The 110,965-nt window shown below is 64.8% G+C and carries 111 protein-coding genes and 1 tRNA gene (1 of these 112 cut by a window edge); 61 read left to right on the top strand and 51 right to left on the bottom strand.

The genetic code is table 11. The annotated features are described in order from the left end of the window. Window positions 1-123, top strand: a 123-nt coding sequence (locus GQ651_RS15565) for an EF-Tu C-terminal domain-related protein (protein ID WP_455025969.1), incomplete at its 5' end; no start/stop codon positions are given. A gap of 129 nt (window positions 124-252) precedes the next feature. On the opposite strand, the gene GQ651_RS15570 is transcribed toward GQ651_RS15565, so the two are convergent. After that, a complete protein-coding gene (locus GQ651_RS15570; RefSeq protein WP_160765201.1) occupies window positions 253-798 on the bottom strand; it encodes a peptide-methionine (R)-S-oxide reductase in 546 nt (181 codons plus the stop codon). 198 nt (window positions 799-996) lie between these two features. On the opposite strand from GQ651_RS15570, the gene GQ651_RS15575 reads away from it, so the two are divergent. From GQ651_RS15575 to GQ651_RS15605, 7 genes are all read left to right on the top strand, one after another. Beyond that, window positions 997-1,665 (top strand): CatB-related O-acetyltransferase, encoded by a 669-nt coding sequence (locus GQ651_RS15575; protein WP_160765202.1) that lies wholly within the window; start codon window positions 997-999, stop codon window positions 1,663-1,665. Between the two features lie 59 nt (window positions 1,666-1,724). After that, a tRNA-Trp gene (locus GQ651_RS15580) sits at window positions 1,725-1,800 on the top strand. A 77-nt stretch (window positions 1,801-1,877) separates the two neighbouring features. Beyond that, window positions 1,878-2,072 carry a preprotein translocase subunit SecE gene (secE, locus tag GQ651_RS15585; protein WP_160765203.1) on the top strand — a complete coding sequence of 65 codons (195 nt, stop codon included), beginning with the start codon at window positions 1,878-1,880 and terminating at the stop codon, window positions 2,070-2,072. A gap of 137 nt (window positions 2,073-2,209) precedes the next feature. Further along, window positions 2,210-2,743, top strand: a complete 534-nt coding sequence (nusG, locus tag GQ651_RS15590; protein ID WP_160765204.1) for a transcription termination/antitermination protein NusG — start codon at window positions 2,210-2,212, stop codon at window positions 2,741-2,743. A 164-nt stretch (window positions 2,744-2,907) separates the two neighbouring features. Further along, window positions 2,908-3,336 (top strand): 50S ribosomal protein L11, encoded by a 429-nt coding sequence (gene rplK / locus GQ651_RS15595; protein WP_160765205.1) that lies wholly within the window; start codon window positions 2,908-2,910, stop codon window positions 3,334-3,336. Window positions 3,337-3,339: 3 nt separating this feature from the next. Then, on the top strand, window positions 3,340-4,038 hold the full coding sequence (gene rplA, locus GQ651_RS15600) for a 50S ribosomal protein L1 (protein ID WP_160765206.1): 699 nt from the start codon (window positions 3,340-3,342) through the stop codon (window positions 4,036-4,038). A 202-nt stretch (window positions 4,039-4,240) separates the two neighbouring features. Then, complete coding sequence (locus GQ651_RS15605) at window positions 4,241-5,131, top strand: matrixin family metalloprotease (protein ID WP_160765207.1); 891 nt, start codon at window positions 4,241-4,243, stop codon at window positions 5,129-5,131. 2 nt (window positions 5,132-5,133) lie between these two features. On the opposite strand, the gene GQ651_RS15610 is transcribed toward GQ651_RS15605, so the two are convergent. Both GQ651_RS15610 and greA read right to left on the bottom strand, forming a co-directional pair. Continuing rightward, window positions 5,134-6,165: a hypothetical protein gene (locus GQ651_RS15610; protein ID WP_160765208.1), complete on the bottom strand. Its 1,032-nt coding sequence runs from the start codon at window positions 6,163-6,165 to the stop codon at window positions 5,134-5,136. A gap of 19 nt (window positions 6,166-6,184) precedes the next feature. Further along, a complete protein-coding gene (gene greA, locus GQ651_RS15615; RefSeq protein ID WP_160765209.1) occupies window positions 6,185-6,655 on the bottom strand; it encodes a transcription elongation factor GreA in 471 nt (156 codons plus the stop codon). 129 nt (window positions 6,656-6,784) lie between these two features. Here greA and GQ651_RS15620 point away from each other — a divergent pair, with 129 nt between their 5' ends. The 4 genes from GQ651_RS15620 (at window position 6,785) to GQ651_RS15635 (ending at window position 12,127) form a co-directional block, all read left to right on the top strand. Next, window positions 6,785-7,825: a phosphatase PAP2 family protein gene (locus GQ651_RS15620; RefSeq protein ID WP_160765210.1), complete on the top strand. Its 1,041-nt coding sequence runs from the start codon at window positions 6,785-6,787 to the stop codon at window positions 7,823-7,825. 38 nt (window positions 7,826-7,863) lie between these two features. Next, window positions 7,864-9,510 (top strand): electron transfer flavoprotein-ubiquinone oxidoreductase, encoded by a 1,647-nt coding sequence (locus tag GQ651_RS15625; RefSeq protein WP_160765211.1) that lies wholly within the window; start codon window positions 7,864-7,866, stop codon window positions 9,508-9,510. Between the two features lie 99 nt (window positions 9,511-9,609). Continuing rightward, complete coding sequence (locus GQ651_RS15630; RefSeq protein WP_160765212.1) at window positions 9,610-11,310, top strand: tetratricopeptide repeat protein; 1,701 nt, start codon at window positions 9,610-9,612, stop codon at window positions 11,308-11,310. Then, a complete protein-coding gene (locus GQ651_RS15635; protein ID WP_160765213.1) occupies window positions 11,303-12,127 on the top strand; it encodes a 4-(cytidine 5'-diphospho)-2-C-methyl-D-erythritol kinase in 825 nt (274 codons plus the stop codon). The genes GQ651_RS15630 and GQ651_RS15635 overlap by 8 nt, the downstream gene beginning before the upstream one ends. Here the strand turns inward: GQ651_RS15635 and GQ651_RS15640 are convergent. Beyond that, on the bottom strand, window positions 12,120-13,124 hold the full coding sequence (locus GQ651_RS15640) for a polyprenyl synthetase family protein (protein ID WP_160765214.1): 1,005 nt from the start codon (window positions 13,122-13,124) through the stop codon (window positions 12,120-12,122). The two genes, GQ651_RS15635 and GQ651_RS15640, sit on opposite strands and share 8 nt — an antisense overlap. Window positions 13,125-13,180: 56 nt before the next feature. Here GQ651_RS15640 and GQ651_RS15645 point away from each other — a divergent pair, with 56 nt between their 5' ends. The 3 genes from GQ651_RS15645 (at window position 13,181) to GQ651_RS15655 (ending at window position 14,439) form a co-directional block, all read left to right on the top strand. After that, window positions 13,181-13,396, top strand: a complete 216-nt coding sequence (locus GQ651_RS15645; protein WP_160765215.1) for a putative signal transducing protein — start codon at window positions 13,181-13,183, stop codon at window positions 13,394-13,396. Continuing rightward, entirely contained in the window at window positions 13,393-14,145 is a 753-nt protein-coding gene (locus GQ651_RS15650) for a tRNA1(Val) (adenine(37)-N6)-methyltransferase (RefSeq protein ID WP_160765216.1), read from the top strand. The genes GQ651_RS15645 and GQ651_RS15650 overlap by 4 nt, the downstream gene beginning before the upstream one ends. 117 nt (window positions 14,146-14,262) lie before the next feature. Continuing rightward, on the top strand, window positions 14,263-14,439 hold the full coding sequence (locus tag GQ651_RS15655) for a YdcH family protein (RefSeq protein ID WP_160765217.1): 177 nt from the start codon (window positions 14,263-14,265) through the stop codon (window positions 14,437-14,439). On the opposite strand, the gene GQ651_RS15660 is transcribed toward GQ651_RS15655, so the two are convergent. From GQ651_RS15660 to GQ651_RS15690, 7 genes are all read right to left on the bottom strand, one after another. After that, window positions 14,425-15,387 (bottom strand): transcriptional regulator GcvA, encoded by a 963-nt coding sequence (locus tag GQ651_RS15660; protein WP_160765218.1) that lies wholly within the window; start codon window positions 15,385-15,387, stop codon window positions 14,425-14,427. The genes GQ651_RS15655 and GQ651_RS15660 overlap by 15 nt on opposite strands. A 298-nt stretch (window positions 15,388-15,685) precedes the next feature. Further along, window positions 15,686-16,411: an acetoacetyl-CoA reductase gene (phbB, locus tag GQ651_RS15665; RefSeq protein WP_160765219.1), complete on the bottom strand. Its 726-nt coding sequence runs from the start codon at window positions 16,409-16,411 to the stop codon at window positions 15,686-15,688. After that, window positions 16,412-17,257: a patatin-like phospholipase family protein gene (locus GQ651_RS15670; RefSeq protein ID WP_160765220.1), complete on the bottom strand. Its 846-nt coding sequence runs from the start codon at window positions 17,255-17,257 to the stop codon at window positions 16,412-16,414. A 124-nt stretch (window positions 17,258-17,381) separates the two neighbouring features. After that, window positions 17,382-18,557 carry an acetyl-CoA C-acetyltransferase gene (locus tag GQ651_RS15675; protein WP_160765221.1) on the bottom strand — a complete coding sequence of 392 codons (1,176 nt, stop codon included), beginning with the start codon at window positions 18,555-18,557 and terminating at the stop codon, window positions 17,382-17,384. Between the two features lie 124 nt (window positions 18,558-18,681). Beyond that, window positions 18,682-19,551, bottom strand: a complete 870-nt coding sequence (locus GQ651_RS15680) for a dimethyl sulfoxide reductase anchor subunit family protein (RefSeq protein ID WP_160765222.1) — start codon at window positions 19,549-19,551, stop codon at window positions 18,682-18,684. Then, window positions 19,551-20,300, bottom strand: a complete 750-nt coding sequence (locus tag GQ651_RS15685) for a 4Fe-4S dicluster domain-containing protein (protein WP_160765223.1) — start codon at window positions 20,298-20,300, stop codon at window positions 19,551-19,553. The genes GQ651_RS15680 and GQ651_RS15685 overlap by 1 nt, the downstream gene beginning before the upstream one ends. Before the next feature lie 85 nt (window positions 20,301-20,385). Next, window positions 20,386-23,196, bottom strand: a complete 2,811-nt coding sequence (locus GQ651_RS15690) for a molybdopterin oxidoreductase family protein (protein WP_160765224.1) — start codon at window positions 23,194-23,196, stop codon at window positions 20,386-20,388. 130 nt (window positions 23,197-23,326) lie between these two features. Between GQ651_RS15690 and GQ651_RS15695 the strand changes: the two genes are divergently transcribed. Further along, window positions 23,327-23,578, top strand: coding sequence for an Lrp/AsnC ligand binding domain-containing protein (locus GQ651_RS15695; protein WP_160765225.1), 252 nt, complete (start codon window positions 23,327-23,329; stop codon window positions 23,576-23,578). A gap of 24 nt (window positions 23,579-23,602) precedes the next feature. Here GQ651_RS15695 and GQ651_RS15700 read toward each other — a convergent pair whose 3' ends face one another. The 3 genes from GQ651_RS15700 to ubiA are packed head-to-tail and all read right to left on the bottom strand — an operon-like array spanning window position 23,603 to window position 26,790. Continuing rightward, entirely contained in the window at window positions 23,603-23,932 is a 330-nt protein-coding gene (locus GQ651_RS15700) for a hypothetical protein (protein WP_160765226.1), read from the bottom strand. Next, a complete protein-coding gene (locus GQ651_RS15705) occupies window positions 23,929-25,800 on the bottom strand; it encodes an OmpA family protein (protein ID WP_160765227.1) in 1,872 nt (623 codons plus the stop codon). The genes GQ651_RS15700 and GQ651_RS15705 overlap by 4 nt, the downstream gene beginning before the upstream one ends. 36 nt (window positions 25,801-25,836) lie before the next feature. Beyond that, window positions 25,837-26,790, bottom strand: coding sequence for a 4-hydroxybenzoate octaprenyltransferase (ubiA, locus tag GQ651_RS15710; protein ID WP_160765228.1), 954 nt, complete (start codon window positions 26,788-26,790; stop codon window positions 25,837-25,839). 127 nt (window positions 26,791-26,917) lie between these two features. Between ubiA and GQ651_RS15715 the strand changes: the two genes are divergently transcribed. Genes GQ651_RS15715 through GQ651_RS15730 form a run of 4 tightly spaced genes read left to right on the top strand, consistent with a single transcriptional unit; the run spans window position 26,918 to window position 30,252 of the window. Continuing rightward, on the top strand, window positions 26,918-27,637 hold the full coding sequence (locus tag GQ651_RS15715) for a 16S rRNA (uracil(1498)-N(3))-methyltransferase (RefSeq protein WP_160765229.1): 720 nt from the start codon (window positions 26,918-26,920) through the stop codon (window positions 27,635-27,637). Next, on the top strand, window positions 27,634-28,326 hold the full coding sequence (locus GQ651_RS15720) for a hypothetical protein (RefSeq protein ID WP_160765230.1): 693 nt from the start codon (window positions 27,634-27,636) through the stop codon (window positions 28,324-28,326). The genes GQ651_RS15715 and GQ651_RS15720 overlap by 4 nt, the downstream gene beginning before the upstream one ends. After that, entirely contained in the window at window positions 28,323-28,826 is a 504-nt protein-coding gene (locus tag GQ651_RS15725) for a hypothetical protein (RefSeq protein ID WP_160765231.1), read from the top strand. The genes GQ651_RS15720 and GQ651_RS15725 overlap by 4 nt, the downstream gene beginning before the upstream one ends. Before the next feature lie 55 nt (window positions 28,827-28,881). Further along, complete coding sequence (locus tag GQ651_RS15730; protein WP_160765232.1) at window positions 28,882-30,252, top strand: glutamate--cysteine ligase; 1,371 nt, start codon at window positions 28,882-28,884, stop codon at window positions 30,250-30,252. Between the two features lie 93 nt (window positions 30,253-30,345). On the opposite strand, the gene GQ651_RS15735 is transcribed toward GQ651_RS15730, so the two are convergent. The 8 genes from GQ651_RS15735 to GQ651_RS15770 all read right to left on the bottom strand — a co-directional run bounded on the left by GQ651_RS15735 (window position 30,346) and on the right by GQ651_RS15770 (window position 35,593). After that, a complete protein-coding gene (locus GQ651_RS15735; protein WP_160765233.1) occupies window positions 30,346-30,612 on the bottom strand; it encodes a hypothetical protein in 267 nt (88 codons plus the stop codon). Next, the gene (locus tag GQ651_RS15740) at window positions 30,609-31,061 is read right to left on the bottom strand and encodes a DUF805 domain-containing protein (RefSeq protein ID WP_160765234.1); all 453 of its coding nucleotides are present in this window, start codon (window positions 31,059-31,061) and stop codon (window positions 30,609-30,611) included. The genes GQ651_RS15735 and GQ651_RS15740 overlap by 4 nt, the downstream gene beginning before the upstream one ends. After that, window positions 31,058-31,678 carry a glycerol-3-phosphate 1-O-acyltransferase PlsY gene (gene plsY, locus GQ651_RS15745; protein ID WP_160765235.1) on the bottom strand — a complete coding sequence of 207 codons (621 nt, stop codon included), beginning with the start codon at window positions 31,676-31,678 and terminating at the stop codon, window positions 31,058-31,060. The genes GQ651_RS15740 and plsY overlap by 4 nt, the downstream gene beginning before the upstream one ends. 106 nt (window positions 31,679-31,784) lie before the next feature. Next, the gene (locus GQ651_RS15750; protein ID WP_160765236.1) at window positions 31,785-32,189 is read right to left on the bottom strand and encodes a VOC family protein; all 405 of its coding nucleotides are present in this window, start codon (window positions 32,187-32,189) and stop codon (window positions 31,785-31,787) included. Beyond that, window positions 32,186-33,460, bottom strand: a complete 1,275-nt coding sequence (gene pyrC / locus GQ651_RS15755) for a dihydroorotase (RefSeq protein WP_160765237.1) — start codon at window positions 33,458-33,460, stop codon at window positions 32,186-32,188. Before pyrC ends, GQ651_RS15750 begins: the two co-directional genes overlap by 4 nt. 96 nt (window positions 33,461-33,556) lie before the next feature. After that, window positions 33,557-34,093 carry a hypothetical protein gene (locus GQ651_RS15760; RefSeq protein ID WP_160765238.1) on the bottom strand — a complete coding sequence of 179 codons (537 nt, stop codon included), beginning with the start codon at window positions 34,091-34,093 and terminating at the stop codon, window positions 33,557-33,559. After that, window positions 34,090-34,659 (bottom strand): hypothetical protein, encoded by a 570-nt coding sequence (locus GQ651_RS15765; protein ID WP_160765239.1) that lies wholly within the window; start codon window positions 34,657-34,659, stop codon window positions 34,090-34,092. The genes GQ651_RS15760 and GQ651_RS15765 overlap by 4 nt, the downstream gene beginning before the upstream one ends. Before the next feature lies 1 nt (window position 34,660). After that, window positions 34,661-35,593, bottom strand: a complete 933-nt coding sequence (locus GQ651_RS15770; RefSeq protein ID WP_160765240.1) for an aspartate carbamoyltransferase catalytic subunit — start codon at window positions 35,591-35,593, stop codon at window positions 34,661-34,663. 102 nt (window positions 35,594-35,695) lie between these two features. On the opposite strand from GQ651_RS15770, the gene GQ651_RS15775 reads away from it, so the two are divergent. The 4 genes from GQ651_RS15775 to GQ651_RS15790 all read left to right on the top strand — a co-directional run bounded on the left by GQ651_RS15775 (window position 35,696) and on the right by GQ651_RS15790 (window position 41,984). Beyond that, the gene (locus GQ651_RS15775) at window positions 35,696-36,481 is read left to right on the top strand and encodes a uracil-DNA glycosylase (protein ID WP_160765241.1); all 786 of its coding nucleotides are present in this window, start codon (window positions 35,696-35,698) and stop codon (window positions 36,479-36,481) included. Next, window positions 36,478-37,020, top strand: a complete 543-nt coding sequence (gene moaB, locus GQ651_RS15780; RefSeq protein WP_160765242.1) for a molybdenum cofactor biosynthesis protein B — start codon at window positions 36,478-36,480, stop codon at window positions 37,018-37,020. The genes GQ651_RS15775 and moaB overlap by 4 nt, the downstream gene beginning before the upstream one ends. Before the next feature lie 95 nt (window positions 37,021-37,115). After that, on the top strand, window positions 37,116-38,573 hold the full coding sequence (locus GQ651_RS15785) for an efflux RND transporter periplasmic adaptor subunit (RefSeq protein ID WP_160765243.1): 1,458 nt from the start codon (window positions 37,116-37,118) through the stop codon (window positions 38,571-38,573). A gap of 36 nt (window positions 38,574-38,609) precedes the next feature. Next, a complete protein-coding gene (locus GQ651_RS15790) occupies window positions 38,610-41,984 on the top strand; it encodes an efflux RND transporter permease subunit (RefSeq protein WP_160765244.1) in 3,375 nt (1,124 codons plus the stop codon). Window positions 41,985-41,988: 4 nt separating this feature from the next. Here the strand turns inward: GQ651_RS15790 and GQ651_RS15795 are convergent, their stop codons facing one another. Then, on the bottom strand, window positions 41,989-42,789 hold the full coding sequence (locus tag GQ651_RS15795; RefSeq protein WP_160765245.1) for a protein-disulfide reductase DsbD domain-containing protein: 801 nt from the start codon (window positions 42,787-42,789) through the stop codon (window positions 41,989-41,991). Window positions 42,790-42,884: 95 nt separating this feature from the next. Between GQ651_RS15795 and GQ651_RS15800 the strand changes: the two genes are divergently transcribed. Further along, window positions 42,885-43,472 carry a YqgE/AlgH family protein gene (locus GQ651_RS15800; protein ID WP_227258304.1) on the top strand — a complete coding sequence of 196 codons (588 nt, stop codon included), beginning with the start codon at window positions 42,885-42,887 and terminating at the stop codon, window positions 43,470-43,472. A gap of 29 nt (window positions 43,473-43,501) precedes the next feature. On the opposite strand, the gene GQ651_RS15805 is transcribed toward GQ651_RS15800, so the two are convergent. Both GQ651_RS15805 and GQ651_RS15810 read right to left on the bottom strand, forming a co-directional pair. After that, window positions 43,502-44,905 carry a D-alanyl-D-alanine carboxypeptidase family protein gene (locus GQ651_RS15805; RefSeq protein ID WP_160765486.1) on the bottom strand — a complete coding sequence of 468 codons (1,404 nt, stop codon included), beginning with the start codon at window positions 44,903-44,905 and terminating at the stop codon, window positions 43,502-43,504. A 223-nt stretch (window positions 44,906-45,128) separates the two neighbouring features. Continuing rightward, window positions 45,129-45,830 carry an HAD family hydrolase gene (locus GQ651_RS15810; RefSeq protein WP_160765246.1) on the bottom strand — a complete coding sequence of 234 codons (702 nt, stop codon included), beginning with the start codon at window positions 45,828-45,830 and terminating at the stop codon, window positions 45,129-45,131. A 115-nt stretch (window positions 45,831-45,945) separates the two neighbouring features. Between GQ651_RS15810 and clpS the strand changes: the two genes are divergently transcribed. The 3 genes from clpS to GQ651_RS15825 are packed head-to-tail and all read left to right on the top strand — an operon-like array spanning window position 45,946 to window position 48,099. Next, complete coding sequence (gene clpS, locus GQ651_RS15815) at window positions 45,946-46,266, top strand: ATP-dependent Clp protease adapter ClpS (protein ID WP_160765487.1); 321 nt, start codon at window positions 45,946-45,948, stop codon at window positions 46,264-46,266. Between the two features lie 24 nt (window positions 46,267-46,290). Continuing rightward, complete coding sequence (locus tag GQ651_RS15820) at window positions 46,291-47,280, top strand: class I SAM-dependent methyltransferase (protein ID WP_160765247.1); 990 nt, start codon at window positions 46,291-46,293, stop codon at window positions 47,278-47,280. Window positions 47,281-47,286: 6 nt separating this feature from the next. Next, the gene (locus tag GQ651_RS15825; RefSeq protein ID WP_160765248.1) at window positions 47,287-48,099 is read left to right on the top strand and encodes an SDR family NAD(P)-dependent oxidoreductase; all 813 of its coding nucleotides are present in this window, start codon (window positions 47,287-47,289) and stop codon (window positions 48,097-48,099) included. A gap of 4 nt (window positions 48,100-48,103) precedes the next feature. On the opposite strand, the gene speE is transcribed toward GQ651_RS15825, so the two are convergent. After that, a complete protein-coding gene (speE, locus tag GQ651_RS15830; RefSeq protein ID WP_160765249.1) occupies window positions 48,104-48,949 on the bottom strand; it encodes a polyamine aminopropyltransferase in 846 nt (281 codons plus the stop codon). After that, on the bottom strand, window positions 48,946-49,464 hold the full coding sequence (speD, locus tag GQ651_RS15835) for an adenosylmethionine decarboxylase (protein WP_160765250.1): 519 nt from the start codon (window positions 49,462-49,464) through the stop codon (window positions 48,946-48,948). Before speD ends, speE begins: the two co-directional genes overlap by 4 nt. A gap of 296 nt (window positions 49,465-49,760) precedes the next feature. Here speD and hemF point away from each other — a divergent pair, with 296 nt between their 5' ends. Then, entirely contained in the window at window positions 49,761-50,654 is an 894-nt protein-coding gene (gene hemF / locus GQ651_RS15840; protein ID WP_160765251.1) for an oxygen-dependent coproporphyrinogen oxidase, read from the top strand. Between the two features lie 12 nt (window positions 50,655-50,666). Here hemF and GQ651_RS15845 read toward each other — a convergent pair whose 3' ends face one another. From GQ651_RS15845 to GQ651_RS15855, 3 genes are all read right to left on the bottom strand, one after another. Then, window positions 50,667-51,737: a hypothetical protein gene (locus GQ651_RS15845; protein ID WP_160765252.1), complete on the bottom strand. Its 1,071-nt coding sequence runs from the start codon at window positions 51,735-51,737 to the stop codon at window positions 50,667-50,669. A gap of 77 nt (window positions 51,738-51,814) precedes the next feature. Then, complete coding sequence (locus GQ651_RS15850) at window positions 51,815-52,561, bottom strand: SDR family NAD(P)-dependent oxidoreductase (RefSeq protein ID WP_319637468.1); 747 nt, start codon at window positions 52,559-52,561, stop codon at window positions 51,815-51,817. Further along, a complete protein-coding gene (locus GQ651_RS15855) occupies window positions 52,558-53,889 on the bottom strand; it encodes a HupE/UreJ family protein (protein ID WP_227258305.1) in 1,332 nt (443 codons plus the stop codon). Before GQ651_RS15855 ends, GQ651_RS15850 begins: the two co-directional genes overlap by 4 nt. A gap of 109 nt (window positions 53,890-53,998) precedes the next feature. On the opposite strand from GQ651_RS15855, the gene GQ651_RS15860 reads away from it, so the two are divergent. Further along, complete coding sequence (locus tag GQ651_RS15860; protein WP_160765255.1) at window positions 53,999-54,793, top strand: DUF4198 domain-containing protein; 795 nt, start codon at window positions 53,999-54,001, stop codon at window positions 54,791-54,793. 4 nt (window positions 54,794-54,797) lie between these two features. On the opposite strand, the gene GQ651_RS18990 is transcribed toward GQ651_RS15860, so the two are convergent. The 3 genes from GQ651_RS18990 to GQ651_RS15870 all read right to left on the bottom strand — a co-directional run bounded on the left by GQ651_RS18990 (window position 54,798) and on the right by GQ651_RS15870 (window position 56,231). Beyond that, entirely contained in the window at window positions 54,798-54,920 is a 123-nt protein-coding gene (locus GQ651_RS18990) for a hypothetical protein (protein WP_264464714.1), read from the bottom strand. Window positions 54,921-55,058: 138 nt separating this feature from the next. Further along, window positions 55,059-55,826, bottom strand: a complete 768-nt coding sequence (gene truA, locus GQ651_RS15865) for a tRNA pseudouridine(38-40) synthase TruA (RefSeq protein ID WP_160765256.1) — start codon at window positions 55,824-55,826, stop codon at window positions 55,059-55,061. Between the two features lie 39 nt (window positions 55,827-55,865). Then, complete coding sequence (locus GQ651_RS15870; RefSeq protein ID WP_160765257.1) at window positions 55,866-56,231, bottom strand: cupin domain-containing protein; 366 nt, start codon at window positions 56,229-56,231, stop codon at window positions 55,866-55,868. Window positions 56,232-56,359: 128 nt separating this feature from the next. On the opposite strand from GQ651_RS15870, the gene GQ651_RS15875 reads away from it, so the two are divergent. The 9 genes from GQ651_RS15875 to GQ651_RS15915 all read left to right on the top strand — a co-directional run bounded on the left by GQ651_RS15875 (window position 56,360) and on the right by GQ651_RS15915 (window position 70,054). Next, window positions 56,360-57,775: a YcjX family GTP-binding protein gene (locus tag GQ651_RS15875; protein WP_160765258.1), complete on the top strand. Its 1,416-nt coding sequence runs from the start codon at window positions 56,360-56,362 to the stop codon at window positions 57,773-57,775. Beyond that, window positions 57,772-58,218: a GNAT family N-acetyltransferase gene (locus tag GQ651_RS15880; RefSeq protein ID WP_160765259.1), complete on the top strand. Its 447-nt coding sequence runs from the start codon at window positions 57,772-57,774 to the stop codon at window positions 58,216-58,218. Before GQ651_RS15875 ends, GQ651_RS15880 begins: the two co-directional genes overlap by 4 nt. Then, a complete protein-coding gene (locus GQ651_RS15885) occupies window positions 58,211-59,227 on the top strand; it encodes a YcjF family protein (protein WP_160765260.1) in 1,017 nt (338 codons plus the stop codon). The genes GQ651_RS15880 and GQ651_RS15885 overlap by 8 nt, the downstream gene beginning before the upstream one ends. A 17-nt stretch (window positions 59,228-59,244) precedes the next feature. Further along, window positions 59,245-60,867 carry an FAD-dependent oxidoreductase gene (locus GQ651_RS15890; protein WP_160765261.1) on the top strand — a complete coding sequence of 541 codons (1,623 nt, stop codon included), beginning with the start codon at window positions 59,245-59,247 and terminating at the stop codon, window positions 60,865-60,867. A gap of 60 nt (window positions 60,868-60,927) precedes the next feature. Continuing rightward, entirely contained in the window at window positions 60,928-61,638 is a 711-nt protein-coding gene (locus GQ651_RS15895) for a VIT1/CCC1 transporter family protein (protein WP_160765262.1), read from the top strand. Window positions 61,639-61,951: 313 nt separating this feature from the next. Beyond that, entirely contained in the window at window positions 61,952-62,842 is an 891-nt protein-coding gene (locus tag GQ651_RS15900; RefSeq protein ID WP_160765263.1) for a helix-turn-helix domain-containing protein, read from the top strand. Window positions 62,843-63,034: 192 nt separating this feature from the next. Beyond that, a complete protein-coding gene (gene ileS / locus GQ651_RS15905) occupies window positions 63,035-65,941 on the top strand; it encodes an isoleucine--tRNA ligase (RefSeq protein ID WP_160765264.1) in 2,907 nt (968 codons plus the stop codon). A gap of 209 nt (window positions 65,942-66,150) precedes the next feature. Then, window positions 66,151-67,428 (top strand): diaminopimelate decarboxylase, encoded by a 1,278-nt coding sequence (gene lysA, locus GQ651_RS15910; RefSeq protein ID WP_160765265.1) that lies wholly within the window; start codon window positions 66,151-66,153, stop codon window positions 67,426-67,428. A 28-nt stretch (window positions 67,429-67,456) separates the two neighbouring features. Continuing rightward, window positions 67,457-70,054, top strand: coding sequence for a TIGR02302 family protein (locus tag GQ651_RS15915; protein WP_160765266.1), 2,598 nt, complete (start codon window positions 67,457-67,459; stop codon window positions 70,052-70,054). A 3-nt stretch (window positions 70,055-70,057) separates the two neighbouring features. Here GQ651_RS15915 and GQ651_RS15920 read toward each other — a convergent pair whose 3' ends face one another. Together GQ651_RS15920 and GQ651_RS15925 are read right to left on the bottom strand one after the other, a co-directional pair. Beyond that, window positions 70,058-70,807 carry an SDR family NAD(P)-dependent oxidoreductase gene (locus tag GQ651_RS15920; RefSeq protein ID WP_160765267.1) on the bottom strand — a complete coding sequence of 250 codons (750 nt, stop codon included), beginning with the start codon at window positions 70,805-70,807 and terminating at the stop codon, window positions 70,058-70,060. Window positions 70,808-70,810: 3 nt separating this feature from the next. After that, window positions 70,811-71,710 (bottom strand): zinc-ribbon domain-containing protein, encoded by a 900-nt coding sequence (locus GQ651_RS15925; protein ID WP_160765268.1) that lies wholly within the window; start codon window positions 71,708-71,710, stop codon window positions 70,811-70,813. A 153-nt stretch (window positions 71,711-71,863) separates the two neighbouring features. Between GQ651_RS15925 and GQ651_RS15930 the strand changes: the two genes are divergently transcribed. From GQ651_RS15930 to GQ651_RS15940, 3 genes are read left to right on the top strand one after another with little or no spacing between them, the layout of a single operon-like run. Beyond that, the gene (locus tag GQ651_RS15930; protein WP_160765269.1) at window positions 71,864-72,541 is read left to right on the top strand and encodes a cell division ATP-binding protein FtsE; all 678 of its coding nucleotides are present in this window, start codon (window positions 71,864-71,866) and stop codon (window positions 72,539-72,541) included. 8 nt (window positions 72,542-72,549) lie between these two features. After that, window positions 72,550-73,425 carry a cell division protein FtsX gene (locus GQ651_RS15935; RefSeq protein ID WP_160765270.1) on the top strand — a complete coding sequence of 292 codons (876 nt, stop codon included), beginning with the start codon at window positions 72,550-72,552 and terminating at the stop codon, window positions 73,423-73,425. A gap of 8 nt (window positions 73,426-73,433) precedes the next feature. Further along, on the top strand, window positions 73,434-74,156 hold the full coding sequence (locus tag GQ651_RS15940) for a lysophospholipid acyltransferase family protein (RefSeq protein WP_227258306.1): 723 nt from the start codon (window positions 73,434-73,436) through the stop codon (window positions 74,154-74,156). 5 nt (window positions 74,157-74,161) lie between these two features. On the opposite strand, the gene GQ651_RS15945 is transcribed toward GQ651_RS15940, so the two are convergent. Beyond that, window positions 74,162-74,902 carry a hypothetical protein gene (locus tag GQ651_RS15945; RefSeq protein ID WP_160765272.1) on the bottom strand — a complete coding sequence of 247 codons (741 nt, stop codon included), beginning with the start codon at window positions 74,900-74,902 and terminating at the stop codon, window positions 74,162-74,164. 133 nt (window positions 74,903-75,035) lie between these two features. On the opposite strand from GQ651_RS15945, the gene GQ651_RS15950 reads away from it, so the two are divergent. The 5 genes from GQ651_RS15950 to yaaA all read left to right on the top strand — a co-directional run bounded on the left by GQ651_RS15950 (window position 75,036) and on the right by yaaA (window position 82,099). Next, window positions 75,036-76,919 carry an alpha-amylase family protein gene (locus GQ651_RS15950; protein WP_160765273.1) on the top strand — a complete coding sequence of 628 codons (1,884 nt, stop codon included), beginning with the start codon at window positions 75,036-75,038 and terminating at the stop codon, window positions 76,917-76,919. Between the two features lie 41 nt (window positions 76,920-76,960). After that, entirely contained in the window at window positions 76,961-77,809 is an 849-nt protein-coding gene (locus GQ651_RS15955) for a class I SAM-dependent methyltransferase (protein ID WP_160765274.1), read from the top strand. Between the two features lie 70 nt (window positions 77,810-77,879). Beyond that, a complete protein-coding gene (locus GQ651_RS15960; RefSeq protein WP_160765275.1) occupies window positions 77,880-78,842 on the top strand; it encodes an acetyl-CoA carboxylase carboxyltransferase subunit alpha in 963 nt (320 codons plus the stop codon). Window positions 78,843-79,192: 350 nt separating this feature from the next. Further along, complete coding sequence (gene recQ, locus GQ651_RS15965) at window positions 79,193-81,247, top strand: DNA helicase RecQ (RefSeq protein WP_160765276.1); 2,055 nt, start codon at window positions 79,193-79,195, stop codon at window positions 81,245-81,247. A gap of 72 nt (window positions 81,248-81,319) precedes the next feature. Then, window positions 81,320-82,099: a peroxide stress protein YaaA gene (gene yaaA / locus GQ651_RS15970; RefSeq protein WP_160765277.1), complete on the top strand. Its 780-nt coding sequence runs from the start codon at window positions 81,320-81,322 to the stop codon at window positions 82,097-82,099. A 3-nt stretch (window positions 82,100-82,102) separates the two neighbouring features. On the opposite strand, the gene GQ651_RS15975 is transcribed toward yaaA, so the two are convergent. From GQ651_RS15975 to GQ651_RS15985, 3 genes are all read right to left on the bottom strand, one after another. Next, window positions 82,103-84,418 carry an ATP-binding protein gene (locus GQ651_RS15975; RefSeq protein ID WP_160765278.1) on the bottom strand — a complete coding sequence of 772 codons (2,316 nt, stop codon included), beginning with the start codon at window positions 84,416-84,418 and terminating at the stop codon, window positions 82,103-82,105. Between the two features lie 81 nt (window positions 84,419-84,499). Further along, a complete protein-coding gene (locus tag GQ651_RS15980) occupies window positions 84,500-85,675 on the bottom strand; it encodes an acetyl-CoA C-acyltransferase family protein (RefSeq protein WP_160765279.1) in 1,176 nt (391 codons plus the stop codon). 133 nt (window positions 85,676-85,808) lie between these two features. Beyond that, window positions 85,809-86,774 (bottom strand): LysR family transcriptional regulator, encoded by a 966-nt coding sequence (locus tag GQ651_RS15985; protein WP_160765280.1) that lies wholly within the window; start codon window positions 86,772-86,774, stop codon window positions 85,809-85,811. 138 nt (window positions 86,775-86,912) lie between these two features. Here GQ651_RS15985 and GQ651_RS15990 point away from each other — a divergent pair, with 138 nt between their 5' ends. Then, window positions 86,913-87,350, top strand: a complete 438-nt coding sequence (locus tag GQ651_RS15990; RefSeq protein ID WP_160765281.1) for a cupin domain-containing protein — start codon at window positions 86,913-86,915, stop codon at window positions 87,348-87,350. A gap of 31 nt (window positions 87,351-87,381) precedes the next feature. Further along, window positions 87,382-87,762, top strand: coding sequence for a hypothetical protein (locus GQ651_RS15995; protein WP_160765282.1), 381 nt, complete (start codon window positions 87,382-87,384; stop codon window positions 87,760-87,762). Window positions 87,763-87,927: 165 nt separating this feature from the next. Here GQ651_RS15995 and GQ651_RS16000 read toward each other — a convergent pair whose 3' ends face one another. Further along, window positions 87,928-88,485 (bottom strand): DUF2585 domain-containing protein, encoded by a 558-nt coding sequence (locus GQ651_RS16000; RefSeq protein ID WP_160765283.1) that lies wholly within the window; start codon window positions 88,483-88,485, stop codon window positions 87,928-87,930. 110 nt (window positions 88,486-88,595) lie between these two features. Between GQ651_RS16000 and GQ651_RS16005 the strand changes: the two genes are divergently transcribed. Both GQ651_RS16005 and GQ651_RS16010 read left to right on the top strand, forming a co-directional pair. Beyond that, window positions 88,596-89,123 (top strand): DinB family protein, encoded by a 528-nt coding sequence (locus GQ651_RS16005; protein ID WP_160765284.1) that lies wholly within the window; start codon window positions 88,596-88,598, stop codon window positions 89,121-89,123. Further along, window positions 89,120-89,323, top strand: coding sequence for a hypothetical protein (locus GQ651_RS16010; protein ID WP_160765285.1), 204 nt, complete (start codon window positions 89,120-89,122; stop codon window positions 89,321-89,323). Before GQ651_RS16005 ends, GQ651_RS16010 begins: the two co-directional genes overlap by 4 nt. Window positions 89,324-89,449: 126 nt before the next feature. Here GQ651_RS16010 and GQ651_RS16015 read toward each other — a convergent pair whose 3' ends face one another. The 3 genes from GQ651_RS16015 to GQ651_RS16025 all read right to left on the bottom strand — a co-directional run bounded on the left by GQ651_RS16015 (window position 89,450) and on the right by GQ651_RS16025 (window position 93,037). Beyond that, window positions 89,450-90,193: a metallophosphoesterase family protein gene (locus GQ651_RS16015; RefSeq protein WP_160765286.1), complete on the bottom strand. Its 744-nt coding sequence runs from the start codon at window positions 90,191-90,193 to the stop codon at window positions 89,450-89,452. Window positions 90,194-90,205: 12 nt separating this feature from the next. Continuing rightward, window positions 90,206-91,807, bottom strand: a complete 1,602-nt coding sequence (gene serA / locus GQ651_RS16020) for a phosphoglycerate dehydrogenase (RefSeq protein WP_160765287.1) — start codon at window positions 91,805-91,807, stop codon at window positions 90,206-90,208. Window positions 91,808-91,882: 75 nt separating this feature from the next. After that, a complete protein-coding gene (locus tag GQ651_RS16025) occupies window positions 91,883-93,037 on the bottom strand; it encodes a phosphoserine transaminase (RefSeq protein WP_160765288.1) in 1,155 nt (384 codons plus the stop codon). A gap of 270 nt (window positions 93,038-93,307) precedes the next feature. On the opposite strand from GQ651_RS16025, the gene GQ651_RS16030 reads away from it, so the two are divergent. The 4 genes from GQ651_RS16030 to GQ651_RS16045 all read left to right on the top strand — a co-directional run bounded on the left by GQ651_RS16030 (window position 93,308) and on the right by GQ651_RS16045 (window position 97,694). Next, a complete protein-coding gene (locus GQ651_RS16030; protein WP_160765289.1) occupies window positions 93,308-94,636 on the top strand; it encodes a UDP-glucose dehydrogenase family protein in 1,329 nt (442 codons plus the stop codon). Window positions 94,637-94,747: 111 nt separating this feature from the next. After that, complete coding sequence (locus tag GQ651_RS16035) at window positions 94,748-95,902, top strand: hypothetical protein (RefSeq protein ID WP_160765290.1); 1,155 nt, start codon at window positions 94,748-94,750, stop codon at window positions 95,900-95,902. A gap of 21 nt (window positions 95,903-95,923) precedes the next feature. After that, entirely contained in the window at window positions 95,924-96,253 is a 330-nt protein-coding gene (locus GQ651_RS16040; RefSeq protein WP_160765291.1) for a hypothetical protein, read from the top strand. After that, on the top strand, window positions 96,237-97,694 hold the full coding sequence (locus tag GQ651_RS16045; protein WP_160765292.1) for a bifunctional UDP-2,4-diacetamido-2,4,6-trideoxy-beta-L-altropyranose hydrolase/GNAT family N-acetyltransferase: 1,458 nt from the start codon (window positions 96,237-96,239) through the stop codon (window positions 97,692-97,694). Before GQ651_RS16040 ends, GQ651_RS16045 begins: the two co-directional genes overlap by 17 nt. A 2-nt stretch (window positions 97,695-97,696) precedes the next feature. On the opposite strand, the gene GQ651_RS16050 is transcribed toward GQ651_RS16045, so the two are convergent. Genes GQ651_RS16050 through GQ651_RS16065 form a run of 4 tightly spaced genes read right to left on the bottom strand, consistent with a single transcriptional unit; the run spans window position 97,697 to window position 101,812 of the window. Continuing rightward, complete coding sequence (locus tag GQ651_RS16050; RefSeq protein WP_160765293.1) at window positions 97,697-98,383, bottom strand: cytidylyltransferase domain-containing protein; 687 nt, start codon at window positions 98,381-98,383, stop codon at window positions 97,697-97,699. After that, window positions 98,376-99,548 (bottom strand): UDP-4-amino-4,6-dideoxy-N-acetyl-beta-L-altrosamine transaminase, encoded by a 1,173-nt coding sequence (gene pseC / locus GQ651_RS16055; RefSeq protein WP_160765294.1) that lies wholly within the window; start codon window positions 99,546-99,548, stop codon window positions 98,376-98,378. Before pseC ends, GQ651_RS16050 begins: the two co-directional genes overlap by 8 nt. Then, entirely contained in the window at window positions 99,541-100,551 is a 1,011-nt protein-coding gene (pseB, locus tag GQ651_RS16060; RefSeq protein WP_160765295.1) for a UDP-N-acetylglucosamine 4,6-dehydratase (inverting), read from the bottom strand. Before pseB ends, pseC begins: the two co-directional genes overlap by 8 nt. Further along, window positions 100,544-101,812: a lipopolysaccharide biosynthesis protein gene (locus GQ651_RS16065; protein WP_160765296.1), complete on the bottom strand. Its 1,269-nt coding sequence runs from the start codon at window positions 101,810-101,812 to the stop codon at window positions 100,544-100,546. Before GQ651_RS16065 ends, pseB begins: the two co-directional genes overlap by 8 nt. A 139-nt stretch (window positions 101,813-101,951) precedes the next feature. Here GQ651_RS16065 and GQ651_RS16070 point away from each other — a divergent pair, with 139 nt between their 5' ends. Beyond that, window positions 101,952-103,430, top strand: coding sequence for a hypothetical protein (locus tag GQ651_RS16070; RefSeq protein ID WP_160765297.1), 1,479 nt, complete (start codon window positions 101,952-101,954; stop codon window positions 103,428-103,430). Here the strand turns inward: GQ651_RS16070 and pseI are convergent. Continuing rightward, window positions 103,346-104,401: a pseudaminic acid synthase gene (pseI, locus tag GQ651_RS16075; protein WP_160765298.1), complete on the bottom strand. Its 1,056-nt coding sequence runs from the start codon at window positions 104,399-104,401 to the stop codon at window positions 103,346-103,348. The genes GQ651_RS16070 and pseI overlap by 85 nt on opposite strands. Window positions 104,402-104,585: 184 nt before the next feature. On the opposite strand from pseI, the gene serB reads away from it, so the two are divergent. Beyond that, window positions 104,586-105,458, top strand: coding sequence for a phosphoserine phosphatase SerB (serB, locus tag GQ651_RS16080; protein ID WP_160765299.1), 873 nt, complete (start codon window positions 104,586-104,588; stop codon window positions 105,456-105,458). On the opposite strand, the gene GQ651_RS16085 is transcribed toward serB, so the two are convergent. Next, window positions 105,448-106,440, bottom strand: a complete 993-nt coding sequence (locus GQ651_RS16085) for an asparaginase (protein ID WP_160765300.1) — start codon at window positions 106,438-106,440, stop codon at window positions 105,448-105,450. The genes serB and GQ651_RS16085 overlap by 11 nt on opposite strands. A 153-nt stretch (window positions 106,441-106,593) precedes the next feature. Between GQ651_RS16085 and GQ651_RS16090 the strand changes: the two genes are divergently transcribed. Beyond that, window positions 106,594-107,127, top strand: coding sequence for an invasion associated locus B family protein (locus GQ651_RS16090; RefSeq protein ID WP_160765301.1), 534 nt, complete (start codon window positions 106,594-106,596; stop codon window positions 107,125-107,127). 253 nt (window positions 107,128-107,380) lie between these two features. Further along, on the top strand, window positions 107,381-108,565 hold the full coding sequence (gene rlmN / locus GQ651_RS16095) for a 23S rRNA (adenine(2503)-C(2))-methyltransferase RlmN (RefSeq protein ID WP_160765302.1): 1,185 nt from the start codon (window positions 107,381-107,383) through the stop codon (window positions 108,563-108,565). Here the strand turns inward: rlmN and GQ651_RS16100 are convergent, their stop codons facing one another. Together GQ651_RS16100 and GQ651_RS16105 are read right to left on the bottom strand one after the other, a co-directional pair. After that, the gene (locus tag GQ651_RS16100; protein WP_160765303.1) at window positions 108,566-108,805 is read right to left on the bottom strand and encodes a GlsB/YeaQ/YmgE family stress response membrane protein; all 240 of its coding nucleotides are present in this window, start codon (window positions 108,803-108,805) and stop codon (window positions 108,566-108,568) included. Between the two features lie 69 nt (window positions 108,806-108,874). Then, the gene (locus GQ651_RS16105) at window positions 108,875-109,720 is read right to left on the bottom strand and encodes an LOG family protein (RefSeq protein ID WP_160765488.1); all 846 of its coding nucleotides are present in this window, start codon (window positions 109,718-109,720) and stop codon (window positions 108,875-108,877) included. Window positions 109,721-109,854: 134 nt separating this feature from the next. Here GQ651_RS16105 and dapD point away from each other — a divergent pair, with 134 nt between their 5' ends. Continuing rightward, window positions 109,855-110,682 carry a 2,3,4,5-tetrahydropyridine-2,6-dicarboxylate N-succinyltransferase gene (dapD, locus tag GQ651_RS16110; RefSeq protein ID WP_160765304.1) on the top strand — a complete coding sequence of 276 codons (828 nt, stop codon included), beginning with the start codon at window positions 109,855-109,857 and terminating at the stop codon, window positions 110,680-110,682. A 181-nt stretch (window positions 110,683-110,863) separates the two neighbouring features. Continuing rightward, window positions 110,864-110,965: the beginning of a hypothetical protein gene (locus GQ651_RS16115; RefSeq protein WP_160765305.1), read on the top strand. The gene runs 522 nt beyond the window's last position; only the first 102 of its 624 coding nucleotides appear in the window; it begins with the start codon at window positions 110,864-110,866; its stop codon lies off the right edge, out of view.

The following is a 110,965-nucleotide window of genomic DNA, read 5'->3' on the forward strand; positions in this document are numbered from 1 at the left end:
GACAACGTGTCGTTCACGGTCGAGCTGATCGCGCCGATCGCGATGGAAGAAAAGCTCCGCTTCGCCATCCGCGAAGGCGGCCGCACCGTCGGCGCAGGCGTCGTCTCGAAAATCATCGAGTAACGGGGCGGCTCGCGAAGCGAACGCACCGGGTGGGTGACAGTCGTTTCCGCAGGAAATGACGAGAGGCCAAGCCACCAGACACAGGGAAAGGCCACCCCATCGGGTGGCCTTTTCGCATTCAGGGACAGGTCAGGCGCTGGCTTCTTCGAAACGAAGTGCGGCGCCGTTGATGCAGTGGATCGGCCGGTCCGGCACTTCGGGCAGCGACACGATGTGACCCAGATGCGAGCCGCAGCGCCGGCAATGCACCTCCATGGCCGCCCGGATTTCGGCAAAGGGATCGCCCATTCGTCCGCCCATCAGGTCCAGATCGGTCAGAACGGTGTCGGGATAGGAATGCCTGAAGAACGCCCAGCCCTTGTCGAGCTTCAGTTTGTGTAGGCTTCTGTAGATCGTCAGATCGCAGCCTTTGCAGCAGTAGGTGCCCGGACGATTTTCTTTCCAGAGAGGGCTGCTTTGAGGCGCCTCCGTGCCGCCCATGCGAAGTATGTGGAATTCGTCCTTTGTCAGCATAGCGCGCCATTCGGCTTCGGACCTTGTGACCTCATAAGTGAACCCGGCCCCCGGATCGGCGGCCTTTGCCGCGCCCGCTCCAAGACCCACAGCCGCGGCTGCAGTGCCTGTCATGAAGCCGCGTCGGCCAATTCCCTGACGTTCCGTTCCCGTGTCAGTCATGTCGCTTCTCCCGCTTGAGCCTTCTCCGAACATGGCAAGGCGCGCGGTCACATGCCAATGAACTCCGCGCGACTACGGCGTGTGTCCGTCGGCTTTATTTCCCAGTGAAAACTTGCTAAACGCAGATATCCGCGATGGAGGGAGCCATGGACCAGCAACTCTGAACCCTGAATTTCCAACTCAGACGAGAGCTGTTCCATGCCTGCACACTTCCCCCTGCCGGAGACCCGGCATCCCCTTATTCTGCCCGACGGGACGCCCCACGAGGGCACCGTTTTTCTGAAAGCCGTCATCGATCATCCGAACTGGGAGGTGGGGGATTATTCCTATGCCTCCAGCTTCGATCCGCCCGAGGACTGGGCCGCGCGCCTTGCGCCGTGGCTTCATCCCGGCACGCCCGAAAGCCTGAGGATCGGACGGTTCTGCCAGATCGCGGATGGCGTGCGCTTCGTCACCGCCTCGGCCAATCACCGCTATGACGGGATTTCGACCTATCCTTTCGCCATCTTCGACGGCTTCGGGGATCGTCCGTCCCTGCCGTCGTGGACGCCCGAGAACTTTCCCGACACCGTGATCGGCAATGACGTCTGGATCGGCGCGGGGGCGATGATCCTGCCGGGTGCCCGGATCGGCAGCGGCGCGATCATCGGCGCGGGTGCGGTCGTGAAAGGCGAGGTGCCGCCCTATGCCGTCATGGGCGGCAACCCGGCGCGCGTGATCCGCCGCCGCTTTGACGAGGCGTGCATTGCCGGACTTCTGGACATCGCCTGGTGGGACTGGCCCATCGAGGACATTCTCGCCGCCGAGAGCGAGATTGCCGGCGGCGACATCGCGGCGCTGAGACGGATTGCGGCGGCACGGGCCTGATGGGCTTCATTCGGCGCTTGATTCCGTCAGGCACGTCGAATAACCAAGCGCTCGGTCTTAGGGGTGTAGCTCAGTTGGTAGAGCATCGGTCTCCAAAACCGAGGGTCGGGGGTTCGAGTCCCTCCGCCCCTGCCAGACCGAACCGGTGACAGGTTGTGCGGCCCGCATGGGCTGCCTATCTGACCACCGAGAGAGCAGAGGAACACGAAAGCATGGCGACAAACCCGCTTCAGTTCGTACAGCAGACCCGGGCCGAGATCGCCAAGGTGGTCTGGCCGACCCGTCGCGAGGTCGTTCTGACGTCGGCGATGGTGTTCCTTCTGTCCATCGTGACTGCGGCGTTCTTCTTTCTCGTCGACTGGATCATTCGCCAGGGGCTTCAGGGCATCCTGACCTTCTTCGGCTGATCGGCGCTTTTCACTGTCAGCCCTCTTGAATTCACGGGGGTCTGGCGGTAAGTCACCCGCAACGAGGCGTGCACGTGGTGCACGCCCCTTTTGTTTCCGGGACAAGCGTCCCGCAAGCCGGGAAGGACGGACATAAGATGGCCAAGCGCTGGTATTCCGTGAGCGTGCTTTCGAACTTCGAGAAGAAGGTCGCCGAGCAGATTCGCCAATCGGTCGAGGATGCCGGTCTTCAGGACCAGATCGAAGAGGTTCTGGTCCCGACCGAAGAGGTCATCGAGATCCGCCGGGGCAAGAAGGTCACCGCCGAACGCCGCTTCATGCCGGGTTACGTGCTCGTGCGGATGGAGATGTCGGACGAGGGCTATCACCTGATTAACTCGATCAACCGCGTCACCGGTTTCCTTGGCCCGCAAGGCCGCCCGATGCCCATGCGCGACGCCGAGGTCGAGGCGATCCTTGGCCGCGTCGAGGAAGGCGAAGCCGCGCCGAAGCTGCTGATCAGCTTCGAGGTGGGCGAGAAGGTCAAGGTCAACGACGGCCCGTTCGAAGACTTCGACGGCACCGTGGAAGAGGTCGACGACGACAACCAGCGCCTGAAGGTGACCGTGTCGATCTTCGGCCGCGCCACGCCGGTCGAACTGGAATTCGGTCAGGTCTCGAAGCAGGTCTGACAGCCCGTCAGGGCTTGAAATGTTGGCACGTCCCGTGTACGTGCCCGCAGTCCCCAATGGGGACACTTCATGTGGGAGGCGAGGCGATCGCGATCGTCGGACCGGACCACATCAACCACAGCCCGAGGGACGCGTCCCGAGGGTGTTGAGAAAGGAAGAAACCGATGGCTAAGAAAGTCATGGGGCAGCTGAAGCTTCAGGTGCCCGCCGGTCAAGCGAACCCCTCTCCGCCGGTTGGTCCGGCTCTGGGTCAGCGCGGCATCAACATCATGGAATTCTGCAAGGCGTTCAACGCCAAGACGCAGGAGATGGAGCAGGGCGCACCCTGCCCGACCATCATCACCTACTATCAGGACAAGTCGTTCTCGATGGAAATCAAGACGCCGCCCGCGTCTTATTTCCTGAAGAAGGCGGCCAAGCTGAAGTCGGGTGCCAAGGCCCCCAGCCGTGAAACGGTTGGCACCGTCACCACCAAGCAGCTCCGCGAAATCGCCGAGGCCAAGATGAAGGACCTCAACGCGAACGACGTCGAACAGGCGATGAAGATCATCCTCGGCTCGGCGAAGTCGATGGGTATCGAGGTGAAAGGGTAAGTCATGGCGAAGCTTGGAAAACGTACCCGCGCCGCGCGCGAGGCTTTCAACGGCAAGGAAAATCTGACCGTTGCCGAGGCCGTCAGCCTGATCAAGGCGAACGCCAATGCGAAATTCGACGAAACCGTCGAGATCGCGATGAACCTTGGCGTCGACCCGCGCCACGCCGACCAGATGGTTCGCGGTTCGGTCACGCTGCCGAACGGCACCGGCAAGGATGTGCGCGTCGCCGTCTTCGCTCGTGGCCCCAAGGCCGACGAGGCCAAGGAAGCCGGCGCCGATATCGTCGGTGCCGAAGACCTGATGGAAACCATTCAGGGTGGCACGATCGACTTCGACCGCTGCATCGCGACCCCGGACATGATGCCGATCGTCGGCCGTCTGGGTAAGGTGCTTGGCCCCCGGAACCTGATGCCGAACCCCAAGGTCGGCACCGTGACCATGGACGTCGCGGATGCCGTCAAGGCTGCCAAGGGCGGTCAGGTGACCTTCAAGGCCGAAAAGGCCGGCGTGGTTCACGCAGGCGTCGGCAAGGTCTCGTTCGACGAGGCCAAGCTGGTCGAGAACGTGCTCGCCTTCGTCGATGCCGTCTCGAAGGCGAAGCCGACCGGCGCCAAGGGCACCTACATGAAGAAAGTCGCTCTTTCTTCGACGATGGGTCCCGGCGTGACCGTCGACGTTCAGTCCGCTACCGGCAACTGATCGCGCCTCAGACAGGGCCACGGCCCAAACGACTTCCAGAAGGGCGTCCCATTGGGGCGCCCTTTTTCGTTGTGTGCAAAAAGCGTCAGCTTTCCGGGCCTTCGGACCTGCCACATTTTTGCCGTTGTTTTGTCTAAAGTCTTTCCTTAGCGAGGAAAGCAACTGGCGGAATTTACAGCGCCGGAAGCATTGAGAGACGAGTATGAGCCTGTCCGAGGAGTCTGACCTCACACTCAAGTGGGGTCCCGCGGTCGAAGGAACTGCATCGGGTCAGATCGGCTGGAGCGCCGACCTGACAGGCTTGGACTTTTCGCCACCCTATACTTTCGCCAGCTTTGAAGCCGAAGTGGACGCGGCCTTTACCGCTTGGGAAAACGTGGCCGCCGTCGACTTCATCGAGGTCGACGCGAGCAGCGCCGATGTCTTCTTCTCCGTAGGCGTTCTGGATGATGTGGCGGCGGCCGGCGTCGCCTGGATCAGCTATTTCGACTATGGCGATATCGGTGTCATCGACGAAGGCCGCGTCACCATGGACGGGGATCGCCTGTGGTCGCCCGATGGCGAGGGACCTGGCTCGGACTTTTTCGCGGTCGCCCTGCACGAAATCGGGCATATTCTCGGCCTGAGTCATATTTTCGACGACACCGAAATCATGAATCCCGTCGTCAGGGTCGACGAACTGGGCGACAAGGACATCGCCGCCATTCAAAGCCTCTACGGCACCGATGGCAGCGGTCCGGAAGAACCGGAGTCGAGCACGCCGCTGAGTGTGTCGAGCGGTGCATCGGACGATGACGGCGGCGGCGGGGGTGCCGGCGCATTGTTGCTTGGCCTTCTGGGCGCGCTCTTCGCTTTCTTCTTCGGCGGCCCCACGGGTGCGGCAGTGGCCTTCGCGGGCAGGGTGCCAGACGAGACCGGCGATGCCGACGACAGCGACGGCCTGCCTGACCTCGATCCCGATTTCGACCTGCCGCAGATCATGGTCCACGAGCACGCGGTCTATCTTGAGGGCGAGGGGCACGCACATGGCTGCTGCGACTGCGACGGCCCCTGCGTTCACGAGCATCAGCCGGAAGACCTGCTGGCGTTCTGACCTTAGTCGAACATCCCCGCCACACGACCCAGCAGCATGAACGCGCGGGCCGTGCGGGTGTTGGTCAGCATGATGACCTCCTGATCCGACAGACCTCCGATCACTTGCGCCAGCGTCTGATCGAAGGTGCGCAGGAAGTGGTGCGCCGCATCCCGGAAGATCGAGTCCTGCCGCATCCGCGCGGCGCTGAGCGCAAGGCTCGACCGGTCCCGCACGCCGCCGAGCCCCGAAATGGCACGCCCGCGCTCACCTTCAGCGAAGCGGCGCCAGACCTCGGGCCGGGCACGGTCGGGCGTCAGGTCGTCCATGTAGATGCCGTCCTGGCTGAGAAGCGTCAGGATGTCCTGACTGGCGGTGATCAGCCGCGCGGCGCGGCGATCGGCCAGCGCACGGCGAAGCGCGTCGAATCCGGCGCGATCCTCGGCCGTCTCGGGAAAGTTCAGCGCGACGATGAAATCCTCGGTCGAGACAGGGTTCCCGAAGATTTCGGCGGGCGTGCCAAGGGCCAGATCAGGCTGATCCCCTCCGGACTGGACCGGGTTGCGCTGAGGCTCGGCCACGGGGCGCTGCGGGGCTGGCTGTTCCGCGCCTGAACGGATCGAGACGAACTCGGTCAGCGCATGTTCCGTCCGCTTCTGCGCCTCGGTCAGCGCATCGATCTTGCGCTCGACGCCGGGTGTCATGGCCGTTGCCGCCATCTGGGCCTGACCCACATAGAGCTGCCGCATCGCGTCCATGGACGCCTGAAGCCGTTCGCTCTCGTCTCGCATCACGCGGGCGCTCTTCACCGCGATAGCGGCGATCCAGATCAGCGCCACGGGCATGACGACGGCAAGAACCGCGACGAGAAAGCGGAGCGGTCCCAGTTCGGTCCCGTTCCCCAGACCGACAGACAACAGGAACACCGCACAGCCAAGAAACCAGACGGCGCTCAGCGCCAGCGCGATCCGTTCGGCGGCGTCAAGCCCCGCCCGCGCGTTCAAACGGCTATAAATGCCCAGATCAACCGGCGGCTTGGGCGGCGTGTCGGACATGGCTGGGCGGCCCCCGTTCTCAGGAATACTCGATCTTCAGGATCTCGTAGGCGCGTTCGCCACCGGGCGTGCGGACCTCGACGCTATCGCCCTCATCCTTGCCGATCAGGGCGCGGGCCAGCGGCGACTTGATGTTGAGCTTGCCCTTTTCCAGGTCGGCCTCGGGTTCGCCCACGATCTGGTAGGTCTTTTCCTCGTCCGTATCCTCGTCGACCAGCGTCACGACGGCGCCGAACTTGATCGTGCCGGACAGTTTCGACGTGTCGATGACCTCGGCCAGCGACAGGATGCCTTCCAGCTCCTTCACGCGGCCCTCGATAAAGCTCTGCTTTTCGCGGGCGGCGTGGTACTCGGCGTTCTCGCTCAGGTCGCCATGTTCGCGCGCCTCCGCGATCGCCCGGATGACCGCCGGACGTTCTTCAGATTTGAGCTTCTTCAGTTCTTCGTTCAGGGCCGCATGCCCCGCACGGGTCAGTGGTATCTTTTCCATGAATCAGCCTTTCAGCTTGCGCGTAGCGGCTTGGTAACACCCCGCCGTTAATTCAAGCGGGCAGGCGAAAGTCAATAGCGAGATCGGTGGCCTTCCGCCTACCAAAAAGCGGGGGAAAAGAGAGCGGAAATGCGTTTTTTCATACGTTGGGCCCTTGTCTATTTCCTCGTCGCCACGGCGCTCAACTTTCTGTTGCGTCAGGATGCGTCGGTCACGGGACTGACCTTCCTCGGCCTGACGGTGAATGTGTTCAGCGTCTTCAAGATCGCTTTCCCCATAACGGCTGCCATCCTGATCGGTTCCTGGTTCGCAAGCTCCGATCCGAAGGACTTCGTCCGGCGCCTCGCGAATGGCTTTCTGACGCTCGTGGTCTGCTGCCTGTTCCTGTCCGGGTTTTCGTCGGTCAAGACACTTCTGCCGCTTCTGGCTGAGGCGCTTGGTCAGACGCCTTTCTTCGCCGATCCGCTGTTCGCGGCGCTTGACCGCGCCATTCACTTCGGGGTCGATCCCTGGCGCTTTGCCCATGCCGCGACCGAGGCGGTCGGCTGGACCGATTTCGTTCATCACTCGGCGCTTGCCTACGGTCTCTGGTGGGCTATTCCCGCTTTTTACCTGCCTGCGATCATGGTTCTGCTGGGCGACGGCGAGGCGCGGCAGAGGCATTACCTCGTCCTCTATTTCTTTTGCTGGATCCTGCTGGGCAACATTCTGGCGCTGGTCGGCCTGTCGGCTGGCCCGGTCTATTATGACCGTCTGTTCGGAACCGAAATGTATGTCGATCTGAACGAAAGGCTCGCCGCGGCGGGGATCGCCGGCTCGTGGTTCGGAGATGTGCAGGAAAAGCTCTGGCTCGCCTTTGCCGAACAGCAGCAGGCCATCGGGTCGGGCATCTCGGCCTTTCCCAGCCTCCATGTCGCCATGGCGACCGTCACAGCGCTCTACCTTGGCGAGAAGCACCGCTTCCTCGGCCTGATCGGATGGGCGTTCTTCGCCGCCGTGCTCTTCGTCTCGGTCTGGATCGGCTATCACTATGCGATCGACGGATATTTCTCGGTCGCTGCGGTTCTGGCGCTTCATTGGGCACTGAAACGCGGTTTCCTGCGAAATCTCGTCACGTCGGATCGAAACGACGCCCCGTCGCAATTGACCCCGCGCGCCCCGGCTGAATAAGTCACTCCCCAAGCGGAACACTTGTGGGAGAGGCCCTCATGGCCGAGATCGAGCGCGAAAGCATGGAATACGACGTCGTGATCGTGGGCGCGGGGCCGGCAGGCCTGTCCGCGGCGATCAGACTGAAGCAACTGGATGCCGACCTTAATGTGGTGGTTCTGGAAAAAGGGTCCGAGGTCGGCGCGCATATCCTCTCGGGAGCCGTTCTGGATCCGGTCGGCCTGAATGCTCTGATCCCTGACTGGAAGGAGAAGGGCGCTCCTCTGAACGTACCGGTCAAGGACGACAACTTCTACATGCTGGGCGAGGCGGGTCAGATCCGCGTCCCAAACTGGCCGATGCCGCCCCTGATGAACAACCACGGCAATTACATCGTCTCGATGGGCAATGTCTGCCGCTGGATGGCGGAGCAGGCCGAGGAGATGGGCGTCGAGATCTTCCCCGGTATGGCCTGCTCGGAACTGGTCTACGGCGAGAACGGCGAAGTGAAGGGCGTCGTCGCGGGTGAGTTCGGCAAAAACGCCGATGGCACGCCGGGCGACGGCTACGAGCCGGGGATGGAGCTTCTCGGCAAATACGTCTTCCTGGGCGAAGGCGTACGCGGATCGCTCTCGAAAGAGGTGATCGCCAAATACGAGCTCGACAAGAACTCCGAGCCGCAGAAATACGGCCTTGGCATGAAGGAAATCTGGGAGATCGACCCCGCCAAACATCGCGAGGGCTCGGTCACCCACACGATGGGCTGGCCCCTTGGCAGCAACGCCGGCGGCGGATCGTTCATCTACCACCTCGACAACAATCAGGTCTATGTCGGCTTCGTGGTGCATCTGAACTACCAGAACCCGCACCTGTTCCCCTACATGGAATTCCAGCGCTTCAAGCACCATCCGATGGTCGCGAAGCTGCTCGAAGGCGGCAAGCGCATCGCCTATGGCGCACGTGCGATCACCGAGGGCGGCTATCAGTCCATGCCCGAGGCGGCATTCCCCGGCGGCGCGCTTCTTGGCTGTTCCGTGGGTCTCGTCAACCTCCCGCGCATCAAGGGCAACCACAACGCCATGCTCTCGGGCAAGGCGGCTGCCGAGCACGCCTACGCGGCCATTCAGACCGGGCGCTACGGCGATGTCCTCGACGGCTATACCACCGAGCTGAAGGAAGGCCCCATTGGTCGCGACCTGAAGAAGGTGCGGAATGTAAAGCCGCTCTGGTCCAAGCGCGGGCTTCTGGCCTCGCTCGCCGTGGGCGGGTTCGACATGTGGACGAATACGTTCGGGTTCTCGCTTCTTGGAACGATGGGCCACGGCAAGACCGACGCGGCGGCCACCGGGGAGGCGTCGAAGCACAAGCCCATCGACTACCCCAAGCCCGACGGCAAGCTGTCCTTCGACCGGCTGACCAATGTGTCCTTCTCGATGACGAACCACGAGGAAAGCCAGCCCGCGCATCTCAAGCTCAAGGACCCGTCGATCCCGGTTTCGGTCAACCTGCCGAAATACGCCGGACCCTCGGCGCGGTACTGCCCGGCGGGCGTATACGAGTTCGTGGGCGAGGGGGACGACACGAAGTTCCAGATCAACTTCCAGAACTGCGTCCACTGCAAGACTTGCGACATCAAGGATCCGAGCCAGAACATCAACTGGACGGTCCCGCAGGGCGGCGACGGGCCCAATTACCCGAATATGTAACGGGATTGTCAGTGCGGGCGGCAAATCCGCCCGCCCGCATTGCACGGCCCCTAAGGGCGGACTAGGTTTTCGACAACCGCCGCTTGGAAAGGCCACATGATGACGCTTCGCACCGTTCTGACCCTCGTCACGGCCCTTGGCGTGGCTCTGCCCGCCACGGCAGACAATTCGGGCAGCTATCTGGCTGCGCGCTCGGCGATCATCGCGAACGACTTTGCCGAGGCCGCCGAATACTACAGCCGCGCGCTGGCCCGCGATCCGGCAAATCCTGCGCTTCTCGAAAACGCGATGACCGCGTATCTCGGCATCGGAAATGCCGAACGCGCGGTGCCTGCCGCGCGCCGCATGATGCAGACCGGTGCCCAAAGTCAGGTCGCGGGACTGATCCTCCTCGGCGATGACGCGAAGACCGGCAACTGGGATTCCCTTCTTGCCGACCTTCAGGCGGGTCAAACCGTTGGTCCGCTCTTCGACGGGCTTATTGCAGCCTGGGCCGAAGTGGGCGCAGGCCGGATGAGCGAGGCGCTCGACGCCTTTGACGAAGTTGCCTCGAACGCCGGTGTCGAAGCCTTCGGACTCTATCACAAGGCGCTTGCGCTGGCGTCGGTCGGAGATTTCGAGAGCGCGGCGGAGATTTTCGCGGGCGAGGCAGGGACCATGCTGCGCCTGACCCGTCGGGGCATCATCGCTTATGCGCAAATCCTGTCCCAGCTCGAGCGGAACGAGGATGCGATCGACCTGATCGATCAGACCTTCGGTTCGGTGGCGGACCCCACGCTGGTCGCGCTTCGGTCCACACTGGAAGCGGGTGACAGCGTTGCTTTCGACACCGTGCAAAACCCTGCTGACGGCGTGGCCGAAGTCTACTTCTCCATCGCCAACGCCCTCGCAGGCGAGGCGCAGGACAGCTACACGCTGCTTTACGGGCGGATGACGCTGCACCTGCGCCCCGACCATGTGGACGCGCTTCTGCTCACCGCCGAATTGCTCGAAAACCTCGAACGCTACGACCTTGCGACCGAGGTCTATAACTCGGTCCCCGCTGACGATCCGTCCTTCCACGCCGCCGAGCTGGGCCGCGCCGCTGCGCTCCGCCAGTCGGGCAACACCGAAGCCGCCATCGAGGTGCTGCGTGGCCTTCAGAAGTCCCACGGCGATCTGCCTCTGGTCCACGTCACTCTGGGCGACACGCTCCGTGGTCTCGACCGTTACGATGAGGCGATCCCCGCGTATGACCGCGCACTCAGCCTGATCGAGACGCCCGAAGAGCAGCACTGGGTGATGTTCTTCGCCCGCGGCATTGCCCATGAGCGGACCGACAACTGGCCGCAGGCCGAAGCCGACTTCCGCAAGGCGCTGGAACTTCGCCCCGAGCAGCCGCAGGTGCTGAACTATCTCGGCTATTCGTTCCTTGAGATGCAGACCAACATGGAAGAGGCGCTGGACCTGATCGAGCGCGCTGTCGCGCTGCGCCCGGACTCGGGTTACATCGTCGACAGCCTCGGCTGGGGTCTCTACCGCCTCGGCCGCTATGAAGAGGCGGTCGGACACATGGAGCGCGCTGTCGAGCTTATGCCGGTCGATCCCGTGGTCAACGATCACCTGGGCGATGTCTATTGGGCCGTGGGCCGCGAGCGCGAGGCCGAGTTCCAGTGGCACCGCGCCCTGTCCTTCATTGACGAGGACGGCTCGAGTGATGCCGACCCGGACCGTATTCGCCGCAAGCTGGAAATCGGTCTGGACGCCGTCCTTGAAGAAGAGGGGGCACCGCCGCTCGAGGTTGCGAACGACGATGGTTGAAGTCTTCGCCCCGGCGAAGGTCAATCTGAGCCTCCATGTCACCGGCCAGCGGCCTGACGGTTATCATCTGCTCGATTCCTATGTTTGTTTTGCGGACATCGGCGACCGTGTGACCGTCGCGAAGGCGGACGAGACGTCGCTATCCGTCACGGGCCCCTTCGCCAAAGCTATCCCGACAGGCGCGGATAACCTCGTACTGCGTGCCGCAGAGCTTCTTGGCGTTTCGGCACACATCACGCTTGAGAAGAACCTTCCCGCCGCCGCGGGGATCGGGGGAGGCTCTTCCGACGCCGCTGCCACGCTCATGGCGTTAACCGATCTCTACAATATTCCCGTGCCCGACCGGGACGCCGTGCTGACTTTGGGTGCCGACGTGCCGGTCTGTCTTATGCGCGGCCAGGTGCGAATGCGCGGTATTGGCGACGACCTCGCGTATATCACCGAAAGCCGAATGGGTTGGCCCATGGTTCTGGTCAACCCCGGCGTCTCAGTCTCAACGCCCGAAGTATTCCGAAGACTGGCGCGGAAAACGAACGAGCCGATGCCGGATGACATCCTTGAGGATACCTACAACGAGTTTCCGGACTGGCTGGGACATCAGCGCAACGACCTGGAAGCGCCCGCAATAGAGTTGGAGCCGGTCATCCTGGACGTGCTCGATGCGCTGCGCGCCGAAACTGGATGCAGGATCGCGCGCATGTCGGGGTCCGGGGCTACATGTTTCGCCCTCTTCGATGAGGACGATCAGGCTTCCGATGCTGTCGCCGCCATCCGCGACGCGCATCCTGACTGGTGGGCCGTGGTCGCGATCAGCTGATCCGCGCCACAACGTAATCCGCAAGGTCGATCAGTATCTGTCGCAGCTCGTGCTCGGGCAGGCGCCGCATCGCGTTCTTCGCGGTCTCGGACCAGCCAAGCGCCTCTCTCCGGGTCGCCTCTATCGCGCCATGCTTGCGGATCAGCTCGAGTGCGGTTTCCAGATCGCTCTCCTCCTGCCGGCCCTTCTCGATGGTCCGGACCCAGAAGGCGCGTTCGTCCTCGTCCGCCGCCGCAATGGTCTTGATGATCGGCATCGTCAGCTTTCGCTCACGGAAATCGTCGCCCACGTTCTTGCCGGTCTCTGCCGCGTCGCCTGCGACGTCCAGCAGATCGTCGGCCATCTGGAACGCGATACCGAGAGCGTCACCATAGGTACGAAGCGCGTCGACCTCGTCGTCAGGCCGGTCCGCGATCACGCCGCCCACCTCGGTGGCGGCTGCGAAGAGCGCAGCTGTCTTGCCGCGCACGACCTGCAGGTAAATCTCTTCCGTCGTCGCAAGGTTCGCCGCAGCAGTCAGTTGCAGCACCTCGCCCTCGGCGATGGTCGCTGCGGCGTTGCTGAGGATGCGCAGGACGTCCAGAGACCCGGTATCCGTCATCAACTGGAACGAGCGGGCGAACAGGTAGTCCCCTACCAGCACAGAGGACTTGTTGTCCCAGAGCAGGTTCGCCGTGGGACGACCGCGTCGCTGATCGCTTTCGTCGACGACATCGTCATGGAGCAGCGTCGCGGTGTGTATGAACTCGACCGTGGCGGCAAGCCGGACGTGGTTGTCGCCCTCATAACCGCAGAGCCGCGCGGCAGCGAGCGTCAGCATCGGGCGCAGCCGTTTGCCTCCGGCTTCGACCAGATGCGCCGTCACCTCCGGAATGCGCGGTGCGTGTTCCGAGGCCATCCGCTCGCGGATCAGGCCGTTCACCCGCGCCATATCGTCTTCCAACATCGCGGCAAGGCGTTCGTGGGGCTTGTCGGTCTTGGCTTGGTCCAGGCTCATCACAGGCTCGTCAGGTCGCTCGACATTGGGGCGTGTCTGCCCTTAAGTCCGATTTGATGAAAGAGCTTATACGCAGCAACGACCCGACCGTGATCGCCTTTGCCTCGGCCCTTCTTGAAGGCGAGGGTATAGAGGTGTTTCAGATGGACGTCCACATGAGCGTCCTCGAAGGCTCCATCGGCATATTGCCGCGCCGCCTTATGGTGCGCGACGCTGACCACTTCCGCGCCAGCGCGGTGTTGACGGACAACGATATCCCCACGGGCCGATGACGGACACCACCGACGATGGCTTTCTGGGAGGGCGGCTGAGGCTCTTGCAGCCGAAGGCGGGGTACCGGGCAGGGGTCGATCCCGTTCTGCTTGCCGCGGCTGTGCCCGCCCGAGCGGGTGAAAGCGTCCTCGATATTGGCTGCGGCGTTGGGGCGGCAATGCTCTGCCTCGGACGGCGGGTGCCCGGCCTCGACCTTTTGGGAGTGGAACGTCACGAGCGTCTGGCGGCGCTCGCCCTTGAGAATGCCCGCCGTAACGATATCCCGGCCGAGATCGTCGTCGCTGATCTTCTGAATCTCCCGAAGGATGTCAGGGAGCGGTCATTCGACCATGTGATCACAAACCCGCCCTTCTTCGATCGCGCCAAAGGCTCACCGGCCGGTCGCGAGGACAAGGAGGCGGGGCGAGGAGAGACGGTGCCCCTTTCCGACTGGCTCGATGCGTCTCTCCGGCGGCTGGGCCCGCGAGGTCGCCTGAGCGTGATCCAGCATGCCGGCCGACTGCCGGACATTCTGACCGGACTTGCGGCTAGGCTTGGCGACATAACGGTCCTGCCAATCTGCGCCCGACAGGGTCGCGATGCCAGTCTGGTCATCGTCACGGGCCGGAAGGGTAGCAGGGCAGCAGCCCGCATCGCCTTCCCCTTCGTCATGCACGAAGGCGCGGCGCATCTGCGCGACGGGGACGATTACGCGCCTGAGGCGCGCGCGGTACTGCGTGAGGGTGCGCCCCTGCCGCTTGCGGATTAAGGAATCCTTAGCTTTCGGCGGCCTACGATCATTCTCACGCCTCATTGTCCAAGGCGCGTGACACGAATCGACTTTCGTGATCGACTGAAAGGACAGCACCAATATAGGAGGACGACGATGAGCTTGAGTTCGCATGTGCAGGAACTCCGGAAGAAACATCATTCTCTCGAGATGCAGGTGGAAGAGGCTCAAAGAAGCCCGGCTGTGGATGACCTGACTCTCACGTCCCTCAAAAAGCAGAAACTGAAGATCAAGGAAGAGATCGCGCGCCTGACCCAGTCAGCTCACGCCTGACATGGTTTCGGCCTCGGCCGCCGTGATGAAACGGCGGCCGATATCCAGCTTCTGAAACTCGGCGACTTCGCCTTCGATCCAGTCGAGAAAGGCCTTGATATGAGGCCGCGTCTCGGCCCCCGCGGGGCAGAGAAGCCGATAATGTGCTTCCGTCGTGATCGACAGATCGAAGGGCATAACCAACCTCCCTTCCAGAAGATCGCGTGCCGCAAGCGACACGCGCCCCAAGATCACTCCGCCGCCCGTCAATGCCGAGTCGATCGCATGGTCCGCCTGACTGAAGCGCGGCCCGCCTGATGGTGGGGCGTCGAGTCCCGCAGCGCGGAACCATGTCGGCCACTGTACCGATGGTCTCAGAAACGCCGTATCGTCTTGGTGAAGCAGCGTTACTGAGAGCAGATCTTCCGGCGATTTCAGCGAGCGCGCGACCTCTGGAGTGGTCATCGGTGTCAGCCATTCCCGGATGATAGGTTTCGAAAACAGCCCGTCATCGCCCTGTCCCAGCCCGAAGCGGATGGCCACATCGACGTCGTCACGCAAGAAATCCAGTAGCCTGAGCGTTGCTGTGAATCTCAATTCGATATCGGGATGGGCCGTCGCGAAGGCGAAAAGCCTCGGGGCCAGCCACTTCGCCGTGATCGCCGGTCCGGCGGTCACCGTCACGACCGAGTTATCCGCAGCGCGCCGCGTCGTTCGCCAAGCCGCGCTGAGCGCCGCGAAGGCGTCCCGCGTACCGGGGGCCAGCATCCGTCCCGCCTCGGTCAGTTCCACAGCCCGGTTCAGGCGACGAAAGACCGACGCTCCGAGATGCTCCTCAAGCGACTTGATTTGAAAGGACAGAGCGGCCGGCGTGACGTTCAACTCCTCTGCCGCTTTCTGAAACGACATGTGTCGAGCGGCGGCATCAAATGCACGCAGTGCAGTCAGCGGAGGCAGGCGATCATTCATATCAGTTAAATATTACTTATCTGAAAGCTGGTAAAGTCTCGTTTGTGGGAAAGCATATCAGGGCGCATATAGGGATCAGAATAGAAATGCTGATTTGAAGGAACGCCAGATGTTCGAATCCACCGCAAATGCCCGTACCCGCGACGCGATCCGTAACGCCCATGCCGAGCGTGGTGCAGCCCTCACCGGTTTTGTCCGGAAGCTGTTTTCGTCCCGTCACTGATCGTTGCAAGCGCAGTCACGGACATGAAAAGGGCCGGTCGCTGGACCGGCCCTTTTTATCGCCATTGATCGGGGATCAGACGAAGAACTGTGCCCCGTTGGCCGAGATCGTCGAGCCGTTGATGAAGCCCGCATCGTCGGATGCCAGAAACACGACGCAACGCGCGATTTCTTCCGGTTCGCCGAGACGGCCAGCCGGGATCTGCGGGATGATGCGCTCGTTCAGAACCTTTTCCGGGATCGCGCGAACCATTTCGGTGCCGATGTAACCGGGGCAGATGGCGTTGGCGGTGATGCCCTTCGCCGCGCCTTCCTGCGCCAGCGACTTCACGATGCCCAGGTCGCCCGCTTTGGTCGCGGCATAGTTCACCTGACCGGCCTGGCCCTTCTGACCGTTGATCGACGAGATCACGATGACCCGGCCGAAGCCACGGTCGCGCATCCCGCCCCAGACCGGGTGGATGGTGTTGAATACGCCGGTGAGGTTGGTGTCGATCACCTCTTTCCACTGCTCGGGCGTCATCTTGTGGAAGAAGGCGTCGCGCGTGATGCCCGCGTTTGCCACGACCACGTCGATCGGGCCGAGGTCGGCTTCGATCTGTGCCAGACCGGCTTTCGATTCCTCGTAATCGCCGACGTTCCACTTGTAGGTCTTGATCCCGGTCTCTTCGGTGAAGGCGGCGGCCTTCTCGTCATTGCCGGCATAGGTCGCGGCGACCTCATAGCCCTCGGCCTTGAGTGCCTTCGAAATGGCTTCACCAATACCCCGGCTGCCACCGGTCACTACTGCAACACGTCCCATCTATTCCTCCTTGGACCTCTGGGTGTCCCGTATGAATGCGGCTCCGTCGTCTCGTCCCAGATCCCATGTCGCTGTCAGCTTGTCGGGATCGGTGAAGTCGATCTTGTCCGCAGGTGTCTCTTTCGATGGCGCCACATACCGTCGCGACGCGATTCCGGGCAACCGGCGATATTGTCGCGTCAAAAGCACCAGAGTCGAGCCCTCATTGGGGTCCGGCATCGGTGCCTGATCTGCCATGCCGCCGTCGATAACCGGTTTTCCGTGCCATTCCGGCGTTTGGAAAAGCGGGGGAATGGTCGCCGCAGCACAAACCAGATCGGCCAGTTCGCCGCCCCGCGCCGCCGCGCGCGCATCGACAAGCTCCGATCCCATGCCTGCTGTTTCGGCCCAGTTGAAATGCGGCGAGTTCACCACGTGAAGCTCGGCCTCATAGGCCACGGTCATGGCTGCTCCGGTCAGCCCGGACAGACGCGCGCTCGGCGCATATCCGATCAGGATCTGAAAGGCGGGGCCATCCGCGATCCGGGCCTGCGCGGTTTCGTCGAGTACCTTGTGGACGACCTCGTCATAGACGCGCTGATGGGGCGTCCTGCCATCCTCGTCGTTCAGCATGTCCTCAAGGGTGGCGTTATAGGCCTCCTCCTCGAAGGCGGCGCGCATGCAGTCGAGAAGCGTTCTCTCTGCTCCGCCCAGCCAGGCCGCGCCGGCCAGCGCCCCGCCGGACACGCCCGTCACCCTCTTGGGCGAGAGCGAGACATGCCGTCCGAGCTCCTCCATGAAGCCGCCCTGCCAGAAGCAGCGCAGGCCTCCGCCCGAGAACACGATCTGGTCGAAAGTCAGAGTCATCCTGCCAGAACACTCCCGTGCATTCTTCTTGGCGAAAATACTCCGGGGGTGAATTTGCATGAAATGCAAAGAGGGGGCAGAGCCCCCTCTTCACCGCGACCAGCGATAGCTGGGCGCAACAGGATCAATCGCGCTCGACGCACATCGCGACGCCCATGCCGCCGCCGATGCAGAGCGTGGCGAGGCCTTTCTTGGCACCGCGCCGCTTCATCTCGAAGAGAAGCGTGTTCAGGACACGCGCACCGGACGCGCCGATCGGGTGGCCGATGGCGATGGCGCCGCCGTTCACGTTCACGATCTCGGGGTCCCAGCCCATATCCTTGTTCACCGCGCAGGCCTGAGCCGCGAACGCCTCGTTGGCTTCGACAAGATCGAGGTCCGTGACCTTCCAGCCTGCCTTGTCCAGAGCCTTGCGGCTGGCATAGACGGGGCCAACGCCCATTACCGCCGGGTCGAGACCCGCAGTGGCGTAGGACACAATACGGGCCAGCGGCTCGATCCCGCGCTTTTCGGCGTTCTCGGCACTCATCAGCAGGACGCCTGCGGCACCATCGTTCAGGCCGCTCGCGTTACCAGCCGTGACGGACCCTTCCTTGGTGAAGGCGGGGCGCAGCTTCTGCATGTTCTCGATGGTCGCGCCGTGCCGAATGTATTCGTCCTTGTCCACGACGATATCGCCCTTCCGGGTCTTGACGGTAAAGGCCATGACTTCGTCATCGAACTTGCCGGCCTTCTGCGCGGCTTCGGCCTTGTTCTGGCTGGCCAGCGCGAACTCGTCCTGCTGCTCACGGCCGATCTGCCACTGCTCGGCCACGTTTTCGGCGGTCTGGCCCATGTGGTAGCCGTTGAACGCATCCCAGAGGCCGTCCTTGATCATCGAGTCGATGAACTTGAGGTCGCCCATCTTGTGACCGGCGCGCAGGTTCTGCACGTGGGGGCTCATGGACATGTTTTCCTGACCGCCCGCCGCGACGATGTCGGCATCGCCCAGCATGATGTGCTGTGCACCCAGTGCGACGGCGCGAAGGCCCGAGCCGCAGACCTGGTTGATGCCCCAGGCGGCGCTTTCTTTCGGAAGGCCGGCATTGATATGGGCCTGACGGGCCGGGTTCTGGCCCTGACCGGCGGTCAGCACCTGACCGAGGATCGTCTCGGACACTTCGCCCTTTTCGATCCCCGCACGCGCGACGATCTCTTCCAGAACGGCGGCGCCGAGGTCGTGGGCGGGGGTGTTGGCAAAGCTGCCGCTAAAGCTGCCGACCGCGGTCCGCGCGGCCGAGGCGATCACTACATTCGTCATCTCAAGTCCTCCAAAATCATGTCTCGGTGCGGCGGGACACTCCCGCCGGATTTGGCGCGCACATTATGCAACTGCAGAAACGGACACAACTGACACAACGTCACCCCTGCCATGACCTGGGCGCTTACCTGCCGTAGTAGAGGCCCACCACATGGCGCGCTTCCGCGAAGAAGAGCCAGCGCTGAACGAGCACCCCGGCGATATGGCTGAGGACGGCAAGGGCCGCGAAGATGTGGCTGAACGGCACGAGCAGTAGGAGAAGCGGCAACGCCGCCATCAGGGCCAGCGAGATGATTCTGAGCTTGACCGCGTGCTTGCGTCCGACGCGAAACACCATCTCTTTCGTCAGATAGTTGCCGCCGGTATGGGGCGGTTCGAAAGCGCGGACGCTCCCGATATGCCCAAGCCCGGTCGCCGTGGCGAGCGTGGTGTCGGATGCTGCCTCGCGCCGGTCCTGATCGATCCAGGCCACGACCTGCACAATCGCCGCCAAAGCCAGGAAGATCATCGCGACCGTGATCTTCCCGGTCAAAAGGGCACCACCGGCAAGAGCGTAGCCGAGGAACAGGACGGGCGGCGACCAGTGGTTCCAGCGGGGCACCGTGCGCATCTGCATGTAGATCATCGAGGTCGCGAAGACCGTGACCAGAGCCATGACCCCGCCGACGACGCCAAGGGGCCGCCAGGCCGCGTCGAAGAAGACCGCGCCGAGGGCGTAAAGCCCCATGAAACCGAGCGCGATGACCGCGGCGACGGCCTCGCGGCTCAGCCAGGACGAGCGCCATTGCGTGAATGCCTTGAGCGCCCGCTCTGGATGCCCGAGATGGAAGGTCGACGACACCAGGCCGCCCACGGCCAGCGCGAAGGCGATCAGATAGAAAACGAAGGCGACCCAGCCGCGCGGCGACGCGATGTCGAGGCCGAGAAAGAACAGCATACCGAACCCAAGACCGGACAGCGTTGTGAACAGGATGATGGACGGTGCCGGATGCATCAGCCAATCCTTTCCAGCGTACGGTCGAGCCAGCCGAGAAAGCCCTTGGGCTCTTCCGCGACAGGTTCCAGGTAGGGGGCGAGAACGTCGAATTCCGGCGGCTGATCCTTGGGTCGGGGCGGAAGGTAGCGGTTGACCGGCGCCGTGCCCTGTTCGGGCATCAGCTCGATCCCGCTGCGTTCGGCCACCAGCTTGGACACATCGCTGTCCGGGTCGGCCAGATCGCCGAAATGCCGCGCGCCCGCGGGGCAGGTGCGGACACAGGCGGGCTGGCGGTCTTCCTCGGGCAGGTTCTCGTTATAGATGCGGTCGACGCAGAGGGTGCATTTCTTCATCACCTTCTCGACGGGGTCCATCTCCCGCGCGCCATAGGGGCAGGCCCAGGCGCAAAGGCCGCATCCGATGCAGTCGGTCTCGTTGACCAGAACGATCCCGTCTTCCTGCCGTTTGTAGCTGGCCCCGGTGGGGCAGACCGTGACGCAGGGCGCATCGGCACAATGGAGGCAGGATTTCGGGAAATGGAAAAGCTGCGCGGGGCCGGTCTCGGGCTGGACCTCGTAGCTGTGAATCCTGTTGAGGAAACTGCCCACCGGTTCGGCGCCATAGGCGTCCTTGTCCGCGAGTGGTGCACCGTAATTCTCGGTGTTCCAGCCCTTGCAGGCCGTTACGCAAGCGTGGCACCCGACGCAGGTGTCGAGGTCGATGACAAGGCCGAGTGACTTTTCGGTATGGGTCGGAAGGCTGGTCATGGCGAAATCCTTGCAAGGATTTCGGGGCAAAACTCGTGGACGAGTTTTGCGCCTGCGGCGCGAGTATTTGAGCCAAGAAGAAGGGTCATGCGCCTACCTTTCTCGTCACGTTCTCCGGAGCGGGCGGAACCGGGCTTTTCTGGGCCGGGTGCGCGGGTTCAGCCTCCTTCGGTGCCTTGGTCTTCTCTATCTTCACGCGGAGATCGAACCATGCCGCCTGCCCCGTGATCGGGTCTGAGTTCGCCCATCTGAGACCGTCGCCCTTGGGCGGCAGTAGCTCGTGGATGATATGGTTCAGAAGGAAGCCCTTGGTCGCCTCGGGCGCGTCGGGGTCGAGCGCCCAGGCGCCCTTGCGCTTTCCGATGGCGTTCCACGTCCAGACCGTGTTCTCGTTGAGCGCGGCCATATGAGCGACCGGTACGACGATTTCGCCGTGGGGCGAGGTCACCCTTGCCCAGTCGCCTTCCTTGAAGCCCTTCGCCTCCCAGATTTTCGTCGGCACGTAGAGCGGGTTCCGCCCGTGGATCTGACGGAGCCACGCGTTCTGGCTGCCCCATGAGTGGTACATCGCCATGGGCCGCTGGGTCAGCGCGTGGACTGTGAAGCCGTCGTCGGCGTCCGAGAAGGGCGGATACCAGAGCGGCAGGGGCGTCATCGTCTCGGCAATGCGCGCTTTCAGATGTTCGGGCGGCGAGCGGCGATGCTTGCCCTCAGCGGCCAGTTGGAACCGGCGGAGCGGTTCGCACCAGAGGGTGAAGGCATAGGGTGTCGGGGCATCGTAGAGGCCGATCTTCACCGCCCAGTCCTGATAGGCCATGTTCCACGGCTTGAAATACTCGGCTTCCTCCGGGATGTGCGCGATCCAGAAGCTGCCGTTCTCCTTGTATTTCTCGATCTGTTCGGGGTTCGGACCGCCGCGCCCGTGCTCGGTCCCGTCGCCGCGCCAGCCCGCCAGAGGCCCGACGCCGGGGCGGCGTTCGTGGCTGACGATATAGTCGGCGTAATCGGCGTACTTCTGGCTGCCATCCTCGTTCACGAAACCGGGCAGGCCCAGGCGCGCGCCGAGGTCGCAGAGCGCCGACTGGAAGCCTTTCACGTTGCGGTCGGGTTCGACCACGGGCCAGCGGATGGCATCCGCCGCGCCTTCGGCTTCCGAGATCGGACGGTCAAGAAGCGAGATGCAGTCGTGTCGCTCGAGATATGTCGTGTCGGGCAGGATCAGGTCGGCATAGGCCACCATCTCGGACGAATAGGCATCCGAATAGATGATGTGCGGGATCACATAGTCGCCCGTCTCAGAATTGGTGTCGGTCAGCATCTGCATGACCGAGGACGTGTTCATCGACGAGTTCCACGCCATGTTCGCCATGTAGAGGAACATCGTGTCGATCCTGTAGGGATCGCCGGCGTGGGCGTTCGAGATGAGCATGTGCATGAGGCCATGCGCGCTCATCGGGTTTTCCCAGGAAAACGCCTTGTCGATCCGCTTCGGCGTGTTGTCCTCGTGGATCAGCAGGTCATCGGGACCGTGGACGAAGCCGAGATGCGGCCCGTCAAGCGGCTTGCCCGGCGTGACGCCTGCATGCGGCTTGGGGTGGGCCGTGGCGGGCTTGGGGTAGGGTGGCTTGAAGCGGAAGCCGCCGGGGACCTCGACCGAGCCGAGGATGATCTGCAGCATGTGCAGCGCCCGGCAGGTCTGGAAGCCATTCGAATGGGCCGAGATGCCGCGCATTGCGTGAAACGCGACCGGGCGTCCGATCATCTTCTCATGCCGTTCGCCCCGGAAGTCCGTCCAGGGCCGGTCGATCTCGATCGCCTCGTCGAAGGCGGTGCGCGCCAGCTCGGCGGCGATCGCACGGATACGCTCAGGCGCAAGGCCGATCTTGGAAGAAACCGTCTCGGGGGCGTAGTCATCCACCAGATACGTCTCGGCCATGTGGTGCATGACCGTCTTGTGGCTGAAGCCCGCGTGGCGCCAGCTTCCACCAAGGTCTGGACGCACGCCCTGTTTGTCGAAGGGCTCTGGCTTGCCCGAATTCCGGTCGAGCACCAGCGGCTTACCCGCTTCATCGCGGAGGATCAGGCCAAATTCATCCGATGCCTCGTCCCCATTGACGAGGAAGCCCGCATCTGTGAACCGCGCGAGGTAATCGGTGTCGATCCGCCCCGCTTTCATCAGGCAGTGGACCAGCGACAGGATGAAGAGTCCGTCAGTGCCGGGTGTGATGCCGATCCATTCGTCTGCCACGGCGTTGTAGCCGGTACGGATCGGGTTGACGCCGATGACCTTGGCGCCCCGCGCCTTCAGCCGGCCGATCCCCATCTTGATCGGGTTCGAGTCGTGGTCCTCGGCCACGCCGAAGATCATGAAAAGCTTGGTGCGTTCCCAGTCTGGCTGGCCGAACTCCCAGAAGGCGCCGCCCATCGTGTAAATGCCTGCCGCCGCCATGTTGACCGAGCAAAAGCCGCCATGCGCCGCATAATTGGGCGTGCCGAAAGACTGCGCCCAGAAGCTGGTAAAGCTTTGGCTCTGGTCGCGGCCCGTAAAGAAGGCGAGCTTGGACGGGTCTTTCTCTCGCAGGGGGGCCAGCCAGGACACGGCGGTCTCATAGGCCTCTTCCCAGGAAATTTCCTCGAACTCGCCCGATCCGCGCGGGCCGACGCGCCGCATCGGCGCCCGCAGGCGCGCGGGCGACAGGTGCTGCATGATGCCGGACGCGCCCTTGGCGCAAAGGACGCCCCGGTTCACCGGGTGATCGCGGTTGCCTTCGATATAGGCGACCTGTCCGTCCTTCATGTGAACATTGATGCCGCAGCGGCAGGCGCACATGTAGCATGTGGTCTTCCGCACCTCGTCGGACACCTTGGGTGACCGCTCGATCTCCGGTGTTTTCATGTTCCGATTCACTCCCTTATCCGGTTCTAACCCCGTTTTGGGTTCCGGGGGTAGGGGGCGGGCGCAGGTTTTATTGCCGCTTGCTTGGGTCGGCGCGCGGGCGCTAGGGTCGCCGGAAAGGAGTGCCCGCATGAAATGCGTTTTTGTTCAGATCCGGTGCAAGCCGGGCAAGACCTATGATGTGGCCCGCGAGATCTATCTGCGCGAGATCGTGTCCGAGATGTATTCGACCAGCGGCGACTATGACCTGATCGCCAAGATTTACGTCCCCGAGGATCAGGATATCGGCGTGTTCATCAACAAGGGTCTTCTGGATATTCCCAATATCGACCGTTCGCTGACGACGATCACCTTCAAGGCGCTTCACACCGGCGACAGCTAAATCGCCAGACGCTCTCAGGACTGCTCAGTCCGCTTTAGCCTGCCTGTCAATATAGGCGCGCAGCTCTTCCGCTTCGTGCCGCGCGGCGCGCAAACCGTCCATCGCGGCGTGCAATTCGGCCTCGGTCTGGGACAGCTTGTTCGACATCTCGGCCTCGCGGTTCTGGAAATAGGTGACCGCCTCGTCGCGCTCTTCCTCGGCCTTGTGAAGCTCCTGCGCCATGCGATCGAGGTCGTCCATGTCGTTGCGGGTGACACGGGTGATGCGGCTGATCAGCCAGTGCGCGAACCATCCCGCCAGAAAGGCGACGAACAGAATACCCGCCGTCGCCGCGATGAATTCGGTTCCGTTCATTGGCTGGCCTCTCCTTCTGCCTCGGCGGTGTCGTCCTCCGCCTCGGTCTCTTCCGGCAGGATCAGCTTGAATTCAATACGACGGTTTGCCTCGCGGCCCTCTTCGGTGCCGTTATCCGCGATGGGCTCGCTTTCACCATAGCCCTTCGCGGTTAGGTTCGAGGTGAGGACGCGGCGGGACATGATCGCGTTCAGAACGGCGTCCGCGCGCGTCTGGCTCAGCTGCTGGTTCATGCTTTCGCGGCCCTGGCTGTCGGTATGGCCGCCGATCTCGATCTGAACCGTCTGACAATCGCGCAAAAGCTCGGCGATGGCGTCGATCGTGGGCAGGGCGTCGGGTTCGATGTCGCTCGACCCTGGCGCGAAGGTGATCTTGTTGGCGGTCGCGACGGCATTGATCTGGCGCACGCATTCCTCGGGCGTCGGAAGCGCGGCAAGCGGATCGAGCGCCTCGGAATAGCTGACGTCGATCTCGTATTCGATCCCGTCGGAAAGCTTGCTGGACAGAACGCGGGCCACCTCGGCGCGCGCATCTTCGCGGCCGGAAACGCCCGAGACATTGACCGCCTTGTCCGTCACACGGACGGAACCGTTATTCAAAAGGGCCAGCGCCTCGAGCGCGGTCAGCACCCGCATTGACCAGCCTGCAGGTACGTTCTCGTCCAGCCGCGTAGCGGGCGTCAGGCTTGCCACTCCGAAATGTGCGGCGGCGAAAGCCTCGATCGCCATGCGGCTCCGCTCATCGGCCAGTTTGCCACGAAGCTGAACGAGACCCTCGGGCGAACGGGTGGCGGTGAATTCGGGCGCGGTTGACGACGTATCGTCGACCTCTTCAGTGACGGGCAAGACCGCGGTCAGAGAAAAGACATCCGGAAGCGCCCCTTCAAGTTCGCCCGTCTCGCGCTCGAAGAGGTCGGCATCGGTGCCCTCCAACGCGACAAGCGAGACAGCGGTGTTCGACAGCGTAACGGTTCCCTGACCGATGGCGGCCAATGTCGCGATGCTGAGCGACGCGGCCTCACCCCAGCGGGTGGACGGCACCCCGAGGCCGAGCGTGCAGCTCGCATCGCCCTGAAGGCCGGCCGATATGGCGGTGGCGAGGATGCGGTCGCGCGCGGCTTCGGTATCAGCCGAACAGGCGTCGAAGCGCCCACCGTCTTCGTCGATGATATAGCGCAGCGTGAAGGGCGCGATGACCGGACGTGGCGCGGCGATTTCCAGGGACAGGGCAATTCCCTGCGGCACATCGCGATTGAGCTCGCGCTCGATCTCGCGTTTGCGTTCGGGAGTGGCTGCCACGGCACTGACCGCGACGCGACCCGGCGTGATCGAGACCTTGGAGCGCGGCAGCATATCGAGCGTATCGAGCCCGAAGGCCAGCGCCCGCTCCCAGCCCGGCGGCGGTGCGAAGTCGGCGCTTTCGATCAAATCGGTGATCTGGGCGGTGCCCGCAATGCGCCGCGCGCGCTCGAGGATCGTATCCGGACCGCTTTCGGTTGGCACGAGGCCGATCACCGACAATTCGCCGTCATTCTTCAGGATCTCGATGGCGAATTCCGGGGCCGCGATGGCGGCGGCCGCCTCGACCTCCATCGAATCGATGATGCGGCTGGCGTCTACCACGCTACCGGCAGCGGACAGCGCGGCAAAGCGCGTCGCCTCGTCGGGAGCGGTTCCCGTCATCGTCACCTGAAGACCGTCGACCTGAACCTCTGCCCAGTCCTGACCAGTTTGCGCCAGAACCAGCGAGATGTCGGTCATGGCGGCGGTTTCCACCGATTCCTTGACCCAGAGCGCCGCACCTGCCGAGGCACCGGCACCAAGCGCGAGCGCGAGAGCATGGGGGATATAGCCGCGAAGCGTGGTCATGAGCGCCTAGTTACTGCCACGCGGCACGGGCTGCAATCACACGAAATGCGCGACGGCAAGAAACAGCACAGGCAGCAATCCGGCGTTGCGGTTCGACCGGAACAGCATCAGGCAGCGGTCGGAATCCTCGATATCCAGCCGCTTGAGTTGCCACGTCATGTGCCAGCCGAAAGCCCAGACCCCGCCAAGCGCGATGGTCAGTTGAAGCGGATTCGCGGTGGCGCCAAGGGCCAGGATCAGCCCGGCGGCGAAGAACAGCACCGAAAGGATGATGAACCAGCGCAGCCAGCGGGCGGTATCATTGCCGAAAAGGCGCGCCGTGGACTTCACGCCGATCAGCGCGTCGTCCTCGGTATCCTGATGCGCGTAGATCGTGTCATAGAAGAGCGTCCAGAAGATGCCCGCAACATAGAGCAGAACCGGCGCAAGCCCGACCTCGGAGGTGACCGCCGCCCAGATCAGGATGGCACCCCAGTTGAAGGCCAGGCCCAGAAAGATCTGCGGCCACCAGGTAAACCGCTTGGCAAAAGGGTAGATGCAGACCAGTGCGAGCGACGCGATACCCAGCCAGATCGCCGTCCACGTGAAGGTCAGCAGGATGCCGAAGGCCAGAAGCGACTGCACCACCATCCAGGCGATGGCCCCTCCGACGCTCACCTGACCCGACGGGATGGGCCGCGAGCGGGTGCGCGCAACCTCGGCATCGAACTTGCGGTCCGTGATGTCGTTCCACGTGCAGCCCGCACCCCGCATCAGCCAGGCACCGATGGCCGAACCGACTCCGATCCAGAGATGCCCGGCCGTGAACTGTCCCTGCATGAGCGTAGCGGCACCAAGCGCCCACCAGCAGGGCAACAGCAAGAGCCACGTGCCGATGGGCCGGTCCGCGCGGCTGAGGCGCAGAAACGGGCGTGTCGCCGCCGGGGCGAGGTTGTCCACCCAGTTGCCCTTGGCCGCGTCGGCCACCTGACCATGATCCGTGTCGCTCATGGCGCCTTTCTATGAAGCACGGGGCACGGGGGCAACGGCAGTGCATTGAGTATTTTTGAACAGAAGAAGCCCGCAGGCCGCGACTTCGCCATGGCGGTGGTCGGGCGTGCCGGTTAATTCTGGACGCATGGCTCAGATACCGCGTCTTTTTATCCGAACCGCCCTGCACGAGGGTGCCGAGATTACGCTCGACCGCGACCATGCGCATTATCTCTTCGGGGTGATGCGCCGCGGGCTCGGCGACCCTGTCGAGCTTTTCAACGGGCAGGATGGCGCGTGGAGGGCGACCGTGTCGGAGGCGGGCAAACGCGGCGGGGTGCTGACGGCGGAAGAACAGGTTGCGCCGCAACGCATGCCGCCTGACCTCTGGCTCTTATTCGCACCGATCAAGAAGGCCCGCACAGACTTCATTGTCGAGAAGGCGGCCGAGATGGGCGCGGCGCGCATCTGCCCGGTGCAGACCGATTTCACCAATGCCGAGCGCATCCGTCAGGACCGCTTGCAGGCGCATGCCGTCGAGGCGGCGGAGCAATGCGGTGGAACCTACGTTCCCGAGGTGACCGACCTGGTGCCGCTGTCGCGGATGCTGGACGACTGGCCCGCCGGTCGGCGGCTTCTCTTCTGTGACGAGGCGCTGGCGGGCGAGGTCCGCGACCTCCCCGCCGAGCGTGGCCCATGGGCGATCCTGATCGGCCCGGAGGGCGGGTTCTCGGATGCCGAACGCGCCCGCCTTCGCGGGATGGACGGCGCGCATGCCATCAGTCTCGGCCCGCGCATCCTGCGCGCGGACACGGCGGCTGTGGCGGCGATGACACTCTGGCAGTCCGCCCTCGGGGACTGGACATGACGCAGGAAAAGCCGGTCGTGCGGCTTCATCTGTTCTTCGCCACGGAAAACGAAACGGCGGTGATTCTCCGGCAGGGCCCGACGAGGCAGTTTCGGCTGATCCTCTGGGACCGCGCGACCGACCGGTTCGAGGATGGCCAATGGTTGAAGCAGAACGTCTACGTGGATCGTTGCGACCTGTCGCCCGATGGCCGGCACTTCATTTTTTTCGCCCTGAACGGCGACTGGTCCGGGCCCGGTGAGGGCGCCTATACCGTCCTGTCCCGGCCGCCCTATTTCACGGCGCTTGCGCTCTTACCCGAAGGCAATACCTGGGGCGGCGGCGGGCGTTTCCTTTCTAATCGAGAGTATTTCGCCTGGGGCGGCAAGGACATCATCGGGCGTGCCGAGGGGATGGAGCGGCTTCTTGTGCTGGGTCAGGAACAGGGCAAGGAACTCGGCATCTACAGCGTCAAGGGAAAGCGGCGCCCCTATGACGTGTCGCTGCTTGAAAAGTTCCCGCCGCCCAGCCATACGGCGGCGCTCGACCGATATGACACGCAGGGCGGGGTCCTCTCCCGTCGTGTCGGAGGCAATCTTGTCCCGATCCGCGATTTCAACGACATGAGCTTCGAGCCGATCCGCGCGCCATACGACACCCGTGACGACCGTCAGGGCTGGCACCCGCTCGACGGGGAGGCGGGGCGATGAGTTTCATCCGCCCTGAAGTCAGCGCCGGTCTGATGAAATGGCGCGAGGTGCTCTCCGGTGCCGCCATCCTCATTGTCGCCGTTCTGCTGATGCGGAACGGCCTCGGCGCACGCTTCTGGTTCGGCGGCCTCATCGGCGCGCTCGGCCTTGGTCTCGTCGTCTCGGGCATCCCCCGCGCACGTGCCCGGCTGGGGGGCGGTGGCGCGGGCGTCGTCGATATCGACGAGCGCCGGATTACCTACTTCGGCCCCGTGCAGGGCGGCGCGATGGCGCTGGACGACCTGTCCCGGATCGCCGCCGGGCCGGGCCGGAACTGGGTCCTGACCTCGGTAGAAGGCGATACGCTGACCATCCCCATGACCGCTGAAGGTGCGGATCAGCTTTTCGACGCTTTCGCGGCGCTGCCCGGCATCAGCCAGTCCCGTCTGGTGCAGGCGACCGGCGGCGCTGTGGACACCCGCAGGGTCATCTGGGAAAAACCGCACCCTCGCCTCGGTTGACTTGGGGGCCATTTCGCGCAAGTTGCGGGTCTCACCAGACGACCGGAGAACGCGGATGTCGATACCCCAATCCGGCGGCGGGCCCATCGAACGCCACGAGCAATTGGCGGAATATCTCGCCGATGGATGCAAGCCGCGCGACGCATGGCGCATCGGCACCGAGCACGAGAAGTTCGGTTATTGCCGCGACTCGCTCCGCCCGCTGCCTTACGAGGGCGAGCGCTCGATCAAGGCCGTGCTCGAAGGTCTTCGCGATCGCTTCCACTGGTCGCCCGTGACCGAGGGCGGCAACATCATCGGGCTGGAAAAAGACGGGGCCAACGTCTCGCTCGAACCGGGCGGACAGCTTGAACTGTCCGGCGCGCCGCTCGAGACCATCCATCAGACCTGCGACGAGGTGAACACGCATCTGGCCGAGGTGAAGGCCGTCGCCGACGAGATCGGCGTCGGCTTCATCGGGCTTGGGGCCGCGCCGCACTGGACCCATGACGACATGCCGCTGATGCCCAAAGGCCGTTACAAGCTCATGGACGGCTACATGCAGAAGGTCGGCACGCTCGGCACGCAGATGATGCGCAGAACCTGCACGGTGCAGGTGAACCTCGATTTCGGATCCGAGGGGGACATGGTCCAGAAGCTGCGCGTCGCGCTGGCGCTTCAACCCGTTGCCACCGCGCTTTTCGCCAATTCGCCTTTCTTTGAGGGTAAGCTCAACGGTCACAAATCCTGGCGGAGCCGGATCTGGCGCGATCTCGACGCCGCCCGGACGGGCATGCTGCCCTTCGTCTTCGAGGACGGCTTCGGCTTCGAGGCATGGGTCGAATATGCGCTCGATGTGCCGATGTATTTCGTCTACCGCGACGGGGTCTACATCGACGCGCTCGGCCAGTCCTTCCGCGATTTCCTCAAGGGCGAACTGCCCGCGCTGCCGGGTGAGAAACCCACGCTTTCCGACTGGGCCGATCACCTGACGACACTCTTCCCGGAAGCCCGCATAAAGAAATTCATCGAAATGCGGGGGGCGGACGGCGGCCCGTGGCGGCGGCTCTGCGCGCTGCCGGCCTTCTGGGTCGGACTCCTCTACGACCAGACGGCGCTCGACGCGGCTTGGGACCTCGTAAAGGGTTGGGACGCCGAGACCCGTGATGCTCTCCGGGTCGCTGCCTCGGTCGACGCGCTCGACGCCCGGGTCGGCTCGATCTCGATGCGGACGCTCGCCGCCGAGGTGGTCGCCATCGCAGATGCCGGTCTCAAGGCCCGCGCCCGACCGGGCGCCGGCGGTCTTGTCCCTGACGAGACGCATTTCCTGAACGCGCTCAAGGATTCTCTCGAATCGGGCGAAGTGCCCGCTGACGAACTCATCCGCCGCTACGAAACCGATTGGGACGGCGACGTGACAAAGGTCTTCGCGGAATATTCCTACTAGACCGCCTGCAGCTTCTTCTTGGTGAAAATACTCCGGGGAGGTCCGGAGGGGTGGAACCCCTCCGGTCGGTCGCGTCCGAAGGACGCGAAACCCTCAGTCCACGACCACGCCCTCGACAAAGGCGATGACGGTCTCGGCGAGCATCTCGCACGGCTTCAGCAGCGCTTCGCCGCCGGCCAGCCGGTAGAGGTTGAAACTGATATAGCCCTGTCCCCCCAGTTCTTCGGCTTCAAGCTTCTGGCTCCGACCGTTTGACATCTGCGATTTGGTGATCCGCCAGCGCGCGCCCGCATAGGTGCCGCCGTAGCCGCCGAGCGGCAGCGCGTCGAAGGCGCGGAGGAAAGGCTCGGGCGCCGTCACGGCCTGCCGGACCGGGGAATGGAACTGGGCGAATAGTCACCGTCGTCGTCGCGATAGCCGCCAGACCCGCCGCCGCGTCCATCGTCACGGCCCCTGATCGGGTCCGGTCCGAAGCGGTTGGCCCCATTCGTGCCGGGGAGCATGTAGATCACCAGAAGGATAAGCGTGCCGATAAGTGGAATGAAATTCAGAAGCCACCACCAGCCCGACATGTCCCGGTCATGCAGCCGCCGGACGGCGACCGTGATCGAGGGAACGAACATGACGAGCCCGAAAATCGGAGACAAGAGCGCGGTGTCGGGGCCGAACAGGCTGAGGTCGATTGCGTTCAGCACGGCTCCGACGATCAGGTAGAAGAGCGCGAACCACCAGAACTCGGCACGGCGCGCGCGCCCCGAAACCGTGATGTATTTCCGGAAGCAGGTGCGGACGGCCTCTGTGAAACTCATGCCGCTCCCTCCTTCTTGCGGCCGATCCTGGGTTCGGTGCCCGCCATCAGGCGGCGGATATTGGGCGCGTGCTTGACGAAGATCAGCGCGGCCATGGTGAGGATCATCGCCACCGCCGAACCATGGCCGACAAAGGCCGCAACCACGGGGGCTCCAAGTGCGGCAACCAGAGCGGAGAGGGACGAAATCCGCGACACGACTGCCGTCAGCAGCCAGATCGCGCAGGCCGCAAGGCCCACCGGAAAGGCCAGCGCGAGCAGCGTGCCGAGAAAGGTCGCGACACCCTTGCCGCCCTTGAACCCCAGCCAGACCGGAAACAGATGCCCAAGAAAGGCCGCAAGCCCGGCCAACTGTACCGCGTCCTCGCCCGCGACGGCCCGCGCGGCCAGCACCGCCACCGCGCCCTTGCCGCCATCAAGCAGCAGCGTTGCCGCCGCCGCCTTTTTCGAGCCGGTGCGCAACACATTGGTCGCCCCGATATTTCCGCTGCCGATACTGCGCACATCGCCCAGCCCCATCGCCCGCGTCACCAGCACGCCGAAGGGAACCGACCCGAGCAGGTAAGCGGCAAGCGCGATCAGGGCCAGAAGGCCTGCGCCGGTCTCAATGGGTGGCATATTTCCGAGGCTCCCTTGCGTTTTGGGCCGATTTTCCGTGGCCCGCTCCGGCATGGCAAGCCCCGATAGCATCCTGACCGGGAAAGGAGGCGTCGCCGCCACGGCGTCAGTCGAAAAATCGCATGCCTTCGGGGGTGCGCTGCCGGTAATGGGCCAGCCTGTCGGCAATCCCGCCCACATGCAGTTCCAGTTTGTGCCCGTCAGGGTCCCGGAAGTAATGCGAGCGGCCTTCTGACCGGTTCTCTTTCCACACCGGCGCATCGCCCAGCCTGTCCACGGCCGCATCGAAATCCTGAGCCCCGACGCTGAAGGCGATATGGCTGTCATCCCCGCGAACCGAAACGTGGTCGGCGGCTTCTAGACAAAGCCAGAGCTGTTCAAGTTCGAAATAGGCGCCTCTTGGCCACAAACATCTGAGCCGCGCGCCCAGCCTGTCACGATAGAATGCGACCGATCGGTCCAGATCGGTGACGGACAGCGTCACATGGTTCACGCCGGATACCCGGGTCATGCCGTTCGCGCGTCGTAAACCCGCGTGCCGCCGACCCAGGTGCCCATTACGCTGCCTTCCATGCGGGCCTCGTCAAAGGGGGTGTTCTTCGACTTGGAGAGAAGCTTGAACCGGTCCATGACAAAGGGCTTGTCCGGATCGAAGAGAACCAGGTCCGCGGGTGCGCCCGCCGAAAGACGCCCTGTTTCCAGACCCAGCCGCCGGGAAGGAGTCAGCGACATTGCCCGCCAGAGCGTCGGCAGGTCCAGTCCGCCTGAATGCACCAGCCGCATCGCCGCCGGCAGAAGCGTCTCCAGCCCGACCGCGCCGGACGCGGCTTCTTCGAAGGGCAGGCGCTTGGATTCCTCGTCCTGTGGCGTGTGCATCGACGAGATCACGTCGATCAGACCGTCCCGAACCGCCTCGACGCTGGCCAGCCGGTCGTCCTCCGAACGCAGCGGCGGCTTGACCTTGAAGAAGGTGCGATAGTCCCCGACATCCAGCTCGTTCAGCGTCAGGTGGTGGATCGAAATGCCAGCGGTCACGTCCATGCCCGCCTCTTTCGCGCGGGTCAGGCGCTTGAGCGCGCGGGCAGTCGTGATCTGGTCGGCGTGATAGCGGGCGCCGGTCATCTCGACCACCGCGAGATCGCGGTCGAGCCCCATACGCTCGGCCATGGGCGACACGGACGGCAGGCCCTTGAGCGCCGCGAACTTGCCCGACGTAGCGGCCGCGCCCGCCGACAGGATCGGTTCCTGCGGATGTGCGATCACAAGCGCGCCAAGCCCGGCGGCATAGGTCATGCAGCGCTGGAAAACCTTCGTGTTCGAGATCACCGCATCGCAATCGGTGAAGGCGACGGCGCCGGCATCCAGCAGGAAGCCGATTTCCGCCATCTCGCGGCCTTCGCGGCCGCGCGTCAGCGCCGCCATGGGCATGACGCGCACCGGCGCGGCCTCATTCGCGCGACGGCGGACGAATTCCAGCACCTCGGGCGTGTCGATGGCGGGCAGCGTGTCGGGCCGGGTGACCATCGTTGTCACGCCACCCGACGCGGCAGCAAGTCCGGCCGAGCGAAAGCTCTCCTTGTGGCGCTCTCCCGGCTCGGAAACTTTAACGCCGATATCCACGATCCCCGGCGCAAGGCACAGCCCGCCGCAGTCGATCACTTCGGCCCCGTCCATGCCGGACGGCCCTGCGATCTTTCCGTCGCGTACGGCCAGAGTGCCAAGGCTGTCAGTGCCCGCTTCGGGGTCGATCAGGCGCGCGTTCTGGAACAAGAGCGTGGTCATGCGCCTCTCTTAGCCAAACTCTGGACGAAAGGGGAGGGGCGATGATGCGGTGCGTCGTACGGAACTACGGGCTGCGCAGATCGACGGTTCTCGCGGCTAGCGGAAGGCTGCCAGAACCAGAACGGCAGCAATGAGAAGCGCGCCGAGCGCGATGAGCCATGACCGCTTGCCGCCCGATGCCGCGGTGGTGGATTTCTTGGGGCGTGCGGGCTCTACCGTGCCTTTGGCACTGTCGGTCGGGGCCATCGGGCCGGGCGCGGCGGCCTTCTCCTCGTGGAACAGCCCCAGAAACCGCATGGACGGGTGCGGATCTAGCGACGCCGCCTTTCCACCAAAGGCCGAGGCCGGTAGAAAGACAAGAAGACCCGACACCGCGTCCAGTTGCGCGGCGCGGCCCTGAAGCTGATCCTCCGGGATGCCGTAGCCGTCGCGGAGATACCCTGTCAGGCCCAGCCCGGCGACCGAGCGCGTCGGTATAACCTCGATCTTTTCGGAGATCAGGTCGACATTCGCACCCAGAAGCCGGTTCACGTTCTGCGCGGTGATGTTGCTGGCGTCGTCGGGATCGAGCGCAGTCGTGAACAGCCTGAGCGTGCCGAATTCGTGGGGGCTTACCTCAAGGGGGTCGGTCATCGGCTGTCTCCTTCGCGGTCTCCGGCGACCTGCCGCACGAGCGCGTACACCTCCTGCGGGTTCGCGAGGCCTTCGAAACCTTGCCGCTTGGTCGAGGTATCGCCGTCGCTATCGGTCACCTGTTCGAAGTGAAACCAGACAGCACCGATTCCGTTCCGCTTCTCATCATATTCGACCCGCGTACCGGGATGGATGGGAATGGTGGTCATGTCCCGGTTCCACCAGCGGGTTGCGATGTATCCCGCCCGGTCGGACAGAGCGAAACGGACCCGCTCGTGCTTGAAGAGCTCGTGTATCCAGCTTGCCAGGCCCAGCCCGGCCCCGAGGAGAAGGAACGGCACCGAGAACGCCATCACGACAAGGCCCATGAGCGCGGCAAAAACATTGCCTGCGCCGAAGACCAGCGCCAGTCCGCTATCTGCGGCCATGATGCCACCCACCGCGAAGGGAAAGCCGAGAAGCGTCAGCAGGCTGTTGCGAACCGGGTGGTGCAGCCCCTTTGCGGGCGCACCTTCCCAAAGAAGCGTTTCGCCGGGCTCGAACCAGTCCTCCCAACGGTCGCCCATATCAGGCCGCCCGTCTGGCATCCACGAGGAGCTTCATCGCCGCCATGCGCACCGCGACGCCCATTTCGACCTGGTCCTGAATGACCGACCTGTTGATGTCGTCGGCAATTGTCCCGTCGATCTCGACACCCCGGTTCATCGGGCCGGGATGCATCACGATGGCGTCGTCCTTGGCAAAGGACAGCTTTTCAGCATCCAGCCCGTAGCGGTGGAAATACTCGCGCTCGGACGGAATGAAACCGCCGTCCATCCGTTCCTTCTGAAGCCTGAGCATCATCACAACGTCGGCGTCGCGCAGCCCCTCGGCCATGTTGTCGGTGACCTCGACGCCCCAGTCCGCCGCACCGGACGGCATCAGCGTGGCGGGGCCGACCAGACGGATGCGGCTTTCCATCTTGCCCAGAAGCCAGATGTTGGATCGCGCCACGCGGCTGTGGGCGATGTCGCCGCAGATTGCGACTGTCAGGCGGTGCAGCCGCCCCTTGGCGCGCCGGATCGTCAGCGCATCCAGAAGCGCCTGCGTCGGATGTTCGTGCCGCCCGTCGCCCGCATTCAGAACCGCGCAATTCACCTTTTCGGACAAGAGCGCGGGCGCGCCGGAATTCGGGTGGCGGATCACCAGCAAATCCGGGTGCATGGCGTTGAGCGTCAGCGCCGTGTCGATCAGTGTCTCGCCCTTCTTCACCGAGGACGCGCCGACCGCCATGTTCATCACATCCGCCCCCAGCCGCTTGCCGGCCAGCTCGAAGCTCGCCTGCGTCCGGGTCGAGTTCTCGAAGAACATGTTGATCTGGGTAAGGCCCTTCAACGCGTCGGCGTGTTTCACGTCGCTGCGGTTCAGGTCGACATAGGTGTCGGCAAGGTCGAGAATCGCGGTGATCTCGTCCGGGGCAAGGTCTTCGATGCCCAAGAGGTGGCGCTGTCTCAGTGTCATGCCTGCTCTATAGGCCGCGCCGCGCCTCTGGGGAAGGGCCGGCGGGTGCTGATCCCGTGAATGGGCATTGCCGCCGGGGCGGGCCGCGCCTAGCTTGGCGGCATGGGATTCTGGGAAATGAAAGCGGCGCTCGACTGGCAGGTCGCGATGGGTCTGGACGAGGCTATCGCAGACGCGCCGCTCGATCGTTTCGCCGAGAGCGAGGCGGCGGAGAAGGCCGCGACGGCCCCGAAGCCCGCCGAGGCCGCGCCCGTGGTCGCGGAGGTTGCAGGCCCGGACCCGGTCGCCGTGGCCATGGCGGCGGCTGAGGCGGCGAGCGATCTGGAAGGATTGCGCGCCGCAATGGACGCCTTCGAGTTCTGCGATCTGAAGCGCGGCGCGCGGCAGCTTGTCTTTTCCGACGGTATCGAAGGCGCGCGCGTGATGATCGTGGGCGAGGCGCCCGGCCGGGACGAGGACCGCGAAGGCCGGCCCTTCGTCGGACGTGCCGGACAGCTTCTTGACCTGATGTTTTCGCATATCGGCCTTTCGCGCACATCGGTGGACAAGGAACATGCGCTCTACATCACCAATGTCCTGCCCTGGCGGCCGCCGCAGAACCGCGATCCGAAACCGGACGAGGTGGCGATGATGCTGCCTTTCCTGACGCGCCATATCGAACTGTCCGACCCCGATGTGCTGATTGCCATGGGCAACCACGCCACCGGCGCCCTTCTGGGCCGGACAGGTATCACGCGCCTCAGGGGCACCTGGGCCGAGGCGATGGGCCGTCCTGTCCTGCCCATGTTCCACCCGGCCTACCTGCTCAGGAACCCCGCCGCCAAGCGCGAGGCATGGGCCGATCTTTTGGCCGTGAAAGCGCGCCTCAAAGCCGGAGCGACGCGATGAGCCGCATCGACGAAAGCAAGGAATTCATTCCCGTCCGCATAGCGGTCCTGACCGTCAGCGACACGCGCAGTCTGGCGGAAGACCGTTCGGGCGAAACTCTGGTCGCGCGGATCGAGGGGGCGGGTCATATTCTTGCGGCGCGTGATATCGTGACCGATGACCGCGAGTTGATTTCGGACAAGCTTCGCGCGTGGTGCGCGGACCCGGCTATTGACGTGGTGATCTCGACCGGTGGCACCGGCCTGACGGGTCGTGACGTGACGGTCGAGGCGCATCGCGACGTCTATGAGAAAGAGATAGACGCCTTCGGCACCGTCTTCACCCATGTCAGCATGGCCAAGATCGGCACGAGCGCCGTCCAGAGCCGCGCCTGCGGTGGTGTCGCGCAGGGCACATATCTTTTCGCGCTGCCCGGCTCGCCCGGCGCCTGCAAGGATGCGTGGGACGAAATCCTGTCTCTTCAGCTCGATTTCCGGCACCGGCCCTGCAATTTCGTCGAGATCATGCCGCGTCTGGACGAACATCTGCGCCGGAAATAACGCATCCGACCGTTCAATTGGGACGTAACAAGAGTGTTTGTGGCGTAAGTGCCGCGCACTAGGTTACTTTTGTCGGGTTTTATCGGAGTACCTTGATGCGATTCCTGGGCCGGTCCCTTACCGGGTTGTTTCTGATTGCCGCCACCATCGGCCTTTTGGCCGTGGCGGGTGACCTCGTATGGGGTGCAATCGAGGCGCGCCGCGCCGAAGAGCCGCAGTCCCGCCCGGCCCGCGAACGCGTCTTTGCCGCCCGCGTCGTGGAAATGACGCCCGAGGCGATCCGTCCCGTTCTGTCCACGTTCGGAGAGGTGCGCGCCCGACGCGCTCTTGTCCTCAGGGCGTCCGTCGGGGGCGAAATCATCGAACTGGCCGACAATTTCGAAGAGGGTGGCGCGGTCGCTGCCGGTGACCTTCTGGCACGGATCGACCCGGCAGACGCGCAGTCCGCGCTCGATACCGCACGCACCGATCTGGCCGAGGCCGAGGCCGATCTTGCCGAGGCTGAGCGCGCCGTCATCCTTGCAGGCGATGACCTTCGCGCGGCAGAAAATCAGGCCCGTCTGCGTGCCCGCGCGCTCGACCGGCAGAACGACCTTCTGGAACGCGGCGTGGGCAGTCAGGCCGCCGTCGAGACCGCCGAACTGGCCGTATCCTCTGCCGAGCAGGCCGTCGTCTCGCGCCGTCAGGCCGAGGCCGCAGCGGAAGCCCGTCTGGATCAGGCACGCACGGCGCTGGAGCGCCGCCGCATCACCGTGGCCGAAGCCGAGCGCCGCCTTGCCGACACACGCATTGTCGCCGGATTTTCCGGCGTTCTTTCGGATGTGCAGGTGGTCGAAGGCGGGCTTGTCACCGCGAACGAACGTCTGGCCGATCTGATCGACCCGGACGATCTGGAAGTCGCCTTTCGCGTCTCGACCTCGCAATATGCCCGTCTTCTGACCGATGGCGGCCGCCTGATCGGGGCCGAGATCACGGCGGCGATCGATGTGCTCGGTTTCGTCATCGAGGCGAAAGGCGTCATCAGCCGGGAAAGCGCAGTCGTCGGCGACGGTCAGACCGGGCGGCTTCTCTTCGCCCGTCTCGACAACCCCGTGGGCTTCCGCCCCGGCGATTTCGTTTCGGTTAAAATTCAGGAACCCGAACTGACCGATGTCGTGCGGCTGCCCGCCTCGTCCGTGGACGCCGCCGAGACCGTGCTGGTCGTGGGCGAGGAAGAGCGGCTGGAGGTTGCGGGCGTGACAGTCCTGCGCCGGGAAGGGAATGACATTATCGTGCGGGCACCTGACCTTACGGGGCGGGAAATCGTGGCAGAGCGGACGCCGCTTCTGGGTGCCGGTATCCGTGTGCGCCCTGTCCGCCCGGGCGGGGAAGAGGTCGCACCGGCCGCACCCGAGACGGTGACGCTCGATCCCGACCGCCGTGCGCGGCTGGTGGCATTCGTCGAAGCCTCCCGCATGCCTGCCGAGGTGAAGGAGCGCGTTCTGGCGCAGCTGCAGCAGGACAGTGTACCTGCCGGCGTCATCGAGCGGATCGAATCGAGGATGGGCGGATGACCCCGCTCCGCCATACCCGCACGAAGGGTGTTACCGATGGCGCGTAACCTTGGTGGCCCGGCAGGCGGTATCCTCTCGTACTTCACCCGGCATCGGACGGCGGCCAACCTTCTGCTGCTCGTCCTGATTGTTACCGGCCTTTACACGATCCCGCAGATGCGGGCGCAGTTTTTTCCCGATGTCGTCTCGGATGACGTCACCATCAGCGTGACGTGGGACGGCGCCGGTGCCGACGACGTGGACACCGCCATCGTGCAGGTGCTTGAAGCCGAGCTTCAGACGGTTGCCGGCGTGGTCGAGACCTCGGCCCGCTCGACCGAAGGAAGCGCGCGCATCAGCCTCGAATTCGAGCCGGGCTATGACATGGTGCAGGCCGCCGACGACGTGTCGACGGCGCTCGATTCGGTGACGAACCTGCCTGACGGTGCGGAAGACCCCGAGATCATTCAGGGCCGCTGGTCCGACCGGGTCACCGATGTCGTCATCACCGGACCCGTGGGCGTCGATCAGCTTGCCAATTTCTCGGACGAGTTCACGCAGCGCCTGTTTGCGCGCGGGATCACCCAGACCACGATCCGGGGCCTTGCCGCGCCGGAAACAATCGTCGAGGTGACCTCGCTCGACCTGATCCGCAACGACATCACCATGCGCCAGATCGCCGACGCCATCGCGGCCGAGGTCGAGGCCGACCCCGCAGGTGACGTCTCGGGTGCCGGTCGCGTCCGGAGTGGCACCGCAAAGCGCAGCGCGGCGGAAATCTCCGACATTGTCCTCCGCTCCGAGGATGACGGCACGCAACTGACCGTGGGTGAGGTGGCGAGCGTCAGGGTCGAGGGCGTCGACCGCGACCGCGCCTATTTCGTCGGTCCCAACCCCGCCATTTCGATCCGCGTCGACCGTTCGTCCACGGGCGACGCGATCCGTATGCAGGCGGTGGTGGAAGAGGTCGCCGCCGAGATGGAGCTGACGCTGCCCGAGGGCGTCCGCATCGACCTTATCCGGACACTTGCGGAATCGATCACCGGGCGCCTGAACATCCTTCTGGACAACGGGCTGATGGGGCTGGGTCTTGTGGTGATGCTGCTCTTTCTGTTCCTGAACGCGCGCACGGCGTTCTGGGTCGCAGCCGGCATTCCGGTGGCCATGATAGCCGCCGTCACGATCATGTATTTCGCCGGGCTGACCATCAACATGATATCGCTTTTCGCGCTGATCATCACGCTTGGCATCGTGGTGGATGACGCCATCGTTGTAGGCGAGCACGCCGATTTCCGGGCCCGGCGCCTTGGCGAAGACCCCACAACCGCCGCCGAAAACGCCGCCCGGCGCATGTTCACCCCGGTCTTCTCGGCAACTGTTACGACGGTCATCGCTTTCTTCGCCCTCGTGGCGATCGGCGGGCGCTTCGGGGACCTGATCGCTGATATCCCCTTCACCGTGATCGTGGTGCTGATCGCGTCGCTGGTCGAATGCTTCCTGATCCTGCCCAACCACATGAAACACGCGCTTCACCACACGGCGCGGGAACACTGGTACGACTGGCCGTCACGTCAGGTGAACAAGGGCTTTCGCTGGGTGCGCGACACCGCCTTCCGGCCCCTGATCCGGGGCGTGATCTGGGCACGTTACCCTGTCGCCGCCGCAGCGATCGCGCTTCTGGCCAGCCAGCTTGCGCTCTTCATCCGGGGCGATGTGCAATGGCGCTTCTTCAATGCGCCCGAGCAGTCCTCGGTCACGGGGAACTTCGCCATGGTGCCGGGCGCCACGCGCGAAGATACTTTCGAAGTCATGCGCGCGCTTCAGGCCACAGTCGAGGAGCTTGGCGCCGAATACGAGGCCGAGCACGGGCGGAACCCTGTCGCCTATGCGCTGGCCGAGATCGGCGGAAACACGGGCCGTGGCCTCGCCGGGGCCGAGACCAAGGAGACATTCCAGCTTGGGTCCATCGCCATCGAACTGATCGAGGCCGACCTCCGCCCCTATTCCAGCTTTGCCTTCGTGGCCGACCTGCAGGAACGCATGCCGCAACATCCGCTGGTCGAGACGATCAGCTTCCGCGGCTGGAGGAGTGGGCCGGGCGGTGACGCCATCGACATCGAACTGTCGGGCGCGTCATCGCAGCGCCTGAAAGAGGCCGCGGAAGCGCTCAAGACCGAACTGGCCCGCTATGGCGAGGTCTCGGCGCTTGAAGACAACATGGCCTATGACAAGGAAGAGCTGATCCTTGAGCTGACGCCGCAGGGGCAGGCTCTTGGGCTGACACCTGATGCGCTTGGCCAGACCCTGCGCGCGCGCCTGAACGGGATCGAGGCAGCGACCTATCCTGACGGGCCGCGCTCGGCCGCGATCCGTGTCGAGCTTCCGGCGGGCGAGCTGACGGCTGACTTTCTGGACAAGCTCCTGATCCGCACCACCGGCGCGGACGGCGTCAGCTATGCGCCCCTTGGCGATATCGTATCGGTCGAGCGGCAGACCGGCTTCTCCACCATCCGGCGCGAGAATGGCATCCGCGTGGTGTCTGTCACGGGCGATCTGAGCGAGGACGACCCGGCCCGCGCCGAAGAGATCTCGACGGAAATCCGCGAAGTCATCCTGCCCCGGCTTGAAGAGAATTTCGGCATCTCGACCTTCATGTCCGGCCTTGCCGAGGACGAGCGGAATTTCCTCGCTGACGCGCAGACCGGTCTGATCCTTTGCCTTGTCGGCATCTTCCTGACACTGGCCTGGGTCTTTGCAAGTTGGAGCCGCCCGGCGGTGGTCATGGCGATCATCCCCTTCGGCCTTGTGGGCGCGATCTGGGGGCATTTCATCTGGGACGTGCCGCTTTCGATGTTCTCGGTCGTGGGGCTGATCGGCATGGTGGGCATCATCATTAACGACTCCATCGTGCTGGTGACGACCATCGACGAATACGCCGAGGAGCGCGGGTTGATTCCCGCCATCGTCGACGGCACGGCGGACCGCCTGCGCCCCGTCCTGCTGACAACGCTGACAACGGTCCTCGGGCTCGCGCCGCTTCTCTACGAGACATCCAGCCAGGCGCAGTTCCTGAAACCCACGGTCATCACGCTGGTCTACGGACTTGGCTTCGGGATGCTGCTGGTCTTGCTCGTGGTCCCCGCGCTTCTGGCCATCGGGTTCGACCTGGGCCGGTCGTTCCGCGCAGCGCGGCGCGGTTTCTCTGGCCGGGCAGGAGGGCTGAGGGCGACGCTTGCGGGGACCGGTGCCGCACTCACGGCGTGGTTCGCCGCAACGCTTGGCTCGGAAATCTTGGCCGGGCAGATGCCGGGACCCCTTGGCGCAGTTTCTGGCAACGGCGCAGCCTTCGGCCTGTTCCTGGCAGGGACGCTGGTCATTCTGGCAGTAGTACGGATCGCCGCAGGTTTCTCGGCAGGACGCCGGGCGGCCTAGCTGCCTACTGGCAGCCGGTGATCTCGACCGCGCCACCGCCGGCGAGCACGGTCACGCGGACGCTGTCGCGGGCCAGAAGGAAGGGCTTCGCCGCAGGCGGCACCATTTCCGCCACGATATCCACGCGGTTCCCGTCACGGGTGAGCGTGGCTTCGGACACCCAGATCGTCGGATCGGGATGCTCCATCACGGCCACCTCGTCTCCGCCCATCGGTGCCATGCCCAATGTCGCGGTCACACGCATCCCGTCCGCGATCGGCTCGATCCGGCACCCCATAGGGTCCAACCCGGCCTCGTCCGCCGTTGCGGGCTTGTCGCTGAAGGCGGCTTTGATCCGGGGGTCGGGCCGCGATGCGTCGGCCGGAAGAAGGGCGCTGAGCGACACCGACACCGGGATGCAGATGTCATAGCAGACGCCCAACTCGATCTGCCCCGACAGGATGACGTCGTCGCCGGCCTTTTCGGGGGTCACTGTGAAGGGGAACATCACGCGGTCTTCATACCCGAAGGACCGCATCCCGTTCTGAATCAGCACGCTCGGCACCGGGAACGACACGTCCAGCGCAGCAAGGTTCTTAGACCCGGACCAGTTGAAGAGCGGAGGGATTCCGCCTTCGCCCGGTGCACGCCAATAGGTCTTCCAGCCGGGGGCGAGCTGAATGTCGAGCGCGCCATGATGACGACCACCCGCATCGCGCCAGCCGGGAAGAACCTCGATCCGTGCAACATTGTCCGGCACCTGCCCGAAGGCGGGAAGGGCGCTGGCTGCGGCCATGGCGAGGACGAGGGGGGCGAGACGGTTCATGGTTTTTGCACTACGCCCGGATGCCGGGCAGAGGAAATCACATTCCGGTCACCCTGTGTGACTGTTGCAGGACGGCCCTTGATGACGCATGCCCGATGACACATCTTCAAGGCATGGCCTCTGACGCTCAAACCCTGACCGGAAAACTGCTCGTCGCGATGCCGGGAATGGGTGACCCGCGCTTCGACAGAAGCGTGATATTCATGTGCTCCCATGGCGAAGACGGCGCGCTTGGCCTGATCGTGAACAAGCCGACACCCAGCCTCAGCTTTGCCGGTCTTCTTCAGCAACTCGATATCGCGGGCGGCACGACCGAGCGGGATATCCGTGTGCATTTCGGCGGACCGGTCGAAAACGGACGGGGGTTCGTCCTGCATTCCGCGGAATACGGCGCCAATCGCTCGACGCTTCGGGTAGGTGAGGCGTTCGGCATGACCGCCACTCTGGATATCCTCGAAGACATCGCTCATGGCGGCGGTCCCGAGGACGCGATCCTGACGTTGGGATATTCGGGCTGGGGGCCGGGTCAGCTTGAGGACGAGATCCTCGCCAATGGCTGGCTGACCTGCGACGCCAGCCGCCAGATCGTCTTCGAGACCGAGGACGATGCCAAGTGGTCGGCGGCGCTCGGGTCCATCGGTGTCGATCCGCTGACGCTTTCCTCGACGGCAGGCCGCGCCTGAGGCGCAGCCCCTGACACGCGCTTCGGTCGTCAGCTCGGGCTGAGCGGTTTGCACGGCACGTTCTGCGCTTCCAGCCTGCGGCAGGCAAGTTCGGCACTCTGCTCGGTCAGGCCGAGGAAGTTTGCGCGGAAGCCCTGCGGGCTGCGCTCGACCTTGCGCAGCGCTGTATCCAGCGTTCCGAGTTCCACGAGAGCGGTCTTCAAGAGCACCTTCTCGGCCTCGTGCCGTGTCGTGTACAGACCCACATTGATCCCCCAGTGACGACCGCCACCGGTGGTCATGCGCGTGACGACCACGCTGTCGGAGGGGGCATCGGTCGCAGTGGTATCGGCTGTGTCCGCAAGGGCGACCTCGACCTCGTCGTCCTCATTCGTGGCGCCTTCGGCGACGATGGGCCGCGGAGGTGGTGGAGCGATTGTGGCCGCCGCAAGGCTCGCGGGCAGGACAGCCGCGGGGGCGGCGGCGGGAACAGTTCCATCCGCGACGGCGACCTCGGCGAGGGCGTCCGCGATGCCGTCACGCATGGCCAGCAACACCTCGGGCGCCGGAGCTTTTGGCGGGCGCGCCGACGGACGCGGCGTCCGCTCGACCAGACCTGTGGCGCGGGCGATGGCTTCTGCCGGGCCTTCCGATCCAAGGACGGGTCGACGGGGCTTGATCACGGCCACGCGGGTTGGCGAACGCTGGAAGCCCATGTCGAGCAGTTCCGCCACGCGCGCGTTCCGTTGTGCGACCGAGCGGCCGCCGAACATCGTGGCAATCACCCGTTCGCCGCCGCGTTCAGCCGAGGCGACAAGGTTGAACCCGGCGGCACGGGTGTAGCCCGTCTTGATACCGTCCGCGCCGCGATAGGCGCCAAGAAGGCGGCGATTCGTATTGTACACCGTCTTCAGCCCCGCATCGGTCGAGCGGCGGGAGAAGATGTTGTAGTACTCGGGGAAGTCATAGAACAGGTGCCGGCCCAGCGTTGTCATGTCCCGCGCCGTGGACAGATGTCCCTGCTCGGTCAGGCCGTGGGCGTTCTTGAATGTGGTTTTTGTCATGCCCATGGCCTTGGCCATCCGGTTCATCCGGCGGGCAAACGCGGCCTCGCTGCCCGAGATCGCCTCGCCCAGGGCCGTGGCGGCGTCATTGGCGGATTTGACGGCGGCGGCACGGATCAGGTGGCGAAGCCGCACCTCGGAGCCGGCGCGCAGTCCCAGCTTGGACGGCGGTTCGGACGCGGCCTTTCGGCTGATCTTGACGCGCGTGTCGAGGTCGATCTCGCCTTTCTCGACGGCATCGAAAACCACGTAGAGCGTCATCATCTTCGTCAGAGACGCAGGATGCAGCCGCGTGTCGGCGTTTCGGGAATGAAGGACCTTGCCGTCGCGCGCGTCGATCACCATCGCGGCGTAGGGCGCCGGTAGCGCCGCCAGCGGCAGCACGATCATCACACAAGCGACAGCCACGGCCCTGGCGGCCAAGCGAATTGGGTTGGGGAGGGTCAAGACACTGCCCTTTTCTCTGCCTCGCGGTCCGGTCTTTGGCGCCGGATCCGTCATTTATGCGTAGAGCGTAACACACACGATTCCATCGGAAAATGGTGAATTTTCGGTGTCTGAAAGATGTCGATTTCACGGCACCAAGATGAGGCGCCTATACCTGTCGCGACCGCTAGGTGTGGTGCGTAATCGTCGCGACAAGCGCGGGAAGGTCCGAAAGGCTTTCAATCCGTCGAAATTTCGGATGCGACTCAGGCGGCTCTGCGGCCTCGATTTCCCATGTCTGGCCGTGTGGCACGTAAACGGCCCAGCCTCCGGCCTCGATCACCGGCAGAACATCCGACTTGACCGAATTCCCGACCATGAGCGCGTCGGAGACCGCTATCCCGTGCCGCTGGAAGATGTCGCGATAGACCGGAGCGGATTTGTCCGAGACGATCTCGACCCCATCGAACATCTCGCCCAGACCGGACTGCGCCAGCTTGCGCTCCTGGTCGAGCAGATCGCCCTTGGTAATGAGTATGAGGCGAAAGTCCGGCGCCAGCGCCCCAATCGCATCTTCCACGCCGGGCAAGAGCTCAATCGGATGCGACAGCATTTCCTGCCCTGCCGAGACGATTTCTCGGATGACCTCGCCTGGCACGCGATTCCCGGTGACGTCGAGCGCAGTCTCGATCATCGACAGGACAAAGCCCTTGATGCCGAAACCATACTGCCCGAGGTTCCGCCGCTCGGCGTCCAGAAGGCGCTCGGCAAGGTGATCCGGTGCGGCGTGGTCCGCGAGAAGCGCGTAGAAACGGTCCTGCGTCAGGCGGAAGAATCTCTCGTTGTGCCAGAGCGTATCGTCGGCATCGAAACAGACCGCAGTCAGCACGCCGCGTCACCTATCCGCATCGGCCCCTTTTCTCTTGGCCGTTCTCGCTTATATTGTCGCTCTGTCAAACCGAACTCTAGATGGGCGAAACTTGACCTTCCGCACCTTGCATATGATGGCCGATCCCGACAAGGGCGGCGACAACGATACCGGCGTTCTGACCGAGACCAAACCGAAGACGGCCAAGCCGCCGCTCTACAAGGTCTTGCTTCTGAACGACGATTACACGCCGATGGAATTCGTCGTGCATGTGCTTGAGCGGTTCTTCGGGATGAGCCACGCGCAGGCATTCGAGCTGATGCTGACAGTGCACAAGAAGGGCCTGGCCGTGGTCGGAGTGTTTTCCTTCGAAGTGGCCGAGACAAAGGTTGCGCAGGTGATGGACTTTGCGCGCCGGCACCAGCACCCGCTGCAATGCACCATGGAAAAGGAATAAGGGCCGACGTGCCCGCCTGATCCCATGCTTGCCGATCGTTTGCCCCTTGCCCTCGACCGTGGGCTTCTGTCGCTGCCCGACGAGGGCCGTATCGCCGTGATCGGTCCGCGCGCCGGGACGGACCTGTCCGTCCTGCCGAAGGAGCGGGTGCAGGTGGTCACCGCCCATTACCCGGATCACGCGTATTTCCGCGACTCGGGCCTCGAGACCGCGACGGACATCACAGGCCCCTACAGTCTTGCCATCGTTTGCATCCCCCGCGCACGGGATGAGGCCCGCAAGTGGATCGCCACAGCCGCCGCCGCGACGGACGGACCGGTGGTGGTCGATGGTCAGAAGACTGACGGCATCGACGCGCTGTTGAAAGAGCTCCGCGCAAGGTCCGATCTGGGTGAGGTCCTGTCCAAGGCCCATGGCAAGATCGCCGTGGCCGAGGCCATCGACGCCCCGGACTGGCGGCAGGACGGTGCGCGCGTGATCGACGGCCGCTTTCGCACTCTACCGGGTGTCTTCTCGGCCGACGGGGTGGATCCCGGCTCGGCGCTTCTGGCGTCGCGCCTGCCGCCCAGCCTGAGCGGCAGCGTTGTCGATCTGGGCGCGGGGTGGGGGTACCTGTCCGAAATGATCCTCGCCCATGCCGGGGTCACCGGTGTCGATCTGGTCGAGGCCGACCATGTCGCCCTGTCGCTCGCCCGCGAAAATGTCACGGACCCGCGCGCGCGGTTCCACTGGGCCGATGGGCTTACCTTTCAGCCCGCCGAGCCGGTAGATCACGTGGTCACGAACCCGCCGTTCCACACCGGGCGGACACCCGACGCCTCGCTTGGGCAAGGCTTCATCCGGAACGCCTCGCGCATGCTCAAGCCGCGGGGCGCGCTCTGGCTTGTCGCGAACCGGCATTTGCCCTACGAAGGGGTGCTGAAAGACGCCTTCTCCGAGGTCCGCCTTCTGGACGACGTTTCGTCCTACAAGCTTTTCCACGCATCCAAGCCCCGCCGTCCCCGCAAAGGATAACGCCCGATGTCATTCTCGATCCAAGGCAAGACCGCTGTTGTCACCGGCGCCGCCAATGGCGTCGGCCTCGCCATTGCGCGGCACTTCGTCGAACGCGGCGCGAATGTCATGTTCGCCGATATGGACGAGGCCCGGCTGGCCGAGGAACTGGGCGAGGTCCGGCAGGACGACGACGCCACCGCGGCCTATTTCGCGGGGGACTTGCGCGAAAAGCTGACCGTCGCGAACCTGCTGTCGGCCACGCTCGACCGGTTCGAACGTGTGGATATCCTCGTCAACGCGTCACGCCAGATGATGGCCGCCGACCCGCTCAATGCCGACGACGACGCCGTGACTACGCTGCTCAACCAGAACCTGATGACCTCGCTCCGCCTGACTCAGGTCTTCGCCAAGCGCATGATCAAGCAGGCTGAAGATGCGTCCGACGACGAGACGTCGCTTGGCTCGATCATCAACCTGTCGTCCATCGCTGCCCGCCGCACGCAACCGCACCTTCTGGCCTATTCGGTGAGTTCTGCGGCGCTCGACCAGATGACCCGCTCCATGGCGGTGGCGCTTGCGCCGAACCGTATCCGGGTCAACGCGATCGCGCTCGGCTCCGTGATGAGCGCGTCCTTGCAGGACGCTATTCAGGAGCACGAGGAGTTTCGCGAAGAGATTATCGACTGCACGCCCCTCCAGCGGATCGCCAGCGCGTCCGAGCTGGCCGAGGTGGCGCAGTTCCTCGCCTCTGACGGGTCGCGCTTCATGACGGGGCAGATCCTGACGGTGGACGGTGGCCGCACCCTTCTCGACGCGGCCGAAGCACCAGCGCACTAGTCGCCTAGGGCAACAGCTTCTTCACGTAGCCCGGCAGGGCGAACGCCCCCTGATGCACTTCGGGCGTGTAGTAATCCGTCGCGATCCCGGCGGCATCGAAGCGGCCCTGCAGCACGTCGAGCGGCGTTGCCCGCGCGTCCCCATCCGTGCCCCAGCCGAAGGCCATCGGCCCGCCGGCATAGGTGGGGATCGTCGCCAGATAGCAGGTGGCATCCACGAAGAGAGCGGTGAAGGCACGCATCGTGTTGGTTAGTTCCTCGCCCTGCATGAAGGGCACGCCGTTCTGAGTCACAAGGATGCCGTTCGGCGCCAGAGCGCGCTTGGCATGTCCGTAGAACGTATCGCTGAACAGCACCTCGCCCGGACCGATGGGATCGGTGGAATCGACGATGATCACGTCATACCCGCCCGACGTGGACCGGATGAAGTCGGCGCCATCCGCGATCACCAGATCAAGTCGTGGGTCGTCGAAAGCGCCGTTGCTCAGCATTGGCAGATAGGTCTTCGAGAACTCGACCACGCCCGCGTCGATCTCGACCATGGTGACATGGCTGACGCTCTGATGGCGCAGTACTTCGCGCGCCATGCCGCCGTCGCCGCCGCCGATGATCAGAACGCGGGACGCCGCGCCGTGGGCGAAGATCGGCACATGCGACATCATCTCGTGGTAGATGAAATTGTCGCCCTCGGTGGTCTGCACCACGTCATCGAGCGTCAGGACACGGCCGAAGGTGTCGTTCTGAAACACCTTCAGCCGCTGATGCGCGGTTTCGCTGTCATACAGCATCTCGCCCACGCGCAGCGCCTGCGCGTAGTCGGGATGCAGACTCTCGCGCACCCAGTCCGTCATGCCGCCAGCCCGGTATCCGTCACAAGACCGCTGCCGCGGCGGAGTTCCTTGACCCGGACGTCATCGGTGCCGAAGGCCGCCTTCAGCACGTCGACCGAGCGCCATGGCTCGGCGTCGCCGCACATGAAGACGTCGAAGGCGCCGTAGCCGATCTCGGGCCAGGTGTGGACCGAGATGTGGCTTTCGGCCAGAACCGCCACGCCGCTCACGCCCTGCGGGCTGAACTTGTGCGTGTGGATGTGCAGAAGCGTGGCTCCACACTCCGTTACACAGTCGCGGAACGCCTGCTGGATGCGCGCCTCATCATCGAGCCCGTGGCCGTTCACCACCTCGATGATCAGATGCGTGCCGGCGAACACGTCGCCGTCGCGGCGGATGAAATGGTCTTCGCGGCTGTCGTCGAAAACTCCGGCAACAGCATTTACATTGGCGGGCATTACCCCGCGCGCGGTGTCTTCCTCTTGGGCGCCTGTCTCCAGACCGAGCCCCAGTTGGAAGAGGTCCATGTCTTTCATGACACTCCCCTTCTTTCCAGTAGTTCGTATCCAGTCGGTCCCTTAGCGCCCCCCGGGAAGTGAGCCGCCGATGGCGGACTCCGGGTTGGGATCGGTCCCGAAAGTCCGGCGCATGTAGGGGTCATCTGAGATTCGATCAATCCCCTTTTTTCGTTTCGGGCAAATTTCCTTACGGCGCTGCGCCTCTCTGGACGCTCTCGCCACGACGTGCGGCGCCGACCGCATTTGACCCGCCGCAAAGTCTTCCCCCCCAAGGCCCGTTATGCCACGGTGACGCCAGACCAGGGAAGAGACCGATGACCGAGCAATTCGACGACCGCAAAGCGCGCGCCAGCGCGTGGTTCCGCAGCCTTCGCGATCAGATCGTCGCCGCTTTCGAGGCGATGGAAGACAGCCAGACCGATGGTCCCCTCTCAGACATGGCGCCCGGCCGGTTCGAGGTGTCCGAGACGCGCCGAGCCTCGGATGACGGCTCGGATGCGGGCGGCGGTCTGATGAGCGTGATGCGCGGTGGCCGGGTGTTCGAAAAGGTCGGCGTCAATGTCTCGACCGTTTACGGCAAGCTGGGCGCGCGGGCACAGGCCGCGATGGCGGCGCGGAAGGGTATCCCCGGCATGGCAGACGATCCCCGTTTCTGGGCGTCGGGCATCAGCCTTGTCGCCCATATGCAGAACCCGCATGTTCCGGCGGTCCATATGAACACGCGCATGTTCTGGACGCCCCATGCCGCGTGGTTCGGCGGCGGCTCGGACCTGAACCCCTGCATCGAGTATGACGAGGACACCGAAGCCTTTCACGCCGTCCAGAAGGCCCATTGCGACCCCCATGGCGAGGATATCTATCCCCGCTTCAAGGCCTGGGCGGACGAGTATTTCTATGTCCCACACCGGGGCCGGGCGCGGGGCGTCGGCGGCATCTTCTACGACGACCTGTCCACCGGCGATTGGGAGGCCGATTTCGCCTTCACGCAGGATGTCGGACGCGCCTTTTTGAAAGCCTATCTGCCGCTGGTCGAAAAGCGGCGCAACACGCCCTGGACCGAGGCCGACAAGGACACCCAGCTTGTCCATCGCGGTCTCTACGCGGAATACAACCTCGTCTATGACCGGGGCACAAAGTTCGGGCTCGAGACCGGGCATGACGCCAACGCGGTCCTGATGAGCCTGCCGCCGCTGGCCAAGTGGGTCTGAGGCCTCCGGGCCTCAGTTTCCGCCAAGCGCGCGCCGCAGCCCCTGTTCGAGCCTGCGAAGATCCGCGCCGATCTGGTCGAGCGCCCCGCCGCTCTGATTTGAACCCCCGCCGCTGCCGCCGACCTCGCGCCCGGCCAGCCACACTTCGATCAGGCCTTCCGGCGGACTTGGCTCGAAATCGGTAAAGTCCCTCAGCGTCGCGCCGATCCCGTCGGCCAGAGCGGCCGCGGCTTCGGCATCTTCGGCGTGGAAATAGCGTACATTCGCGGTCGAGATGTTCAGGTTCACACGCCGCGCGTCCGGCTGCACACCCCCTGCGGCCAGTGCATCGACTACGCTGGAAAGTTCTGCGTCCGAGACGGTTCGCGGGGCGTTCAGCATCACACGCAGGTCGCGGTCGGGCGTGAAGACGGGCGGCGACGTGCCGGGCAAGGGGTCGGCAGGCGGCGTCGCGGGCATCGCGCCAAAGACGACGCGGTTAGGCGGCGCCTGTTCCGTACTCGACGGTGACACCGGCGCCTCGCCGACTGCATCCACGGGACCGGTGAGGGCTGCCGGAGCGTCCGGGATCGCCGCAGGTGGCGCGCTTTCGGTGACCGGTTCGGATTGCCGTGGTTCGGCGGCAACGGGGGCTTCGATGCTGGCATCTGGCGCAGGATCAATGTCAGGCGCGGCGGTCACGGTAACGTTTTCGCCGCTACCGGGCGCGGTTGTGGTCGGCCCGCTCGACCAGGCGACGAGGCCGATGGCGATGCCGGCGATCACCGTGCTCAGCACCCAGAGGAGCGGGCCGCGGGAACGCGGTTCGTCACGATGGGGGTCATCGAAGGTCTCGGCTTCGGCCGAAGACGCTGCAGCTATCGGCGCAGCATCGGTGTCGTCCTGAATGTCGGTCGGGCGCGCCAGCGGGACGACGCCACGATTCTCTGCGGTGCTGCTGCCGCGCTCCGCGGCGCCCTCGCCCGAGAGCGCTTCGGCGCGTCGCTCGCGGGCGTCCGCGATCTTGTCATAGAGATTGCGTCCCCGCGATGTCGTGCGGGTCGTGCCTTTCTCGGGCGGGGCCTGATCGTTCTTGTTCTTCATGGGCTTCCGTCTAACGGAACGACGCTACCGGATTCGTGCGCCGACCGCACCCTGTCCGGCAGAGAACCGCCACCCGGTCAGCTCCGAAGCGCGGGAAGGCCGATGCCAGTCGCTTCGAACCCTCCATCGGCGGCAAGGACCTGACCGGTGATGTAGCTGGCCTTTTCAGAGCAAAGGAAGACGATGGCTTCTGCGATTTCGCGCTCGCTTCCGTATCGCGCCAGCGGGATCGCGTCGTGATAGGCGTCGATGATCGCCTGGCTGTGAACCGCCATGGCGAGCTTGGTCCGGACCGGCCCGGGCGCGACGCAATTCACGCGGATGCCGTATTCGCCCAGTTCGACGGCCTGTTGCTTGGATAACTGGATGACGGCGGCTTTCGATGTCCCATAGGCCACGCGGAGGGTCGAGGCGCGGAGGCCGGAGATGGACGCGATATTGACCACTGCGCCTTTGGTTTCCTTGAGGGCGGATGTGGCGGCCTGCGTGCAAAGAAACGGCCCGTCGAGATTGGTGGCCATGACGGTGCGCCAGCGGTCGAAGCCGGTCTCTTCGATGGGGCCGAAATCGGCAACGCCGGCATTGTTCACCAGCGCGTCGATCCGCCCGAAATGGGACAGCGTTTCCTCGACCATGCCTTCGACCGAGACCGGGTCCGACACGTCGCAGTCGATGCCGTGCACCCGGTCGAATGTGGCAACGGCATCGGCCAGCGCCTCGCCGTCGCGGTCCACCATCGCGACTTGCCAGCCCGCCTCGACAAAAAGCTCGGTCGTGGCCAGCCCGATCCCTCGGGCCGCGCCCGTGACGATAGCCGTCTTCACGCCAGTGCACCCGGCATGTCGGCGCCGCCAAGCGACTGCATCCGGATGGCCAGGACCCAGACGCCCGCGATGACAAGGCTGAGAATCCATGCGCCCGAAGTGAAGGTCGCGACCAGCGCCAGGAACAGCGCGAAGGACGTCGCCATCCCGCTTGCCTCGCGGAGCGTGTCCGAGTTTGTCGCCATGACGAGGATGGTCAGAACGACCGCCAGACCGGCTGCTGCCAGCGTCACGGTCGTTGCCGGGAAGCCGCCCTCGGTCAGCATCGAGAAGGGCGCCCACGCCCCGTCGACCCCGATCATGCCGGTCCGCTCAAGTACCCAGAAGGCCGCGATCAGCGCGATCCCGACAGACACCGGTCCGGCGATCCGCCGCTTGTACCATTCGTGGTTCCCGAAGAGGACACCGAAGGCGATATAGGCCGCGGCGATCACCGAAAGCTGTCCCAGCTCCACGCCGATATTGAAGCCGATGAGCTTCGGGATGAAGTTATCCGCGCCAAGGCCGAAGTCCTGCAGAACGCTGGCAAAGCCCAGACCGTGCAGAAGCCCGAAGCAGAAGACGACGAACGGCCGCCAGGGCGTCAGCCCGCGCGATAGCACGTTCTCGATCCCGACATAGACGATGGAGGCCGCGATCAGCGGCTCGACGATATCGGGCGATATCCGCACGATATCGAGCGCGCCGAGCGCGAGTGTGACCGTATGGGCCAGCGTGAAGGCCGTGACCTGCCACAGAAGCGCGCCCATCCGCAGGGCAAGAAAAAACAGCCCCAGCACGAAAAGGATATGGTCAAGCCCGAGCGGGATGATGTGGTCGAATCCCACGCCGATATAATCGACGAAAGCCTCGCCCGCGGTCTGATCCGTCGCACCGAGACGCGGGATTTCGTCCGAAAGCTGGCCGCCGATCAGAAACGCGGAATAGCCGCCCTCGACGCCCGGCTGGCGCACGACGAGAGGTCCGAGAGACGCGTCCCAGCCCACGACCACCGGCGCTCCGCCCTCGGGAAGTGCGCCAGACAGGATGACGCGGGATGTCCGCGCATCCTCGACATTGCCCACCTCCGGCACATCCATCGATTGGATATCGAGCGCGATGTCCTCGCCACCGCTTCGGAATGTCATCCGCTCGCGAATTTCGGGCCAGTCCTTGCGGAATTCCTCCGCCAGCGCGTCGGGTTCCAGAGCGCGTGCCGCGTCATAGGCGTCTGCGTTCTCGGCGTCATTCGTATCCTGAACCCCTTCGAGGTTCAGCCCGGCGACCCCGGCTTCCAGCGTCCAGTCAAGCTGCACCGTGATGCTGTCGGCACTGATATCCAGTCCCATTACAGCCGGTTGTACCTCGTGCGCGCTCGCGGAAGCGTGAAGCAGAACGCTTGACACCACCGCCGCAAGACACACCCTGACCCATGACACAAACAGACTGGCACCCGACATGAAACGCTCCCTCAGCATGGCACTTGCACTGGCATGTATCGCATTTTCCGCCGAAGGCCATGAGTTCTGGATCGATCCGGTCGAGCATCAAGTGGCGCCGGGCGCCAATATCGTGGCGGATTTGCGGGTCGGACAGGAATACGGTGGGTCGGCCTATTCTTACCTGCCGCCACGCTTCCGGCGCTTCGACTACGCGTTCGACGGTCAGGTGGCGCCGGTAGAAGGGCTGATCGGGGACCGCCCTGCCGTCACCATGGCGGCACCGGGCGAAGGGCTGGTAACGCTCATCCACGTCACGACGGATTCGCGGATCACATGGGACGATTTCGCGGATTTCGAGGCCTTCGTCGTCCACAAGGACGCCGAATGGACGCTTGAGCCGCATGAGTCGGGAGAGTTGTCGAAGGAAAAGGTCAGCGAGGTCTATTCGCGCTACGCCAAGTCTCTCGTGGGTGTGGGAAAAAGTGCAGGCTCCGACATCGAGGCCGGCCTTCTGACCGAGATCGTGGCGCTGGAGAACCCCTACACCGACGACACCTCCGATGGTGTCGATGTCAGGCTTCTCTATCAGGGCGAGCCGCGCGGCGACGAGCAGATCGAGATTTACCAGAAGACGCCCGAAGGCGAGGTGACCGTGTCGACCGTCCGGACTGATGACGACGGCGTCGCAAGTATCCCGGTCACGCCGGGCAATCGTTACATGCTGGATGCGGTCGTCCTGCGCCGCGCCGAAGGGCCTGAGATCTGGGAAAGCCTCTGGGCCAACCTGACCTTCGCCGTTCCCGCCGAATAATACCTTAGCGATCGAGCCGCCCGGTCGCGCGTTTTGGCAGGGCCAGCACAAAGAGATCCCGCAGCACCACGCAGGTCAGAACACCGGCGAGGGCAAGGTCGAGGGCGTATTGTGTCTCGGGCGTCATGGCCGGGTCTCCAATCTGTCGTTGATTTGACCAGACCATCGGAAACCGGCGCGCGAAGGACGCGGCCAAGGTCATTCACCGGCGAATTCTGGGCCGACTGTGGTGGAACGACGGCACATGTGCCGCACGCGCACCAATTCAGTCGAAAACGGGCGGATTGTATCCAACACCAGTCAGATACAGCCCGTCGGGCGGTGCCACGGGACCGCAGGCGGCGCGATCCCGCGCTGCCAGAGCCTCGGCCACGTCATTCGGCGCCCACGCGCCATGGCCCACACGCTCGAGCGTTCCAACCAGTGACCGCACCTGGTTGTGCAGGAAACTCCGCGCCCGGAAGGTCAGCCGGATCTCTGTGCCGCCTGGCGTGTCCTCTGCGGTGATCCCTATCTCGTCCAGCGTCTTCACCGGCGATTTGGCCTGACAGATCGAGGCGCGGAAGGTCGTAAAGTCGTGCTTGCCGATCAGGTGCGCCGCGCCTTCGCGCATGGCATCCACGTCGAGCGCGCCCTTGACCAGCCATGCCTTGCCCCGGTCATGGACCAGCGGCGCGCGGCGGCTGACGATCCGGAAGAGATAGCGCCGCTCATTGGCCGAAAAGCGGGCGTGCCAGTCGGGGTCCACCTGCACGCAGGCGGTGATCGCCACAGGCTCGGGCTTCAGGTGATAGTTCAGCGCCTCGGACAGTCGGAACGGCTCCCAGTCGCGCGCCATGTCGGCATGGGCCACCTGACCGGTCGCGTGGACCCCCGCATCGGTTCGGCCCGCTGCCGCGATGGAGGGCACGTCAGGCTCCAGACGCGCCAGCGCACGCTCGATCGCACCCTGCACCGAGGGCTGATCCGCCTGACGCTGCCAGCCCGCAAAGGGCTGACCGTCATACTCTATGAGGAACGCGTATCGCGGCATGGACGCGCCCTAGCGCGAATGATGGGCCGGGGGCAACTCTCAGGGATACTGGACGACGACGGCGTCGAAGGCCTCGTCGCTTACCACGCGGGTGTGGTGTCCCTCGCCATGGGTGTCCTCCATCCGCCAGACATCGCCTGGTCCGATGATCCGCTTTTCGCCATCGCTGGCCGTGACCTCGACCGCGCCGCTGCGGCAGACCAGCATTTGAGCGCGGGGGCTGGGATGCTTCGGTTCGTTCCAGCCTGCGGGAAGGCGGAGGAACACCGCCTGCGCCGCCGCCTCAGGCTCGGACAGGTGAATGTTCCCCGCGGGCGGAGCGAATTCGATCGGTGTCAATCCGACATGCACATCGGTCCAGTGGCTGACACCGGCCTCGTCAGCATAGAGCAGCTGATATTTCATTGTCTCACTCCGCAGGATGTACCGGATGCTAGGGAACGCCGCGTCACCCTGACAAGCCTTTCCGGTGGTCACTGGCGCAATCGCCGCGCGGCTCCTATGTTCTGACACTGAGGAAAGAGGGCGCGGATTTGGTACTTGGTACGATCGCCGACGGTCTGACACGAGGTGTCGAGACAACGGTCAACACAGTCAGCGAAGCGTTTTTCGAGCCGGTGATCCGCCTGGGCGTTACCGGGCTAAGCCGTGCGGGCAAGACCGTGTTCATCACCTCGCTGGTTGCCAATCTGGTGCAGCGGGGCCGGATGCCCGCGCTGCGCGCTGCAGCCGATGGCCGCCTTCTGTCCGCCTGGCTTCAGCCTCAGCCCGACGACACCGTGCCCCGCTTCCCTTACGAGGATCACCTGGCCCGGATCACAGGACCGGAGCCCACTTGGCCCGAAGGCACGACCGGCATCAGCGAGTTGCGCCTCTCGCTTCGGGTAAAGCCGGACGGATTGCTCGGCGGGCTGTCGGGCCCGCGCACGATCCACCTGGATATCGTGGACTATCCCGGCGAGTGGCTTCTCGATCTTGCGCTTCTGGATGTGGATTTCGAGACGTGGTCCAAATCCGTTCTCGAAAAGATCGCCAACCGGGATCAGGCCGCCCCGTTCCGAGCGCTGCTGGAGCAGACGGACCCGACCGCGAAACTGGACGAACCCACCGCCCAGAGGCTTGCCGAAGCCTTCACCGGCTACCTGACCGAGGCACGGGAGGCGGGGTATTCCGACTGCACCCCCGGCCGGTTCCTGTTGCCGGGGGACCTGCGCGGCTCGCCCGTTCTGACATTCGCGCCCCTGCCACCCTCTGACGCCGGGCGCGGGACACTGGCCCGAGAGTTCGCCCGCCGCTTCGACGCCTACAAACGCGAGGTCGTGCGCCCCTTCTTTCGTGACCACTTTTCCCGGATCGACCGGCAGATCGTCCTCGTCGACGTGCTTGGCGCCATTCACGCGGGTCCGAAGGCGGTCGAGGATCTGCGCATCGCCCTCTCGGACATCCTTGCGGCCTTCCGGCCCGGCAAGAACGCATTTCTGTCGCAGATCTTCCTCGGCAAGCGGGTCGAGAAGATCCTCTTCGCCGCCACCAAGGCCGACCACCTGCACAACAGTCAGCACGCCAGCCTGACGGCGATCGCCGATGCGCTTCTGACCGACGCCCGTGCCCGCGCGGATTTCGCGGGTGCCGAGACGCGCGCCATGTCCATCGCGGCGCTGAGATCCACTACCGAGGACCGCATCAGTCGCGATGGCCGTGAGCTGGACGTCGTGCGTGGCCGGTTGCTGGACGGTGGGCGGCACGCCGCCTTCTATCCCGGTCGTCTGCCGGAAGACCCCGCCCGCCTGCTGACCCCGGCGCGGCAGGGGGCCGAAGCGTGGCTTGACGCGGATTATGGCGTGATGACGTTTGCGCCCGAGCCGCTGACGCTGAAGCCCGGCGACGGGCCGCCCCATATCCGTCTCGACCGCGCCGCCGAGTTCCTGATCGGGGACCGCCTCAGATGAGGACGACAAGGCCCGCCCGCGCCGAAGATGCGCCCCGGCTTACCGGAATCCTGTCCGACTGGATCGAAGAAACAGCTTGGATGCCCCGGCTTCACAGCAGGACTGACACGCTTGCCTTCGTCCGTGACATGATCCACGGCGGCGGCGTCGATGTGCTCTGCGACGGGGAAAGAGCCCACGGCTTCCTTCAGGAAACCGGCGGCCATATCTCGGCCCTCTACCTTGCACCTTCCGCGCGGGGCCAGGGGGGTGGCGTGATGCTGCTCGACGCGGCCAAGGCGCGGTCGGACAGGCTCGATCTCTGGACCTTCGCCGCGAACACCGGCGCGCGGCGTTTCTATCGCCGCGAGGGGTTCGTCGAGACCGATACGAGCTCCGACAATGATGAAGGTCTGCCTGACGTGCGGATGCAGTGGGCGAAAGAGGACACGACCGATGGATAACCGCCGCGACGGACCCGTCCTGATCGAACTGGACGACGCCCCCCGGCCCAGCCCGGCCGAGGCGCCACCGATCGAGGATGACGGTACCCGGCCGACCGGGCAGGCCATGCACACAGTCGCCGCCATCGCCGCGCGGCGGCCGTCACGGCTAACCCGCTGGTTCTGGCAGCTTCTGACCGCCGTGGTCGTCTTTTTCGTTTCCGTCGCGCTTTGGGACTGGGTGACGTCTCTGGTCCAGCGGAACGAGGTTCTGGGCTGGGCGGCGCTTGGTCTCGTCGGGCTGTTCCTCGCGGTCTGCCTTGCGATCATCCTGCGCGAAGCGGCGGCGCTGACACGGCTCAAGCGGATCGAGCATCTCCACATCGAAGCCGAGCGCGTGCTTGCGGACGGCGATCTGGCCGCCGCGCGCGCCCTCGTCGGCAAGCTGAAAAGCCACTATGCCGGGCGAGAGGACATGCGCTGGGGGCTTGACCGGCTGGCCAAGTCGGATGCCGATGTCTTCGACGCTGACGCGGCCCTCGCCCTGGCCGAGGATGCGCTTCTGACCCCGCTCGACGCGCTTGCAAGGCGCGAGGTCGAGGCGGCGGCGCGGCAGGTTGCGACTGTAACGGCGCTTGTTCCGCTCGCCTTCGCTGATGTGGCGGCGGCGCTCACCTCCAATCTCAGGATGATCCGCCGGATCGCGGAAATCTACGGCGGGCGCTCGGGCACGCTCGGCACCTGGCGGCTGACACGCGCGGTCATCACGCACCTCGTGGCGACGGGTGCGGTCGCCGTGGGCGATGACCTGATCTCGTCGGTGGGCGGCGGTCACCTTTTGTCGAAGCTCTCGCGCCGTTTCGGTGAGGGCCTGGTCAACGGTGCCCTGACCGCGCGAGTCGGTGTCGCCGCGATCGAGGTCTGCCGCCCGCTGCCGTTCCTGCAGGCGAAGAGGCCCCGCGTGACGGCGCTGGTGCAACGCGCCCTGACAGGGCTTTTCGACCGCGACGGCACGCCGGGCGCGTCCTGAGAAAAGGTATCTGAGACATGGAATCTCTTGCAGACGACCTGAAAACCATGACCTTCACGCCGCTGGCGGACGAGCATGTCCGCGCGATCCGGCGTATCGCGGAAGAGGTCCAGTTCGCCGAGGGGGACATGGTCGCCGAGGTCGGCACCCCCATGGAGCGGTTTATCTACGTGCTGGAAGGCGAAATCGAGGTGGTCGACCCCTGGACCGGCGAGAGGTACCTGCCGAATGCGCTTGGTCCCACGCAGTTCATGGGCGAAATCGCGTTTCTCAGCGGTGGGCGATACACGCTGCCGATGCGTGCCGCCAAGCCCACCCGCGTGCTCTCGGCCCCGCGCGAGGACATGCTCGCTCTGATGTCGCGCGTGCCGGAACTCAGCGACCACATCATCACGGTCTTCGCCGCCCGGCGCCGCCGGCAGCTCGAACAGAACGACAGCTCGCTCAAGCTGATCGGCGCGGATGTCGACCGGAACATTCGCCGCATCGCCAGTTTCGCCGCGCGGAACCGGATTCCCTACCAATCGGTCGATCTCGAAAGCGAGGCCGCCGGGGAACTGGTCGAGGAATGCAATCTCTCCGACCATGGCCCTGCGGTGATTTTCGGCCGTGACCGTGCGCTGTCCGAGCCGACGCCGATGAAGGTCGCTGAACTTCTGGGCCTGGCGCTCGATGCCGACGCCGAAACGGTATTCGACGTGATGATCGTGGGTGGCGGGCCTGCGGGCGTCGCGGCCGGGGTTTATGCCGGGGCGGAGGGGCTGAAGGCGCTGGTGGTCGAAGACATGGCCGTCGGCGGTCAGGCCGGCACATCGAGCCGGATCGAGAACTACATGGGCTTTCCTACCGGAATATCCGGCGCTGACCTGTGCTGGCGGGGCGAAGTGCAGGCCATGAAATTCGGCACCCGTTTCGCCGTGCCCCACCGGGCGCAGCGCCTGCACCGGGGCGACGACGGCATGTTCTGCGTCACGCTCGATGACGGCCGCGAGCTTTGCGCCAAGTCCGTCGTGGTCGCCACGGGTGTCCAATACCGCCGGCTTCCCATCGAGGGGCTGGAGGCCTTCGAGGGCGCGGGCATCTACTATGCCGCCACCGATGTCGAGGCGCGGTTCTGCAGTGGTACCGAAGCGGTCGTGATCGGCGGCGGCAACTCGGCGGGGCAGGCGGCGATGTTTCTCAGCCGAAGCGCCAAACACGTGCATGTGCTCGTGCGGGGACGGTCGCTTGCATCATCGATGTCGGACTACCTTCTCAGCCGGCTGGAAAAGGACCCGCGCATCACGATCCACTACAATACCGAGATGACGGCGCTTGAAGGCGACGACACGCTGGAATGTGTGACAATCCGCGATAAGCGCGCCGGCGAAGACTGGACGGTCAATACCAGGGCTGTCTTCGTCATGGTGGGCGCTGCACCGAATACAGACTGGCTATCCGATATCGTGAAACTGAACGAACAGGGCTTTGTCATGACTGGTCCCGAGGTCGGCGCGAAGTCCTCCTACGAGACGTCCGAGCCCGGCGTCTTTGCCGTTGGCGACGTGCGCGCACAGTCGGTCAAGCGCGTCGCATCCGCCGTTGGCGAAGGCTCTGTTGTGATGTCCAGCGTGTGGGAATACGTAGACGCCTTGGATTGATCGAGCGCAATGCGCGCTTGAAGACGGCCGGGGCACCCTGCCGCGAGCAGGAGACGCCCGATGCTTGAACACGACCACGATCTTCCGTCCATCCGCGAACGGCTGGCAGGCCCTCGCCGGGTCTCCTATCTGAGGGACGCAGTCTTCGGGGCCATTGACGGTGCGGTGACGACTTTCGCCATCGTCGCCGGCGTTGTCGGGGCAAACCTGCCCTTCAAGGTCATCGTGGCGCTCGGGATCGCCAACGTGCTCGCCGACGGCTTCTCGATGGCGGCGGGCAACTATTCCGGGACCAAGGCCGAGCTCGACGAGGCCATGCGCCTGCGCGAGATCGAGGAACGGCACATCCGCCTCGCGCCCGAGGGCGAGAAGGCTGAACTTCGCGAGATTCTGGCGTCGAAGGGATTGGAAGGCGACGTGCTGACCGCCGCGACCGAAGCAATCGCCTCGGACCGGAAGCGCTGGATCGACATGATGCTGGTCGAGGAATACGGCCTTTCGCCCGTCGATCCGCATCCGATGCGCGCGGCGATTGCGACATTCGCGGCCTTCCTTGTCGCGGGAATGGTGCCGCTCCTTCCCTACCTGTTCGGTCTTTCCGACCCATTCCGCCTGTCGATCTGGGCCACGGGCGTTACCTTCTTCGCTGTGGGCGCGATCAAATCGCGCTGGAGCCTTGCGCCCTGGTGGCGTTCGGGGATCGAGACGCTTCTGATCGGGGGCGTGGCTGCATTCATCGCATATTTCGTCGGAACACTCTTCAGGGCCTGATACGCATCGGGCGGGCATCGCCTGAGGGCGCGGCCCGGCTTGCGGTTTGTATGGGGGCGGAAATCGTCCTCGGCGCCGCGGGCCGCGTCAATGCTTTGGCAGGCGGCTTTCGGAACAGGTGCTGCGCTGACGAAAAGGGCAAGAAAGCGGTGCATCATGGGGCCTCCGTCTGGTGTCACGAAGCACCGTCTCACTGTGCGGGACGCGCGCCCACGGCCTTGAACCGCAAGCACCCGTAAGCGACCCGTAAGTCCCTTGGCAGGCGCGGGCGGCTCGGCCATCCTGTCGGGGCAACGAGATGCGAGACTGAACGATGACCCCGACGTCCCTTTTCGCTCGGGAACTCAGAGCCTGGCGGACCAGAAACGGCAGGTTCGGACGCCTGACTCAAGAGAGCCTTGCCGACCTGCTCGGCGTCAGCGCCGAGGCGGTCAGCAAATACGAGCGCTCGCTTTCCTTCATACGCGGCGATCTCGAACCCCGTCTTGTCGAGCGTCTCGGATGGAGCCGGGACACCGTCCTTGCCTGCCGCGAGGATTGGGAGGGCCGTGCGGCATCGGAAGGAGCGGGGGGCCGTGCCTACAGGCTTCTCGACGATCAGTCGGTGAGCGAGGTTTTCGGATCGTGGCACGAGGCCGCAGTCGCGTCGCTCAGATTCGCGGAAGCCGCATTTCCCGACCTCCCCGAAGGTTTCGCGCCCTGTCACCCGACCTGGACGGACTTTTACGAAACCTTCACCGGCAATTGGGACGCGGTTCTTTCGGGCGACGAGATGGTCGCAAAGTGGAGCCTGCCTTTCTTGCTGCCCGAGGACGAGCAGGCCTTTCGCGAAGGGCGGCTTTTGGAAACCGACATGACCGCCGACCGCGTGCGCCGCGCGGTCCTGCCGGGCACGTATTTCGGCTATTGCCCCGCGCTTATCGTTGCGCCCGGGCACGAGGCGGCAAGCGCACCGCTTCTCGCTTCGTTCATCCGCTTTCTCGAGGATCATGCACGCAGGGACATCCTGCTCCACGGGATCGGGACGATTTCGGTCTCGGCAGGCGGGGCGCAGATCTGCCGCGACCTTGGCATGACGAAGCTCGGTACCCATGTCACTGACGGCAGCTACGGGATTTGGGAACTGCCGGGCAGCGCGATCCCCGCCAGCATCTTCGGCCGCAAAAGCCCGCTTCTGGCGCGCGCCTATTCCGCGATGACCTGAGCCGGCGCGCGCAATCGCGCCTTGCTCCCCGCCGAGGCCGTCCCTATAAGCCGCTCCATGATGTTTTCCGCCGCGATCATCATTCGAATTACGGGCCCGGCGCTCTGATCCATGAGCCGCCGGGTTTCAGGCGTTGAGTTTCTCCGCCGCCCCTCCGACATCCCCTGAAAAGCATTCCGAGGACACAAGACCATGTGTGCCGATACGCCCGACTACAAAGATACGCTGCACCTGCCCGAGACCGACTTTCCGATGCGCGCAGGGCTTCCCAACCGCGAACCCGACTGGCTGGCCCGGTGGGAGAAAATCGGCGTCTATAACCGCCTCCGCGAGAAAGAGGGCCGCAAGCCCTTCACGCTCCATGACGGCCCGCCCTATGCCAACGGTCACCTCCATATCGGCCACGCGCTGAACAAGATCCTCAAGGACTTCGTCGTCCGCTCGCAGCAGATGATGGGCCGCGATGCGCGCTACATCCCTGGCTGGGACTGCCATGGCCTTCCGATCGAGTGGAAGATCGAGGAGCAGTACCGCAAGAAGGGCAAGGACAAGGACGCGGTTGACGTGGTCGAGTTCCGCCAGGAATGCCGCCGCTTTGCGGAAGGCTGGATCGACATCCAGCGCGAGGAATTCAAGCGCCTCGGCGTCACCGGCAACTGGGGCGAACCGTACCTGACGATGGATTTCCACGCCGAGCGCGTGATCGCCGAGGAATTCCAGAAGTTCCTGATGAACGGTACGCTCTATCAGGGCTCGAAGCCCGTGATGTGGTCGCCCATCGAGCAGACCGCGCTGGCCGAGGCCGAGGTCGAGTATCACGACAAGGAAAGCTTCACGATCTGGGTGAAGTTCGAAGTGGTCGACGACAAGGGCGACCTTGCCGGCGCCAATGTGGTGATCTGGACGACCACGCCGTGGACCATTCCGTCGAACAAGGCGGTGGTCTATGGCTCGGAGTTCTCCTACGGCCTCTACGAGGTAACCGGCACGCCGGACGAATGCTGGGCCAGTGTGGGCGACCGCTACATCCTTGCCGACAAGCTGGCGGGCGACGTGTTCACGCGGGCGCGGCTGGACGACGGCATGTACAAGCGCGTTCGCGACGTGCCAGCCGATGAACTGGCCGGACTGTCCCTCAAGCACCCGCTTGCCGGGGCCGAGGGCGGGAATGGCGAATGGGACGACATCCGCGATTTCCGCGCCGCCGATTTCGTGACGGACGAGGAAGGCACGGGCTTTGTCCACTGCGCCCCGTCCCACGGGATGGAGGAGTACGAGCTTTACCGCGATCTGGGCATGCTGGAGCAGGTCATCACCTACAACGTGATGGATGACGGCTCTTTCCGCGAGGACCTGCCGTTCTTCGGTGGCAAATACATCCTGTCCCGCAAAGGCGGCGAGGGCGACGCGAACAAGGCCGTCATCGACAAACTGGTCGAGGTCGGCGGCCTTCTGGCTCGCGGCAAGATCAAGCACAGCTACCCGCATTCCTGGCGGTCGAAAGCGCCGGTGATCTACCGCAACACGCCCCAGTGGTTCGCCGCCATCGACAAGCCGGTGGGCGACGGTCAGGACACGTTCGGCAAGACGATCCGTGAGCGCGCGCTGACCGAGATCGACAATGTCACCTGGACCCCGAAATCGGGGCGCAACCGGCTTTACTCGATGATGGAGGCGCGCCCCGATTGGGTGCTGTCGCGCCAGCGCGCCTGGGGCGTGCCGCTGACGTGCTTCGTCAAGAAAGGGGCGCTGCCCACCGATCCCGAGTATCTCCTCCGGAACGAGGCGGTGAACGCCCGGATTCTGGAAGCCTTCGAGGCCGAAGGCGCGGATGCCTGGTACAAGCCCGGCGCGAAGGAGCGCTTCCTCGGCAATGACGTCAACGCCGCCGATTACGAACAGGTCTTCGATATTCTCGACGTCTGGTTCGATTCCGGCTCGACCCACGCTTTCGTGCTGCGCGATCGCGCGGACGGGTCCGACGACGGGATCGCGGATCTTTACCTCGAAGGGACCGACCAGCATCGCGGCTGGTTCCACTCGTCGCTTCTTCAGTCCTGCGGCACCAATGGCCGCGCGCCCTACCGGGGTGTGCTGACCCATGGCTTCACGCTGGACGAGAAGGGCAACAAGATGTCCAAGTCGCTCGGCAACACGATCGTGCCCGAAGAGGTGGTGAAGCAGTACGGCGCGGATATCCTCAGACTCTGGGTGGCGCAGACCGACTATACCGCCGACCAGCGGATCGGCCCTGAGATCCTGAAGGGCGTGGCCGACAGCTATCGCCGCCTCAGGAACACGATGCGGTTCCTTCTGGGCAACCTCACCGGGTTCTCGGAGGATGAGCGCATGGCGCCCGCCGAGATGCCCGAACTGGAGCGCTGGGTTCTGCACCGACTTGCCGAGCTGGATGAGCGGGTGCGCAAGGGCTATGACGCCTACGATTTCCAGGGCGTCTATCGGTCGCTCTTCGAGTTCGCGACCACGGACCTCTCGGCCTTCTATTTCGATATCCGGAAGGACGCGCTGTACTGCGACGGGGCGGACAGCCTGCGTCGCCGCGCGGCGCGCACCGTTCTGGACATCCTGTTCCACCGCCTGACCACGTGGCTTGCGCCGCTTCTGGTATTCACGATGGAAGACGTCTGGCTGAGCCGCTTCCCCGGTGACGAAGGGTCGGTCCACTTGCAGGATATTCCCGAGACCCCGTCGGATTGGCGCGACGAGGCGCTTGCCGCGAAATGGGCCGGCGTCCGGCAGGTCCGGCGCGCGGTGACAGCGGCGCTGGAAGTCGAGCGGCGCGAGAAGACGATCGGCGCGTCGCTGGAAGCGGCCCCGGTGGTCCATGTCGAGGACGACGCGGTGCGGGCCGCGCTGGGCACGGTGTCCTTCGAGGATATCTGCATCACCTCGGGGGTCGAGATCACAGGCGATCCTGCGCCTGCCGAAGCCTTCCGCCTGCCGGAAGTCCCGGGCGTGGGAGTGGTTTTTGAGCGGGCCGACGGCGACAAATGCCAGCGCTGCTGGAAGATCCTGCCAGATGTGGGGCGGCACGCCCATGACGCGGTCTGCGGGCGCTGCGACGCCGCGCTCGGGTGATCCGTACCGGCCGCGATTTTTTAGAAAAATCGGGGCCGGAAACATGTTTCCGGTTTTGCGCTTGCCTGTCGGCAATCGCGCTGGGCGAGGGGGCGCTGCCCCCTCGCGCTCCCCCGGAGTATTTCTAAACAGAAGAAGGCCCGGTCTGTCGTCTTGCTTGCGCTGAGGGCTGCCTCTCACTAAGACGCGCCGGTCAGGTAGGGCGTATCATGGATCATTTTCTGTACAAGGATGGCGTGCTGCACGCCGAGGATGTCCCGGTTGCCGAGATCGCGGCCGAGGTGGGCACACCGTTCTATGTCTATTCCAGGGCCACCCTGACACGGCATTTCCGGCTGTTCGACGAGGCCTTGGACGGGATGGAGCATCTTGTCTGCTATGCGATGAAGGCGAATTCGAACCAGGCGGTTCTGGCGGTCATGGCAAAGCTTGGCGCCGGGGTCGATGTGGTCTCGGGCGGGGAATACGCGCGCGCGAAGGCGGCCGGTTTCCCGGGCGAACGGATCGTGTTTTCCGGCGTCGGCAAGACCGTGGCCGAGATGGAGGCCGCACTGACCGGCGGTATCCGTCAGTTCAATGTGGAGAGCGAGCCCGAGCTTGCCCGGCTGTCGGGTGTGGCGACGCGGCTCGGCCTGACTGCGCCGGTGACCATCCGCGTGAACCCGGATGTCGATGCCAAGACCCATGAGAAGATCGCCACGGGCAAGTCCGAGAACAAGTTCGGCATCCCGATATCGCGTGCGCGCACGGTCTATGCCGAGGCGGCGGCGCTGCCGGGCATCGAGGTTGTCGGCATCGACGTCCATATCGGCAGCCAGCTTACCGATCTCGCCCCATTCGAGGCGGCCTATGTGAAAGTGGCCGAGCTGACCGAAACGCTGCGCGCGGATGGGCATGACATCCGGCGGCTGGACCTTGGGGGTGGGCTGGGTATCCCTTACGAGCGCTCGAACAGTGCGCCGCCGCTGCCGGTGGAATATGGCGATGTCGTCCGCCGGACCGTCGGGCATCTGGGCTGCGAGATCGAGATCGAGCCGGGCCGGCTGATCGCCGGGAATGCGGGGCTTCTTGTCAGCGAGGTCATCTACGTGAAGTCAGGTGAGGACCGGGAATTCCTGATCCTCGACGCCGCGATGAACGACCTGATCCGACCCGCCATGTACGGCGCCTATCACGAGATCGTTCCGGTGATCGAGGCGCCTGCAGGGGCAGAGACAACGACCTATGACATCGTCGGCCCGGTCTGCGAATCCGGTGATACCTTTACCAAGGGGCGGGCGATGCCCTCTCTGGCAGCCGGCGACCTTGTCGCCTTCCGGTCGGCGGGCGCTTACGGTGCGGTCATGTCGTCGGAATACAATACGCGGCCGCTGATCCCGGAAGTGCTGGTCGATGGGCATCAATTCGCCGTCATTCGGGCCCGTCCGACCTTTGACGACATCATAAATCGAGATACCATCCCTCACTGGTTGGAGGATCCGGCATAACCCGGGTCCGGCCCCTCGGACGAGGTGCATGACCGATAACGACGCGTTTCCTGCGGATGCCGCCCGTCGCCTGAAGAAGCCGCTGGCGCTGACCCGGCTTGGCATGACCGCCGAGCGGGCGGTGCGCGCGTTCTGGCCGCTGTGGTCGATACTGATCGCCGTTCTCGGCGCGCTGATGCTTGGATTTCAGGACATTGCGCCCCTTGAGGCGGTCTGGGGGCTGGGTGTGCTGTCGGTGCTTGGCGCGGGCTGGGCTCTGGCGCGGGGGACAATGGTCTTCCGCTGGCCCAGCCGGGGCGAGGCGCTTGACCGGCTGGACCGCACATTGACGGGACGGCCCATCACGGCGGTGGCCGACCGTCAGGCGATTGGTGCCGGCGATTCGGCGTCAGAGGCCGTCTGGCGCGCCCATGTCGATCGCATGGCGGAACGGCTGGCCGCGGCGCGCGCGCCCGAGCCTGACCTGAAGCTTTCGGCGCGCGATCCCTATGCGCTGCGCTACGTCGCGCTTTTGCTGTTTACGGTTGCGATCCTTTTCGGGTCGCTCTGGCAGGTCCGGAGCGTGGCCGACGCCACGCCGGGTGCAGGAGCGGTCGCCGCCGGGCCGACATGGGAAGGTTGGGTCGAGCCGCCGCTCTATACCGGTCAGCCGAGCATTTACCTGAACGATGTCGAGGCGCGGAGCTTTGCCGTGCCCGAAGGCAGCCGCGTGACGATCCGCTTTTATGGTGAGGTCGGGCGTCTGACCCTGACCGAGACGGTCTCTGGCCGAACCGAGGACGTGCCGCCCGCCACCGATCCGGACCAGTCCTTCGAGATCACGGGCAGCGGCGAGATCGTCATCGACGGGCCCGGCGGCCGCACCTGGCAGATCGAGGCCGAGGCAGACGCGCTTCCGGAAGTCGAATTCGATGGCCCCATCGTGCGGGGCGAGGCCGGACGCACCGAGGCGCCCTTCGCCGCGCGCGACGATTATGGCGTCACCGCCGGACAGATGCGGATTGCGCTGGACCTCGATGCGGTCGACCGCCGCTATGGGTTAAGCGTCGCTCCCGAACCTCGCGACGAGATTGTGGTGGACCTGCCCATGACGATCTCGGGCGACCGGACCGATTTCAGCGAGCTGGTGGTCGAGGATTTTTCGAAGCACCCATGGGCCAATCTTCCGGTCGAAGTGTCTTTGACGGTCGAGGATGCCGTGGGGCAGACCGGCCTTTCTGCACCCCAGAATACCACGCTTCCGGGGCGCCGCTTTTTCGATCCGCTGGCGAAGGCGGTGGTCGAGCAGCGCCGGGATCTTCTCTGGAACCGCGATAACGCGCGTCGCGTGTCGCAGGTTTTGCGTGCCGTGTCTGCCGAGCCGGACAGCATTTTCCGATCCGAGACGCTTTACATGAAGTTGCGCTTCGCCGTGCGCCGGATGGAAACGCGGATTTCACTGGATCAGGTCACCGACGATTTCATCGCCGAGACGGCGGATGTGCTGTGGGACCTCGCCGTCGAGATCGAAGAGGGTGACCTGTCCGATGCGCTGGAGCGGCTGCGCCGCGCGCAGGACCGTCTTGCCGAAGCCATCGAGAACGGAGCCACCGACGAAGAAATCGCCGAGCTGATGCAGGAGCTGCGCGAGGCGATGCAGGACTACATGCGCCAGCTTGCCGAGCAGCAGGGTAGCGAACAGAACCAGCAGCAGGCCCAGAACCAGCAGGGCGAGCAGCAGGAAATCACCGGCGATCAGCTTCAGGATATGCTGGACCGTCTGCAGGAGCTGATGGAGCAAGGCCGCATGGCCGAGGCCGAACAGCTTTTGAACCAGTTGCGCCAGATGATGGAGAACATGCAGGTGGCGCAGGGCCAGCAGGGTCAGCAAAGCCCCGGCGAGCAGGCAATGGAAGGTCTTGCCGAGACGCTGCGTGAGCAGCAGGGGCTGTCCGACGAGGCATTCCGCGATCTTCAGGAACAGTTCAATCCCGACGCTCAGGCCGGCCAGTCCCAGGAGAACGAAGGCGAAGGCGGTCAGGGCGAGGGGCGCGGCGCAGAACACGGCGAAGGTCAGGGTCAGGGCCAGGGCGGCCAGCAGCAGGGCGGCGGATCGGGCCAGACGCCTCAGGGCGGGCCCAACGGCGAACAGAGCCTTGCCGACCGGCAGCAGGCGCTGAGGCAGGAGCTAGACCGTCAGCGGAATTCGCTGCCCGGCGCAGGAACCCCCGAAGGCGACGCCGCCCGCGATGCGCTTGGTCGCGCGGGCGAGGCGATGGACGAGGCCGAGGATGCGCTCCGGCAGGAGGATTTCGCCGGCGCGCTCGACAATCAGGCCGACGCGATGGAGGCGCTTCGCGAGGGGATGCGCGAGTTGGCCGAGCAGATGGCCGAGCAGCAGCAGAACCAGCAGGGCGGCCAGCAGGGGCAGCAGGCAGGGCGGGGCGACCCGAACGGCACGCGCGATCCGCTGGGACGCGAACAGGGTCAGAACGGGCGCATCGGAACGGACGAGCAGCTCTTGCAGGGCGAAGATGTCTATCGCCGCGCGCGAGAGCTTCTGGACGAAATCCGCCGCCGTTCGGGCGAGCAGGAACGTCCCACCGAAGAACTCGAATATCTCAAGCGGCTTCTCGAGCGCTTTTAGGGCTCATTCAAAATGGATACCGCCGTCGACGATCAGGCTTTGCCCGGTCACGCTCGGGCTGTCGAGAAAGGTGATAACTGCGCGCGCCACGTCATCCGGGTCGGTGGTCCGTTCCAAGGCAGAGCGATGTTTCCATCCGTCGATATAGGCTGCAGGCGCACGGCTGCTCATGTCGCTTCCCAGCATCAGGCCGGGTGAGACCAGATTGACGGTAATATCCGGTGCAAGGCGGGCCGCAAGGAACCGCGTCAGTGATAAAAGGGCGCCTTTGCTTGGCGCATAGACAGCCCCCGCGCCCCAGACGCCATGTCCGATGGTCGAGCCGATATTGACGATGCGCCCCTGTCCCGATGCGCGCAGAAACGGCAGGGCGGCGCGCGCCGTCAGGTACGGTCCGCGATGGTTCACTGCCATGAGGCCGTCCCATATTTCGGGCGAAAGCGCTTCGAGGTCGCCGTCAGGGATGCTGGCGCCTGCCGAGGCCGTCCCGGCACTGTTCACAAGGGCAGAAAGACCACCAAGCGCGCGGGCCGCCTCATCAACGCCCGATGTAACCGACTGAGGATCCGAGACATCGATCCTGACCGCGACTGCGGATCCGCCCGCCTGCCGTAGCTGCTCGGCAAGCGCCGTGGCGCGGTCCCGGCCACGACCGTAGCCAATGGCGACCGCCGCGCCCCGATCTGACAGGAGTTTGGAGATGCGCGCTCCAAGCCCACCCGCACCGCCAGTCACGAGGACGCGGTGCGCCATGGCTCAGCCCCCGCGCCCGAGCAGCGCGTCGATCGCGTCCCGCGCGCCGTTCGCCCAGTCGACATAGGCCAGAAGCGCCGGCTCGGTGGCGGGCACGGCTCCTGCTATAGCGGGGGCCCACGCGTAAGCGAGGATCATCAGAACGGCGAGGCCCACGACCGTCAGGAAACCGGCACGAAAGCCACGACGCTCGCTTGCCACATCGGCCTCGGACCGTTCGCGCCGACCGTCGCCAGACGGTTTCAGACTGGAATTGATCTCGTCGATATCCGGCAGGAGGTCACGACGCGGCGCGCGATAGGCGTCGTCGTCCGGACCGTCATCAGGGGCGTCGTCTTCCTCCCCGCGGAGCCGAGCCATACGCGCCCGAAGCGCGCGGGATGGCGTGTCCCGGTCATGGGGTTGCGCCAGCGCCAGATCGGGCTGCGTCTCGATGGGGGGCGTATCCGCTTCGTCGCGGCGGCGCTGAAGTTCGCGCTCGGCCTCTTCCTTCAGGATATCGAGCGCGGCCACCTCGGCGGGGCGGCGCGGACGGGGCGGTGGTGGCGCGGCAGGCTGAGGCACATCGAGGCTGACCTTGCGCGTCTGAGGCCAATCCCATTCGTCGCTGTCGTCATTCTCCTCCGGCGCGGGCGCGACGGCTGCAGGCTCGGTCTCGACTTCCTCGGCGGTGTCTTCGAACCCATCCGCGTCGACATCCGGTTCATTCTCGACATCTGCGACCGCGTCGTGGCGTTCGTCTTCCAGCGGCATCTCGGGCGGCGGGGCCAAGCCTTCGGGCGCGGGCGGCAGCTCGAACCAGTTGTGACCGCAATTCGAGCACTGCACATCCCGCCCCTCATCGGGAATGAGGGACGCGTCGATTTCGTATTGCGCGCTGCAATTTGGGCAAATCAGCCGCATATATCCCGCCTCGTTGCTGCTCTGGGCGCTGCCTTGGGGACGAATAGACCCCGGACGCGAAATCATTAACACCTTTATTTCCGAACTCAAAGCCGTGCCGTTGCATCGCTTCGCAGGCTGAGGCACAACCCGCCAAGCAAAAGGGGCAGGGCCGTGATCGAGCTTGAAGACGTCAGTGTCAGCTACGGTGACAGGCCGGTCTTCGGTGATGTGTCGCTGAACCTGCCGCAGGGCAGCTTCCACTTCCTGACCGGTCCTTCGGGCGCGGGCAAGACCACGCTTCTGCGGCTTTGCTACCTGGCCCGCCGCCCTGACCGGGGCCGCGTCTCGCTTTTCGGGGAACCGGCAGCTGCGCTTGACCGCGACGGTGTCTCGGCGCTGCGGAGGCGGGTGGGCGTCGTCCACCAGGACTGCCAGTTCGTCGATCACCTGAGCGTGGCCGAGAACGTGCTTCTGCCGGTCATGGTCTCGGGCGGCGACGTGGCCGCAGCCGAGGCCGATATGAAGGATCTTCTGAGCTGGGTCGGGCTGGATCACGCCGCCGAACGCCTGCCCACGGAACTGTCCGGCGGCGAACGCCAGCGCGCGGCCCTTGCGCGTGCAGTGATCCTGTCGCCCGACGTGATCCTTGCCGATGAGCCCACCGGCAACGTGGACTGGGAGATGTCGCTCAGGATCATCGGCCTGCTCGTCGAACTGAACAAGCTGGGCAAAACGATCCTTTGCGCCACGCACGACCTGTCGCTGATCCGGCAGGTGAAAAGCCGGACCTCGGCCCGTGTCCTGCGCCTGCGGTCGGGTGCGCTGGAACTTGCGGGGTCGGACCTGTGATCGGACGCATGCTTTCAGGCGGGGACCAGAGTGTCGAGCGGATCGTTCCGCGCTCGGGCTTCACCATGACGCTGACCCTTGCGGCGGCGGCGGCGATGGCGTTCCTGGCCGTCTTCGTTGCGGCCGTGGCGGGCGGAGCCGACCGGCTGGCCGATGCCTGGGAAGACAGCCTGACCGGCACCGCGACTGTCCGCGCGCCTGTCGCGCTTGGCGACGGCGACGCGCTGGCGCAGGCGCTTGGGCAAGTCCTTGACCAGACGCCCGGCATCGAGACCCGCCGACGGATAGGTACCGACGAGCAGGCAGCGCTTCTGTCGCCCTGGTTCGGGGACGAGATACCGCTCGACCTCCTGAACCTGCCGGTCCTGATCGAGGTGACGCTGACCGATGAAGGCCCGGACGCCGAAGAGCTGACCGACCGCCTTCGCGCCGTCTCGCCCGAGGCGGTTTATGACGACCACGGCCAGTGGCAGGCGCCGGTTCAGGCGGCGGCATCGCGGCTGAGGCTGCTGGCGCTGACGTCGCTTCTGGTCATCGGCCTGATCACGGCGGCCGTCCTTGCGCTTGCGGCAAACGCGTCCCTCGCGGCCAATGGGCGGATCATCGACGTGTTGCGGCTGGTCGGTGCCAGCGACCGTTTCATAACCCGACTCTTCGTGAGGCGCTTTGCAGTCAGAGCAGCGGCAGGCGCAGCCATCGGCAGCCTGATCGGTCTTCTGGCGGTGCTCGCTGTGCCCGCACCGGACGCCGCAACGGGCGCTCCCGGGGTCGGTTTTTCCGGCGCGGGCTGGTCTTGGCCCTTTATCGTTCCGGTTCTGGCGGCCATCATCGCCTATGGCGCGACCCGCGCCGCGGCCGCCCGGCGGCTCAGGGACATCTCGTGAGGTCATTCATGCAGATTCTGCGCTCGCTGATATTCAACGCCATGATTTACGTGATGATGCTGGTCTATGCGGTGATCTACTTCATCCCCGCGCTCATCAGCCGGGACTGGGCCTTTGCCGCTTGTCACGCGTGGTGCCGGCACGTCCGCTGGGGTCTCCGGACAATCGTCGGCATGGAGACCGAAGTGCGGGGCACGCCGCCCAAAGGCGAGGTCATGATCGCGGCCAAGCATCAGTCGTTCCTCGATATCGTGCTGATCTTCGGCGCGGTGCCGCGCGGCAAGTTCATCATGAAGCGCGAGCTGATGTTCGCGCCCCTGCTCGGCCAGTACGCCCTGCGTATCGGCTGCGTCCCGGTCAATCGCGGCAAGCGCGGCGCGGCGATCACCAAGATGATGGAAGATGTCGAGCGCGGTCGTTTGGAGGCGGGACAACTCATCATCTATCCGCAAGGTACACGCGTCGCGCCGGACGACAAGAAGCCCTACAAGGTCGGAACCGGCGTTCTCTATCAGCAGCTTGGCCAGCCGTGCGTGCCTGTGTCGACGAATGTCGGCCACTTCTGGCCCAAGCGCGAAGTTCTGCGGAAACGCGGCACCGCCGTCGTCGAATTCCACGACCCCATTCCGCCGGGCCTGCCGCTCCGCGCCTTCATGGAGCGGCTCGAAGAAACTGTCGAAGAAAACTCGGTCCGCCTTCTGGCCGAGGCGCGTGGCACGACCCCAATCTAGGAAGACTAGTTTGGATTGATCCGGGCCAGATAGCGCTGCGCAGCTTCCAGTCTGTCGTCGTCGGTCACGCGCCCGCGCTGGCCCTCCGGGATCACCGTTACTGCGACCCGGTGCGCGACAAGACGCGAATCGGCGTTCTCAGGTGAAAGGTCGGGGCTGACGCCGTCAGCGCTCGATCGTGAAAAGACCGGGTTGAAATCGTCGCTGAGGCCAATTTCGAACTTGAGCGCGTAATGCAGTTCAGTCGGCAGAGTACCGGAGCGCCGCGCTATTGCGCCCGACTCTACGATCCATTCCTCGAGACCAAGCCCCCCTTCGATATATCTTACACCATCAACCGTCGTTGGCGCGGCATCGCTCGGACAGTCCAGGGGGCGCGTCACGTCATGCAGGATCTGGATATCCATCCTGCGAAGCGCGGTTCCCACCGGCCTTCGTCCGCGCTCAAGCGCGATACGGCTACCAGCCACCGGAATGGAGAGTGTGAGGCCGCCACCAGTGGCCTCGGTCACCGCCACGGTCAGCGTCATGGTCAGTACCGCCCTCCGAAAGGCGAAGCCCTCCACCCCGGCGGCCGCTTGCCGGTTCAACTCGCACTGGGCCGAGACGATCACGTCCGACGCCTTGAGAAGATCGTCGTCCGAAGCGGGTGGAACACCGACGGTCGGTCGCTCGCCGCAGGCGGCGAGTATCAGGCAGGCAAGAGCGGCCGTCAGGCGGCCGAAAGGGCGGCTTGGATGCGTCATGACGCGACACTAGCGCGCCTGGGCGGTACCGCGCGTTAAATTGCGACAACCACTGGACCAGATTGCAAAGGCAATTGGACTCTGTTGCAGCGCTGCGATAGCTCGGCAGCAGCTGAATACGACGAGTAGACCCATGTCCGCCGACCACGACACGCGCCTTTTCGAACTCCGCCTGGAACGCTCTCGCAGGGACCTGTTCGACATGCTCGAAGGGCTCTATGGGCGGCATCCCGACTATGCCGGATTTCGAAACAGGCTCGAAGCGGCGATGCGCGCCGCATGGGATGCCCGCTCGGATGATCTGAAATGGCTCGACATGAAGCGCGACCTCGAGCCTGATTGGTTCCAGCGCCCCGATATGGTGGGTTATGTTTTCTACATCGACCGCTTTGCGGAGAACCTGAAAGGCATTCTGGGAAAACTCGACTATCTCGAAAGCCTTGGCGTCAATTATGTCCACCTGATGCCCTGCCTCGAACCCCGCCCCGGTGACAGCGATGGCGGCTATTCGGTGATGGATTACCGCCGGATCAACCCGGATTACGGCACGATGGATGAGTTCGAAGAGGTCGCCCGCGCCTTCCGCGAACGCGGCATATCGCTTTGCATCGATCTCGTGCTGAACCACACGGCCCGCGAACATGCCTGGGCCGAGGCGGCGCGGGCAGGCGACCGGGGCAAGCAGGATTATTATCTTGTCTTCGACGACCGGACCCTGCCCGATCAGTACGAAGAGACGCTGCTGGAGACCTTCCCCGAAACCGCGCCCGGCAACTTCACCTTCGACGAGACCATGGGCAAATGGGTCTGGACCAGCTTCAACACCCATCAATGGGACCTGAACTGGGCCAATCCGCAGATCTTTCTGGAAATCGCCGAGATCACGCTGTTCCTCGCCAATAAGGGCGTGGATGTTTTGCGGCTCGATGCGGTCGCCTTCATGTGGAAACGCATGGGCACCCGGTGCCAGTCCGAGCCCGAGGTCCATATGATCCTGCAGGCGCTTCGCGCCGTCTGCCGCATCGTCTGCCCGGCCGTGATCCACCTTGAAGAGGCGATCGTCGGCCCGGCCGAGATGCTGCCCTATCTGGGGCGCGGGCGGCATGACGGGAAAGAGGGCAACCTCGCCTATCACAATTCGCTGATGGTGCAATTCTGGTCCGCGCTGGCCGCTCGGGACACGGCGCTCATGACCCATGTCCTCGGCACCCATTTCCCGATGGTGCTGAGAAACGCAACCTATGCCACCTATATCCGCTGCCACGACGATATCGGCTGGGCCATCACCGACGAGGACGCAGCCGCCGTCGGCATCACCGGGCCGGGGCACAGGGCGTTTCTGTCCGATTTCTACGAGGGCGTCTTCACGGGCAGCTTCTCGCAAGGTGCGCTTTTCGGCGTCAACCCGGCGACCGGGGACAAGCGTATCTCGGGCAGTTTCGCGTCGCTCGCCGGATTGGAAAAGGCGCTTGCCACGCGGGACAGGGTGGCCATCGACCGGGCCGTCGACCGCATCCTGATGGGCCACGCCCTGATCGCGGGCTATGGCGGCGTACCTCTTATTTACATGGGCGACGAGATCGCCATGCTGAACGACCGCTCCTATCTGGACGACCCGCACAAGGCCCATGACAGCCGCTGGATTCACCGTCCCTACATGGACTGGGTCACCGCCGAGCGCGTCCGCAGGGCCGAGGATGACAGTCCTGCGGCGCGGGTCTATCGCGGTCTGAAGCATATCATCGAGCGGCGGAAAGCCACGCCCGAATTGCATGCGGGCCACCCGGTGCGCGTGCTCAATCCGCCCGAAAAGGGTGTCTTTGCGATGCTCCATGATGCGCCGACGGGGGCGCTTCTCTGCGCGTACAACTTCACCGACTACTGGACGGCCATTCCCGGTGAGTGGGCACTGTCCGAAGGCGTGCGCGACATGCACGACGCGCTGTCGGACAGGCCGGTGACGCTGTCCGACGGGAACGTCGCGCTGCCGCCCTATGGCCGCGTCTGGCTAAGATAACAGGGCTTCCCTCGCAGGCGCAGTCGCCCTAGCGTTCCACAATGACCGACACGACGAACGACGCACAGCGCGAATACTGGTCCGGACGATCGGCGCGGGGATGGATTACCTATGAGGCCGAGCAGGACGCGGTTCTCGCGCCGGTTGCCGAGGCCGTCCTGGCGCGCGCCGGTCTTCTACCGGGGGAGCGCGTGCTCGACATCGGCTGCGGCACTGGCGCCTTGTCTGTGAGCGCGGCAAGGGTGGTCGGGGCTCGCGGTCATGTTCTTGCCTGCGATATCTCGGAGCCGTTTCTTGCCCGCGCGGCCGAGCGGCTGGCCGCCCACCCCCATGCGGTGACGCTTGCTGCTGATGCCGCAACCGTAGACTGGCCCGAGCCGGGATTCGACGCCGCGATTTCCCGTTTCGGTGTCATGTTCTTCGCCGATCCGCCCGCGGCCTTCGCCAATATCTCCCGCGCTCTTTTGCCGGGCGGGCGGATTGTCTTCGCCGCCTGGGCATCGGCGGCGAGGAATCCCTTCTGGTCCCTGCCGGCGCGGATATCCGCCGAGCGGCTGGGCCATCCGCCGAAGACACCCCCCGACACGCCGGGCCCTATGGGCCTTGCCGATCTCGACCTCGCCGTCGAACGGCTTCGCGCGGGCGGTCTGCAGCAGGTGACGGGGGAAGAGATCGAGGTCACGCTGACCCATCCCGAGGGCGCGGGCGGTCTTGCGGCGCTGCTGGCGAGGGTCGGCCCGGCCAGCCGGACGCTCAATCATTTCAACGCGGATGAAGGCGACAGGCGGGCTGTCACCGAAGCAATAACCGAGGCTTTCGGTGCGTGGGAGTCCCCCGCAGGACTTGCGCTTCCGGCACGGATCAATCTCTTGACGGCAGTCCGGGACTAGCCCGCTCGCCTTGCAGAGGCGCGCCCCTCGCGTCATATACGTTCGGAACAAGGGTGAAGACGAGGCATCCATGCAAAGCTATCTCGAGTTCGAAAAACCGCTGGCCGAGATCGAGGGCAAGGCCGAAGAGCTGCGCGCGATGGCACGTGCCAGCGCCGAGATGGATGTGGAAAAAGAGGCGGTCGCGCTCGACAAGAAGGCAGCGCAGCTTCTCAAGGACCTCTACAAGGACCTGACGCCCTGGCGAAAGGCGCAGGTGGCGCGCCATCCCGGCCGGCCGCACTGCAAGGACTATATCGAACGGCTGTTCACCGAGTACACGCCGCTCGCGGGCGACCGGAACTTCGCCGACGACCACGCGATCATGGGCGGTCTGGCGCGGCTGAACGGGCGCGCGGTCATGGTGATCGGGCATGAGAAGGGTCAGGACACCCAGAGCCGGATCGAGCGGAATTTCGGCATGGCGCGGCCCGAGGGATACCGCAAGGCGATCCGGCTGATGGACCTGGCCGACCGCTTCGGCGTGCCGGTGGTGACACTGGTGGACACGCCCGGCGCCTATCCCGGCAAGGGCGCGGAAGAGCGCGGCCAGTCCGAGGCCATCGCGCGCTCGACCGAGAAATGTCTCAAGATCGGCGTGCCGCTCGTGTCGGTGATCATCGGCGAGGGCGGCTCGGGCGGAGCGGTGGCGCTGGCGACCGCGAACCGGGTCGCGATGCTGGAGCATTCGATATACTCGGTGATTTCCCCCGAAGGCTGCGCCTCGATCCTGTGGAAGGACGCCGAGAAGATGCGCGAGGCCGCCGAGGCGCTCAGACTGACCGCGCAGGACCTGCACAAGCTTGGCGTCATCGACCGGATCATCGCGGAGCCGACAGGTGGCGCACAGCGCGACCGTGCCGCGGCCATCGACTCGGTCGGGGCCTGTATCGAGGACATGCTCGCCAAGCTGAGCGGGCTCGGACGCGACGATCTGATCCGGGAGCGGCGGAAGAAGTTCCTGAACATGGGTGGCAAAGGTCTCGCAGCCTGAATGTTGCGCCGGGCCGGTTTTCAAGAAAAACCGGCGGGGGCTCTGCCCCCTTGGCCTTCGGCCAATTCCCCCGGGATGTTCCGGACCCAAAGAACGGGCTCCGCAGCGCTATTAACCATCCCTTCAGCATGAAGTGTTTAGTTTGAGACTGCGCGGCAGCAGGGATGCCAGCCGCGTGACCCGAAGAAAGGCGGTCGTTGGTGTGTTCCCCGGCCGCCCCTTCTTTGGGTCCGGAAAATCCCGGGGGTGACGAGCGATAGCGAGGAGGGGGCAGAGCCCCCTTGTTCACCGCCTGTTCACGTGCGATTCTGCTGCCAACAAGAGCAGATGACAAAAGACACAGGTGAGGCATGGACGGCAGCGCGCCATCGGCCGGTTCGGTATTGCAGGAGGTCTTCGGCTTCAGCGGATTCCGTCCGATGCAGGCCGATATCGTGGAAGCGGTCACGCATGGTGCCGATGTTCTTGCGATCCTGCCCACTGGCGGTGGCAAATCGCTTTGCTTCCAGTTGCCTGCTCTTCTGCGTCCGGGTCTGACCGTCGTCATCTCGCCTTTGATCGCGCTTATGCGGGATCAGGTCAGGGCGCTCCGCGAGGCGGGGGTCGCGGCGGCGGCGCTGACCTCGGCCAATACGCCTGAAGAGAACGACGCGGTCTTCGACGCGCTCGGGCAGGGCGCGCTGAAGCTCTTGTACATGGCGCCTGAACGGCTGGCGTCAGGCGGAACCGACCGGATGCTCGCCGGCGCGAATGTCACGCTTCTGGCCGTCGACGAAGCGCATTGCGTCAGCCAGTGGGGGCATGACTTCCGTCCTGACTACCTGAGGATCGGTGCGCTGCGCCGCGCGCTCGACGTGCCGCTGGCCGCCTTCACCGCGACCGCCGATGCCGAAACGCGGGACGAGATCGTCGAGCGGCTTTTCGGGGGTGCGTCACCGCGCATCTTCCTTGGCGGCTTCGATCGGCCGAACCTGCACCTGGCATTCGCGCCCAAATCCAACCCCCGCAAACAGATCCTGAGCTATGCCGCCGCGCGGAGAGGTCTCTCGGGCATCGTCTATTGCGGGACGCGGGCCAAGACCGAAACGCTCGCCGCGGCGCTGACCGAGGCGGGGCATGACGCGCTTGCCTACCATGGCGGGATGGAGCCGGACCGGCGCCGTGAGGTCGAGCGCCGGTTCCAGACCGATGACGGTCTGATCGTCGTCGCGACGGTGGCCTTCGGGATGGGCATCGACAAGCCGGATATCCGCTGGGTCGCCCATGCCGACCTGCCCAAATCGATTGAAGCCTATTACCAGGAAATCGGTCGCGCGGGCCGCGACGGCGCGCCCGCCGACACGCTGACGCTTTACGGGGCCGACGACATCCGGTTCCGCCGGATGCAGATCGACGAAGGACTTGCTCCGCCCGAACGGCGCATGGCCGATCATGGCCGCCTGAACGCGCTTCTGGGGCTGGCCGAGGCTCTGGATTGCCGACGCGCTGCGCTTTTGTCCTATTTCGGCGAGGACGAGGTGACCTGTGGAAGCTGCGATCTTTGCCAGTCTCCGCCCGCGACGTTCGACGGCACGGAGGCGGTACAAAAGGCACTTTCGGCCATTCTCAGGACGGGCGAATCCTTCGGCGCGGGCCATCTGACGGACATCCTGGTCGGCGCGGATACCGAGAAAGTGCGCGCGCGCGGCCACGACGGGTTGCCGACCTTTGGCGTCGGGCGCGACATCGATCGGCGCCGCTGGGGCGGAATCTTTCGCCAGATGATGGGGCGTGACCTGATCCGGCCCGATCCCGAGCGCCACGGCGCGCTCCGGATGACCGAGGCGGCTCGCCCGCTTCTGAAGGGAGAGGCGACGATCCGGCTGCGTCTCGACACGATCGAGAGCGGGTCGCGCCGGCCTGCAGCGCGGGCGCTCGTTTCGGACGAGGACGCGCCGCTTCTCGCGGCGCTCAAGGCGCGCCGGCGCGCGCTTGCCGAAGCCGCACGGGTGCCGGCCTATGTCATCTTCAACGACCGGACGCTGATCGAAATGGCCGAGGTCCGGCCGACGACGCTCGACCAGATGGCAGGTATCGGCGGGGTGGGGGCCAAGAAGCTGGAACGCTATGGTGCGGCTTTCCTGGAGGTCATCGCGGGCGACGCGCCGCTGCCGGACCATCCGGCGCGCCGGAAACTTGCGGGTCGTTCGGCGGGCGCTGTCTATGACCGGCTTCTTGCGGTGCAGGCCGATCTGGCGCGGGGCGCTGACGGAACGGGCAAGCCGATGAGCTGTTCGGCCTCGGTTCTGGCGAAGGTTGCAGCGCTTCAGCCGGATTGTGCGCGTGATAAGCTCGACAGTCTTCTGGGCGACCGTCTGGCCGAGCGCTTTGGCGATGCCTTCGCCGACGTGCTGGCCGAGGGGTAGTGGCACTGGACGCCGCGCCGGACGGGCACTAGGTCCACCGGAACTAATCTAAAGGAGCGAGGGAGAGGCGACATGCTGACCGTGATTTCACCTGCCAAACGGCTTGACTGGACCGAAAGGTCTTTGCCGCAGACCCAGCCGGAATTCGCGGATCATGCATCACGCCTTGCGGGCCATGCGCGGCAGTTGTCGCTGGGCGATCTGAAGGGACTTATGGGTCTGTCCGACGATTTGGCGCGCCTCAACCGTGACCGGTTCCGGGCATTTTCCGCGACGCCCGAGACGTCTGAGACGCGGCCCGCGCTTTATGCCTTCGCGGGCGATACCTATCAGGGTTTCGATGCGGCATCCCTCGATGACGAGGGGCGCGAAAGGGCGCAAAGCCACCTGCGGATTCTCTCCGGTCTTTACGGCGTGCTGCGCCCGCTCGACGCCATTCAGCCCTATCGCCTGGAAATGGGCAGCCGCCTCAAAACCCGGCGTGGCGCGACCCTGTACGCCTATTGGCGGGACGAAATCTCAGGGGCCCTGAACCGCGCGGCAGACGAGGTTGGGACCGATACGCTCGTGAATTGCGCAAGCCAGGAATATTTCGGTGCGGTCGATCTGAAGGCGCTGAAGCTCAACGTCGTCACGCCGCAGTTCTACGAAGTGAAGGCAGGCACGCCCAAGATCGTCAGCTTCTTCGCGAAAAAGGCGCGTGGTGCCATGGCGCGGTTCATCATCGAGAACCGCGTGACCGATCTGGCGGGCCTGAAGGATTTCGATCTTGGTGGCTACCGCTTTGTCGAAGAGGCCGGGGACGGCGCGCTGGTCTTCCATCGCGACGAGGCCGCCAGCGCGGCGGCCTGACCGTCACTCCGCCGCCGCGACCGCCTGTGGTGTGACGCTTTCCTCGATGTGAACCGGCAGCGCGGGCAGCATCTCTGGTGTCTGGGCGGCCACGATGTGGTCGATAAGAGACTGCTTCTTAAGCGGCTTCGTGAGGTAGTGATCGACCCCGGCGGCGAGGATATCCTCGGCGTCGCCGTCCATCGCATGGGCGGTGATCGCAACGATGGGACAGGGATCGGCGCGCGCATCCCGCTCCAACGCGCGAATGCGGCGTGTGGCTTCTTTGCCGTCCATGCGCGGCATGGAGATGTCTGTGAACAGGATGTCGGGGGCGAAGCTCTGGAAGAGGTCCACCGCCTCAACTCCGTTTTCGGCGAAGACCAGCTCGATATCGAGATGGCGCAGCATCTTTTCCAGAACGAAGCGGTTGGTGCGATTGTCCTCGGCCACAAGCACCCGCATCCGCCGTCTTCCGTCGTGATCGGGCGCACCGCCTGCGCTGTGTGAGGCGGCTGTCGCAGCGGCGTCGCTGACACGCGTTTCACCCGACACCTTTGCAGGCAGGAATTCCGTCTCCGGCACCGGCTCTGCCGGGGCGGGCGGCACGAGCGCACGCAAGCTCTCCATCATTTCGCTGCGGAGCACCGGGCGTTGCAGCATCCGGTCGAAGGCCATGCCGCTGTCAGGCACCTTGGTCGGGCCGCCCACCAAGAGGAACTGGCCGGCGAGTCCGAACCGCTCGCCCAATAGCCGGGCGATGGCGAAGGGATCGTCCACCGTCGCGTGATTGCCGAGGAAGATGACGTCCCTCGGTCCTGGCCGCGCCGCGACGATGTCGTCGACCGTCGCCGTTATGGCCGGGCGAAGCCCGATCAGGGCGAGCTGTTTCAACAGGATGTCCCGGTTCATCCCGTCGCGGTCCAGGACCAGCGCGCGGTCTAGCCAGGGTGGCGCGGTCACATGTTCGGGATCCACGTCATCGACCGCGTCGAGCGTCAGATGGAAGCCGAAGCCCGAGCCGACGCCAAGCGTTGAATCGACCCACACATCCCCGCCCATCAGCGTCACCAGCCGCCGCGTGATCGCAAGGCCAAGGCCGGTGCCGTCATGGGCGCGGTCCTGCTCGTTCTCGACCTGCTGGAATTCCTTGAAGACCGCGTCGAGCTTGTCTTCGGGGATGCCGATGCCCGTGTCCTCGACCGTGACATGCACGCGATAGGACTGTCCGCCTTCGCCCGGCAGGCCGACGACCCGGATCAGGACATGGCCCTCCTCGGTGAACTTCACGGCATTGCCGACAAGGTTCATCAGCACCTGCCGTATGCGCCCCGCGTCGCCCATATAGGTCATCGGCATGAACAGGTCGTAATCGACGGCAATCTGCAGGCCCTTCGCCTCGGCCCCAGGCAGAAGCAGGGACACAACGTCGTTGATGCAACGCTCCAGATCGAAGGGTTCGGACTTGAAGCTGACTTTCTCGGCCTCGATCTTGGAGTAATCCAGCACGTCGTTGATGATGACCAGAAGCGCCTCGCCAGATGAACGGATGGTGTCGATATAGGCGCGCTGCTCCTCGTCCAAATTGGTCTCGGCCAGCATGTCGGCCATGCCCACCACACCGTTCATCGGTGTGCGTATCTCGTGGCTCATATTGGCGAGAAAGGCGGACTTTGCCCGGTTCGCGGCCTCTGCCCGCTCCCGCGCCTCGCGCAACTGCCGCTCGCGTTCCTGCTGCTCGGTGATGTTCAGCGCCAGCGTGACGAGGTCTCCGTCCCGCGTGCGGCGGTCGATAAGCTGCACATATTGCCCGTTCCACAGCTTCAGTGTCGCGTGCTCGATCTTGTGCTCGGTGATGCGGGCCATCATCATCGCCTGCCATTCGGCCGATTTCATGCCGCCGATGTCGCAGATTCCCTCATCCGCCATCAGCTCGACCAGCGTTGCCATGTGGACGCCGGGCCGCACCATGTCCAGCCCGTCGAAAATCGACAGATAGGCTCGGTTTGCGGCGATCAGGATGTCGTCGGGGCCGAAAACGGCAAAGCCGTCGCGGATGGTTTCAAGCGAATCCCAAAGGCGCCGCTCGGCGATTGTGATGGCGCTTTCGGCGCGTTCCAGGCTGGCCTGTGCCGTGCTGTAGCGCGTTTTCAGCTCCTCAGCTTCGGTGCGCGCCGTCTGGATCTGTTCCCGGTTCTGGACGATTTCGTGGCTGAGCGAGCGGGCATGGGCCGACAGCCGCTGGTTCGCACGGAAAAGCTCTGCCTTCGTCTGCTCGAGCAGACGCTCTGCGGCCAGCCGCGCGCGGCGTTCCGCCGCAAGATCACCGGGCTGAATCATAACCATGCTCCGTCAGCGGGCGCCGTCCTGGCCCGCTGACAGACTTATGGGGGTGTTCCGGTAAAGAAGATATTAACCGCGTCAGACCCGCTCGATGGCCAGCGCGATGCCCTGGCCGCCGCCGATGCACATGGTGATCAGCGCCCGCCGACCTCCGATACGCTCCAGCTCATACAGCGCCTTGACCGTCAGGATCGCGCCCGTCGCACCGACAGGATGACCAAGAGCAATGGCCCCGCCATTCGGATTGACCTTCGCAGGGTCCAGACCAAGCCCCTTGTTCACCGCCAGCGCCTGGGCGGCGAAGGCCTCGTTCGACTCGATCACGTCGAAGTCGTCGGCCTTCAGTCCAGTGCGTTTGAGCAACGCTTCGACAGCGGGAACCGGGCCAATCCCCATCACCTCGGGGCGAACCCCGGCATGGGCATAGCCCAGCACCCTCGCATGGGGCGAAATCCCGGCCGCCTCGGCGGCCCCGGCGCGGGCGAGTACCAGCGCGGCGGCGCCGTCATTGATCCCCGATGCATTGCCCGCGGTGACGGTTCCGTCCTTCTGGAACGCCGGGCGCAATCCGGCCAGCGCCTCGGCACTGGTGGCCTTGGGGTGCTCGTCGGTATCGAACATCACCGTGTCGCGCTTCACTTTTACTTCGACCGGCACGATCTGTTCGGCAAATCGCCCCTCGGCGATCGCCGCAGCCGCCCGCGTCTGGCTTTCCAGCGCGAAGGCGTCCTGGGCTTCGCGGCTGATATCGTGCTCGGCGGCCACGTTCTCGGCGGTCACGCCCATGTGTCCGGTGCCGAAGGGGCAGTTGAGCGCGCCCAGCATCATGTCCTTGGCGCCTGTGTCACCCATCTTCTGTCCCCAGCGGGCGGAAGGCAGGATAAAGGGCGAGCGGCTCATGCTTTCCGCGCCGCCGGCCAGACCGAAATCAGCATCGCCAAGCGCCAGCGACTGGATCACACTCACGATGGCCTGCGCCCCCGATCCGCAAAGCCGGTTGACGTTCATCGCAGGCGTCGTGTCCGGAATGCCCGCTTCCATCGCTGCGGCCCGGCTCAGGTACATGTCGCGCGGCTCGGTGTTGATCACATGGCCATAGGTCACCGTCCCGATCCGGTCGCCGTCGATCCCGGCCCGCTCCAGCGCGGCACGTGCCACGGTCGCGCCAAGCGAAATGGGCGGAATACCCGCCAGACTGCCTCCGAAAGTGCCGATGGCGGTCCGTGCGCCGGAAAGAATGACGATGTCGTCCATGAGAGCCTCCGTTTCCTGTCGCGATCGACAAAGCCACGAAATGCGTCGACCTGCCAGTAGGTGCGGGGTCGCGGGACGCAGCGTCAAACCATGGTCCCTAATGATTGGCAGCTCTCTTGGCCTGTCGCGTCGGTTACCTCTCGACCCCTCGCGGCAGCGGCGGTTCGCCCTCGTTCATCCAGACGAGCTCGTCGAAGACAACCTCGCGCAGCCAGCGATGCGCGGGGTTCGAGGTGGCCGTCGCCTTCCAGACCATCGCCAGCAGGACCGGAGGCACTTCAATCGGCGGCCGGTAAAGCGCGAGGCCATGGCGCTCGGCCACGTGGCCCGCCAGCTTTGTCGGCAAGAGCGCCACCAGATCGCTCTGCTCAAGCGCCAGATATATGCCAGCGAAATACGGCATGGACATCACCGTCCGCCGCGCCCGTCCCATACGGGCAAGAACATCGTCGCTCAGCGTTTCCGTCTTGCCCTCGGGTGACATCACCACGTGGGAAAGGTCGCAGAACAGGTCGAGCGGCACCGTCTCGCCCGGATTCACACCAGCTCGCGCAAGGCGCGGATGGTCCTTCCGCGCGGCGAAGACGAAGCTGGCCCAGGCGAAAGGGCGCCAGTGAAACCCCGCGGGAAGATCGCCCACTTTGGGCATCAGCGCGATGTCCACGCCGTATTTGTCGATGGTGTCGATATAGGCCTCGGTCACGAGGTCGATCAGGATGGTCTGCACCCCCGGCGCTTCCCGCGACACTCTCTCGGCCAGGCGCGGCATCAGAAGCACCCCGAAATAGTCGGTGCCCGACAGCCGGAAGACCGTATCGGCTGTCGTGGGGTCAAACCCGGGACCACTCAGAAACCGCTCCATCCGTTCCAGCGTCTCGGCCAGTTCGGGCGCGATGGCAGTCGCGAAATCGGTCGGCACCAACCGGTTGCCTTCGCGCAGAAAAAGAGGGTCGCCAAGCGCATGGCGAAGCCGTCCGAGCGCAGAAGATACAGCTGGCTGAGACAGGCCGACCCGCTGACCTGCCCGCACGGTCGATCCCTCGCGCAGAAGCGCGTCGAGGACTTTGAGAAGGTTCAGGTCTAGCGACGCGAAATTCATACCGCGAATATGAACTATAAGATCAATCGATTTCAAAAATGCCTTTGGCTGTGGCACCGTTCAGCAGTCGGGCCCGACATCGCAACGAACGCACCGGACGGTCAAACGTCCTGGTGCAAAAGAAAAGGCGATGTTTCGATGACAGAGAACGACCTTGCCACCGGGATATCCTGGCTCGGCACCACCTATCGCAGCCTGCTCGGCCCTTCAGAGACCGGCGGCAAGATGTCGATACTGGACAGCGTTTCGCCCGCTGGCAGCGGCCCGCCGCGCCACATCCACCATGCCGAGGACGAGGTCTTCGTACTTCTCTCGGGCGAATGCGAATTCTGGCTCGAAGGCGAAACCCTGACAGCCGGCGCAGGCGAAAGCGTCTTCATCCCGAGAGGCGCCGAACACACGTTCCGCGTGATCTCGGCCCACCCATGCCGGCACCTGATCATCCTGACGCCCGGCGGATTCGAGGGCTTCTTCTCGGACATGGCGAGGGGCGGTTTTCGCATTCCCGACGATATGGCGGCCATCGAGGAAAGCGGGGCCCGCCACAACCTGACCTTCACCGGCCCGCCGCTCTGACGAACACTCACGCAAAACAAGGAGACACTCCATGAGGGACATATCATTTCTTTTCTTCGCCACCGCCGCAGTCGCCGTCACCATCGGCATGGGCTGGGGCATTCAGATGTCGGCCTCGGGCGATCATTCGCTCGCAGGCGCCCACGCCCATCTGAATCTCGTCGGCTGGGCGACCATGGCGATCTTCGGGGTCTACTACCTGCTCACCCCGAACGCGGCTGCGTCGGCCCTGTCCAAGGTACATTACGCGCTGGCGCTCGCAGGGTTGGTCACGCTGGTGCCGGGCATCGTCATGGCGATCACCGAACAGGGCGAGGGGCTGGCCAAGCTCGGGTCGGTCCTCACGATCCTCTCCATGCTCCTGTTCCTCGTGACCGTCTTCCGCCACGGCTTTGGCGCGCGAACGGCGTGATCCGCCGTATGTCCGGCGCTTGCCCAGGCCCGCGCCGGACCCTACATCTCAGCCCATGGCAGGGAGGGGCTCATGGGCGATCTGATTTTCTGGACGGTTCTATTCGTCGCGTTCTTCCTGGGTTTCCGCTGGCTGCAGCAGCGCGGAAAAGGCAAGGACGACTGATCAGCCGCCCGCCTGCCATTCCATGATGCTCTCGAGCGGATAGAGAAGCATGATCACGTTCAGCGCCAGCCCGTCACGAATGATGATCGCGGTCAGCACTTCGAAGAAGATCACCAGCGCGACGCTGACCCAGACCGGCAAGACCCGCGCCAAGGCAAAGCCAACCCACATCGCGACCACGTCCGACACCGTGTTCAGCACGCTGTCACCGTAATAATCCAGACTGATCGTGACGGCTCGATAGCGCTCGATCACCGCGTCCGAATTCTCGACGATCTCCCAGGCGCATTCGACAAGCGTCGCGATCGTCAGGCGCCATCCGACCGACAGCCGGCGCGCCACCAGCCAGAGCGCCGCATAGAACAACAGCCCGTGGATGATATGGCTCGGCGTGTACCAGTCCGCGATATGCTGGCTGTTCTCGCTCGACATGGTCTCGCCATGCCAGAGCTTCACATATCCGCAGGTGCAGATCGGCTCCCGCCCGACCCATAAAAGCCAAAGCGCCGTTCCCAGAACGATCACGCCGGTCAGAACATGGGGGATCACGCGTGCCATGGCGAAACAGAAACACGCAGCCAGCGCCCGGTCCACATTTTCAACACTCCGCGGTACACTGGCCGCAAAGCCGTGGCACGCCCGTCACGGCGCCGACAAAGGTCATGCCCATGCCCGCCTCCGCGGCAGATAACCCCTGGCTGAAGATGGCGCTGAACAATGCCTGGGCCAATGCCACGCTCTACGCGACACTCGCGGGTCTCGACCGCGAGACCTTCACCGCCCCGCGCCCCGGTTTCTTCCCGTCGCTCGCGGCCACGATGAACCATATCCTCGAAGTCGATCTCTACTATCTCGACGCGCTTGAAGCGGGCGGCGAGGGGCGTGGCGTCTACGACAGACAGCCGCTTGAGAACCCGAAAGATCTCGCCGCGCGTCAGGCCGAGGCGGACCTGCGCTTCGCCCGCCTTTCGGGCGCGCTCGACGAAACGGCGCTCTCCGCGCCCTGCACGACCGAGCGCGCCACCGGCCCAGTGACGGAAACCGTGGCAAACGTCATCCTTCACCTTGTCCAGCACCAAATCCACCACCGTGGACAGGCCCACGCGCAACTCTCCCACGCCGGCATTGCGCCGCCGCAGCTCGACGAATTCTACCTGGACTTCGACCGCGCCCAATCCGCAAAGGCTTACTGGTGAGCCGCTACGGCCCAACGAAAGGCGAACACCGCTTCCGCCTCGTGGCCTCGCTCCTCGCACTTGTGCTGTTCGGTATTGCGGCCTGGACCCGTGGGATCGCCCTCAACATCGTGACCGTCGAACTCGGCGTGATCACGATCGCCTTCTTCGGCGGCAGTGCGCTCTGGTCGGCCCGGGCCCTCTGGCGCGACCGCGACTGACCTTTCTTTGGGTCCGGAAAATCCCGGGGTGAGACGCCGCAGGCGGCGAGGGGCAGAGCCCCTGCCGGTTTTTCGTCCCGAAAATCGGCTCACCGCGGCGCGGGGCGCGAAGCCCGCGGCGCAACCTCACGCTCCGGGCGGCGTCAGCTCCCGGCGACCGTCCTCGGACAAGGCCCAGACCGCACGGCCCTCGAACACCGCCACACCGGTCGGGTTGCCGTAGCCCGCGCCGGTGTCGAGGTTCACCCGGTTGCCGTAATGGGTCGCCTCATCCACGGGGCTGTGGCCATGCACTACCAGCCACGGATGCTCGGTCAGATCCCAGAGAAACGGATCACGGATCCAGACAAGGTCGTCCTCGTCCTGCGCGTGAAGTGGAACGCCCGGCTTTATCCCGGCGTGAACGAACAGAAGCTCGCCCTCCACATGGGTGAAGGGCAGCGACTCCAGAAACTCCAGATGCGCCTCCGGTACGGCCTTGGCGACGCGGGCGTGAAACGCCCTGTCGCTTTCCCACCGGCGTGGCTTCACACCGTAGGAGGCAAGCGTCGTCAGACCGCCCATGGGTGGCGAGATATAGGTCAGCGGATCGCGGAGCCGCCCGTCCGTGCCGACACCCGTCCGCACGTAGCGCGCCAGAAGCCGGTCGTGATTGCCCTGAAGCACGATCCAGTCGTGCCCCTCGGCAATCCCCGCGATCAGATAGTCGATCACGCCCCGGCTTTCCGGGCCGCGATCCACCAGATCGCCCAGATGCACCACCGTCGCATAGGCATCCCCCGTGCGGCGGCGGTCTGCCTCGATCAGGTCATGCGCGCGCCTGAGCTCGCTCAGATGCCCGTGGATATCCCCGATGGCATAGACGCGCATAACCGTGATCCCTTACGCCACGTCGAAGGTAAGCGTCTTCACCTGCTGGAACATTCCCGTCGAAGCCAGCTTGTCCAGAACCGGAGCCGGCACCGGTTCGTCGACATAGAGAAGCGCGATCGCTTCCTTGCCTTTCTCCGAACGGCCAAGGGTGAAGTTCGCGATGTTCACGCCATTCTCGCCCATGGTGTTGCCGAGTGTGCCGATGATGCCGGGCACGTCCTCGTTCGTGGTGTAGACCATGTGTGCCCCGATCTCGGCGTCGATATTGATGCCCTTGATCTGGATGAAGCGGGGCTTGCCGTCCGAGAACACCGTGCCCGCGATGGACCGCTCGCGTTTGTCGGTCTTCACGGTCAGCTTGATATAGGCGTCGAAGGCACCGGTCTTCTCCTGCGTCGTCGTGGTGATGTCGATACCGCGATCCTTGGCCATGACAGGGGCCGAGACCATGTTCACATCCGGGTTCGCGGCCTTCATGACCCCGGCCAATGCGGCGGCATTCAGCGCCGCGATGTTCATCGTGGTGACGTGGCCGTTGTAGAGGATGTTGATCGCACGGATCGGCTCGTCGGTCAGTTGGCCCACGAAGGCGCCCAGATGACCGGCCAGCTTCACCCATGGCCCCATGACCTTGGCTTCCTCGGCGGTCACGGACGGCATGTTGAGCGCGTTCGACACGGCACCGGTCAGCAGGTAATCCGACATCTGTTCGGCCACCTGAAGCGCCACGTTCTCCTGCGCCTCGGTCGTCGCCGCGCCCAGGTGGGGCGTCACGACCACGTTCGGCAGGTTGAAGAGCGGGCTGTCCGTCGCCGGCTCGACGGCGAAGACGTCGAAGGCCGCACCGGCCACCTTCCCCTCGCGCAGCGCATGGGCCAGCGCTTCTTCGTCGACCAGACCGCCACGGGCGCAATTCACGATGCGCACGCCCGGCTTCAGCTTGGAAATCGCCTCGGCCGACAGGATGTTCTTCGTCTTTTCGGTCAGCGGCACGTGGAAGGTGATGAAATCCGCCCGCCCGAGAAGCGTATCGAACTCGACCTTTTCCACACCCAGCTTGTCGGCGCGCTCTTCCGTCAGGAAGGGATCATAGGCGATGACCTTCATCTTCAGCCCATGCGCCCGCTCGATCACGATGGACCCGATATTGCCCGCGCCGACGACGCCAAGCGTCTTGCCGGTCAGCTCGACGCCCATGAAACGCGACTTTTCCCACTTGCCCGCATGGGTCGAGGCGCTGGCCTCGGGGATCTGCCGCGCCACGGCGAACATCATCGCGATGGCGTGTTCGGCGGTGGTGATCGAGTTGCCGAAGGGCGTGTTCATCACGATCACGCCTTTCTTCGAGGCGGCCGGAATGTCGACGTTGTCGACACCGATCCCGGCGCGGCCGATCACCTTGAGGTTGGTCGCCGCCTCCAGCACCTTGTCCGAGACCTTGGTGGCCGAGCGGATCGCAAGGCCGTCATAGTCTCCGATTACTTCGAGCAGGCGATCCTTGTCCTTGCCGATGGCGGGGTCGAAGGTCACGTCGATGCCGCGATCGCGGAAGATCTGCACGGCGGTTTCGCTCAGCTTGTCGCTGACGAGCACTTTGGGTTTCTGGGTCATGTCATGTCATCCAATGAAGCTTCAGAGAGCGGTCCCGCAGGCATGCGGAACCGGTCTCCGGAAAGGGGAAAGAGATCAGGCGGCGGCCTTCTGGGCGGCGATTTCAGCCTCGAAGGCCCAGTCGAGCCACGGGCAGAGCGCCTCGATATCCGAGGTCTCGACCGTCGCGCCGCACCAGATCCTCAGACCGGCGGGCGCATCGCGATAGGCGCCGATATCCAGTGCCACGCCCTCGGCTTCCAGCCGCTTGGCGACGGCCTTGGCGAAAGCTGCGCCATCTGTGATCCGGTCGTCGGTGAACTTGAGGCAGACGCTCGTGTTCGACCACGTTGCCGGGTCGATGGCGAGGTTCGCGATCCACTCACGTTCTGCGCAGAAATCGTGCAGCACCTTGGCGTTCGCATCGGCCCGCGCGATCAGGCCGGTCAGTCCGCCCACGCTTTCGGCCCAGTCGAGCGCCTTCAGGTAATCCTCGACCGCGAGCATCGACGGGGTGTTGATCGTCTCGCCCGCAAAGATGCCCTCGATCAGCTTGCCGCCCTTGGTCAGGCGGAAGATCTTGGGAAGCGGCCATGCCGGGGTATAGCTTTCCAGCCGCTCGACGGCGCGGGGGCTGAGAATGATCATGCCATGCGCGGCCTCGCCGCCCAGCACCTTCTGCCAGGAGTAGGTCACGACATCGAGCCGGTCCCAGGGCAGGTTCTGCGCGAAAGCGGCCGAAGTGGCGTCGCAGATGGTCAGACCCTCGCGGTCGGCGGGGATCTCGAAGCTGTCGGGGACGCGCACGCCCGAAGTCGTGCCGTTCCAGGTAAAGACGACGTCGGCGTTCCAGTCGACGGAAGCGAGGTCAACGATCTCGCCGTAATCGGCGGTCGTCACCTTGGCGTCGAGCTTGAGCTGCTTGACCGCGTCGGTGACCCAGCCCGCACCGAAGCTTTCCCAGGCCAGCATCTCGACCGGGCGGGCGCCCAGCAGGTTCCACATGGCCATCTCGACCGCCCCGGTGTCGGAGGCGGGTACGATGCCGATGCGGTAATCCGCAGGCACGCCGAGAATCGCGCGGGTGCGCTCGATCACGTCCTTCAGCTTGGCCTTGCCGATGGCGGCACGGTGCGAACGACCCAAAGCGGCGTCGGACAAGCTATCAAGTGTGAATGTGGGGGGTTTGGCACAGGGGCCAGACGAAAAGCGCGGATTGACCGGCCGCACTGCCGGGGTATTGCTAACCATTGCTGCTATCCTTCCAGATAAGCGCCCCTCGTTGGGGAGGGGTGTCCCACGGACGCGGATACTCAAACCGAGGAAAAACAGCAATAGGGAAAGTCGATGGCCAGCCGAGTGCCGGAGGAGCGCGAAGCCTTGGCCGACTCCCTCCGAAAGGTCGCTCCCGCGCGAAGCGTGGCCCAAAAGTGCCTAGACGCCTTCATCCCGACTGTGCATCGAGATAGGAGTGCCGGTAAGAGCATTGTCGTCAAATAACATGGGCAGAGAAGGCAGGTCATGAAAATCGCTATGATCGGAACGGGCTATGTCGGCCTTGTCTCTGGGGTCTGCTTTTCCGATTTCGGGCACGAGGTCGTTTGCGTCGACAAGGACGCGGGCAAGATCGCGCGACTGGAATCGGGCGAGGTGCCGATCTTCGAGCCCGGGCTCGATGCGCTTCTGGCGACGAACACTGCCTCGGGCCGGCTGAGCTTTACCACCGATCTCGCCCGTGCCGTGGATGGTGCAGAGGCGGTCTTCATCGCGGTCGGCACGCCGTCCCGCCGCGGCGACGGCCATGCCGACCTGAGCTACGTGATGGCCGCCGCCGAAGAGGTCGCCCGCGCCGCCACCGGACCTGTCGTGATCGTGACCAAGTCGACCGTTCCCGTCGGCACGAACCGCGAAGTGGCCCGGACGGTACGGGCGGCCAATCCCGCGCTCGACTTCGACGTGGCGTCGAACCCGGAGTTCCTTCGCGAAGGCGCGGCGATCGACGATTTCATGCGCCCCGACCGGGTGATCGTCGGCGTCGAGACCGACCGCGCGGCCGAGGTCATGGCGGATGTCTATCGCCCGCTTTTCCTGCGCGACTTCCCGATCGTGACTACGGACCTCGAGTCCGCCGAGATGATCAAATACGCAGCCAACGCCTTTCTTGCGACCAAGATCACGTTCATCAACGAGATCGCCGCGCTCTGCGAGAAGACCGGTGCCGATGTGCGCGAGGTTGCCAAGGGCATCGGTCTCGACGGGCGGATCGGCAACAAGTTTCTCCATGCCGGACCCGGCTTCGGCGGGTCATGCTTTCCCAAGGACACCCGTGCCCTTGCGCGGATCGGTCAGGAATACGCCCAGCCGATGACTATCACCGAGACGGTCATCGCCGTCAACGAGGCGGTCAAGAAACGCATGATCGACAAATGCCTCGACCTGCTCGACGGCTCGTTCAACGGCAAGCGGGTTGCGGTCCTCGGCGTCACGTTCAAGCCCAATACCGACGACATGCGCGAGGCGCCGTCCCTGACGCTTGTGCCCGCGCTGATCGGCGGCGGTGCCGAGGTGGTGGCGGTCGATCCCGAAGGCCGCCGCGAGGGCGAGACGCTCCTGCCCCGCGTGGTCTGGGACGCCGACCCCTACAGCGCCGCCGAGGATGCGGACCTGATCGTCATCCTGACCGAGTGGAACGCCTTCCGTGCGCTCGACCTCGACCGGATTGCCACCGGTATGGCCAGCCCGCGCATGGCGGATCTCCGGAACGTCTATTCGGCCGATGTTGCCCGCGTTGCCGGGTTCGAGGCGTATATGGGCGTCGGTCGCCCGGGTTTCGGCGCGGCACCGTCCTGACGGCTGCGGCCAAAAAGCCAGCCCCGGCGCCCCTTGATCCGTGGCCCCGTTGCCTGTCGCCCGGCCCGCGATATTGTGGCCGGAAATGCCGCAGGAACGAGGCAGCGAGCAGTGAAAGAACAGGCGACCAACGGGGTGATCGTGGGCCTGGGCGCAGTCGCCCTCGGGCTGGTGTCGCTTCTGTGGCTCTATGGCACGCGCTATCCTCTGCACCATGACCTTGCGGGCGGGTTGAACACTGCAGCGCTTGCCGTGCAACTTGGCCCCGCGTTCGACAGCTACAACAGCTATTTCCCGCCCTCCGAGCGCCTTTGGTACAGTCTGGCCGTCATGCTCGGTGCGATGACAGGGGTCGGCACAGCAGGGGCGAATGTCGCGCTGACAACGCTTGCTGTTCTGATCAGCGCGGGTCTTGCCACGCTCATCCGCCGCCGCACGACGGGCGGTGCGGGGCCGTTCTTTTTCGGCCTGTCGTTCCTCGTGCTTCTGGCGATTCCCGCGCTTTACAAGAACATCTTCGGCCTCCGCGAGCATCTCGTGGTTCTCGGCCTCTGGCCCTACCTCGTTCTGCGCGCCGCGCCGCCGGAGGATCAGAAGATCGGCGCGGGCCTGCGCGTGGCCCTCGGGCTCTGGATGGGGGGGACGCTCCTCTTCAAATATTTCTACGCCATCGTGGTCTTTCTAATCGAAGTGGCGGATGCGCTTATTCAGCGCCGGATCGGACCGCTGTTCCGCGCCGAGAACCTGATCGCCGCCGCCGTCGTCGCGCTCTATCTTGGGCTCTGGCTTCTGGCCGACCCCGCGCAGCGTGCGGCGATCGGTGCGATGCGAAGCTCTATCGGTGCCAATCTTCTGCCCTTCGACACCGCCTTCGCCATCGCGCGCCCCTGGCTTGTCGCCGCCATCGTGGCGGTTGTGTTGGCGCGGCTGAGCGGCGCGGGCTGGCGTATCATCCTTCTCGGTCTGGTCGCGGTTCTGGGCGCGATGGCAGTCACATGGCTGCAGCAGCGCTGGTACACGCATCACCTGTTTCCCATCCTCATGGCCTTCATCGGCTGGTGGTGGATGCTGGGCGCGCGCCTGAAGCTCTGGGTCCATCCCATAGCCGCCGCCGCCGCGCTTTTTGCGATCGAGGATCAGTATTCCCGAAACAACTGGTACGTGGCGCGCGTGGCAGAGGTGTCCGAGGCAATCGAGGCGGCAGGTCTAGACCTTGACGGCAAGCGCGTGGGCGTTCTGACCATGCATCCATCGCCCTACAACTAGGTCATTCTCAGCGCCGGGGGGTTGCGCTGGTCGCCCCATGTCAATGTCGCCTACCTTGCCGCCGAGCTTCAGCCCTTCGACCAGCCGGGTGCCACGGCGCCGCGCGTGACGCTCGCCGATCCCGGGCACCGCTCGGTGCATATGCAGCAGGTCCGCCTATGGGAGGATTACCCCCCGGACCTTCTTATCTTCGACCGGACCTATCGCTGGCCGCTCCGGCATCTCGATATCGACTGGGTCGAGGTCTTTGCCGATGAGCCGCGCATCACCGCCGTGTTCGACCGGTTCACGCCGCTCGTCCGGCACGACACGCCGCGCCTGACCTTCGAAATCCATGTCCCGGCCGATTAGGATCGCCATCCACGCGGTGGCGGGCCATGCCATCGGGACCGGTCATTTCGGCCGGAGCGCCGCCGTCTCCGACGCGCTCGCCCGGCATCCGGGCGTCGAGGTGACGCTGATCACAGCGCCCGAGGGCGAGCCTCTTGCGCGGGCCTATTTCGGGGAAGGTCCGGCCATTCTTGCGCTGCCCGATACGCCCGATATGCCGGTGGAGGCTTTGGGCCGCCTAAGCCCGGACGCGCTCTTCCTTGACCGTTACGGCGTCGCGCGGGACTGGGAGCATGCGGCGGCCCACGCTGGCGTGCCGCTCATGGCGCTGGACGACCTTGCCGAGGCGCGGGATGCCGATGTCATCCTTCGCATCCTGCCCGAACCGGACGCGCCGAAGGGCCCCCGGTCCCGTGTGTTCGAAGGCCCGGCATGGCTGCCCCTGTCGGACCATGTCGCCCGCCGGACCGCGCCCCGCCCGGTGAACGAGCGCGCGGAACGGCTGAACATCTGCTTTGGCGGGACCGACCCCACGGGCGAGACGTTGCCCGCGCTCGCCGCGCTGGCCAATATGACGGGCCTGACCATTGACGCGGTGATTGGCCCCGGCACGGCGATTGACGCAGAGGCGCTGGCCCGTTTCGGGGCGCTGGACCACATCAACCTGCACCACGCGCCGTCTCAGGCGGACCTCGCCGCACTTCTGGCTTCGGCCGACATGGCGCTTGGCGCGGGCGGCGTGATGCTGTGGGAAAGGCTCGCCATGGGGGTGCCATCGCTTGTGATCACAGCCGCCGACAACCAGCGCCCGCAGGTGTCCTGGGCCTCGGAGCGGGGCGCGATCCGTTGGCTCGGTCACCACGGCGAGGTGTCGGGCGCGGATATCTCCCACGCGGTCGTCACGCTCGCCGCCGACCCTGACGCCCGCCGCACCATGGCCGAGACCGGGCAGCGGATCGTCGACGGACGGGGCGCGGTCAGGATCGCCGCCGCGCTAAGGGCCATGACGCTTACTGCACGGCCTGTCACACGCGCCGATGCCCGTGCGCTCTATGACTGGCGGACGGATGAGGCGAACTGGCGCTACAACCGCTCGGACGCGGACCGCCCGGCATTCGACGACCATTGCCGCTGGCTCGACCGGCGGCTGGCCGACCCGGACTGCGTCTTCCGCGTGATCGAGGACCGGGGCACGCCAGTGGGCGTCGTGCGTTTCGACCGGGTGGACGACACCGCGACGCTCTCGATCTACCTCGTCCCCGAAGCCCACGGGCGGCGGCTTGGCCTGCCGGTCTACATGGCGGGCGAGGCCGCGCTTGTGGACGCCCGGCCCGATGTGAGGCGTGTGACAAGCGCCATCCATCGCGAAAACAGCGGATCGGTCCGGCTGCACAAGGACGCAGGGTTCACGCTGTCAGAGGCTGATGACCCTGACTGGTACAGCGCCGAGAAACGGCTCTAACCTTAGGAAAAATACCGCTCGACCACGGCGATCACGTCCGTCGCAGGGTCGGCCAGTTCGGGATGCGCGGCCAGAAGCGTGACCAGCCTGTCATAGTCCTCGGCCGTGTCGAGCGTGATGCGGATATCGGACAAATCCGTCTTCAGCCGATGCCCGGCCAGACGGAACCGCTTGGGGTTGCGGTAAAGGAACGGCGTCACATGCTCGCGGTCATAGGGATCTGTCGCCTCGTCATCGGCTTCGATCAGCCGGTCGGCGCGCAACACCTCGCAATCGAGGCCCACAGGAAACGTCCGTTCGGGCCAGTTCGTGCTCATGTAGTCCATCCGGGCCGGGTCGAACCGGTCGAGCATGGCATCCAGGATCGCGGGCGAGAACAGAGGGCAGTCGCTTGTAACCCGAACAAGGATATCGGCCCCGCTTTCCCGCGCGGCCCGGCCATAGCGAGACAGGACATCCGTTTCCGAGCCGCGAATGCAGGTCCAGCCGTTGCGATCGCAGGCCGCTTCGATCGCGTCGTCGGCAGGCTCGGTCGAGGTGGCGACCATGACCCTGTCCACCCGCTTGGCAGCGGAGACGCGTGTGACCACATGGGTCAGAACGGGTTGCCCGGAGAGCGGCTTCAGCACCTTGCCGGGTAGGCGCGACGATCCCATCCGCGCCTGAATGACAACGACGGTTTCAGGCACCGAGTATCTCGGCAATCGCCGCCCTCACCCGGTCCTGATCGGCATCGGTCAGGCGCGGATAGATGGGCAGGCTGAGGCAGCGTGCGTAATAGGCCTCGGCGCCCGGATAGTCTTCAGGCCGGAAGCCGAGGGCACGGTATTCCGGCTGGCTCGGGATCGGGATGTAGTGCACCTGCGTTTCGATCCCTTGCGCCTTAAGCCCGTCATAGAGCGCGCGCCGCATGGCGGCGTCGGCGGCGCGGACGGCGTAAAGGTGCCAGCTCGACACCTCGCTCGGGGCGGGCAGGCCAAGGGGCAGACCGGCGAGGATCTCGCCATAGCGCCGCGCCCGGTCGCGCCGGGCGGCCATGAACTCGTCGAGCCGCTCCATCTGGGCAAGGCCGAGCGCCGCCTGAATGTCGCAAAGCCGGTAGTTGAAGCCGAGCGCGTGCTGCTCGTAGTACCACGCACCGTCCTCGGGCCGCGCGACGCTCAGCAGGGCCGGATCCTTGGTGATCCCGTGAGACCGCAGCATCGCCATCCGCCAGGCGAGGTCCTCAGAGCGGGTGACGATCATGCCGCCTTCGCCCGTGGTGATTGACTTGAGCGGATGAAAGCTGAAGGTCGCGGCCGTCGAGAGCGGGTGCGCGCCGACCTTTACGTTGGGGCGATCCTCGTAGGCCGCGCCGAAGGCATGCGCCGCGTCCTCGACCAGAGTGACGCCATGCTCGGCGCAGATCGCGGCGATCCGGTCGAAGCCGCCGGTATGGCCCGCCAGATGCACCGCGACCAGCATGTCGGGCTTGCGCCCACCGGCAGTCAGTTTCGCGGCCAGCTTGTCCGGGTCGATCATCCCCGTCTCTGGGTCCACATCGACGAAATCCACTTCCGCGCCCAGATAGCGCGCGGCATTGGCCGAGGCGACGAAACTGACGGGCGAGGTCCAGACAAGGCTGTCGGGGCCGATGTCCAGCGCCTGAAGCGCGATATGCAGCGCCGCCGTGCCGTTCGACACGGCCACCCCGTGGCCCGCCCCGGTCCAGCGTGCGGCGGCCTCCTCGAAGGCCACGACGCTGGGTCCCTGGGTCAGGAAAGGGGCCGAAACGGCCTCGGCCAGCGCCGATGCGTCCCGCGCATCGACGGTCTGACAGCTATAGGGAATGCGCTCGGCCACCGCGTCACGCATCGAAGGGCATCGCGTCGTCGATGATGCCCCTCAGCTCTTCCGGCGTGACGTAGTGGTCGTTGTTCAGCGATGTGTAGCTGAAATCCTGCTCCACCGGCGTCCCTGTCTCGCCATTGGCCGAGGTCAGGTAGTCGACGTCGATATTGCGGAAGGTGAAGGACGGCTTGACCACGTAATGGTTCTCGAACTCGATGGTCTGATGCGCCACATCGGGCAGGCAGAGCACCTCGTGCAGCTTCTCGCCCGGACGGATGCCGATGATGCGCGTCTTCATACCCGGCGCGACTGCTTCCGCGATGGTGCCGATGGTAGCCGATGGGATCTTGGGGATGAAGGTCTCGCCCCCCCACATCCGCGCGGCGCAGCTCGTCACGAAATCGACGCTCTGCTGCAGCGTCATCAGGTAACGCGTCATCTTGTCGTCGGTGATGGTCAGCTCGTCCGCGCCCTTGTCGCGAAGCTCCTGGAACAGCGGGATCACCGACCCGCGCGAGCCGATCACGTTGCCATAGCGCACGACCGACACCCGCGTCGGGCGCTTGCCCGCGACGTTGTTGGCCGACAGCGCCAGCTTTTCGGCGGCGAGCTTGGTCGCGCCATAGAGGTTCACGGGCGCCGCCGCCTTGTCGGTCGAAAGCGCGATCACCTTGGCCACGTTGTTGGCGAGCGCCGCGTCAACCACGTTCTGGGTGCCGTTGATATTTGTCTTCACCGCCTCGGACGGGTTGTATTCCAGCGCCGGCACCTGCTTCAGCGCGGCGGCGTGAACGACGATGTCCACGTCCTCCATCGCCTGCATCAGACGCTCGCGGTCGCGGATATCGCCAAGGAAGTAGCGCAGAGCAGGGTGGTCGTAATGCCCCTGCATGACCGATTGCTTGTATTCGTCACGGCTGAACACGATCAGCCGGCGCGGATTGTAGTTCTCGGAAATGGTTTTGATGAACCGCCGACCAAAGGACCCGGTGCCCCCGGTGACCAGAATGCTCTTGTCGTCAAACAACTTGTTTCGCTCCCGTATTATTCGATCCGGCCAGATGCGCGAGCACCAGTATGCCGCTGAGGATGAAGGTGGCGCCGAACGAGACGGCGGTGGCCAGCATGATGCCGCGCACGCCGCCCTCGGGCGCCCAGAGGATGGTCAGCCAGAGGTTCATGACGATCGCCAAAAGGCTGCAGACCGACATGACCACAATCGCCTTTTCCTGATGCAGGAACTTCATGTTGTGCATGAAGAAGCCCTGCAGAAGGATCGCCAGCATGATGTATTTGGTGAGGGGAATGGCCTCGTGGAAGGCCTCGCCCAGAAGGACCGGCGCCACCCAGATGGACAGCGCATAGATTGCGCCCGCAGCCAGCGTCGCGGTCACGAAATACAGCCCCGAGACCGAAAGAACCTCGGTCAGGCGGCCCGGCTCGTCGGTCTTCAGCCGGCGGAACAGCCACGGCGTCCAGGCCAGAAGGAAGCTGTTGTTCACCACCCAGTAGGCCGAGGCAAACAGTGCCGCCACGCCGTAAAGCGCGCTGGCCGCGACGCCCAGAAAATGGGCGGCGGCCACCTTGTCGATCATCGCCATGGCCATGATCACCATGCCCGACGGCACGTAGAGCACGCCGAAACCCGCGATGTTGCGGTAGAACGAACGCTCCGGCAGTCGGAGGAAGCCGGTCGGGCGATAGCCCAGCATCCCGAGCGAGATCACCACCGACAGCGCAAGGCTCGCCATCCGGCCCAGGATCACCCCCTGCCAGCCCCAGCCCGCGAGCAGGAAGGCGAGGATGAACACAAGGCTGAGTGCGGCCTGAATGATCTGCGTATAAAGGAACATCATCCGCCGCCCGTGGAACTGGTGCAGCGCAAGTGCGGTATAGAACGCCTCGAAGAGGAACGCCGCCACCACGATGGACACCATCCACACGGCGGGGAACTGGGTCATCACGGCAAGGAAATCGCGGAAGACATAGGCCAGGCCCGCACCGGTCACCATCACGGCGGTCATGATGAAGAAGGCCGTGCGCACGAAGCGGTCCAGCTGACCCTCGTCGAAATCGTAGAACCGCATCCGGATCGCGTCCTGCACGGTCAGGCCGATGAAGGGCCTGAGGAAGGTCGCATAGGTCACGAACAGCACCCAGATCCCGTATTCGGCGGGCGCGAGCATCCGGGTCAGAAGGGGGGCGAGCAGAAACGGCACCATCGCTTCCACGCCGTTCGCGACGGCATAGAACAGCGACTGCTTCGCAAGTGTCCGCTTCGTTTTCATCCAAACTGCTCGAGTTTTTTGCTCGTTTGCGCGAAATTACTCACCAATGATTCCGCGTGCCAAGGACTTTCTCCGACTGCACGAATAATACCTAATTGCAAACAGGATGTTGCCACTTTTGCCACGAAAATACGGCCAGATGATGTTGCGGGCGCTTGCGCCTGCCTTGCTGGACCGGTGGCCGATGCTGCACGACACAAGATTTTTTCCCGACCTTGCGGACCCTAACAGCCGTGGGGCTTCGACCGGAACACGCTATGACCTTGGCCGCGCGCTGGGCATCGTGCGGGCGATGGATACCAGCCCCACCCGCGCCGCCGTTTTCGACGAGATCAAGTCGAAGAACCGTGTCGTCTGGCTGGCCGACAGTCTCTATGCCCGAGCCGATGCGCGGCTGACCCGCCGGCTGATCCTCGCCGCCTATATGCTGAAATCCGTGGCTTCCTTCGGTCCCGCACCGGGGCGGGACGCTCGGGCGGTCACCGTCGCCGGCTTTGCCAACGAGGTTCACGCCATCGACCGCGTTGCGGCGCTTCTGCCCGACACGCCGTTTGCACATATCCGCGCCAAGCGCAGCAACCTGACCGCGCGCGGTCAGGGCGCGGCACTTCTCGCTACGCTCGGCCTGATCGGCGCGCGCTGGCGCTATCTGGGGCGTCTGGCGCGGCGACATGACTTCATGCCCGCCTGTCGGATCGCCTCCACGCTGGCGGCCTATGCCCGTTTCGGGGCGATGCTCGACGCCGCGCCCCGCGCGCGTGCCGCCATCGTTGCAAGCAATTACAGCCCCGATGCACTCGGCCTCTCGGCGGCGGCCCACAAGGCCGGGCGCCGCGTCGTCTATGTCAACCACGCGCCGGTGCCACAGAATAGCCCCTACGTCCCGCCGGTCCACGCCGATTGCGCCTTCTTCAACGGCGCGGCGATCCACGACACCTACAAGAGCCGGAGCCGCTGCGACACGCATCCCGTCTTCATCGGGCAGGAGGGCGCGACCGCACGGATGCGCCTGACCGCCGACGCCCCCCGTACCGTCGGCATCTTCCTGACCGCACTCACCCGCAAAGATACGCTGACACGGCTCGTGAGCGAAATCCGCACCGCGCATCCGGACGCCCATATCCTGATCCGCCACCACCCCGTGGCGCTTCTGAAAACCGATCTGACCGAGCTCGAGGCCGAAACGCCCAACCTGACCGTTACCATCGGCACCCCGCTCGACGGTGACATCGCCGCCTGCGATGCAGTCATCTGCGGCAATAGCGGCGTGATCCTGAACACGCTTCGCGGCGGCCGGCCCGTGGCCTATCTGCCGGCGCTCGACGAATTGCCGCTCGACTACAACGGGTTCCTGGCCGAGGGGCTGGTCCCCCGGATCGACGCTTTCACGGCCGAAACGCATGACATGCTGACCGGCTTCTACGACCGGGCCGAGTGGACAAAGACCATGCGCCGCTTCGATGCGTCCTACCTGCGCCCGGCCGAGGACCTCGCCCAGGCCGCGCGTCAGACCCTGATGGCGCTTCTGGCGCTTCAGCCGTCGGCGACCATCCCGGCTTCCAACGGTGTGCCGCGCGCCACGTCGCGCCCCGCCGTCTTGCCCAGCACGTCCTCGTAATACTTGGTGTGCATCCCGAAACCGGGACGAATGCATCGGATGTTCTCGGGCGTGAATGTCTCGCCCGCTGCGATATCGGCCACCACATAGATCGACCTGCGGAAGCGTTCTGACTTCTTCTCGGTGGCACTCGCCGCGCCAAAAGCCCCGTCCCCGATGGCCGACCATGCCTCTGCCACGTCACGCACATAGGCGGCCATCGTCTCGGGCGTGGCCGAAAAGGCCGAATCCACCGTGTCGTCATCGGCGCTGAGCGTCAGGTGCTTTTCGAACACCGTCGCGCCAAGACCCACCGCGGTGATCGCCGCCACGCTGCCCACGGTGTGATCCGAAAGCCCGACCTGGCAATCCGGGAACATCGCGGCCAGCGCCGGGATACGGGCAAGGTTGCTGTCGGCCACGGCGGCCGGATAGCTCGACGTGCAGGCCAGCAGGCAGACCGGACCCGAGCCTGCTTCTGCCAGATGAGCGCGCGTTTCCCGGATGTCCTGCTCCGAGGCCAGTCCGCAGGACACGATCACCGGCTTTTTCGTCGCCGCGACCTTTTTCAGAAGCGGCACGAACGTGTGCTCGAACGACGCGACCTTGAAGGCAGGCGCGCCGAGGTCCTCTAGGAAATCCACCGCCGTCTCGTCGAAAGGCGTCGAGAAGATCTCGATTCCAAGACGCCGTGCGTCCTCGAACAGTTCCGCGTGCCATTCCCACGGCGTATGCGCCTCGTCATAGAGGTCATAGAGCGTCCGACCGTTCCAGAGGCTGCCGGGGTCCTCGATCCGGAAATCGGCGCTGTCATGGTCGATGGTGATCGTGTCGGCGGTATAGGTCTGAAGCTTGACCGCGTCAGCGCCGCTCTCGGCGGCGGCGGCGACAAGTTCTTTCGCGCGGGTCAGGTCGCCGCCGTGATTGCCCGAGATCTCGGCGATGACATAGGGGCGGTCCTTGGGCGAAATCCGGCGTCCGGCAATCTGCATGTGACTATCCTGCTCGTGCGTTTTGCGCAGTTCTACCCCGTCGCGGGGACTGGCGAAAGCCCGCCATCGGCGTGCCGCGCCAATCTCTCCGCACCTGTGGTCGCCCGCTTTCCGTCCGCGGGGGTTTCCGAGGCTGCGATATGACGCTAGATCGCGGGCAACTGTCTATAGCGGACCGAAAACCATGTATGTCGTCTCTCTGATCGCGCCTCGCGGCCTTCTCGACCCGTCCCTCGTCACCAGCCTGCAAACCGCATGGGGCGGGGGCGAGGCGGTCTGGCTGTCACCCGACGAGGCGGCGGAGTTTCCGGTTGCCGCGGTACCGGGGAACCTCGACCCGGTTCGCGCGGATGTGGCGGGCATGTCGGTTGATGTGAACGTGGTCCCCGCCGAGGGCCGCCGCAAACGCCTTCTGATCGCGGATATGGATTCGACCATGATCGGTCAGGAATGCATCGACGAGTTGGCCGACGAGGCGGGGGTAGGCGCACATGTGGCGGGCATAACCGCGCGGGCCATGAACGGAGAGCTGGATTTCGAAGAGGCCCTGACCGAGCGTGTCGGCCTTCTGAAAGGGCTGCCCGTGTCGGTGATCGACCGCGTTCTCGACACGCGGATCACGCTCGCCGCGGGCGGGCCCGAGCTGGTCGCCACGATGCGGGCGGGCGGCGCGCGGGCGGCGCTGGTCTCGGGCGGGTTCGTTCAGTTCACAGGCCGGATCGCGGAAAAGCTCGGCTTCGACGAGCACCGGGCCAACACGCTCCTTGAGGCGGATGGCACCCTCACCGGCGACGTCGCGCGCCCGATCCTCGGGCGGGACGCCAAGGTCACCGCACTGAACGAGATAACCGCCGCCATGGGCGTGACCCCGATGGAGGCGGTGGCGGTGGGCGACGGCGCCAATGACCTCGGCATGATCGAGGCGGCGGGCATGGGCGTGGCGCTTCACGCCAAGCCATCCGTCGCGGCTCAGGCACCGGTCCGGGTGGACCACGGCGATCTGACCGCGCTTCTGTTCCTGCAGGGCTATGCCCGGGCCGACTTCGTCACCCCGTAAGGCCAGCCACCGGTCGGACATGGCCCGTGTTGACCCCCATCCGGTTGGGAACCGGCTGCGCCAGTAACGCGGCAATGCCCGGCGCATCGGCGGAAACCGCGCCAACCCGGACCAGAAGCGCCGCGATGACGGCAGTCGAGGCGCGCTTGGCCCCGTCGTCGATCTTGACGGCAATGCCGATCCCCCGCTCGGGCAGAATGGCGGTATAGACGCCTTCGGCCCCGGTTTTCGCGACGAAGCGGCCCGGAGCACTGTCCATCAATGTCTTGCAGGCGGCGAGGCGGCCAGAGACGAGACCCGGATGCGCCATCATCGCCTCGCGCAGCCGGACCATGGCCGACTGCCGTGCGTCTCTGCCGTCGATGGCGGTGGCAAAGCGTGCCATCGCGCCCGCCAGATTGCGGAGCGTCGTGGCAAAATTCGGTGCCGAGCAGCCGTCGATACCCCATCCGGGTGAGGGCGCGCCGGTCACCTCCTCGAAGGCGGCGCGCACCGCTTTCTGCACCGGGTGATCCATCTCCACATAGTCCGGCCCGGCGCCCAGATGCCGGGCGAGCATCAGGAAGCCGGTATGCTTTCCCGAACAGTTGTTGTGGACGCGGGTGGGGGCCTCTCCAGCGCGGATCATTTCGTCGTGGTGCGCGGGGTCGCGCGACGCCTCCGGCCCGCAGAGCAGGTCATGCGCGCCGAGTCCGAGGTCGCCCAGCCAGCGTGAAACAAGCTCGACATGCCGCGGTTCGCCCTCGTGACTGGCTGAGGCCAGCGCCAGCCGCACGGCATCGAGATCCCGGCCCGCGCCGGATTCCAGAAGCGGCAGCGCCTGGATCATCTTGCAGGACGAGCGCGGCAGGATGACCTTGTCAGGGTCGCCCCAGCCGTCGATCAATGCACCATCCGGCCCGACGATTGCCGCATGGCCCCGGTGAACGGACTCGGTGATCTCGCCTCGGGTGACTTCGGCCAGAAGGGCGGCATCGGACATCGGACAACCTCGCGGGAATGTGCGGCGATTTTCCGCCGTTCGGGGGTTTCGTTCCTGAACCGGATTACGTTATTGATCGCCTATTGATAAGGGGCTTTCAGGTCCGAACGGCGCCCTGAAGACAGTGCCGAAGACCGGGGAAAAGGCAGCAGCATGTTCAGAGCACATATCGCGAGTATCATCCTAGGCGCGGCAACGGCCGCGGTGGCGGCGCCGGCGGCGTTTGCACAGGAAGTGTCGAACCGCGTCGCGGCGGATACGGACTGGGCCGTCTTCGAGGCGGCCGATCCGAGGGAATGCTGGGCGGTCACAGCGCCCAAGGAAACCGTGAACACGCGCGACGGGCGCGTGGTGTCGGTCCGTCGGGGGGACATCCTCCTCTTCGTGACATGGCGCCCGGCGTCGAGCGTGGCGGGAGAGGTCAGCTTCACCGGCGGATATCCCTTCGCCGAGGGCTCGACCGTGACACTGGATATCGGCGGGACCACCTTCGAGATGTTCACGGAAGGCGAATACGCCTGGCCCGCGACGCCTGCGGACGACCAGAAGATCATCACCGCCATCAAGCGCGGCGCCAACGCGGTCGTGACGGCGCGCTCGTCGCGCGGGACCCAGACGCAGGACACGTTCTCGCTTCTTGGTGCGACCGCGATGATCGAGGACGCGGAACGCCGCTGCGCGTCGTAAGCGATGCCTGTTGCAGGGGGGGCTGTCTGCCCCCCTCTGCGCGGCTTCGCGCACATTCACCCCCCAACAGCGTTTCGAATTTCAATTATATAATCTTGCATCGGTTTTGCGTTCGCCCAAAGGGCGAGGCAGCGAAAGCCGATCCTTTGCAATTCGAAATGCTGCAGGATTTCCAGGACCCAAAGAAACGGATTGCTTTTGCAATTCGGGCAGTATCGCTTATATGAGCGGCTTCTGAACGAGAGTGCCCAAGATGACCGCCACCGCGCCGATCACACAGGATGTCATGACGATCCCCCGGAAGTTGCCGGAGGGGCCGATGAACATCGTCGGTCTGACCCGTGATCAGCTGCGCGATGCGCTGATCGCGGCGGGCACGCCCGAGAAGCAGGCCAAGATGCGCGTGGGCCAGATCTGGCAGTGGGTCTATCACTGGGGCGTCCGCGATTTCGAGGCGATGACGAACCTCTCCAAGGCCTACCGCGCCGAGCTGGCCGAGCGCTTCGTGATCGCCGTGCCCGAGGTCGTCAGCCGCAACGTCAGCGCCGACGGAACACGCAAGTACCTTGTAAGGATCGCGGGCGGCCACGAGGTCGAGGTGGTCTATATCCCCGAGACCGATCGCGGCACGCTCTGCATCTCGTCACAGGTCGGTTGCACGCTGACCTGCTCCTTCTGCCACACCGGTACGCAGAAGCTGGTCCGGAACCTGACGGCGGGCGAGATCGTCGGCCAGATCATGGTGGCCCGCGACGATCTGGACGAATGGCCCGAACCCGGCACCGGCACGGGCGAGGCGGGGCCGCGCCTGTTGTCGAACATCGTTCTGATGGGCATGGGTGAGCCGCTCTATAACTTCGAGGCCGTGCGCGACGCGATGAAGGTGGCCATGGACGGCGAGGGCATCAGCCTGTCCCGTCGCCGGATCACCCTGTCGACCAGCGGCGTCGTGCCCGAGATCGCGCGGACGGCCGAAGAGATCGGCTGCATGCTGGCCGTGTCGTTCCATGCCACCACGGACGAGGTGCGCGACAAGCTGGTGCCGATCAACAAGAAATGGCCGATTGCCGGGCTGCTCGACGCGCTTCGCGCCTATCCCAAGGCGTCGAACTCCGAGCGGATCACCTTCGAATACGTTATGCTGAAAGGTGTGAACGACAGCGACGAGGATGCGCGCCGGCTGGTGAACCTGATCAAGGGCATCCCCGCCAAGATCAACCTTATCCCCTTCAACGAATGGCCCGGCGCGCCCTATGAGCGCTCGGACTGGGAACGGATCGAGGCCTTTGCCGATATCGTCTACAAGGCCGGCTATGCCTCGCCCATCCGCACGCCGAGGGGCGAGGACATCATGGCAGCCTGCGGTCAGCTCAAATCCGCGACCGAGCGAGCGCGGAAATCGCGCGCAGAGATCGCGGCCGAGACGGGTCTCGGCTGATCAGGATTTCTTGAGCTTGCCCACGATCCAGAGAAGGATCACGGCGCCCACGGTCGCGATGATCAGCGATCCGACGAAGCCGCTCGCAGTGATGCCGAGCGCACTGCCGAGAAACCCGCCGATATAGGCGCCCACGATCCCCACCAGGATGTTCATCAGGATGCCCTGGCTCTTGTTCATGAACATTGAGGCCAGCCAGCCCGCCAGCCCGCCGATGATCAACCATGCAATGAAACCCATTTGCGTGTTCCCTTTCCTGTCCAAATCAATCCGGCCCAACACTTGCGAGGGCCGTTCCGTTCCCTACCGCTAGCGGCCGGGCACGCCGTCGCGCTTGGTCCGGGGCAGGTGCCAGTCATCCATGATCGCGATGGCCTCTTCGGCGGTATCGACGAACCGGAAGAGATCCAGATCGTCGTCCGAGATGGTGCCCGCGTCGGCCAGCGCGGACCAGTCGATGATCCGCTCCCAGAAATCCCGCCCGAAAAGCAGGAAGGGAACGCGGCGCATCCGGCCGGTCTGAATCAGGGTCAGCGACTCGAAAAGCTCGTCCAGCGTACCGAAACCGCCGGGAAAGACGGCGATGGCGGCAGCGCGCATGAGGAAATGCATCTTCCGGATCGCGAAATAGTGGAAGTTGAAGGCCAGTTCCGGCGTCACATAGGGGTTCGGCGCCTGCTCGTGGGGCAGGACGATGTTAAGTCCGATGGACTGCCCGCCCGCATCCGCCGCGCCGCGATTGCCCGCCTCCATCACGCCGGGGCCGCCGCCCGTGACGATGACGTTTTCGCCCTTGCCCTCGGCCAGCGACCGTTCGGTCAGAATACGGGCAAAATCCCGTGCCACGTCATAGAAATGACTGAGATCGGCCAAGGTTTCGGTCCGGGCCGTATCGCGCTTGGCGGGCTCGGGGATGCGCGCGCCGCCGAACAGAACCACGGTCGAAGTGATGCCGGCCTCGGTCATCAGCATCTCGGGCTTCAGCAGTTCCAGTTGCAGACGCACCGGACGCAACTCGTCACGGCAGAGGAAATCCGCGTCGCTGAAGGCAAGACGGTAGGACGGCGAGCGGGTCTGCGGCGTGTCGGGAATGCCGCGCGCGGTTTCGATATCCTGATGGGCGTCGCGGAAAACGCGCTGGCGCTCGTCGTTCATCTGGTACTCCTCGAACCGTTGATCCCACATGCCTCGCAGACGCGGGCGGCCTTGTCCATTGACGAGGCTCCATTGCCCCCCGGGTTCCGTCGCGCTATGTGGCGCGCGACAGCTTTGAGGGGAAGGACCGATCCATGTCGAATGCCGCGCTTGAAACCGCCATCGAAGCCGCCTGGGATGCCCGCGACGGCATCAGCCCGTCCACCAAGGGCGAGACCCGCGAAGCGATCGAGGATACGCTCAATGCGCTGGACAGCGGTGAGCTACGCGTGGCCGAACGTGGCGACGACGGCACCTGGCATGTGAACCAGTGGGCGAAAAAGGCCGTTCTGCTGGGGTTCCGGCTGAAAGACATGGAAGAACAAAGCGGTGGCCCGCAAGGCGGCGGCTGGTGGGACAAGGTCGACAGCAAGTTCAAGGGCTGGGGCGACAATCAGTGGAAGGCCGCCGGGTTCCGCGCCGTGCCCAACTGTATCGTGCGGAAATCGGCCTATATCGCGCCGGGCGTCGTCCTGATGCCGTCCTTTGTGAACCTCGGCGCCTATGTCGACAGCGGCACCATGGTCGACACCTGGGCCACGGTCGGTTCCTGCGCGCAGATCGGCAAGAACGTGCACCTGTCTGGCGGCGTCGGCATCGGCGGCGTGCTTGAGCCGATGCAGGCGGGCCCGACCATCATCGAGGACAACTGCTTCATCGGGGCACGGTCCGAGGTGGTCGAGGGCTGTATCGTCCGCGAAGGCTCGGTCCTTGGCATGGGTGTCTTTATCGGCCAGTCCACCAAGATCGTCGATCGCGAGACCGGCGAGGTCATGTATGGCGAAGTGCCGCCCTATTCGGTGGTTGTCGCGGGCTCGATGCCGTCGAAGAACGGAATCAACCTCTACTGCGCCGTTATCGTGAAGCGGGTGGACGAGAGGACGCGCTCGAAGACCGGTATCAACGAGCTTCTGCGCGACTGATCCGCTGCCACAATCCGGGCTGACTGTTCTCGCCCGCGAAACGAACTGATTTCGCGCGGTAGTCGGTCGGCCCCGAAGCCGTCCCTATTCGGTCACCGGTCTCCATTAACCTTCATGAATGGTTAATGGTTTAGCGAATGTATTTCGCATCCGGCAGGCCGTGGGCGATTTGCGCGCCCTCATGGCCGAGACGAGCTCTGCGACGATTGAGCGGATGCTTGGAGACATGCCGGGTGGTTCGGGCGACGCGGCGCGTGCGCTCGATACGATCTTGTCACGATCC

The sequence above is a fragment of the Kangsaoukella pontilimi genome (genome assembly GCF_009830125.1).
GTDB lineage: Bacteria > Pseudomonadota > Alphaproteobacteria > Rhodobacterales > Rhodobacteraceae > Kangsaoukella > Kangsaoukella pontilimi.

Coding starts and splice junctions, on each gene's coding strand:
- GQ651_RS15570 (WP_160765201.1), bottom strand. CDS start 798: ATGACTGACACGGGAACGGAACGTCAGGGAATTGGCCGACGCGGCTTC.
- GQ651_RS15575 (WP_160765202.1), top strand. CDS start 997: ATGCCTGCACACTTCCCCCTGCCGGAGACCCGGCATCCCCTTATTCTG.
- secE (WP_160765203.1), top strand. CDS start 1,878: ATGGCGACAAACCCGCTTCAGTTCGTACAGCAGACCCGGGCCGAGATC.
- nusG (WP_160765204.1), top strand. CDS start 2,210: ATGGCCAAGCGCTGGTATTCCGTGAGCGTGCTTTCGAACTTCGAGAAG.
- rplK (WP_160765205.1), top strand. CDS start 2,908: ATGGCTAAGAAAGTCATGGGGCAGCTGAAGCTTCAGGTGCCCGCCGGT.
- rplA (WP_160765206.1), top strand. CDS start 3,340: ATGGCGAAGCTTGGAAAACGTACCCGCGCCGCGCGCGAGGCTTTCAAC.
- GQ651_RS15605 (WP_160765207.1), top strand. CDS start 4,241: ATGAGCCTGTCCGAGGAGTCTGACCTCACACTCAAGTGGGGTCCCGCG.
- GQ651_RS15610 (WP_160765208.1), bottom strand. CDS start 6,165: ATGTCCGACACGCCGCCCAAGCCGCCGGTTGATCTGGGCATTTATAGC.
- greA (WP_160765209.1), bottom strand. CDS start 6,655: ATGGAAAAGATACCACTGACCCGTGCGGGGCATGCGGCCCTGAACGAA.
- GQ651_RS15620 (WP_160765210.1), top strand. CDS start 6,785: ATGCGTTTTTTCATACGTTGGGCCCTTGTCTATTTCCTCGTCGCCACG.
- GQ651_RS15625 (WP_160765211.1), top strand. CDS start 7,864: ATGGCCGAGATCGAGCGCGAAAGCATGGAATACGACGTCGTGATCGTG.
- GQ651_RS15630 (WP_160765212.1), top strand. CDS start 9,610: ATGACGCTTCGCACCGTTCTGACCCTCGTCACGGCCCTTGGCGTGGCT.
- GQ651_RS15635 (WP_160765213.1), top strand. CDS start 11,303: ATGGTTGAAGTCTTCGCCCCGGCGAAGGTCAATCTGAGCCTCCATGTC.
- GQ651_RS15640 (WP_160765214.1), bottom strand. CDS start 13,124: ATGAGCCTGGACCAAGCCAAGACCGACAAGCCCCACGAACGCCTTGCC.
- GQ651_RS15645 (WP_160765215.1), top strand. CDS start 13,181: ATGAAAGAGCTTATACGCAGCAACGACCCGACCGTGATCGCCTTTGCC.
- GQ651_RS15650 (WP_160765216.1), top strand. CDS start 13,393: ATGACGGACACCACCGACGATGGCTTTCTGGGAGGGCGGCTGAGGCTC.
- GQ651_RS15655 (WP_160765217.1), top strand. CDS start 14,263: ATGAGCTTGAGTTCGCATGTGCAGGAACTCCGGAAGAAACATCATTCT.
- GQ651_RS15660 (WP_160765218.1), bottom strand. CDS start 15,387: ATGAATGATCGCCTGCCTCCGCTGACTGCACTGCGTGCATTTGATGCC.
- phbB (WP_160765219.1), bottom strand. CDS start 16,411: ATGGGACGTGTTGCAGTAGTGACCGGTGGCAGCCGGGGTATTGGTGAA.
- GQ651_RS15670 (WP_160765220.1), bottom strand. CDS start 17,257: ATGACTCTGACTTTCGACCAGATCGTGTTCTCGGGCGGAGGCCTGCGC.
- GQ651_RS15675 (WP_160765221.1), bottom strand. CDS start 18,557: ATGACGAATGTAGTGATCGCCTCGGCCGCGCGGACCGCGGTCGGCAGC.
- GQ651_RS15680 (WP_160765222.1), bottom strand. CDS start 19,551: ATGCATCCGGCACCGTCCATCATCCTGTTCACAACGCTGTCCGGTCTT.
- GQ651_RS15685 (WP_160765223.1), bottom strand. CDS start 20,300: ATGACCAGCCTTCCGACCCATACCGAAAAGTCACTCGGCCTTGTCATC.
- GQ651_RS15690 (WP_160765224.1), bottom strand. CDS start 23,196: ATGAAAACACCGGAGATCGAGCGGTCACCCAAGGTGTCCGACGAGGTG.
- GQ651_RS15695 (WP_160765225.1), top strand. CDS start 23,327: ATGAAATGCGTTTTTGTTCAGATCCGGTGCAAGCCGGGCAAGACCTAT.
- GQ651_RS15700 (WP_160765226.1), bottom strand. CDS start 23,932: ATGAACGGAACCGAATTCATCGCGGCGACGGCGGGTATTCTGTTCGTC.
- GQ651_RS15705 (WP_160765227.1), bottom strand. CDS start 25,800: ATGACCACGCTTCGCGGCTATATCCCCCATGCTCTCGCGCTCGCGCTT.
- ubiA (WP_160765228.1), bottom strand. CDS start 26,790: ATGAGCGACACGGATCATGGTCAGGTGGCCGACGCGGCCAAGGGCAAC.
- GQ651_RS15715 (WP_160765229.1), top strand. CDS start 26,918: ATGGCTCAGATACCGCGTCTTTTTATCCGAACCGCCCTGCACGAGGGT.
- GQ651_RS15720 (WP_160765230.1), top strand. CDS start 27,634: ATGACGCAGGAAAAGCCGGTCGTGCGGCTTCATCTGTTCTTCGCCACG.
- GQ651_RS15725 (WP_160765231.1), top strand. CDS start 28,323: ATGAGTTTCATCCGCCCTGAAGTCAGCGCCGGTCTGATGAAATGGCGC.
- GQ651_RS15730 (WP_160765232.1), top strand. CDS start 28,882: ATGTCGATACCCCAATCCGGCGGCGGGCCCATCGAACGCCACGAGCAA.
- GQ651_RS15740 (WP_160765234.1), bottom strand. CDS start 31,061: ATGAGTTTCACAGAGGCCGTCCGCACCTGCTTCCGGAAATACATCACG.
- plsY (WP_160765235.1), bottom strand. CDS start 31,678: ATGCCACCCATTGAGACCGGCGCAGGCCTTCTGGCCCTGATCGCGCTT.
- GQ651_RS15750 (WP_160765236.1), bottom strand. CDS start 32,189: ATGACCCGGGTATCCGGCGTGAACCATGTGACGCTGTCCGTCACCGAT.
- pyrC (WP_160765237.1), bottom strand. CDS start 33,460: ATGACCACGCTCTTGTTCCAGAACGCGCGCCTGATCGACCCCGAAGCG.
- GQ651_RS15760 (WP_160765238.1), bottom strand. CDS start 34,093: ATGACCGACCCCCTTGAGGTAAGCCCCCACGAATTCGGCACGCTCAGG.
- GQ651_RS15765 (WP_160765239.1), bottom strand. CDS start 34,659: ATGGGCGACCGTTGGGAGGACTGGTTCGAGCCCGGCGAAACGCTTCTT.
- GQ651_RS15770 (WP_160765240.1), bottom strand. CDS start 35,593: ATGACACTGAGACAGCGCCACCTCTTGGGCATCGAAGACCTTGCCCCG.
- GQ651_RS15775 (WP_160765241.1), top strand. CDS start 35,696: ATGGGATTCTGGGAAATGAAAGCGGCGCTCGACTGGCAGGTCGCGATG.
- moaB (WP_160765242.1), top strand. CDS start 36,478: ATGAGCCGCATCGACGAAAGCAAGGAATTCATTCCCGTCCGCATAGCG.
- GQ651_RS15785 (WP_160765243.1), top strand. CDS start 37,116: ATGCGATTCCTGGGCCGGTCCCTTACCGGGTTGTTTCTGATTGCCGCC.
- GQ651_RS15790 (WP_160765244.1), top strand. CDS start 38,610: ATGGCGCGTAACCTTGGTGGCCCGGCAGGCGGTATCCTCTCGTACTTC.
- GQ651_RS15795 (WP_160765245.1), bottom strand. CDS start 42,789: ATGAACCGTCTCGCCCCCCTCGTCCTCGCCATGGCCGCAGCCAGCGCC.
- GQ651_RS15800 (WP_227258304.1), top strand. CDS start 42,885: ATGACACATCTTCAAGGCATGGCCTCTGACGCTCAAACCCTGACCGGA.
- GQ651_RS15805 (WP_160765486.1), bottom strand. CDS start 44,905: ATGATCGTGCTGCCGCTGGCGGCGCTACCGGCGCCCTACGCCGCGATG.
- clpS (WP_160765487.1), top strand. CDS start 45,946: ATGGCCGATCCCGACAAGGGCGGCGACAACGATACCGGCGTTCTGACC.
- GQ651_RS15820 (WP_160765247.1), top strand. CDS start 46,291: ATGCTTGCCGATCGTTTGCCCCTTGCCCTCGACCGTGGGCTTCTGTCG.
- GQ651_RS15825 (WP_160765248.1), top strand. CDS start 47,287: ATGTCATTCTCGATCCAAGGCAAGACCGCTGTTGTCACCGGCGCCGCC.
- speE (WP_160765249.1), bottom strand. CDS start 48,949: ATGACGGACTGGGTGCGCGAGAGTCTGCATCCCGACTACGCGCAGGCG.
- speD (WP_160765250.1), bottom strand. CDS start 49,464: ATGAAAGACATGGACCTCTTCCAACTGGGGCTCGGTCTGGAGACAGGC.
- hemF (WP_160765251.1), top strand. CDS start 49,761: ATGACCGAGCAATTCGACGACCGCAAAGCGCGCGCCAGCGCGTGGTTC.
- GQ651_RS15845 (WP_160765252.1), bottom strand. CDS start 51,737: ATGAAGAACAAGAACGATCAGGCCCCGCCCGAGAAAGGCACGACCCGC.
- GQ651_RS15855 (WP_227258305.1), bottom strand. CDS start 53,889: ATGGGACTGGATATCAGTGCCGACAGCATCACGGTGCAGCTTGACTGG.
- GQ651_RS15860 (WP_160765255.1), top strand. CDS start 53,999: ATGAAACGCTCCCTCAGCATGGCACTTGCACTGGCATGTATCGCATTT.
- GQ651_RS18990 (WP_264464714.1), bottom strand. CDS start 54,920: ATGACGCCCGAGACACAATACGCCCTCGACCTTGCCCTCGCCGGTGTT.
- truA (WP_160765256.1), bottom strand. CDS start 55,826: ATGCCGCGATACGCGTTCCTCATAGAGTATGACGGTCAGCCCTTTGCG.
- GQ651_RS15870 (WP_160765257.1), bottom strand. CDS start 56,231: ATGAAATATCAGCTGCTCTATGCTGACGAGGCCGGTGTCAGCCACTGG.
- GQ651_RS15880 (WP_160765259.1), top strand. CDS start 57,772: ATGAGGACGACAAGGCCCGCCCGCGCCGAAGATGCGCCCCGGCTTACC.
- GQ651_RS15885 (WP_160765260.1), top strand. CDS start 58,211: ATGGATAACCGCCGCGACGGACCCGTCCTGATCGAACTGGACGACGCC.
- GQ651_RS15890 (WP_160765261.1), top strand. CDS start 59,245: ATGGAATCTCTTGCAGACGACCTGAAAACCATGACCTTCACGCCGCTG.
- GQ651_RS15895 (WP_160765262.1), top strand. CDS start 60,928: ATGCTTGAACACGACCACGATCTTCCGTCCATCCGCGAACGGCTGGCA.
- GQ651_RS15900 (WP_160765263.1), top strand. CDS start 61,952: ATGACCCCGACGTCCCTTTTCGCTCGGGAACTCAGAGCCTGGCGGACC.
- ileS (WP_160765264.1), top strand. CDS start 63,035: ATGTGTGCCGATACGCCCGACTACAAAGATACGCTGCACCTGCCCGAG.
- lysA (WP_160765265.1), top strand. CDS start 66,151: ATGGATCATTTTCTGTACAAGGATGGCGTGCTGCACGCCGAGGATGTC.
- GQ651_RS15915 (WP_160765266.1), top strand. CDS start 67,457: ATGACCGATAACGACGCGTTTCCTGCGGATGCCGCCCGTCGCCTGAAG.
- GQ651_RS15920 (WP_160765267.1), bottom strand. CDS start 70,807: ATGGCGCACCGCGTCCTCGTGACTGGCGGTGCGGGTGGGCTTGGAGCG.
- GQ651_RS15925 (WP_160765268.1), bottom strand. CDS start 71,710: ATGCGGCTGATTTGCCCAAATTGCAGCGCGCAATACGAAATCGACGCG.
- GQ651_RS15935 (WP_160765270.1), top strand. CDS start 72,550: ATGCTTTCAGGCGGGGACCAGAGTGTCGAGCGGATCGTTCCGCGCTCG.
- GQ651_RS15940 (WP_227258306.1), top strand. CDS start 73,434: ATGCAGATTCTGCGCTCGCTGATATTCAACGCCATGATTTACGTGATG.
- GQ651_RS15945 (WP_160765272.1), bottom strand. CDS start 74,902: ATGACGCATCCAAGCCGCCCTTTCGGCCGCCTGACGGCCGCTCTTGCC.
- GQ651_RS15950 (WP_160765273.1), top strand. CDS start 75,036: ATGTCCGCCGACCACGACACGCGCCTTTTCGAACTCCGCCTGGAACGC.
- GQ651_RS15955 (WP_160765274.1), top strand. CDS start 76,961: ATGACCGACACGACGAACGACGCACAGCGCGAATACTGGTCCGGACGA.
- GQ651_RS15960 (WP_160765275.1), top strand. CDS start 77,880: ATGCAAAGCTATCTCGAGTTCGAAAAACCGCTGGCCGAGATCGAGGGC.
- recQ (WP_160765276.1), top strand. CDS start 79,193: ATGGACGGCAGCGCGCCATCGGCCGGTTCGGTATTGCAGGAGGTCTTC.
- yaaA (WP_160765277.1), top strand. CDS start 81,320: ATGCTGACCGTGATTTCACCTGCCAAACGGCTTGACTGGACCGAAAGG.
- GQ651_RS15975 (WP_160765278.1), bottom strand. CDS start 84,418: ATGATTCAGCCCGGTGATCTTGCGGCGGAACGCCGCGCGCGGCTGGCC.
- GQ651_RS15980 (WP_160765279.1), bottom strand. CDS start 85,675: ATGGACGACATCGTCATTCTTTCCGGCGCACGGACCGCCATCGGCACT.
- GQ651_RS15985 (WP_160765280.1), bottom strand. CDS start 86,774: ATGAATTTCGCGTCGCTAGACCTGAACCTTCTCAAAGTCCTCGACGCG.
- GQ651_RS15990 (WP_160765281.1), top strand. CDS start 86,913: ATGACAGAGAACGACCTTGCCACCGGGATATCCTGGCTCGGCACCACC.
- GQ651_RS15995 (WP_160765282.1), top strand. CDS start 87,382: ATGAGGGACATATCATTTCTTTTCTTCGCCACCGCCGCAGTCGCCGTC.
- GQ651_RS16000 (WP_160765283.1), bottom strand. CDS start 88,485: ATGGCACGCGTGATCCCCCATGTTCTGACCGGCGTGATCGTTCTGGGA.
- GQ651_RS16005 (WP_160765284.1), top strand. CDS start 88,596: ATGCCCGCCTCCGCGGCAGATAACCCCTGGCTGAAGATGGCGCTGAAC.
- GQ651_RS16015 (WP_160765286.1), bottom strand. CDS start 90,193: ATGCGCGTCTATGCCATCGGGGATATCCACGGGCATCTGAGCGAGCTC.
- serA (WP_160765287.1), bottom strand. CDS start 91,807: ATGACCCAGAAACCCAAAGTGCTCGTCAGCGACAAGCTGAGCGAAACC.
- GQ651_RS16025 (WP_160765288.1), bottom strand. CDS start 93,037: ATGGTTAGCAATACCCCGGCAGTGCGGCCGGTCAATCCGCGCTTTTCG.
- GQ651_RS16030 (WP_160765289.1), top strand. CDS start 93,308: ATGAAAATCGCTATGATCGGAACGGGCTATGTCGGCCTTGTCTCTGGG.
- GQ651_RS16045 (WP_160765292.1), top strand. CDS start 96,237: ATGTCCCGGCCGATTAGGATCGCCATCCACGCGGTGGCGGGCCATGCC.
- pseC (WP_160765294.1), bottom strand. CDS start 99,548: ATGCGTGACGCGGTGGCCGAGCGCATTCCCTATAGCTGTCAGACCGTC.
- GQ651_RS16065 (WP_160765296.1), bottom strand. CDS start 101,812: ATGAAAACGAAGCGGACACTTGCGAAGCAGTCGCTGTTCTATGCCGTC.
- GQ651_RS16070 (WP_160765297.1), top strand. CDS start 101,952: ATGATGTTGCGGGCGCTTGCGCCTGCCTTGCTGGACCGGTGGCCGATG.
- pseI (WP_160765298.1), bottom strand. CDS start 104,401: ATGCAGATTGCCGGACGCCGGATTTCGCCCAAGGACCGCCCCTATGTC.
- serB (WP_160765299.1), top strand. CDS start 104,586: ATGTATGTCGTCTCTCTGATCGCGCCTCGCGGCCTTCTCGACCCGTCC.
- GQ651_RS16085 (WP_160765300.1), bottom strand. CDS start 106,440: ATGTCCGATGCCGCCCTTCTGGCCGAAGTCACCCGAGGCGAGATCACC.
- GQ651_RS16090 (WP_160765301.1), top strand. CDS start 106,594: ATGTTCAGAGCACATATCGCGAGTATCATCCTAGGCGCGGCAACGGCC.
- rlmN (WP_160765302.1), top strand. CDS start 107,381: ATGACCGCCACCGCGCCGATCACACAGGATGTCATGACGATCCCCCGG.
- GQ651_RS16100 (WP_160765303.1), bottom strand. CDS start 108,805: ATGGGTTTCATTGCATGGTTGATCATCGGCGGGCTGGCGGGCTGGCTG.
- GQ651_RS16105 (WP_160765488.1), bottom strand. CDS start 109,720: ATGAACGACGAGCGCCAGCGCGTTTTCCGCGACGCCCATCAGGATATC.
- dapD (WP_160765304.1), top strand. CDS start 109,855: ATGTCGAATGCCGCGCTTGAAACCGCCATCGAAGCCGCCTGGGATGCC.